Source organism: Zooshikella sp. RANM57 (assembly GCF_050749885.1).
GTDB lineage: Bacteria > Pseudomonadota > Gammaproteobacteria > Pseudomonadales > Zooshikellaceae > Zooshikella.
On record NZ_JBOIUB010000005.1, the window covers coordinates 288358 to 399485 of the forward strand.

General features: G+C 40.4%; 102 protein-coding genes and 1 riboswitch (1 of these 103 running past the window's edge). Of the genes, 34 read left to right on the plus strand and 68 right to left on the minus strand.

The features are described from left to right. On the minus strand, positions 1 to 545 hold the 5' portion of the coding sequence (locus ACQ96U_RS12980) for a YEATS-associated helix-containing protein (protein ID WP_431721682.1). The gene continues 121 nt to the left of window position 1, outside the view; the window shows 545 of its 666 coding nt (coding positions 1-545); it begins with the start codon at positions 543 to 545; its stop codon lies off the left edge, out of view. Between the two features lie 513 nt (positions 546 to 1058). Then, positions 1059 to 1415, minus strand: coding sequence for a hypothetical protein (locus tag ACQ96U_RS12985; protein WP_431721683.1), 357 nt, complete (start codon positions 1413 to 1415; stop codon positions 1059 to 1061). Between the two features lie 169 nt (positions 1416 to 1584). Here ACQ96U_RS12985 and ACQ96U_RS12990 point away from each other — a divergent pair, with 169 nt between their 5' ends. Next, on the plus strand, positions 1585 to 3651 hold the full coding sequence (locus ACQ96U_RS12990; RefSeq protein ID WP_431721684.1) for a S9 family peptidase: 2067 nt from the start codon (positions 1585 to 1587) through the stop codon (positions 3649 to 3651). 56 nt (positions 3652 to 3707) lie between these two features. Here ACQ96U_RS12990 and ACQ96U_RS12995 read toward each other — a convergent pair whose 3' ends face one another. Both ACQ96U_RS12995 and ACQ96U_RS13000 read right to left on the minus strand, forming a co-directional pair. Beyond that, positions 3708 to 4730: a PA2778 family cysteine peptidase gene (locus ACQ96U_RS12995; protein WP_431721685.1), complete on the minus strand. Its 1023-nt coding sequence runs from the start codon at positions 4728 to 4730 to the stop codon at positions 3708 to 3710. Positions 4731 to 4823: 93 nt separating this feature from the next. Continuing rightward, entirely contained in the window at positions 4824 to 5225 is a 402-nt protein-coding gene (locus ACQ96U_RS13000) for a PA2779 family protein (protein WP_431721686.1), read from the minus strand. A 444-nt stretch (positions 5226 to 5669) separates the two neighbouring features. Between ACQ96U_RS13000 and ACQ96U_RS13005 the strand changes: the two genes are divergently transcribed. The 3 genes from ACQ96U_RS13005 (at position 5670) to ACQ96U_RS13015 (ending at position 7520) form a co-directional block, all read left to right on the plus strand. Then, the gene (locus ACQ96U_RS13005; RefSeq protein ID WP_431721687.1) at positions 5670 to 6239 is read left to right on the plus strand and encodes a hypothetical protein; all 570 of its coding nucleotides are present in this window, start codon (positions 5670 to 5672) and stop codon (positions 6237 to 6239) included. Between the two features lie 139 nt (positions 6240 to 6378). Continuing rightward, on the plus strand, positions 6379 to 6660 hold the full coding sequence (locus tag ACQ96U_RS13010) for a hypothetical protein (RefSeq protein WP_431721688.1): 282 nt from the start codon (positions 6379 to 6381) through the stop codon (positions 6658 to 6660). Positions 6661 to 7004: 344 nt separating this feature from the next. Further along, the gene (locus ACQ96U_RS13015) at positions 7005 to 7520 is read left to right on the plus strand and encodes a GNAT family N-acetyltransferase (RefSeq protein WP_431721689.1); all 516 of its coding nucleotides are present in this window, start codon (positions 7005 to 7007) and stop codon (positions 7518 to 7520) included. Positions 7521 to 7574: 54 nt separating this feature from the next. Here ACQ96U_RS13015 and ACQ96U_RS13020 read toward each other — a convergent pair whose 3' ends face one another. From ACQ96U_RS13020 to ribA, 9 genes are all read right to left on the minus strand, one after another. Beyond that, a complete protein-coding gene (locus ACQ96U_RS13020; protein WP_431721690.1) occupies positions 7575 to 8903 on the minus strand; it encodes an MFS transporter in 1329 nt (442 codons plus the stop codon). Positions 8904 to 9136: 233 nt separating this feature from the next. Further along, positions 9137 to 9862: a riboflavin synthase subunit alpha gene (locus ACQ96U_RS13025; protein WP_431721691.1), complete on the minus strand. Its 726-nt coding sequence runs from the start codon at positions 9860 to 9862 to the stop codon at positions 9137 to 9139. Positions 9863 to 9876: 14 nt separating this feature from the next. Further along, on the minus strand, positions 9877 to 10611 hold the full coding sequence (locus ACQ96U_RS13030) for an HAD-IA family hydrolase (RefSeq protein ID WP_431721692.1): 735 nt from the start codon (positions 10609 to 10611) through the stop codon (positions 9877 to 9879). Further along, positions 10611 to 11741: a bifunctional diaminohydroxyphosphoribosylaminopyrimidine deaminase/5-amino-6-(5-phosphoribosylamino)uracil reductase RibD gene (ribD, locus tag ACQ96U_RS13035; RefSeq protein WP_431721693.1), complete on the minus strand. Its 1131-nt coding sequence runs from the start codon at positions 11739 to 11741 to the stop codon at positions 10611 to 10613. The genes ACQ96U_RS13030 and ribD overlap by 1 nt, the downstream gene beginning before the upstream one ends. A gap of 13 nt (positions 11742 to 11754) precedes the next feature. Further along, complete coding sequence (locus tag ACQ96U_RS13040) at positions 11755 to 12483, minus strand: hypothetical protein (RefSeq protein WP_431721694.1); 729 nt, start codon at positions 12481 to 12483, stop codon at positions 11755 to 11757. A gap of 15 nt (positions 12484 to 12498) precedes the next feature. Further along, positions 12499 to 12984: a riboflavin synthase gene (gene ribC, locus ACQ96U_RS13045; protein ID WP_431721695.1), complete on the minus strand. Its 486-nt coding sequence runs from the start codon at positions 12982 to 12984 to the stop codon at positions 12499 to 12501. Then, on the minus strand, positions 12959 to 13735 hold the full coding sequence (locus ACQ96U_RS13050) for an inositol monophosphatase family protein (protein WP_431721696.1): 777 nt from the start codon (positions 13733 to 13735) through the stop codon (positions 12959 to 12961). The genes ribC and ACQ96U_RS13050 overlap by 26 nt, the downstream gene beginning before the upstream one ends. 16 nt (positions 13736 to 13751) lie before the next feature. Next, positions 13752 to 14675: an ATP-grasp domain-containing protein gene (locus ACQ96U_RS13055; RefSeq protein ID WP_431721697.1), complete on the minus strand. Its 924-nt coding sequence runs from the start codon at positions 14673 to 14675 to the stop codon at positions 13752 to 13754. Positions 14676 to 14698: 23 nt separating this feature from the next. Next, on the minus strand, positions 14699 to 15295 hold the full coding sequence (gene ribA, locus ACQ96U_RS13060; RefSeq protein WP_431721698.1) for a GTP cyclohydrolase II RibA: 597 nt from the start codon (positions 15293 to 15295) through the stop codon (positions 14699 to 14701). 997 nt (positions 15296 to 16292) lie between these two features. Here ribA and ACQ96U_RS13065 point away from each other — a divergent pair. From ACQ96U_RS13065 to ACQ96U_RS13090, 6 genes are all read left to right on the plus strand, one after another. Beyond that, positions 16293 to 16793: a hypothetical protein gene (locus tag ACQ96U_RS13065; protein WP_431721699.1), complete on the plus strand. Its 501-nt coding sequence runs from the start codon at positions 16293 to 16295 to the stop codon at positions 16791 to 16793. Continuing rightward, positions 16780 to 18357, plus strand: coding sequence for a GMC oxidoreductase (locus tag ACQ96U_RS13070; protein ID WP_431721700.1), 1578 nt, complete (start codon positions 16780 to 16782; stop codon positions 18355 to 18357). Before ACQ96U_RS13065 ends, ACQ96U_RS13070 begins: the two co-directional genes overlap by 14 nt. 428 nt (positions 18358 to 18785) lie before the next feature. Further along, positions 18786 to 20327: an ABC-F family ATP-binding cassette domain-containing protein gene (locus ACQ96U_RS13075; RefSeq protein ID WP_431721701.1), complete on the plus strand. Its 1542-nt coding sequence runs from the start codon at positions 18786 to 18788 to the stop codon at positions 20325 to 20327. Positions 20328 to 20332: 5 nt separating this feature from the next. Continuing rightward, positions 20333 to 21556, plus strand: coding sequence for an MFS transporter (locus ACQ96U_RS13080; protein WP_431721702.1), 1224 nt, complete (start codon positions 20333 to 20335; stop codon positions 21554 to 21556). A gap of 155 nt (positions 21557 to 21711) precedes the next feature. Next, a complete protein-coding gene (locus ACQ96U_RS13085) occupies positions 21712 to 22464 on the plus strand; it encodes a substrate-binding periplasmic protein (RefSeq protein ID WP_431721703.1) in 753 nt (250 codons plus the stop codon). A 747-nt stretch (positions 22465 to 23211) separates the two neighbouring features. Continuing rightward, positions 23212 to 23886, plus strand: a complete 675-nt coding sequence (locus ACQ96U_RS13090) for a DUF4360 domain-containing protein (protein ID WP_431721704.1) — start codon at positions 23212 to 23214, stop codon at positions 23884 to 23886. Between the two features lie 93 nt (positions 23887 to 23979). On the opposite strand, the gene ACQ96U_RS13095 is transcribed toward ACQ96U_RS13090, so the two are convergent. The 7 genes from ACQ96U_RS13095 to dnaX all read right to left on the minus strand — a co-directional run bounded on the left by ACQ96U_RS13095 (position 23980) and on the right by dnaX (position 30603). Then, a complete protein-coding gene (locus ACQ96U_RS13095) occupies positions 23980 to 25182 on the minus strand; it encodes a DUF1566 domain-containing protein (protein ID WP_431721705.1) in 1203 nt (400 codons plus the stop codon). Positions 25183 to 25655: 473 nt separating this feature from the next. Continuing rightward, complete coding sequence (locus tag ACQ96U_RS13100; protein WP_431721706.1) at positions 25656 to 26108, minus strand: YcgN family cysteine cluster protein; 453 nt, start codon at positions 26106 to 26108, stop codon at positions 25656 to 25658. 6 nt (positions 26109 to 26114) lie between these two features. Then, positions 26115 to 26417 (minus strand): YcgL domain-containing protein, encoded by a 303-nt coding sequence (locus tag ACQ96U_RS13105; protein WP_431721707.1) that lies wholly within the window; start codon positions 26415 to 26417, stop codon positions 26115 to 26117. Further along, positions 26414 to 27559, minus strand: coding sequence for a ribonuclease D (gene rnd / locus ACQ96U_RS13110; RefSeq protein ID WP_431721708.1), 1146 nt, complete (start codon positions 27557 to 27559; stop codon positions 26414 to 26416). The genes ACQ96U_RS13105 and rnd overlap by 4 nt, the downstream gene beginning before the upstream one ends. Continuing rightward, positions 27556 to 28164, minus strand: a complete 609-nt coding sequence (gene recR, locus ACQ96U_RS13115) for a recombination mediator RecR (RefSeq protein ID WP_431721709.1) — start codon at positions 28162 to 28164, stop codon at positions 27556 to 27558. The genes rnd and recR overlap by 4 nt, the downstream gene beginning before the upstream one ends. 43 nt (positions 28165 to 28207) lie before the next feature. Then, a complete protein-coding gene (locus ACQ96U_RS13120) occupies positions 28208 to 28549 on the minus strand; it encodes a YbaB/EbfC family nucleoid-associated protein (RefSeq protein WP_431721710.1) in 342 nt (113 codons plus the stop codon). Between the two features lie 32 nt (positions 28550 to 28581). Then, positions 28582 to 30603, minus strand: a complete 2022-nt coding sequence (gene dnaX, locus ACQ96U_RS13125; RefSeq protein ID WP_431721711.1) for a DNA polymerase III subunit gamma/tau — start codon at positions 30601 to 30603, stop codon at positions 28582 to 28584. Between the two features lie 355 nt (positions 30604 to 30958). Further along, positions 30959 to 31064, plus strand: a riboswitch (SAM-I-IV-variant riboswitch). Between the two features lie 38 nt (positions 31065 to 31102). On the opposite strand from dnaX, the gene ACQ96U_RS13130 reads away from it, so the two are divergent. Beyond that, positions 31103 to 31459 (plus strand): hypothetical protein, encoded by a 357-nt coding sequence (locus tag ACQ96U_RS13130; protein WP_431721712.1) that lies wholly within the window; start codon positions 31103 to 31105, stop codon positions 31457 to 31459. Between the two features lie 176 nt (positions 31460 to 31635). Here the strand turns inward: ACQ96U_RS13130 and ACQ96U_RS13135 are convergent, their stop codons facing one another. Then, a complete protein-coding gene (locus tag ACQ96U_RS13135) occupies positions 31636 to 32313 on the minus strand; it encodes a MarC family protein (RefSeq protein WP_431721713.1) in 678 nt (225 codons plus the stop codon). Between the two features lie 864 nt (positions 32314 to 33177). Here ACQ96U_RS13135 and rarD point away from each other — a divergent pair. The 5 genes from rarD to ACQ96U_RS13160 all read left to right on the plus strand — a co-directional run bounded on the left by rarD (position 33178) and on the right by ACQ96U_RS13160 (position 38222). Beyond that, positions 33178 to 34080 carry an EamA family transporter RarD gene (gene rarD / locus ACQ96U_RS13140; RefSeq protein WP_431721714.1) on the plus strand — a complete coding sequence of 301 codons (903 nt, stop codon included), beginning with the start codon at positions 33178 to 33180 and terminating at the stop codon, positions 34078 to 34080. A 192-nt stretch (positions 34081 to 34272) separates the two neighbouring features. Beyond that, positions 34273 to 35253, plus strand: a complete 981-nt coding sequence (locus tag ACQ96U_RS13145) for a bifunctional helix-turn-helix transcriptional regulator/GNAT family N-acetyltransferase (protein ID WP_431721715.1) — start codon at positions 34273 to 34275, stop codon at positions 35251 to 35253. Between the two features lie 39 nt (positions 35254 to 35292). Further along, positions 35293 to 36075, plus strand: coding sequence for an AzlC family ABC transporter permease (locus ACQ96U_RS13150; protein WP_431721716.1), 783 nt, complete (start codon positions 35293 to 35295; stop codon positions 36073 to 36075). Continuing rightward, complete coding sequence (locus tag ACQ96U_RS13155) at positions 36068 to 36397, plus strand: AzlD domain-containing protein (protein ID WP_431721717.1); 330 nt, start codon at positions 36068 to 36070, stop codon at positions 36395 to 36397. Before ACQ96U_RS13150 ends, ACQ96U_RS13155 begins: the two co-directional genes overlap by 8 nt. Before the next feature lie 91 nt (positions 36398 to 36488). After that, positions 36489 to 38222, plus strand: a complete 1734-nt coding sequence (locus tag ACQ96U_RS13160) for an amidohydrolase (RefSeq protein ID WP_431721718.1) — start codon at positions 36489 to 36491, stop codon at positions 38220 to 38222. 221 nt (positions 38223 to 38443) lie between these two features. On the opposite strand, the gene ACQ96U_RS13165 is transcribed toward ACQ96U_RS13160, so the two are convergent. Continuing rightward, positions 38444 to 41704, minus strand: coding sequence for a sensor domain-containing protein (locus tag ACQ96U_RS13165; protein ID WP_431721719.1), 3261 nt, complete (start codon positions 41702 to 41704; stop codon positions 38444 to 38446). Positions 41705 to 42184: 480 nt separating this feature from the next. Between ACQ96U_RS13165 and mnmC the strand changes: the two genes are divergently transcribed. Together mnmC and ACQ96U_RS13175 are read left to right on the plus strand one after the other, a co-directional pair. Next, positions 42185 to 44272 (plus strand): bifunctional tRNA (5-methylaminomethyl-2-thiouridine)(34)-methyltransferase MnmD/FAD-dependent 5-carboxymethylaminomethyl-2-thiouridine(34) oxidoreductase MnmC, encoded by a 2088-nt coding sequence (gene mnmC, locus ACQ96U_RS13170; RefSeq protein ID WP_431721720.1) that lies wholly within the window; start codon positions 42185 to 42187, stop codon positions 44270 to 44272. A gap of 92 nt (positions 44273 to 44364) precedes the next feature. Continuing rightward, a complete protein-coding gene (locus ACQ96U_RS13175) occupies positions 44365 to 45675 on the plus strand; it encodes an NAD(P)/FAD-dependent oxidoreductase (RefSeq protein ID WP_431721721.1) in 1311 nt (436 codons plus the stop codon). A gap of 214 nt (positions 45676 to 45889) precedes the next feature. Here ACQ96U_RS13175 and ACQ96U_RS13180 read toward each other — a convergent pair whose 3' ends face one another. The 3 genes from ACQ96U_RS13180 to tnpA form a co-directional block, all read right to left on the minus strand. After that, positions 45890 to 47323 (minus strand): hemoblobin-interacting domain-containing protein, encoded by a 1434-nt coding sequence (locus ACQ96U_RS13180; RefSeq protein WP_431721722.1) that lies wholly within the window; start codon positions 47321 to 47323, stop codon positions 45890 to 45892. A gap of 13 nt (positions 47324 to 47336) precedes the next feature. Further along, positions 47337 to 47723: a hypothetical protein gene (locus ACQ96U_RS13185; RefSeq protein ID WP_431721723.1), complete on the minus strand. Its 387-nt coding sequence runs from the start codon at positions 47721 to 47723 to the stop codon at positions 47337 to 47339. A 492-nt stretch (positions 47724 to 48215) separates the two neighbouring features. Beyond that, positions 48216 to 48650: an IS200/IS605 family transposase gene (gene tnpA / locus ACQ96U_RS13190; RefSeq protein WP_215821466.1), complete on the minus strand. Its 435-nt coding sequence runs from the start codon at positions 48648 to 48650 to the stop codon at positions 48216 to 48218. A gap of 637 nt (positions 48651 to 49287) precedes the next feature. On the opposite strand from tnpA, the gene ACQ96U_RS13195 reads away from it, so the two are divergent. Then, positions 49288 to 50079 (plus strand): hypothetical protein, encoded by a 792-nt coding sequence (locus ACQ96U_RS13195; protein ID WP_431721724.1) that lies wholly within the window; start codon positions 49288 to 49290, stop codon positions 50077 to 50079. Between the two features lie 122 nt (positions 50080 to 50201). Here ACQ96U_RS13195 and ACQ96U_RS13200 read toward each other — a convergent pair whose 3' ends face one another. From ACQ96U_RS13200 to ACQ96U_RS13215, 4 genes are read right to left on the minus strand one after another with little or no spacing between them, the layout of a single operon-like run. Further along, positions 50202 to 51122: an ADP-ribosylglycohydrolase family protein gene (locus tag ACQ96U_RS13200; protein WP_431721725.1), complete on the minus strand. Its 921-nt coding sequence runs from the start codon at positions 51120 to 51122 to the stop codon at positions 50202 to 50204. Positions 51123 to 51161: 39 nt separating this feature from the next. Next, positions 51162 to 51611, minus strand: coding sequence for a hypothetical protein (locus ACQ96U_RS13205; protein ID WP_431721726.1), 450 nt, complete (start codon positions 51609 to 51611; stop codon positions 51162 to 51164). A gap of 53 nt (positions 51612 to 51664) precedes the next feature. Then, positions 51665 to 52162: an HD domain-containing protein gene (locus ACQ96U_RS13210; RefSeq protein WP_431721727.1), complete on the minus strand. Its 498-nt coding sequence runs from the start codon at positions 52160 to 52162 to the stop codon at positions 51665 to 51667. A gap of 32 nt (positions 52163 to 52194) precedes the next feature. Continuing rightward, positions 52195 to 53106, minus strand: coding sequence for a LysR family transcriptional regulator (locus ACQ96U_RS13215; RefSeq protein ID WP_431721728.1), 912 nt, complete (start codon positions 53104 to 53106; stop codon positions 52195 to 52197). 145 nt (positions 53107 to 53251) lie between these two features. On the opposite strand from ACQ96U_RS13215, the gene ACQ96U_RS13220 reads away from it, so the two are divergent. Together ACQ96U_RS13220 and ACQ96U_RS13225 are read left to right on the plus strand one after the other, a co-directional pair. Then, a complete protein-coding gene (locus ACQ96U_RS13220; protein ID WP_431721729.1) occupies positions 53252 to 54361 on the plus strand; it encodes an MBL fold metallo-hydrolase in 1110 nt (369 codons plus the stop codon). A 96-nt stretch (positions 54362 to 54457) separates the two neighbouring features. Further along, positions 54458 to 54868, plus strand: a complete 411-nt coding sequence (locus ACQ96U_RS13225; RefSeq protein ID WP_431721730.1) for a cupin domain-containing protein — start codon at positions 54458 to 54460, stop codon at positions 54866 to 54868. Positions 54869 to 54963: 95 nt separating this feature from the next. Here ACQ96U_RS13225 and ACQ96U_RS13230 read toward each other — a convergent pair whose 3' ends face one another. The 3 genes from ACQ96U_RS13230 to ACQ96U_RS13240 are packed head-to-tail and all read right to left on the minus strand — an operon-like array spanning position 54964 to position 59138. Beyond that, positions 54964 to 56358, minus strand: a complete 1395-nt coding sequence (locus tag ACQ96U_RS13230) for a cytochrome-c peroxidase (protein WP_431721731.1) — start codon at positions 56356 to 56358, stop codon at positions 54964 to 54966. Positions 56359 to 56398: 40 nt separating this feature from the next. Further along, a complete protein-coding gene (locus tag ACQ96U_RS13235; RefSeq protein ID WP_431721732.1) occupies positions 56399 to 57430 on the minus strand; it encodes a FixH family protein in 1032 nt (343 codons plus the stop codon). After that, positions 57396 to 59138, minus strand: coding sequence for a choice-of-anchor B family protein (locus ACQ96U_RS13240; protein ID WP_431721733.1), 1743 nt, complete (start codon positions 59136 to 59138; stop codon positions 57396 to 57398). Before ACQ96U_RS13240 ends, ACQ96U_RS13235 begins: the two co-directional genes overlap by 35 nt. 535 nt (positions 59139 to 59673) lie before the next feature. On the opposite strand from ACQ96U_RS13240, the gene ACQ96U_RS13245 reads away from it, so the two are divergent. Both ACQ96U_RS13245 and ACQ96U_RS13250 read left to right on the plus strand, forming a co-directional pair. Then, positions 59674 to 59994, plus strand: coding sequence for a hypothetical protein (locus tag ACQ96U_RS13245; RefSeq protein WP_431721734.1), 321 nt, complete (start codon positions 59674 to 59676; stop codon positions 59992 to 59994). A 288-nt stretch (positions 59995 to 60282) separates the two neighbouring features. After that, positions 60283 to 60636, plus strand: a complete 354-nt coding sequence (locus tag ACQ96U_RS13250) for a VOC family protein (RefSeq protein WP_431721735.1) — start codon at positions 60283 to 60285, stop codon at positions 60634 to 60636. 112 nt (positions 60637 to 60748) lie between these two features. Here ACQ96U_RS13250 and ACQ96U_RS13255 read toward each other — a convergent pair whose 3' ends face one another. From ACQ96U_RS13255 to ACQ96U_RS13265, 3 genes are all read right to left on the minus strand, one after another. After that, on the minus strand, positions 60749 to 61411 hold the full coding sequence (locus ACQ96U_RS13255) for a hypothetical protein (protein WP_431721736.1): 663 nt from the start codon (positions 61409 to 61411) through the stop codon (positions 60749 to 60751). 11 nt (positions 61412 to 61422) lie between these two features. Beyond that, positions 61423 to 62565 (minus strand): hypothetical protein, encoded by a 1143-nt coding sequence (locus tag ACQ96U_RS13260; protein WP_431721737.1) that lies wholly within the window; start codon positions 62563 to 62565, stop codon positions 61423 to 61425. Positions 62566 to 63067: 502 nt separating this feature from the next. Further along, entirely contained in the window at positions 63068 to 64114 is a 1047-nt protein-coding gene (locus tag ACQ96U_RS13265) for a GMP reductase (protein ID WP_431721738.1), read from the minus strand. A gap of 487 nt (positions 64115 to 64601) precedes the next feature. Here ACQ96U_RS13265 and ACQ96U_RS13270 point away from each other — a divergent pair, with 487 nt between their 5' ends. Then, complete coding sequence (locus tag ACQ96U_RS13270) at positions 64602 to 65492, plus strand: DUF2167 domain-containing protein (RefSeq protein WP_431721739.1); 891 nt, start codon at positions 64602 to 64604, stop codon at positions 65490 to 65492. A gap of 133 nt (positions 65493 to 65625) precedes the next feature. Here ACQ96U_RS13270 and ACQ96U_RS13275 read toward each other — a convergent pair whose 3' ends face one another. From ACQ96U_RS13275 to ccmA, 15 genes are all read right to left on the minus strand, one after another. Continuing rightward, on the minus strand, positions 65626 to 66105 hold the full coding sequence (locus ACQ96U_RS13275; RefSeq protein WP_431721740.1) for a hypothetical protein: 480 nt from the start codon (positions 66103 to 66105) through the stop codon (positions 65626 to 65628). 242 nt (positions 66106 to 66347) lie between these two features. Next, positions 66348 to 67025 (minus strand): hypothetical protein, encoded by a 678-nt coding sequence (locus ACQ96U_RS13280; RefSeq protein WP_431721741.1) that lies wholly within the window; start codon positions 67023 to 67025, stop codon positions 66348 to 66350. Then, on the minus strand, positions 66991 to 69003 hold the full coding sequence (gene ligA / locus ACQ96U_RS13285; protein WP_431721742.1) for an NAD-dependent DNA ligase LigA: 2013 nt from the start codon (positions 69001 to 69003) through the stop codon (positions 66991 to 66993). The genes ACQ96U_RS13280 and ligA overlap by 35 nt, the downstream gene beginning before the upstream one ends. Positions 69004 to 69175: 172 nt before the next feature. Next, entirely contained in the window at positions 69176 to 70336 is a 1161-nt protein-coding gene (gene zipA, locus ACQ96U_RS13290; RefSeq protein WP_431721743.1) for a cell division protein ZipA, read from the minus strand. 172 nt (positions 70337 to 70508) lie between these two features. Beyond that, on the minus strand, positions 70509 to 74027 hold the full coding sequence (smc, locus tag ACQ96U_RS13295; protein WP_431721744.1) for a chromosome segregation protein SMC: 3519 nt from the start codon (positions 74025 to 74027) through the stop codon (positions 70509 to 70511). Between the two features lie 461 nt (positions 74028 to 74488). Next, positions 74489 to 75175: a GntR family transcriptional regulator gene (locus ACQ96U_RS13300; protein WP_431721745.1), complete on the minus strand. Its 687-nt coding sequence runs from the start codon at positions 75173 to 75175 to the stop codon at positions 74489 to 74491. A gap of 451 nt (positions 75176 to 75626) precedes the next feature. Further along, positions 75627 to 76937, minus strand: coding sequence for a c-type cytochrome biogenesis protein CcmI (gene ccmI, locus ACQ96U_RS13305; protein ID WP_431721783.1), 1311 nt, complete (start codon positions 76935 to 76937; stop codon positions 75627 to 75629). Further along, a complete protein-coding gene (locus ACQ96U_RS13310; RefSeq protein ID WP_431721746.1) occupies positions 76937 to 77428 on the minus strand; it encodes a cytochrome c-type biogenesis protein in 492 nt (163 codons plus the stop codon). Before ACQ96U_RS13310 ends, ccmI begins: the two co-directional genes overlap by 1 nt. Then, positions 77425 to 77970: a DsbE family thiol:disulfide interchange protein gene (locus ACQ96U_RS13315; protein ID WP_431721747.1), complete on the minus strand. Its 546-nt coding sequence runs from the start codon at positions 77968 to 77970 to the stop codon at positions 77425 to 77427. Before ACQ96U_RS13315 ends, ACQ96U_RS13310 begins: the two co-directional genes overlap by 4 nt. Before the next feature lie 9 nt (positions 77971 to 77979). Continuing rightward, positions 77980 to 79965 (minus strand): heme lyase CcmF/NrfE family subunit, encoded by a 1986-nt coding sequence (locus tag ACQ96U_RS13320; protein WP_431721748.1) that lies wholly within the window; start codon positions 79963 to 79965, stop codon positions 77980 to 77982. Between the two features lie 18 nt (positions 79966 to 79983). Further along, positions 79984 to 80448, minus strand: coding sequence for a cytochrome c maturation protein CcmE (gene ccmE / locus ACQ96U_RS13325; protein ID WP_431721749.1), 465 nt, complete (start codon positions 80446 to 80448; stop codon positions 79984 to 79986). Further along, positions 80445 to 80624, minus strand: a complete 180-nt coding sequence (gene ccmD, locus ACQ96U_RS13330) for a heme exporter protein CcmD (RefSeq protein WP_431721750.1) — start codon at positions 80622 to 80624, stop codon at positions 80445 to 80447. The genes ccmE and ccmD overlap by 4 nt, the downstream gene beginning before the upstream one ends. A gap of 22 nt (positions 80625 to 80646) precedes the next feature. After that, entirely contained in the window at positions 80647 to 81390 is a 744-nt protein-coding gene (locus ACQ96U_RS13335) for a heme ABC transporter permease (RefSeq protein ID WP_431721751.1), read from the minus strand. A 27-nt stretch (positions 81391 to 81417) separates the two neighbouring features. Beyond that, the gene (gene ccmB / locus ACQ96U_RS13340) at positions 81418 to 82101 is read right to left on the minus strand and encodes a heme exporter protein CcmB (RefSeq protein ID WP_431721784.1); all 684 of its coding nucleotides are present in this window, start codon (positions 82099 to 82101) and stop codon (positions 81418 to 81420) included. A 31-nt stretch (positions 82102 to 82132) separates the two neighbouring features. Next, positions 82133 to 82765 (minus strand): cytochrome c biogenesis heme-transporting ATPase CcmA, encoded by a 633-nt coding sequence (gene ccmA / locus ACQ96U_RS13345; protein WP_431721752.1) that lies wholly within the window; start codon positions 82763 to 82765, stop codon positions 82133 to 82135. 502 nt (positions 82766 to 83267) lie between these two features. Between ccmA and ACQ96U_RS13350 the strand changes: the two genes are divergently transcribed. Genes ACQ96U_RS13350 through ACQ96U_RS13360 form a run of 3 tightly spaced genes read left to right on the plus strand, consistent with a single transcriptional unit; the run spans position 83268 to position 86912 of the window. Continuing rightward, complete coding sequence (locus ACQ96U_RS13350; protein WP_431721753.1) at positions 83268 to 84710, plus strand: TrkH family potassium uptake protein; 1443 nt, start codon at positions 83268 to 83270, stop codon at positions 84708 to 84710. Next, the gene (locus tag ACQ96U_RS13355; RefSeq protein WP_431721754.1) at positions 84623 to 86224 is read left to right on the plus strand and encodes an ATP-binding protein; all 1602 of its coding nucleotides are present in this window, start codon (positions 84623 to 84625) and stop codon (positions 86222 to 86224) included. Before ACQ96U_RS13350 ends, ACQ96U_RS13355 begins: the two co-directional genes overlap by 88 nt. Further along, entirely contained in the window at positions 86202 to 86912 is a 711-nt protein-coding gene (locus ACQ96U_RS13360) for a response regulator (protein ID WP_431721755.1), read from the plus strand. Before ACQ96U_RS13355 ends, ACQ96U_RS13360 begins: the two co-directional genes overlap by 23 nt. Positions 86913 to 87013: 101 nt before the next feature. Here the strand turns inward: ACQ96U_RS13360 and ACQ96U_RS13365 are convergent, their stop codons facing one another. The 3 genes from ACQ96U_RS13365 to ACQ96U_RS13375 all read right to left on the minus strand — a co-directional run bounded on the left by ACQ96U_RS13365 (position 87014) and on the right by ACQ96U_RS13375 (position 88308). Further along, complete coding sequence (locus ACQ96U_RS13365) at positions 87014 to 87316, minus strand: Dabb family protein (RefSeq protein ID WP_431721756.1); 303 nt, start codon at positions 87314 to 87316, stop codon at positions 87014 to 87016. A 79-nt stretch (positions 87317 to 87395) separates the two neighbouring features. Next, positions 87396 to 87602 (minus strand): hypothetical protein, encoded by a 207-nt coding sequence (locus tag ACQ96U_RS13370; RefSeq protein ID WP_431721757.1) that lies wholly within the window; start codon positions 87600 to 87602, stop codon positions 87396 to 87398. A gap of 106 nt (positions 87603 to 87708) precedes the next feature. Continuing rightward, positions 87709 to 88308 (minus strand): TetR/AcrR family transcriptional regulator, encoded by a 600-nt coding sequence (locus ACQ96U_RS13375; protein WP_431721758.1) that lies wholly within the window; start codon positions 88306 to 88308, stop codon positions 87709 to 87711. A gap of 645 nt (positions 88309 to 88953) precedes the next feature. Between ACQ96U_RS13375 and ACQ96U_RS13380 the strand changes: the two genes are divergently transcribed. The 6 genes from ACQ96U_RS13380 to ACQ96U_RS13405 all read left to right on the plus strand — a co-directional run bounded on the left by ACQ96U_RS13380 (position 88954) and on the right by ACQ96U_RS13405 (position 98805). Then, positions 88954 to 90051 (plus strand): efflux RND transporter periplasmic adaptor subunit, encoded by a 1098-nt coding sequence (locus ACQ96U_RS13380; protein ID WP_431721759.1) that lies wholly within the window; start codon positions 88954 to 88956, stop codon positions 90049 to 90051. 14 nt (positions 90052 to 90065) lie between these two features. Beyond that, positions 90066 to 93146: a MexW/MexI family multidrug efflux RND transporter permease subunit gene (locus tag ACQ96U_RS13385; protein WP_431721760.1), complete on the plus strand. Its 3081-nt coding sequence runs from the start codon at positions 90066 to 90068 to the stop codon at positions 93144 to 93146. Between the two features lie 175 nt (positions 93147 to 93321). Next, positions 93322 to 94533: an EAL and HDOD domain-containing protein gene (locus ACQ96U_RS13390; protein WP_431721761.1), complete on the plus strand. Its 1212-nt coding sequence runs from the start codon at positions 93322 to 93324 to the stop codon at positions 94531 to 94533. A gap of 163 nt (positions 94534 to 94696) precedes the next feature. Next, positions 94697 to 95509: a TatD family hydrolase gene (locus tag ACQ96U_RS13395; protein ID WP_431721762.1), complete on the plus strand. Its 813-nt coding sequence runs from the start codon at positions 94697 to 94699 to the stop codon at positions 95507 to 95509. A 480-nt stretch (positions 95510 to 95989) separates the two neighbouring features. Then, a complete protein-coding gene (locus ACQ96U_RS13400; protein WP_431721763.1) occupies positions 95990 to 97828 on the plus strand; it encodes a carbohydrate binding domain-containing protein in 1839 nt (612 codons plus the stop codon). Between the two features lie 254 nt (positions 97829 to 98082). Continuing rightward, complete coding sequence (locus ACQ96U_RS13405; RefSeq protein WP_431721764.1) at positions 98083 to 98805, plus strand: hypothetical protein; 723 nt, start codon at positions 98083 to 98085, stop codon at positions 98803 to 98805. Positions 98806 to 98877: 72 nt separating this feature from the next. Here ACQ96U_RS13405 and ACQ96U_RS13410 read toward each other — a convergent pair whose 3' ends face one another. From ACQ96U_RS13410 to ACQ96U_RS13420, 3 genes are all read right to left on the minus strand, one after another. After that, complete coding sequence (locus tag ACQ96U_RS13410; protein ID WP_431721765.1) at positions 98878 to 99591, minus strand: L,D-transpeptidase; 714 nt, start codon at positions 99589 to 99591, stop codon at positions 98878 to 98880. A gap of 93 nt (positions 99592 to 99684) precedes the next feature. Next, the gene (locus ACQ96U_RS13415) at positions 99685 to 100887 is read right to left on the minus strand and encodes a GNAT family N-acetyltransferase (protein WP_431721766.1); all 1203 of its coding nucleotides are present in this window, start codon (positions 100885 to 100887) and stop codon (positions 99685 to 99687) included. Positions 100888 to 101005: 118 nt separating this feature from the next. After that, positions 101006 to 103138, minus strand: a complete 2133-nt coding sequence (locus tag ACQ96U_RS13420) for a DUF7507 domain-containing protein (protein WP_431721767.1) — start codon at positions 103136 to 103138, stop codon at positions 101006 to 101008. 608 nt (positions 103139 to 103746) lie between these two features. Between ACQ96U_RS13420 and ACQ96U_RS13425 the strand changes: the two genes are divergently transcribed. Further along, positions 103747 to 104391 carry a substrate-binding periplasmic protein gene (locus ACQ96U_RS13425; protein WP_431721785.1) on the plus strand — a complete coding sequence of 215 codons (645 nt, stop codon included), beginning with the start codon at positions 103747 to 103749 and terminating at the stop codon, positions 104389 to 104391. Positions 104392 to 104426: 35 nt separating this feature from the next. On the opposite strand, the gene ACQ96U_RS13430 is transcribed toward ACQ96U_RS13425, so the two are convergent. The 12 genes from ACQ96U_RS13430 to ACQ96U_RS13485 all read right to left on the minus strand — a co-directional run. Beyond that, positions 104427 to 105125: a tetratricopeptide repeat protein gene (locus ACQ96U_RS13430; protein WP_431721768.1), complete on the minus strand. Its 699-nt coding sequence runs from the start codon at positions 105123 to 105125 to the stop codon at positions 104427 to 104429. Positions 105126 to 105456: 331 nt separating this feature from the next. After that, positions 105457 to 105750 (minus strand): phage tail protein, encoded by a 294-nt coding sequence (locus ACQ96U_RS13435; RefSeq protein WP_431721769.1) that lies wholly within the window; start codon positions 105748 to 105750, stop codon positions 105457 to 105459. 68 nt (positions 105751 to 105818) lie between these two features. Further along, positions 105819 to 106205 carry an energy transducer TonB gene (locus tag ACQ96U_RS13440; RefSeq protein ID WP_431721770.1) on the minus strand — a complete coding sequence of 129 codons (387 nt, stop codon included), beginning with the start codon at positions 106203 to 106205 and terminating at the stop codon, positions 105819 to 105821. A 12-nt stretch (positions 106206 to 106217) separates the two neighbouring features. Further along, on the minus strand, positions 106218 to 106706 hold the full coding sequence (locus ACQ96U_RS13445) for an RDD family protein (RefSeq protein WP_431721771.1): 489 nt from the start codon (positions 106704 to 106706) through the stop codon (positions 106218 to 106220). Positions 106707 to 106743: 37 nt separating this feature from the next. Further along, complete coding sequence (locus ACQ96U_RS13450; protein ID WP_431721772.1) at positions 106744 to 106962, minus strand: hypothetical protein; 219 nt, start codon at positions 106960 to 106962, stop codon at positions 106744 to 106746. Positions 106963 to 107066: 104 nt separating this feature from the next. After that, positions 107067 to 107501, minus strand: a complete 435-nt coding sequence (locus tag ACQ96U_RS13455; protein ID WP_431721773.1) for a hypothetical protein — start codon at positions 107499 to 107501, stop codon at positions 107067 to 107069. Then, entirely contained in the window at positions 107498 to 107872 is a 375-nt protein-coding gene (locus tag ACQ96U_RS13460; protein WP_431721774.1) for a hypothetical protein, read from the minus strand. The genes ACQ96U_RS13455 and ACQ96U_RS13460 overlap by 4 nt, the downstream gene beginning before the upstream one ends. A gap of 21 nt (positions 107873 to 107893) precedes the next feature. Continuing rightward, positions 107894 to 108496, minus strand: a complete 603-nt coding sequence (locus tag ACQ96U_RS13465) for a hypothetical protein (protein WP_431721775.1) — start codon at positions 108494 to 108496, stop codon at positions 107894 to 107896. Positions 108497 to 108596: 100 nt separating this feature from the next. Then, positions 108597 to 108965: a hypothetical protein gene (locus ACQ96U_RS13470; protein WP_431721776.1), complete on the minus strand. Its 369-nt coding sequence runs from the start codon at positions 108963 to 108965 to the stop codon at positions 108597 to 108599. A gap of 48 nt (positions 108966 to 109013) precedes the next feature. Further along, the gene (locus ACQ96U_RS13475) at positions 109014 to 109397 is read right to left on the minus strand and encodes a hypothetical protein (protein WP_431721777.1); all 384 of its coding nucleotides are present in this window, start codon (positions 109395 to 109397) and stop codon (positions 109014 to 109016) included. Between the two features lie 44 nt (positions 109398 to 109441). After that, on the minus strand, positions 109442 to 109819 hold the full coding sequence (locus ACQ96U_RS13480) for a hypothetical protein (protein ID WP_431721778.1): 378 nt from the start codon (positions 109817 to 109819) through the stop codon (positions 109442 to 109444). Next, positions 109816 to 111128: RHS repeat domain-containing protein (locus ACQ96U_RS13485; protein WP_431721779.1), on the minus strand; the 1313-nt coding region annotated here is incomplete at its 5' end. The genes ACQ96U_RS13485 and ACQ96U_RS13480, both read right to left, overlap by 4 nt.

Genomic DNA, 111128 nt, shown 5'->3' on the forward strand with positions numbered 1-111128 from the left:
ACTTCATCAATTTCAGCATCACGGCATAACCCTGCTACCGAGCGGAAGATATACTGACCACTATTAAGCGTTTTAAGCACTTTATTTCCCGTCATATCCAACTCTAATTCTTCAGTAATTGATCCCTCATTATCAATCTGATGTTCTTGTTCTATTTCCAAGTCAAGTAAGGGAACAACTTCCTCCTGCAAACGTCGAAATTCATGCTGAATAGACGACACCTGCTGTTGTGCAAACCGTGCTTCAGCCAATAATCGTTCAGTGTGAGATGTGCTGACAAACCTTGAACAAATTGCAGCAATTAAACAAAAGCCCGTAAAAATTAATAGGCGTGATGGATCATTTTGGCTATCAATTACCAATGTACTGGATAACAAATCCAATACAACAGGAACCAGAAAGGAAGCGCCAATACCGAGAATAATACAACGGAGTAAGTGGGTTAAATCGTAACCTTGTCGCTGATATAAATAATAGTTGACCAAGCCCCCAAATACGCCAGCCATTAACATCACGACTGCCAGCAATAAAATATGACTTTCCATATTACATCCCTATTGTTGTTTAATCTGGTCCATGGGAATTCAGTTAACGGAGTAGCTCACCTTGCTACTTATTAAAAACCAATAACTTACTAAGAAAGAGTAGCGCGTTAATATCCCTTTTGCGCATTAATATCCTATATTAATACCCACCGTAAAGGGTTTAATGACATGTATAATCAATACACCCTACTCATGCTAAATAAAGCATGCCTTTTGATAACACTCAAAAAGTAATTCAAGCGTGTAAATAGTAAGCACAGACACATTGCTTTAACACCCCAGAACTCATGCTAAATGGTTGTCATCCATGGGCTATGCAAACATAACACAGTTACTGACAACTGGCGATGCTTGTGCAAAATCAACATGTTACACAATAAAGAGTAAACAGAAGGGTAAAATCAATTCATCAGACAGGGAGAATGGCACAATCCTGTGTGCCATAGATCTTCTTACATCACAAAGAAGGCAGTAGACCATGTGTTGAACACACGAGCAGTCAAAAGAACCTAATTATAAGGTTGGTGTAATTCGGTCGTCATCATTACTCGCTACTTGTTTTGGCCGCTTTTTAGGGCGAGAATCAGGCGCGACTTTACCTTTAGGTTTCTTTTTGGGACGAACGGCAGGCGCAGGAATGAGTACTAACGCTAAAGCCCAAAGTACTATCATTACCGCCAGTGCCGCAAGTAATACGTGACCGGCTCTCATGATGGCCTCTAAACCAAGCGTTAACCCATCAAAACCGGCAATAAGAAAAGCAGGGCCTAAATAATCTTGTTCAACATTGATATACCAGGGAGTAAACAACAAAACGAGTGCAAATCCTCGCAAGAGCCAGCGTAACCATCGCCAACAAATACGAGTCATGCGATACCAAACCAAAAAACAGCCGGCAGCGCTGGCCAAATATATCATCCAAGCGTAAAAATAATGGGTTGCATCCATAGTGTCAGTATCAACAAGCTAAACAACAAAAGCCCTATACTAGTGTAATCTCAAGATTAAGTCAGCCTTTCTGACGGAACGGAGCCTGTAAGTGCAAACCAGACAACAGATTATTCCTCCTCAAGCCAAGCGTAAAAACTATTACCATACACACCCAACCGACCCTCGCTTTGACCCTTACCACTGGCTAAAGCAAGCGTCATCGCAGGACACTCAGGCATACCTGAATGCCGAAAATGACTATGCTGACCGTCAAATGGCTGATAGCGAAGCACTACAAACGCAGATTTACCAACAAAGCTTAGCTCGTATTATTGAAAACGACCGCTCAGCGACTTATACATGGGGCCCTTATCAATACTTCAGTGAAAGTCGGCAAGGGTTTGAATATGCCTTTTATTATCGACAGCATAAGCAACAGCCACCAGAGTTACTATTGGATGGCAACCAGGTCGCAGCCCCCTACGATTACTGTGAGATTGGCAGTTTAGCGATCAGTCCAGATCATCAGTTTTTGGTATACAGTCTTGATACTACAGGTGATGAACAATATCAGCTCATCATTAAAAGCCTCTTAACCCAAGAAGAAATAGCATTGCCACATACTCATACCTCAGGTGATGTTACTTGGACAATGGATGCGAAAGGTTTTTACTATACAACGCTTAATCATTTACAACGTACTGATAAACTGTTCTATCACTGTCTTGGCAGCAACGTAGTTGATGACCCTCTACTGTTTACTGAGGATGATGAGCAATTTTATGTCTCTGTTTATCGCAGTCAGTCCGATCATCTTATCTTCATAGAAACCAGTAGCCAGGAATCAACTGAAGTCTTTTTTATTCTCGCAGACAGTTTTCATGGTCCTAAGCAGTTCAACCAACAATTATGCTGTATCGCTCCCCGACAGGTAGGCCATGAGTACTATGTTGACCACAATGGTCAACAGCTCATTATTATGACGAATGATCAACACGAAAATTACCGTCTGGTCAGTGCTGAATGTAATCACCCCCAGCCTGCGCATTGGTACTCTCTTATTCCTCATCAGGTTGATACTACGCTAGAAGATTTCTTAGTTTTTCGACACCATATTGCTATTCTTTCCAGAACAAAAGACCTCCTGCAACTTTCTATTTGGCATGATGGAGCGCTCTCACCAGTCAACTTTACAGACCCAGTTGCCCAAATTAACTTCGGTGACAATGTGAGTATTGATGCTCAACACCTGCGTATTCACTACGAAACATTTATCCAACCTGAGCAAATCCTGGATATAGAACTCAATACCCATCACAAAACGTGTATCAAAACCCAACAGGTTAAAGGTGGCTATCATCCCGAGCACTACCGATGTCAACGTCTGTATGTGACGGCTGAAGATGGAGAACAAATACCACTGACACTGATCGGTAAACAGCACACCTGGGACCACCCTGCCCCCACCTTACTTCAGGTCTATGGTGCTTATGGACATAGTCTGGACCCAGAGTTTTCTATATCTCGACTCAACCTGCTTGACCGTGGCATGTTGATCGGCATTGCTCACGTACGTGGTGGTGGTGACTGTGGTGAACACTGGTATCGTCAGGGTAAGCAACAGCACAAAATAAATACCTTTACCGACTTTATGCAATGCGTTGAGTATTTATTTAAAGCACGCTATACCCGTCCAGAACAGTTAATGATTATTGGCCGCAGTGCTGGCGGCATGGCAGTCGGTTATGCCCTGAATCACGCCCCCCAAAAATTTAAAGGTGCCATTATGGATGTGCCTTTTGTTGACTGTTTAAATACGATGCTGGATGAGTCCCTGCCATTGACGATTGCCGAATATGATGAATGGGGTAATCCTGCCTCTCCAGAAGTTTACAAACTTATAAAGTCATATGCTCCCTATGAAAATATTAAGCCTCAAGCCTACCCCACATTATTAGTTCAAGCAGGCTTTCATGACACACGCGTCCATATCTGGGAACCCGCAAAATGGGTTGCTGCATTGCGTTACCATAACACCGGAGACCAATCCATTATTTTTAAAACCAGCTTTGCTGCAGGGCATGGTGGCGCCTCCGGTCGTTACCAGGCGCTTCAGGAAATGGCTTTTGAGCAGGCATTTATTTTAAAAACCTTACAACTGGATAAAAACACGTAAAGTTAGCAATCACTATTAAAATGCCAGTGTATACAAAACCTGGCATTTTCATTCAATCAATCGGGTAATACAGGGCACTGGGGAATGGCACAAATGGTCTTCTTACTAACCGGTTCAGTTTGTTTCTTCTTGGACAGCCGATCTTTCTGTTGTAGTTCCTGCCAAGAACCTTGAATATTATTATCATCAGGTGCGAGTGCATAGGCACAGCGTACTGCTTTATGTGCTTGAACAGGACAATGAAGCATTTTTAACGTGTACGCCAGATTATTCCAACCTTGACTATGGCTCGGTTTAGTCGACACAAGTTGTTTAAAATAGCCGGCAGCTTGAGGGTATTTTTTTACTGAAAACTGATAGTTCCCCATCGCAAATAAGGCCACGGGGTGCTTTGGCCATGTTGCTAACGCTGTTTGATAGGCTTGAACTGCTGCCTGTTGTTGTCCAACAGCTTCTAGTTGCTGCGCAGCACGTAAATACGTGAGAGGCTTAGCCGAGGCAGGTAACTTATTCGGCGGTAAAATGACCATTGCCCAATAATGACCTCGCGCCCAAGTGTTCGCAAACGTCTCAAACGGCATTCGATAACGCTTTTCAGTTCCCGAACGGAGGATAAGCTCTTTATTTGCCAAATCGTATCCGACAATAACAGCAAAGTGCCACTGTGGATACCAATCAAGTCCAAGGTTTAAAAAGACCAGTATAGGAAAGCCCTGCTCTATCTCCTGCAATAAATCTTGAAAATCCTTGTTGAGCGGATAAGCCAGCATGCCATATTGACGTGCAGTAGCCACCATTTCAATTTGAAAACTGCCTTGCTTTTTAGGCACATAAACTTTACTCACCAAATCATCTGGTGTGACAGGAACTTGCCAATAAGACAAAACGGTCGCCAACGCCGCTGGACCACATTGATATTCATCTTGAGGAAAAAAGGGAACTTGAGTCAATTCTGTTGGCTGAAGCACTGATTCATCCAATGAGTCCAACTGATGAAGAACTGGATTTGTGGTACAACCAGATAGAACACTCAAATAAATAATGCCCAGCCAGAGCTGGGCATAACGTTTAATACTCATATTAAACCAATAAAAAAACGTTTAACGCTATTTTTACCCCTGTTTAAAGGGGGATACATCTACACAGGTAAATGCCGTTTAAAAAAGTCATTTCTAGTTAATGCAACGCACAAATGAGAAGATATCTGTAGCACATAACATATCAGTCACAACAAATACCACAAGGAATAACACAACAACTTCAGCAACACCACTACCTGCAGGCATTTCTTCCATTTGAGCATTAAATTGTGCCAGTTCACTGGGTGTTAATGAATCAATACGATTCTCTACATCAGCTTGATCTACCCCAAGGCTGGCCAGTTTATCTTTGACCGCTTGATCAGCCAGCATTGCCTTTAACGCTTCTTTATCAACTTTATGCTGCTCTGTGCTAATGACATTATCTGTAGCAACCATTGCAGCCTGTACTAAGCTTGCTTGAAAACCAAAAACAACCAACCAAGTAGATAAAAACAGTGCCACAACACGTTTAATTTGACGATAACTGAACATAACAGCTCCCAATAATATTTAAGTTCAATCTTTCTGAAGTCTAGAGAGGGCTATTAGTAGGGTCAAATCTGTTTATTCTTTCCGTGAGAGCCGTCATTCCAATAAATCTATCAAGCGCACAAAAAGGTGTTAACTGTTGTTTTTTTAATACTAACTTCACTAGTTAATTCCACCCATAAATAATACACAACATACTACATCAATGTTTAAAATAATGGTCACTAAGGTTTAATGCTTCCGCAGTGGTAGGAGCACAAGGGATTGACTAAGCTGATACTGAGCTGATTTTCAGGTTTTATACAGTGCATTTTCTAATTAATCCCCCTTTCATGTTGATGTAGAGCTACAACCAAGTTGGAGGGTTGATTAGTTGATTACTTCACGCATAAATGTTTACCAAAATCACTCACAGGATAATTAATTTCACCTTCAAAGGATAATGAAATGACCGTTCAAGCGCATTCAACAGAAGTGGTACTTTCTCCAACCAAAGTCACTGCAACAGAATTTGAGCTGGTCTTAGCTCGCCAACATGGTAATGCAGTATTAACCATTATTGCTGAAGGGTATGCGGAGGGAATTACAGGCGCTCATGTCGTTGCTGTAGACCTTAATGCCAAAGTGCCTGTATTCAAAGTAGTCGCTCATACAACAGCGGCTATTGGTTACTTCCCTTATACTGCTAAAAACAGTTTTGAAGGCGTAAACCCTGATTTACAAGAAATTGCAATACAAACTTCTGTAGGTGTTACTAAATACAAGGTTACACATTTACTATCTAATAGTGAGACACAAACGGTACCTGCATCAGTAAAAGCTTTAAATGAAAACCAAGTGGTTGGCTATGCTTACAACCAGAGCAATCTGGACTTAGCCTTTAGTAATGCCGTCAACCAACTTTATAACAAATTTTCTGGCCACATTTCTGCAAAAGTGGTTGATTCTGGTTTTATCGCTGTTGGTTCACCTGTTGGTATTGCATATACATATGTCGTTGTTGAACAACAACAATAATATTGAGTGTTTATAAAATCATATCAATGTAATGTACTCCCGGTATAAATAAAGTTTTACCTCAAAAAGTATTTATTACTTAATGAGGGTGTTTTGCGAAAAACAAATTAATTATGATAGTTTCTTTAAGGAGAAAGAAATGGCTAATGTTAATTCAATGGTTGGTGCCTATGGACCTTTTTCATCCAATATTGATAAAGAAGCTCAGGTTGCTTTTAGTGAAGCAATGGAACATTTCGCAGGCGTGAAATACCAACCTGTAGCAGTCGCCTCTCAAGTAGTCTCTGGTGTAAATTATGCATTTTTCTGTAATGCAACACCGGTTTATCCTGGAGCGCCTACATTCCCCGCGATGGTTACAATTTATAAGCCTTTAAACGATCCAGCTTGCATTACTCATATTGAAAGACTGCCTTATTAATTAAAAACTCAACGCTAGCACTTATTAGTTACAGGGTATTAACCCTGTAACTAATATAATCAAATCAATAACATTGTTTTTCAATTTAAAACAAGTCGAAAAATACTTACTTCTTTACTTCACTCCTCGCTTACGCTATCACGCTAAAACCCTTAATTATAAATCAAAGCTACTGCAACAGAAGACCATCCCAGTTCTCTACTGCTCACCGAGCTCCCAGCACCTGTTTCACAACCCCAAATGTTGCTCTATTTCAATTATGATTAAATACAAGTTAAACTGTTTGCCCAAACACTAACAGGTAACATATTATTTGCTATTGCCGCCAAACAAAGGAACACCTGATGTATCTACGTTTGTTACGTGAAAAGGATGACCAAGCTTTACTAACATTTGAGCTTGCAAACAAAGACTGGTTTGAATCATTTATTGAACCACGGGAGCCTATATTTTATAGCTCAAAAGGTATCCAACAACATATTACAAATTTTCTCACTGAGTATCTTAATGGCCAGCGTTTACCTCTACTTATTATAAGCAATAACCATGAAATTATTGGACGTATTAATTTGCATCAAATATGCACTAAAACAGGTAGAGCATATCTTGGTTATCGAGTAGCACAATCTAGTGCTAACGGCGGTGTAGCATCATTTGCAGTCAAACAAATACTTAGCCTAGCCCAACAAAGTGGCATCACACATATCAACGCTGTAGCTTCAACAGATAATAAAGCCTCACAAAAAGTGCTAATAAAGAATGGTTTCCAGCAAAAAAAGCTTGTATTAAATAAGGCGATAATAAAAGGTCAACCACTAAACTGTATAGAATATCAACGATCAATTAATGAATGCTTATAAAAATCATTCTGTATCAATAAAGTTAAAAAATTATTTACAACGAGCATATAATAATTAATTAACTGAACTACACAACATATTGCGATCATTAATTGTATATAAGGTACCCATTAATGCGATACCCGTAATGATCGCTGTTATAAGATAAATAAATGCATAAACGCTCAAGTTAAACCCTACTGCCAACTCACCTACTGAAGCAAACATTGCAATTCCCAGCGTACCACTTAGCTCACGTACATAGCCAAAAAATGACATCCCTATACCACGGTCTGAAACAGGTAAAACATTTTGTACTGCACAAGTTAATGCAGGTAATGTACACCCTAACCCAAACCCAACAATTGGAAACAGCGAGATTAACAGTATCTTTTGGGATAACAGGATAAATGAAATAATATTAAGTAAAAATCCCACCACAATATAGTTTTTATAATAACCTGTACGAGCGATTTGTTTTCCTGCCACATAGGCACCGGCACAGATTCCCAGTGTAAATAAAATCATTGCATACCCACTCGTCACCAGACTGATTCCTTCCTGCCATTGCATGTGTAATGGAAAATAAACCAGTCCAACCATCATAATGATTTGAGATGCACCCATTAGGCATAGACAAGCCAGATAATTATCCAGTTTAAACATATGCCAGGGAATTAATGATGGCCGCTTGGAAACGACTAAATAAATTACTGAAAGCAGAATCCAACCTAACGCAATGAGTAAAAATAAAGGACTTAAATTAATATATCCACCGACTAACAATATAACCAGTCCAGTAGACGTAGTGAAAAATGCTGCCCCTAACCAATCCAGATTACGCTTTACGGATGAAGTACCAGGCTTAATCGTCTTTGTTATAATGTAAATAGCTAATAATCCAAGAGGAAGATTTATCGCAAAAATCATTCGCCATGAGAAAAATTCTGTGAGCAAACTACCCAGAATTGGCCCAGTTACATTTGACACAACATAAATTAATGATATATAGCCTTGGTATTTTCCGACTTCACGTGCAGGAATCACATCCGAAATAACAATAAAAGCTAAGGATATTAATCCTCCACCACCAATGCCTTGAATCGCTCGCGCAATGATTAGACCTTCTAATGTCGTGGCAAACGAACATAACAGTGAGCCTACAATAAAAATGACCAAGCTTATATTGATCACTTTAATACGCCCCCAAAGGTCACTGAGCTTGCCACAAATAGGAATAATACTGGTAGCGGTTATTAAATAGGCTGTAATCACCCACGTCAGATGTTCTGTTGCATTTAAAACCTGGCCAATAACAGGCAATGGCGTGGTAACAATACTTTTCTCTAGTGAACCTAAAAAAATCAGTAAAGCAACACTAAATAATACTTTTTTATGGGACATTGATTTTTTTCTTAAAAAGGAAGAGAACGATCCTGTATATAGGGCACATCAAAAGAGTCTCTTTTTTGTATTTAGCACCACACCCAGTTCCTTACGCCACTACAGCAAAGTGTAAGCACACTTCACTGTGGAGGATTCGTGCTATTTTTTAATAGCTAAAGAGGTTTATAATGGGTATCGGTTAAATAAAAGACGTCTCTAAAAATAGTGATTATTTAATAGCATGATTATTGTTAATCTTTTTTCTTTTCACTCTGCAGCAAAGCAAGCTTTGAAGTGGTAAGTGCTTGTAGATCTATGCCTTTTTCCTCAAGCAAGCGCTCTAATAATGGATACAATTTCCCTAAATTGTCTTCCAGTGTGTGTTGTATCGTATCAACCACTACTTGAGTGCCACGCTCAATTTCAATATTGACTTTGTGATCTGTCGTTTTTTCCTCAAACGTTGTCATACGACGTGTTTCAGGAATCAACCAGACTTCGAAATAACCCTTTTCCTTATTCACTTCAGAAACGGTTAAGCTGGCGCCATTAATTGCAATATAGCCTTTTGGAAAAATATATTTACGCCATGATTCAGGCAGATCGAAGCGAACCCGACAGTTTCCTTCTAATTCACTCACTTCAATAATCGTCGTTCGAAAATCCACATGGCCGGATAAAGGATGCCCACCTATTTCTGCACCATCTTTTGCTGCTCGTTCAACATTAACTTGACCACCCACTTCATGTTCACCCAAGGTGGTTATTAACAGGCTTTGTAATATAACATCAAACTTCACTACCGTTTCGCTAAGCATTTCAGTGACTGTTAAGCATACCCCATCCACTGCAATACTGGCACCTATAGTGAGGTCTTTACAAAAACCTTCAGGAAACTCAATTTCAAAGGTGCGAATACTGTCGTGATCATTCACACTTTTTATCGTTGCAACGGCCTGAATGATTCCAGTAAACATAACTGCCTCCAGATTTAAAGGGTAGCGTCCCTTTGCTGATGTATCAGCAAATCAACCAATTCTGCTAAATGACTTATTTCAACAGTCGGCTTATGTAGTGTATCTGCCTGCTGTTGTCGATCCATGTTCAACCAACATGATTGAAAGCCCGCTTGATTTGCCCCTATTATATCCGCTTGCCAATGATCACCCACGTGCAAAATACACTGACTGTCCATGTTGAGCAATGTTTGAGCACGTTGGAACAAATCCCCATGAGGCTTAGCACGACCATCAATACCTGCAGACAATACGTGACTGAAAAATGGTTTCAACCCTATTTTTTCAACATCAGCATTGCCGTTAGTAATAACAACCAGAGGAAAGCATGTACTGAGCTTGGCAAGTAATGTTTTGGTTTCTTTTGGAACATTGATCTTATTACGTTCAACCAGAAACAAATCCACACCATCTGTCGCAAGTTTTGCTGACACTGTTGTATTTAAAGACAGTGCCTCAAAACCCGCTTTAAGGGTTTCATAACGCCATAGAGTGACATCATGCTCCAACTCAGGCTGAATGGCCTGCACCTGTCGTTTATAAGCTGTCCAATAAGACATATCATGAGCTTCACCTTTTGGACATTGATTTCGAATCCAGTCCATCAGGACAGCTTCTGCTGCATCAATCACAGGTCCATTGTCATACAAAGTATCATCCAAGTCGAAACTAATCGCATGAGGGCGACAGAAATTCGGTTGTAAATACATTAGACTTCCAGCTCAGCTTCAACTTTTCTCTGATAACGACTCCTGATATCGTCCCCTAATACTTGACTGTCTATCAACTTAAATCGAGCAGCATCTGTTAAATGAGTGGTCTGCACCTGATAAATTGTTTGTGAACCTTTACCCATCAACATCGGAGCCTGATACACGACCAATTCATCCAACAGCTGTTGCTGTAGGAACTGACTCATTAATGTAGGGCCAGACTCTACCATCACCTCATTATATTCCGTTGTTTTTAACCACTGTTGCAGTGCGTTAAGGTCAACGCCCTCTGTATGAACAGGCAGGGTAATCACCTCTACGCCCATAGCAGATAACTGTTGTTGTTTTTGGGTATCGGCCAGTCCTTCACCCACAACAATGACAATATTTCTATTGTCTTGAATACTGAACAATCTAGCATTGAGTGGAATAGAAAGACGGGTATCCAGAATAATCAGATCTGGCTGACGCAACATAGGCTTGATGGTTTCATCCATGTGATCCATCCGTGCATTTAAGAGTGGATCATCCTGAACAACTGTTTTTACCCCGGTAAGAATGGCACAACTTTGCGCCCGCAGCAGCATCACATCCTGGCGTGCTTTATCACCCGTAATCCATTTACTTTCACCAGAGGCTAACGCCATACCGCCATCAATACTGATTGCGACTTTCCCAAATAACCAAGGACCCTGCTGTTTCATTCGCTTGATATAGCCACGATTAAGCTGTAATGCTTCTTCTTCCAGTATACCTACATCCACCTGAAATCCTGCTTTCTGCAGAACCGCAAGACCTCGGCCTGATACCACGGGATTAGGATCAGTCATTGCTACCACTACACGTTCCAGTTTCAGCTTTGCCAATGTTTGGCAACAGGGTGGTGTACGACCGAAGTGAGAACAAGGTTCTAATGTGACATAAGCAGTAGCACCCGCTAAGCTCTCATTGGCCTGATTAATCGCTGCCACTTCAGCATGAGGTCCCCCTGCTTGTTGATGGAAACCTTCAGCAATGATTTTACCCTGCTTAACAAACACACACCCTACTCTGGGATTGGGTGATGTAGACCATAGTCCTTGGCGTGCTAATTCTAATGCACGTCTCATGTATACTTCGTCGTTCATCTACTATCCAAGCTCAGTTTAAAATAAAGTCTGCTACTGTAGTCGCCATTCTTGCCTGATACTGACCACGTAAATACAACCTATAAAGCTGGAGATAATACCGTTCTTTAAGCGCTTGCACATCCTCAGTTAAGTCCGCGCCAAACAGAATATCAGCCCCACCCTTATGCCAGCTTTTTAACCCTTCAATGTCTTGAAAAGCCAATCCAAAATCAAATTTCACCATTCGCTGACACTGAAAAGAAGGCAGTGCTTGTACATAACAATGATCATCCTTTCGTAGATCATCAAACGCTTGTAATGCAGAGCCCGTGAGTTCTTCTGCAATTTCTTTTTCAGACAAACGCTTTGTATTAGGTACAACACCACTTGCAGGCCAGGAAACATGCAATTTACCTTTTTCCTGCAACACTTGCTTAAAACATTCATCCAGTGGCTGCAAATCAGTTAACCGGTGAAGGCTATTAAAGATAAAAATTGCCTGATAACGCTGTTGATATTCACGCTTTGCTAAATTGGCTTGTAATGATGCAAGCGAGTCAAAGGTCACCACAGTGACAGTTGTTGCCCATTCATTTTCCGCAAGCATTTTAACGACATTTTCAACGTAGGGTTCCCCCTCATAACTGATGATCAGTGTTTCACCTTGACCACCAAATAAAGAGGTCATTTCCTCCACAACAAACCGCTTAGCAATGTCAATGGTCGTAAAGTTGACCACATCACGGGTATGCGTCTTCATCGTCTTCTTACTCCATTAACTTATCGCTTCTAACACACTGGCATTGGCTTCACCTTCTCTATCCCCAATACTCGAATGCACAACCCAGGCAGGATCATCCGTAATCATGGAAATAGCACTTTTGGCATGAGCAACAGCACGCTGAGAAGCTGCTTCAAACAAAGCATCCTGCTCATGTTGAGACTCAAAAATAAAACATTCTAACACATGTTTTCGCGCCTGAACTTTAGCCATTGCCAACGCTATTGCAGCCTCATGTGCTGAAGTTAAATCTAACGCTTTAGGTCCAACCCAACCAAAAACAATGCAAATATCACACTGTTCTTGCTCCAATAAGCGAAGAGCTTCGACAGCCACTTCTTTGTGTCCAGGAACGGTTGCTTTTAACCAAGTCAGTTCGCTATTACAAATTTGCTTTGCCTGCTCAATTTGTTGAATTGCAAATTTAGCCATATCTACACGTGAAAATGCAGTATCAACAATGCCTATTTTTTTCATCATTATTTTCCATCACTAAATCCCACTTTTTAACCACTGCTGGACGTCCTACAAAGTAACCATAGCCACCTTGACTATTATTTATTTTTCGTAAAACCACATGTGATGAATTAGCCAAACATGCAATTATCGGCTGAGCATCAAAAGCATGAGGGGATAAGTTAATAATTCCACCCATTTGCCCAGTGAGGAGTCCATAAAGGTCAAAGCTGGGAGAACCTGATACACGAATATTTAAATCACTTAATGTCAGTTGTGTTAGACACTCAAGCCATTGTTGCTTAATGTGCTTTCGATAATGTGTGTTATACATTACCGCCACTAACGGACTAATGTCTTTGTCATTGAGCGTATAATATTGGCTATTATGGAAAAAATCTGTGCCATTACTGCATACACAATGACCATCAGCAATATTGAAAATAGCAAAAAATTTTACCTGACTATTTTCAAGATAACTAACAACACGGCAACAAGCAGGGTAGTCATACTTATAATTCCAACTACCATCAATAGGATCAATGACAAAACCTGTCGACACATCTCGTATATCTTCTTCCGAAGAAACGACAACATCTTCACCGACTAATGCCTTTATATTTTGAATCATGGCAGAACTGACCATTTTATCAGCACGAGTTGTACCATCTACGTGATCAAGTAACGTAAGATATTCTGATCGACGTCTAACAGCGGTTGTTTGCCAAAAATCACTTGTTGACGCAAATAGATGGCAAAATAATTTCCAGTTCATTCCATGACTCCTTAATTTACGCAATAAGGTGGTCAGCAAAATAGCGAATGGCAAAGTGATCTTTAATAGCCCAGTCTACCCTAGGCTTTTCACCCAGCCATTCCTGAATGGCCCAAACAACATCCTTAAAACCCAATAAATCACGTAGTGAAGAGCTACCAGAAAAACGCAAATTAACTTCAAAAGGTACAAATTGGTCGTCCTGCATCATACCTTGAATATTACAAGGCCCTTGCCATGTATTGAGTTTAGCAAATTGCACCACAAAATGATTAATGCCCTTATTAGGCAAAATGGGCTTAAAATAAGATGTCATGCCATGAAATAGGTTTCGCTCCCCCACAAAAGGTCCCCAATAACTACCATCAAGTGACTTATAAATAGCAATTGTAACTTCACTGCCTTTAAGATAGTGCTGTACAACATAATCATCACTAAACTGTGTTATATCAGGTGAATCCCAAACAATCCCTACTGATAAGCCCCCTGTTCTTGGCTTAACCAGATAAGGAGAATGTAGTGTGGGGCACTGCGATGGCAACCATGTATCAGGAACTTCTACATCCATCTGTACCAAAAGTTGCTGAAAATGCCATTTATCATAACATGCAAGTGATAACGCATGCTCAGAACAAAATATAAAAGGAAGTGCCTCTTTTTGTTCTGAAAACACAACAGTTTCATGATCGGTCAGTGGTATGATGGCATCAATTTTTTGTTGCCGGCAAAGATCCACTATTGCTTTTACATTATATTCACCATCAATTGAACACCCTTCTGGATACCTGACTATTTCATCACAAAGGTGCTCAGCTAAGCTGAGCGACTTATTGACAAGAGCAACAGTTTGTAACTGATCCGCACTAAAATTTTCGGTCAGTAATTTAGCAATACCAGCGCCTAAATTACCATCAGCATTGGTTATAAGAATCCGTTTCATTGTTAATATTCTTTTAGCTTCAGTTACACTGCAAGTGCATGGCCATCTATACTACGTTTTGCTTTTAAATAATTAATATTATCCTCAGTAACGTAAGTTTTGGTATTTACTTCTTCAATCACATCAATACCCAGTGTCTTTAGCTCTTTTGATTTATTTTTATTATTGGATAACAACCTGATTTTCTGAAATCCTAAATGTTTGAGTATAGCGGCAGCGGAATGATACGTTCTAAGATCATGATCAAAACCAATAATCTTATTCGCTTCAAACGTGTTCAAACCAGCCACTTGGTGCTCATAAGCATCCAGCTTATTGTACAAACCAATACCCCGCCCTTCCTGACGTAAATAAATAACTATGCCGCCCTGCTCTGCCATTAAGTCAAAAGCTTCATTTAATTGCTGCCCACAATCACACCGAGAAGAATAAAACGCATCTCCCGTCAAACACTCTGAATGCACTCTAACGAGTGGTGCTTCGTTAGATAATAACGCTTCTGCTTTAAACAATAATGCCACATGCTCTTTATCTTCTGGTAGACCATTAAAAGAAACAATCTCACATGGCACATGATTTTTACCTACTTTCAATGGTACACGACTTCTGATCGTTGTCATAATAGTCCTCTCTTACTTAATATATCCTTCACAAATGATTTTTATATCCCTAGGGCTCAGAGGCTTCATCACTCGATAGCCTCACCTAAAAACCACTCGCCTTAGTTATAAACCCTTCACTGTAGGTATTTAGATCACAATCCATCATCAAATAATAAATTTCGCCGGGTATTATCCACGTCGATTTTTTAAGGTTAGGATTATCTATTAGCCACTAAAGTTTGAAATAAACTTAACAGGAAAATGTAAATAGCGGTATTTAAAAGGCAAAATTAACATCAATACTACTACATTATTTGATGAAGCTATCCTGCAACAAGTTTTCAACTACTATACCCATAACGAAGGGTTTTTAGGGGTGGCAGTTAAATGCGCCTGCATAAACTGCATTCCCACCATTCTTAGTGGTCAAGAACGCTGACAACAAACTCTAAAAATGACTCGTGAAGGGTATATACGTTGAAGTAACAGCTTTAATCAATCGCTAAAGCACATATAAAAACTTCACAACACATGTTTAACAAAATTATAAAACATTTATCACATACTTTTCTATTATACTAAAGTCTAATATTAACAAAACCAAACGCTTTCAAACACCAAAGTGTTTAAATACGTATTTTTTACGTATTTAAATTTCTCATAGCTTCCTAACCACCAACAAAAAGCACCTACAAACCTTGACATTTAATTAATAGCAAAACATTATCATACCTTGCACAGTGTTCATTATAAGTTCCACTATTAGTCATATTATTGTTTATTCGCTAATCAACCTAATACTAAATCAAGAACATTCAGCCAGTATATTTCTTAACCTTTTTTCAACTATCACTCGTCAGATTTCAACTTATTTTCAGCAAAAAAATATTTAAACATTATCTGGCGACTTGTTTTAGCTTTATCAACTACGTTATATATTAATAGATATCATTACTATGCTCAGAATAAATTGACATCAACTACTCCCCCTTAAAGTTACACATGGAGAAGAATAGTGAAATTTACCAGGCGACAGTTTAATGCTTCGTCAATGTCCGTGTTAGGTATGTTGGCAGTACCCCCCGCATTAAGCGATGAAAAAGCAAACACACCACATTTTACAGAGAAAGAATATCGTATCATTGAAAATATAGTAAGCTACTTTGTATTTCACTGGGGTGGTGAAGCCATAGCCCTGAGTACGATTAAGTACTTTATCAATGCAAAATTAGCTATTGATGATAAGTACCATGGCATTTACCTATCACTTATCACTCATTATCGTATTTTATTTAATAAGACTAATGATACAGCCAAAACGGTGACAAAACTGCTCGCTATAGCAAATGAAAGCCAAGCAGACTCAAATTTAAAAATAGCGGTCAAAACGTTACTACAATTTTATATCGCCCGCAGTGGCTACCAGGCTTATGGCTTACTGAATATTAATGGCCATATCGCAAGAGGCTATCTTGATCAGCCAACCCCCTACAGGACAATAAATGATGATGTATAAAAAAACAGCCATTGTGATTGGCTCTGGAGTTGCTGGTACTTTTATTGCTACACAACTGTTGCAGCATAAGCTATATAAAAAAGTCATTATGCTGGAAGCCGGTCCAGAATTTAAAATGGGTGATTATGGTCAGTGGTTACATTACGTTACGGGTGGATCAGCACCCTACGAGTCCCATTACGATACCGAAGAAGACTTCACTGCCAAGGGGACCCAACCTTGGTACTTAAATGGTAGCCGTATTTTTGGTAAAGGAGGCTCCACATTACATTTTGGTGGCTGGTTACCACGATTTAAACCCGAAGACTTTGAGCTACACCAAAATACCGGGCGTGGAATTGACTGGCCATTTAGCTATGATGAACTTGAACCATACTACTGCGAAGCCGAAACCTATTTAGGTGTCACTGGAGACTCTCACAATCAAAACCCGCCACGTAGTCGTCCTTTTCCTTATGACGCAGCACCTTACCCCTTGGTTGCAAAACCTTTTATTGAAGCTTTCGAAACCTTAGGTTTTTCCTATCAACACTTACCCATTACCCGCTACGGTAAAGCCGAAAATGGACATGGCAAGTGCTTAACTGTTGGAACCTGTAATTACTGTCCTGTAGACGGTAAATTTAACGGTATGCAACCCTTTCGCACACTGGAACCCCAAAGCAACTTTGAGCTTCGCCTTGAGTCTCCCGTCATTAAGCTGCTCATGTCTGCCCAAGATACTGTTCAAGGTGTAAGCTATTACGATATTAAGCAACAACGTGTAAAACATTTGGAAGGAGATGCCGTTTTTATCTGTAGCGGAGCATTGGAAGCGCCTAAATTACTACTCAACTCACGCAATAAATTCTGGCCTCAAGGGATAGGTAATAACCATGATTTAGTGGGTCGTTACCTCTCAGCCAATCCATTTTTCTATGCCGCTGGACAAACAACATCAGCCAACGATTACCAATGTGAACTAGGCTTCCCAACCTTTGCCAGTCGACACTTTGATAGCAAAGCTTTTCAAGCTCAAGGTAAATTCTTTATGGCGATGGATAATGATAGCGCCCGCATTGATTTCGTGACATCCATGTTAGCTGGTAAATCACCAGAAGCTATTCAAGCAGAAGTCTCAGGTCAAAAAACACTACAACTCTTTGGCAATCTGGAACCGCTTTCTTATTGGGAAAATCGCGTTTATCCAGACAAGGAGTGGACAAAACATTTTCTCCCAAAAACCATTATTGACACACCAAAAGCAATGTATGATCCAAATATTGCTGATTTTTATGTAGAACAGATGCGAGTCATCCTAAGAAAAATGGGGTTAGATAATATACATACGGGTACTTATCCTCAACGAGGTGATCATGCAGCCTGTACCTGTCGTATGTCAGATGCTCCTGAGCAAGGTGTGGTAAATACTGATTTTACAGTACATGGTATCAATAATCTGTTTATGTTAAGCAATGCGATTCTACCCACTCTACCAGCCGCTAACCCAACATTGACACTGATAGCCATGGGCTACAAAATGATCGCAGACATGAGAAAGCAAATGTTAGTACACGCAGCTTGATACTTATCAGTTGCCACACGAATCAACTTTGGATAGAATCGCGGCAATTTTTGCCATCTTTTAATGGCTATCAACTCATTGAAGAATAAAATAACGTAAAAAAAGTAGTTACGACATAATATGCTTTATATCCTTTTCAAATGCTTCGTCACACGACGCAGCTCCGCGCAAATGCATGATGAAGCGTTGCTCGGAGCCTGACTAAAGCAGAAAGCTTTAACTATCTTCATCAACTCATTTGTTTGCAATGCACGGCTGTGTAGGCTTGCGTGTGACTTGAGTATGAAGATTAACAAGGGCCCATGACGTTTCGTCATAGGCCCTTTTTTTATACCTGAAAAGGAAAACGCAACAGTTGTTTTAAACAATTAAAAGCGAAGGGCCTGCAGATCATGCAAACCCTTCGCTTTTTTTTTGGAGTTGTAGAAATGAGCCTTTTATGTGTAACTGAGCTTAATTATCAAATAGCAGGCAAGACACTGTATCACAACGCGAATCTGGCTTTACTGAAAAACGAACATATGGGCATCGTGGGTAAAAATGGATCAGGAAAAAGTACCTTATTAAAAATCATCACTGCTGAAATTACAGCGGATAGTGGCGATGTGAATTGGCAGTCAAACACGAAAGTAGGTTATCTTGATCAGCATGCCAAAGTGGATGGTTCATTAACCATTATTGAATATCTTCATACAGCGTTTGCTCATTTGGCACAATTAGAAACCCAGATGATCGAACTTTATACCAATGACCCAACAAGTGAAAATGAAAGCACATACAAAAAAGCAGCGGATATACAACTTTTACTTGAGCAAGAAGGTTATTACACCGCTGCGAACAGCATTAATAAAGTGGTTCACGGCTTAGGACTGAATGCACTTGGTTTAAACACTCAAATGGCTAGTCTGAGTGGAGGGCAACGCGCCAAGGTCATTTTAGCCAAACTATTAGTGGAAGCCCCTGACGTGCTACTGCTCGACGAACCCACTAATTTCCTTGATGCGCAGCATATTGAGTGGTTAGAACTTTTCCTAATAGGCTATTCAGGCGCATTAATTCTAGTATCACACGACACACGCTTTTTGGATAAAGTCGTTACATCAATATGTGATATCGAGAACTGTAAACTAAAAAAATATCGAGGTAATTATTCAGCTTTTCTGAGCCAAAAAGAACAAGCCATTCAGCACAGTATTATAGAACATGACAAATTAAAACAGAAAAAGACTAAGCTTGAAGATTATATCCACCGAAATGCAGCGGGTGTGAATGCTCGTATAGCAAAAGGTCGAAAGAAAATGTTGGCAAGAATCACCTTGCAAGAACACCCAGTTTTACATGACAAACTTGATTTTGACTTTGCCACCTCCAAACTTACTGGCCATGAATCGCTAACAATAAAACAGCTTGAAGTAGGCTATGACTTTCCTCTTTTACCGCCAATGACTTTGTCGCTGGCAACAGGAGAAAAATTGGTAATTAAAGGCTTTAATGGTATTGGTAAATCAACATTACTGAAAACGTTGACGCATCAAGTTTCAGCACTATCCGGCTCCTACCTGTACAGTCCTCAAACAGTCATTGGTTATTTCTGGCAGGATTTACACTGGGACACCCCTCAGTTAAATCCATTACAGCTAATGTCACAATGGCACCCAAACCTTAAGCCTGGCGCAACACGTAGCTTACTTGCTCGTTGTGGAATCAAAGATGACCAAGCTTTACAACCAATTTACTCGCTGAGTGGTGGAGAACAGTCACGGGTTAAGTTATGTCATTTAATGGCTAGTCCCAGGAGCATATTAGTACTTGATGAACCAACGACTCACCTTGATGCAAATGCCAAAGAAAACCTTAAAAAAGCCTTACAAAAGTTTAAAGGCAGTGTCATTCTGGCTTGTCACGAAGTAGATTTCTATTCTGCATGGATTGATCGTGAGCTGAATATTACTGAGTTTGTACAAGGATAATGTTTATGAACGAAAACACTTCAATTTCATCATCCTGGAAGCAAACTACAGTGTTATTTCTTGCTGCTCAATTTATATCACTGTTAGGATCATCTATCGTCCAGCATGCCATCATTTGGCATATTGTCATCAATACATCTTCGGGCGCTATGGTCGCCATCTCAACGATTTGTGGTTTTTTGCCGCAAATCGCCATTTCTTTTTATGCAGGACCATGGTTAGACCGCTTTGATAAAAAACAAGTCAATATGCTGTCTGATGGATTAATTGCATTGGCAACTGCAATGATTTTTATTTCATTTATGTTAGGGTTTAAATCAATCTGGTTATTATTTCTTGCCTTGATTTTTCGTTCATTAGGCACAGGTATTCAAACACCTGCTGTTAATGCCATAATCCCCTTAATGGTACCCAGAGAGCATTTAGTTAGAGTCAATGGTTTACTCGGTAGCTTTAACGCACTGACCATGTTGATGTCTCCTGTTATTAGTGCAGCTATCTACGCAATAACGGCTTTAGAAAATATTCTACTGATTGATATTAGTACAGCTATTATTGCCTTAATCATCATGGCCAGGTTATCAATCCCCAGTAAATCGACGAAGGCAATATCCGCTCAGTCTAATCTTCAGGCTTTTTCTCAAGGCTTACGTTATGTAAAACATCGCCCACAAATAGCGCGACTTTTTATATTCGTTGCCGTAGTCATGGTATTAATCAGCCCATCCGCCTTTTTAACGCCTTTAATGGTTGCACAAACCTTTGGCGATGAACCTTGGCGTTTGGCAGTCAGTGAAGTATGTTTCAGTGGCGGGGCGATGCTGGGAGGGCTGTTAATTTCATTCTTAGGTAAACAATTACCGCCATTAAAAGTAACCCTGCTAGCTACTTGCGGTTATGGCGTATTGATGATTGCCTTAGGTTGCTCCTCCCTATTTTTTATTTATTTGATATTTAATTTTATCATAGGGATCACTATGCCTTGCTTCAATGCCCCAATTACCTCTTTTCTTCAAGAAAACGTGGATACAGATATGCAAGGTAGAATTTTCAGTCTTTATCACGTAGTGTGTTCTAGTGCACTACCTTTAGGAATTATTTTATTTGGACCACTTGCCGATAAAATAAGTGTTCAAACAACAATTATACTATGTGGCATTATCGTTGCTGCCGTCAGTATCATCGCTAACCTAAAAGCCCCCACTCCACCAGAGCCACAAGAATCATAACCATATAAGTACCCTTTAAAAGGAAGTAAAGGGTTATAAATCAGCTATGCTTAAAAAATATTCAACTGTATTTGGCAGGGAAACGAATATTGTAATCGTCTCCTGATTATCCACTGTATACTAAGTGTATAAATATTAAATAATGGAAGTACACAATGTTAAGACGACTGCTGCTCTTTACCCTAATCCTTTCCAGTCAACTTCATGCTGAAACTATTCGTTTATTAACCTTATCTTTTCCCCCCTACGCTTATGTTGAGTCAGGTGAAGTTAAGGGATTTGTCGTCGACATCGTTAAAGAAAGCATGGCAAGACTGAAACAAGATTATGAGTTAGTTATCCAACCCTGGGCACGATCCCTGCACGAAATGAAAACAGGTAAAGGCGATGGGTTATTTCCTATGTTTATTACTGATGATCGGATTTATTTCACTGAGTATTCAGCAAAACCTTTAACACATGAATATAAATCATTATTTATACATGCTAATGATGATATTCAATTTGATGGTGATCTTGCATTGTTGGGACAATATCGTTTCTGCCGTGTACGTGGTTACAGTTCTGGCCCTGTTTTTGATCAGGCTGAACTTAATGGCACCCTTCCTTATGTGGATCTTGCTAACTCCTCATTACAAAATATTCAAAAAATACTTCATAGCCGATGTCAGATCTTGGTTGATGATAAAAATGTTGTAGCTTATTTACTGAAACGCTTAGAGCAAAGTGAGCAACTATCGCTTCTGGTTGATCTTGAACGCATTCCAAGTCATATGGGTTTTTCTAAGTTTGGACATGCCAGTTCCCTAGTCAAGCGTTTTGATAAAGTCCATCAAGCAATGATACAAGATGGTACCATTGATAATATTCTTTCTCACTATTTGGGAAAAATGACACACCACCAATAATGTCACTGAAAGGAGAAATTACGTATATTTTTCTTTCCTTCCTAAAGCATACAAGTATATAGAAAACATTTCATAACATTTTTACTTATCAAATTTAGCATTCTAAAACAAACTCTATATTCAAGGAATATAATTGATGTAATAGCGCATATTAAATGCTCATCAAAAATCCTTGGCTGAGGATATATTAAGAATACCTTTATAAAATCCAATTTTTAAAGTACCTTTACTTAAAGTTTGCGTCCTCTCCTCGAACACGCCGTGAATTGATTTATAGCAATATGTGGGGTTGCAGTGCTTGAATTAGGTGCAGAGAGCACCGTAAGCAGTATAGGCCAAGGATAGTCTTCTACTGCGGGAAGGGCAAATGAATTCATACGCTGCCATAGTGCACTCTATACTCGTTACGAATTATTTTTATACGCAATTGTCTTGCACTCTTACCAAATACCATTAATTGTGACAATTTACGACATTAAAAACATTAAACACTAATATTTTTTCAATACAAAATTAACCTCTCTCATTCAATACTTACATATATTTTATTGTAACCTCTTACTCAAGTTAAACAATGTGTTTTAAAAGTAGCGCTATAACGATACTTATGAACCACTGTTTAACGAAACAACCAACTTTTTCCTAATCAGTCAGAAAAACTATTTTCCCTGATCCCCTAGTTTATCGTAGAGTTTAAATCACCCTACAATAGAACTTCATTAACATCTACATCAAGGAAAGATGACCATGAAAATATCAAAAGACTTAATCCACAAAACCTTTTTATCATTACCACTAATAGCACTAGCAACCTCAGCTTTAGCCAACAGCAACATCCCTGTCACTATCGATATAGTCAAAAACTCTGGTACAGGTTGTCCATCAGGAACTGTCGCAGCTACAGTTGCACCTGATGGAAAATCTTTTGTGTTAGGGTTTGATGCTTACATTGCTGAAGTAGGCCCTAATATTCCAAATCGAGAAGGCCGTAAAAATTGTACACTTACCGCACAGCTTAATATTCCTAATGGCTATTCATTTACTATCGTTGATGTCAATTATCGTGGATATGCAGCACTTGAAGAAGGCGTAAACGCGCTTCAACAATCACGTTATTTCTTTGCAGGTTACCCTCAAGAAGCTCGATTAAAGACCGAGTTTAATGGTCCTTATGATGATAACTACCTGATCAGTGATCGTTTAGGTTTACATTCTGTTGTTTGGTCAAGTTGTGGTGCCAAAGAACCTGTAGTGGTATCAACAGAGCTGCGAGTTAATAATAATGGAAATACAAATGCCAGAGGCTTAATTACTACAGACACTATTGATGGTAAGCTTACCCATCAGTATGGTATTCAGTTTAGAGAATGTAATATGAACTCAACTAACACCACAACAACTCATACGCCTGATTATTTTTAATTAGTTCATTCTATTAAAGATTCCAAGATAATGGCATTTTAAATTATCACTTGTTGCCGGAGTTGTTTTATTCTCCGGCAACCTACTAAATATCTAATGTACAGATCGAACACACCTTACATAGTTATAAACCCGCTGTAAATCACCCTGTGGTCCAAAGTAACGTGGATAATGATTAGCATCTCCTGACTTAGGATCACTGCGCTGTGCCCCTGCCCCATGGACATCCATAATACGACCATGCATGCGACCCAGCGCGGCTCCAAAAGCAATATACACAGCGGAATCATACAAATTTCTACCATCCAAATGCGTTGTGCTTGTCCAATAATAAGGAAATTGATTTTTTCCCCTGGGTGCATTCAGTTTAGATACTTTGAAAATTGAATTGATCGCAGCTGTACCATGTGTTTGAGGTGATCTCGTATAATCAACAATACTTTGTAATTCCTTTGCATTGGGTAATCGCCAATCATCAAAACCCGCTAGCTTTAAATTTTCAGCATACTGCAATCCTTGTTGCCAAACCATACCACGTCTACTGTCTTCTTTTTGCCACATCAACCCAGTAGCAACATCCGTTACAGTTCCATCTTTATTATCAACAAAGTTATTTTTGCCATATGCTTTATTTCCACGCACAAAACGGAAATACATTTTATTGGCCTGCCGCCGTCGAGGGTGAAATTTAGGATATCCTTTTATTCTACCATCAACAAAATTAACACCAAACACTGTTTTGTCATTGCCCATGGTCCTAGCCACATACTCAGTCGAACTCCATGTTTGTGCATCTATTTCACGCTCACCTTTACGGCCATCACCCAAAGGTTGATTGAAATAACGAGTATCGATAAAAGGCTTAATCGCTCTTTGTCCCCTTACACTACCAGTAAACTGAATTAAAGAATACAATTCTTTAATTGTTGGTACTCGCCAATCAGAATATCCACCTAACTTAAGTTTTTTAGCATATTTAAAAGCGTCATTAAACGTTATTTTTTCCCCCATATTTTTTTGCCACATAAGCCCTGTCACATTATCCGTTATAGTATCATCTCCATTATCAGTGTATTTAGGCACATTAATCTGGTAATGAGCATCCTGACCATAAAATGCTTCACCTGTTTTGGGCTTTGCTATAATTGCATGATTACTATAAAAATCCTTCACTCCAGTATCTACAATGGCATATGAAGGCATAGTCGATAACATACTATTTTCAGCATAAACAAAAGCTATAAAACTAAAGGCTAAAATAGTAAACAGTGTATTTTTGATAGCAATAAATTCCATTTAGTCCCCACTATAACGTCAGTGATAATAAGATTAATCCCCCCTTTCCCCACTTGAATACTGTTAACGACTAACAATACATTCGTTACACATTTATTTTCCTTGGGCTTTTTTTATAGTAGTCTACCTAGGTTCCCTATACTGAAAATCCTTCCCTAAAAGCTTGACTACTACGTACTGCACGATCAATTAACCGTTCAGTAACTTGCCAGAAAAAATGGCTTTGAAGACGGTTACCTTACTTCACGCATGCACCACTCAGGGTATAAAAATGTTTTATGAAAGGTATTATATTTCTGGCAGATATTTATGTGACTTTAAAGCCGATACAAATACAATAATATGAGCATTTTATACTGACGATAGGACTCGTCAGCATTAGAAAATTTTCTGAGAAAAGAATTGGCAGAAATAACCAACCTAAATATTGTACATGATTGGCTATCAATCAGAATAAATGGTATTAAAGTGTATTATTCAACCCAATGAATTAAGTAGTCTTGCCAGTCTTCTTCAGGGATTTGTGTTTCACAAAGTGTTTTCCCTTTAACAGAAACACCTTCCTCATGAACACTTTCAGCACACCCAGTCACTAACGGGTGCCAAGCAGGTAAGGGTTTATCCTCAGCAAGTAAACGATAGGCACAAGTGGGTGGCAACCAGTGAAACTCAGTGATGTACTCTGGAGAAAGTACCGTACATTCAGGAATATGATGAGTACGCTGTTCATACTCCTGACAACGACAGCTATCATCATCCAATAGTCGACAAGCAATTTGTGTGTAATACACTTGTCCATCATCTTCGTCTTCAAGCTTGTGTAAACAACATAGACCACAGCCGTCGCATACAGATTCCCATTCTTCTTTGGAAAACTGTTTCAATGATTTCTGTTGCCAGAATGGAATTGTTACATCAGTCATCATTTACATTTATTCCGGATCATTAAAACACAGAAATTCATCTGGTAATGTCACTAAATACTCATCTTTCGGAGGCGGCATTTGTAGATAAAAGCCTTGTTCAGCAAGTGCTTCTAATATTTGATCTGCACTAACGCGCGCAAGCTTTTTACCTGAATGTAATACCAATGTCATCACAGGTTCAGGATTCCCAAAAACGGTTAATAGCAACTCAGGAATTTTAGTTAAACCATCCTGTTTTTTAACATAAAGATAGGTTTCATCTTTACGACGACTTTTGTAAACAGCAACAATGACTTTGTCCGCTATCACGTCTCTAAACCTTGTTTAATCTCATTTAAATACATTACCAGCTCTTGGCCAAAACAATGATATCGCCAATTTTCATAGTCCATTGACCAACAAAAAGCGTTGTCATACAACCCAGAACGAATTAATGCTTGAAAGGCTTTTTTCGGCATTAATACTTCTACAGGAACCTGCAAACTTTCTGCTTTAGTGACTAACCACTGCTTTCCTTTCTTAACATAGCGCTTACTTGCAGGAGGAAGTGGTTTAGTAAGACGATCAGGTAAGTTTTCTTCTGGAGTAGCCAGACCCTGCTTAACACAGCTTAAAATAGCATCGCCATCTCGCTTGATAACACTAGCCTTAATACCTTTAATTGTTGCCAGTTGTGCTTTATAACGAGGCTTCCGACGGGCAATCAGCCACAACAGCTGATCACCTAACAAATGGTTACGCGGAATGTCACGAACCAATAGCTGCTGCTCGCGCCAGGTGGCTAGCGCTTGTAATATTGCTAATTCTTGAGGATACAAACGCCAAGCCTGTTTTACTTGACGATAATACTCTGAAACCGCTGTTGCCACCTGATATTCTGCACAAAGTGCGGTGCCATCATCCAGCACCCACTGCCTACGGCCTAATACATCTAACTGTTTACATAAAGCATAATACAGCTGATGTAGATACCAGACATCATCTATCGCATATTGTTGTTGCGCAGGTGTGAGCGGGCGCTCCTGCCAGTCTGATCGTGTTTCAGCTTTACCCAATGACATACCAAGCACTTCTGCTACCAGTCGCTGATACCCCACACTATTACCTAGCCCTACAAGGGCCGCTGCTAACTGTGTATCAAAAAGGGGCTGGGGTAGCTGCTGTACCGCGCGTTGTAACAACTGCAAATCTTCAGAGCATGCATGTAATACTTTAATGATCCGAGGTTCAACCAGTAAAGTAGCTAAAGGGGTTAAATCAGCAATAGCGATGGGATCGAGCAAGTATACTTTCTGCCCATCACAGAGCTGGATAAGGCAAGGCTGAGCAAAGAATGTATGACTCCGCTCAAACTCGGTATCCAACGCAATAACATCAGCCGCTAAACAATCAGCGACCATAGCCTCCAAAGCCGCTGGCGTATCAACCCAATGTACTGGGCAACCTGTCATTCACCCAGTCCCATTTGTTTTCGCCCCGCAAAAGCATGCAGTAATGTGCCACCATCAACGTATTCGAGCTCACCACCCACAGGCACACCATGTGCTATTCGCGTCACTTTAACGCCCAATGCCATAGCCTGCTGCGCGATAAAGTGTGCAGTCGCTTCACCTTCAACTGTTGGATTTGTAGCTAATATCATTTCTCCAACAGACCGTTGTTGAAGCTGAGTTAACAATTCATCAACCCCTATTTCTTCAGGGCCAATCCCATCGATTGGGGAAAGATGTCCCTGAAGAATAAAATAATGGCCTCGATATCCCCCTGCCTGTTCAATTGCGAGCATATCTGCAGGACTTTCAACAACACATAATATGCTTTCATCGCGCTTAGGATCAGCGCAAATTGAGCAATATTCTAGCTCTGTCAGGGTGCGGCATGAACGACAGTGACCCACTTCGCTCAATGCGGTAGCTAGACTGGCCACAATTCTTTCCGCACCTTTACGATCACGTTCCAGCAGATGAAGTGCCATACGCTGAGCTGACTTTGGCCCAATACCAGGCAAACACTGTAATGCATCAATTAATTGCTTAATCAGGGGACTAAAAGCCATTTTTCAATTCCAAAAGCCAAAAGCAAATCACGAGTAACACTCATTAAAAAGGCTTAAAGCCACCTGGAATATTCAGCCCTAGTCCATCTGTTAAACTACCCACGCGTTTTTGACTTTCTGCTTCTACTTTGCGAACGGCATCGTTTACGGCTGCAGCAATAAGATCCTCAAGCATTTCCTTTTCTTCTTTAAGTAAACTGGGATCAATTGTTACTCGGCGCACATCATAACGGCCATTCATAACCACTGCGACCATACCAGCACCAGATTCACCTTTTATTTCCAAGTGCTCCAGCTCTTGCTGGTTTTTTTTCATCTGCTCTTGCAGTTTTTCCTGAGCCTGTTGCAACTGGCCCATAAGATTGTCCATACCACCTTTAAACATACGTACCTCAATAAACGGGTTATGGTAAGTATTTAATTCTTCTCATCTATCGGGGTGATCGATTGTTCCACGATTGTAGCAGAAAACTGTGCTAACAACGCCTGAACAATATGATCATTTTCAATACTTTGTTTAGCCTCCGCCAGGCGCTTGGCTTTCTTTTCCTGTGACCAATGGGCAGGCGTCATTTCGGTCACTTCGTCAGTTGAAATCTGTAAACGAATGGACTCACCAAACCATTTGCTAATTGCTTGCTCAATACGAGAATGATGAGTATCACTAAACAGCATGGACTGTTTTTCATCTAATACCAGCGTCCACACATTCTGATCCATACTCATGAGCGCCATATGAGAACCCAAGGTTTGGGTCACCCCCCCTAGCCCTAATAACCAAAAGAGTTCAGGCCATTGTTCAAGTGACATGCTCGAAAGAGCCCTGGGCACACTGGTATTGATCTGAATGTCACTAACGTGCTGCGCTACTGGCTGGGTAACTTGTTTATTTAGCTCAGATCTATCTGGTTCTACAGTACTGGGCTTATCTACTGATTGCTGTAAAGACTTAGGTTGAAAAGATGCTTGTCGTTCTGAAGATGCTCCCAACGGTGGCGCACTCGCTTCTATATCATGCAAACTCACTTGTTGAGTCGTATCAGCTTCCGTAGCCGTTGCCGCATGAATCCGAGGGCTACTTCTCTGAGATACATCTCGATTTTCTGATGTACTACTGTTTTTTGGCGAGTTGATTGTGCTCTCTGGTGTTGGTGCAGGTGAAGCCTCTGGTTGTTCAACCAGATCACTTCTCAATGACGACTTTGGGGGCGAAGGTATCTCCGCAGTTTGGGAATCCTGCAGCTCATCATCAACCAGAGATGTCGTTGATGCCTCCGTTGATGCGACATGGGTATCGTTAGCATTTTGCCCATCAGCGGACTTCACTAATGCCTGCTGAGGCGGCCCTCCTGCTGGGGTTGGGCGGAATGCCAGCATACGGAGCATGACCATTTCAAACCCTCCACGAGGATCAGGAGCTAATGGCAAATCGCGTCGCCCCAGGAGGCCAATCTGATAATAAAGCTGAACATCTTCCCCAGTCATTTTTGCTGCCAATGCTAACAACCGCTGTTGATCACCTTGACTATTATCTACCGCATCTGGAACCATTTGTGCTAAAGCAATACGATGCAAAACAGACAATAAATCCGCTAATACACTGGTGTAATCAGGTGCAAATTCAGCAAGATGCGTAATTGTATTCAACAGCTGTTGTATATTGCCTTCGGCAAGTGCTTCTACGACATGAAACACCTGGTGGGGATCAATCGTCCCCAACATAGCCGCAACGTCTGACTCGCGAACTTCACCACTACCAAATGCGATTGCCTGATCAGTTAAGCTAAGCGCATCCCGCATACTGCCATCGGCTGCCCTAGCCAACTGCCAAAGTGCAGGCATATCAAAACTCACCTGTTCTTCAGCCAAAATAAACTGTAAGTGTCCCACAATCCGTTCAGGCGACATATTTTTCAGCGCAAACTGCAAGCAACGAGAAAGTATAGTGACAGGTAATTTTTGGGGGTCAGTGGTTGCCAGTAAAAATTTAACGTGAGGTGGAGGTTCCTCTAAAGTTTTCAGTAATGCATTAAAACTATGGGCCGACAGCATGTGGACTTCGTCTATCAAATAGACTTTGTAACGGCCACGGGTTGGTGCATATTGAACATTTTCCAACAGTTCACGGGTATCTTCGACTTTTGTCCGCGATGCTGCATCCACTTCAATTAAATCAACAAAACGGCCCTCATCAATTTCACGACAGGCGTCGCATTGTCCACAGGGTTCAGAGCTAACGCCTTGTTCGCAGTTCAAGCTTTTAGCGAGGATACGGGCAATCGAAGTCTTTCCTACCCCTCTTGTACCTGTAAACAAATAGGCATGGTGTAAGCGATCATGGTCTAGTGCATTGACCAATGCCTTAAGCACATGCAATTGCCCTACAAGTTGTTTAAATGTGCGTGGTCGCCACTTACGTGCCAGTACCTGATAACTCATGCAAAGATTTTTCCGCTGTGCACTTCTTGAATTGAATATGAGGCTGCTTAAGCCAAACCGAGTATGTTAGCTGAGAACCCTTGTAATTGCACCCTCTGCCAGGTAAACACTTAACTAAATTCAAGCGTAGACACTCAGTAAACAAGCACGTCTTTTCTCTAGAAGTTCTTTACCTTTCCACATCTAAAGTGACAAATGCAACACATGAAACATTACTACTAACAAGGATAACTTGTCAGAACTTAAGAACCCTGATTTAATTAGCATTCGTTAAATGCTGCTTATAGCAACAATTTTTTGTGACATCATTTAGCGCCTTACCTAATGATGTCATCAATGTAACGTGTAGATCAGTAAGTAACATCAAGAGTAGGACTGACGTCCTCGCCAACCTGCTATTCCTAGGCAAGGTGGATTCCGCAATGCGGAGATGTGGCCCTTTGGCAATTAAATAGGCCCCTTAGTCAGCGTCAGTTCTCTAATATGCTAGGAGAACACCATGCAGTGTGATTTTGTGGTAAGCCAGTATGCACCACATCCCAAAAAGACGACACCTGTCCTCACGCTTCGCGATCAAGCGTCGATGAGTTGGTTTATCCATCACCAGCATTATGATTGCTCGTTGTTTGTTTGGGTCTCCCAAGCCTGGCTAAAACAGCCCAAAAAATTTAGTCTCCCCCGCTATCAAGTCTTTGTCGAATTTCGTGATAGCAATCGCTGTTGCCGCTACCATGAGTTCACTTTTTCCAAACTTGAGGAAGCGTTACAGTTTATCCATGGTCCATTAGCCCACCGCCGCTTGATAAATATTTCCCCCCATATGACACGGTTGTACCCCGTTAAAAAAGATAATTAATACCTCTACCGACTTCGTATCATTCATTGAAATGAGATATAAAAAAGGGGTGTCAGAATATCCAGGCAGAGCAAAGTTTCAGCAGACTAAGACGGGAAGAAAGATTATTTGTGGGCTCATCTAAAAGGAGATAGCCCACGCTTTCAAATATAGGAAAACCTTTAATGGGGATAATATTAAGCTTGTGGGTTAATCATTAAGATTGATTGTAAAATAGGTTTAAGGCCTCCAAAGAAAAACTCCACGGCAATCACCATCACAATCAAACCCATAATACGCATTAAAACCTTATTGCCACTTTCCCCTAAGCATTTCATGATAGGTTTAGCAAATAATAAGAAGATATAAGTAACACCACACACCCCCATAATGCTTAAAAATAAGACACTATAATACAACATGTGATTACTTTGGCTCATTAAAATAATCACCGTAGCAATTGCACCTGGCCCAGAAATCAATGGAATTGCCAATGGGGTAATTGCTAAGTCATTCGTATACTCTTCTGTATCTTCAAGACTACGTTTATCAAACTTGGTTCGACTAAGGCGAGCTTGAACCATTTCATAGCCCATCAAAAAAAACAGCACACCCGCCACAATTTTCAGGCTATCGACTGAAATTGAAAATACTTTAAAAATAAACTGCCCTGTTAACGCAAACACCACCAATATCACTGCCGCAGTAATTGTTGCTTTTAAAGCCACATGACGAGCATCACTAGGCTCAAGGTCATGAGTCATCGCTACAAAAATGGGCGTAATACTAAGAGGGTTTATCATAGTAAACAGCGAGGTTATGCAAAGAAGCACAAACTCTAATAATTCATTATACGACAACTGATCCAATACCATAGCTGACTACCTAAATACCCGGTTTACAGGTGACGCAAATACTTATATCCTGCTTCATGAGGGGCTAAACCACTCACTATGGATGCAAGATAGCAAAACGCATTAATGTCTATCGCACATGTTTATAAAGGTGTAATCCAAACACCCAGATTGCTAAAGAGATCCTTTTGAATAAGCACTATGCATAATAAAGGCTCAAGATTGTGCTTCACACACTACATCGAAGTAACTCCATCTTGATTCATTGAGAGACCTATGGCTCGCTGAGCACAAAACCCTCTCCAATGGATCGCTATAGCAATACAGAAACTCGAAGAAACTATTTTAAAAACAAATAACCCCTTGCCTGGTTTTATCGCTGGGTAGCAGCATTATGCCCTGGAGAATGCATTATTCGGGACACTGCGCTTAACCCGCTCAAAGCACACCATGAGCAAGATACTAAGGGTTAGTTACAGCCGTTTAATATATGTATATATGAAATTGTTAAGTTAGATATTTTTGAGCACAAACCTGTGCTTTGGATTATTTTGGCGGCGCCATTATAGTCAAATCTTAGCCAATGAAAAGCTATCCTATGAGAGTTTAGTACAAGTACTTATTTAACCCCATTCAATTAAATAAACAATATTCATTACGGAGGTATATTCTATATGATGACACCATCATAGCGTTCAGAATATCGGCTCAGATACACACTGCCCCCCCACAGTTGATTACTCCCTCAATAGTCATTATTTAGGGGCTTGCCCAAAAACCTACTAAGCATAAAAGGCTTAACTCAAACAGGTTATGGCAATATTCCCTGATTAGTTCTTCTGAGGGTATAGAATATAGGTTTTGTAGTACTTAGGAGTTATTTTTATGGCAGCATCACGCACAGGAACACTGTGTGCTATTAGTGCCTTTGTTTGGTGGGGACTATCCCCTATTTACTTTAAGCAAATTGGACACGCTTCTTCTTTTGAAATCATCAGCCACCGTGTGATTTGGTCAGTTCTGTTATTGACTTTAGTATTAGTCATTCAAAAACAATTACACACCCTAAAAGAAATCATCAACGATCGTCGCAAGTTGCTGCTATTAGTAGGCGGAGCCATGCTGATAGGTGGTAACTGGCTGATATTTATTTGGGCAGTCACTAACGGACAGATATTGGAAACCAGCTTGGGTTACTTCATAACCCCATTGGTAACGGTGCTGTTTGGTTTTATGTTGTTTCGCGAAGAGTTATCTCAAGCCCAGTGGATTGCTGTTTCAATTGCCTGCTTAGGTGTTGTTATTGAACTTATTCAATTAGGACGATTACCCTGGATTGCCCTTATTCTTGCAACCTCATTTGCTTGCTATGGTGCAATTCGCAAAAAAGCACAAGCACCCGCAGTGGCAGGCCTGACAGTGGAAACCTTGGTATTACTGCCCGTTGCGTTGACTTACTGCCTATACTCCAACTTCACCAGCCAAACAGTGTTTACATCCTCTTTTTATAATGGCTTTATGTTGAGCTTAGCCGGTGTGGTTACCACTATTCCCCTTTTATTATTTACCGCTGCAGCAACTCGGATTCCACTGAGTACATTAGGATTTATACAGTATATCGGACCTACTTTTACCTTCTTTTTAGCCATTGTGGTATATCACGAACCCTTATCACTTACTCGCTTATTTTCGTTTAGTTTAATCTGGTTTGCCTTGGCTTTGTTTACCCTCGATGGCTGGAACCGTTTGCGCAAACAACGTAAAACCTCTGCATCCTTGCCAGAGTAAGATTGCAGAATATTGAGTAATCGATTAAAGTAATTACGTAAGCACTTACGTAATTACTTTAATACTGTGCGGTGACTACTCCCAATGCGTGGCCTTAGGAGTAAAAAGGCTTACAAACGTAATTCAAACATTAGCCTTAATGAGTACCCAATAGTAAGCAATAAGCAAGATAAAGGCTTTAAGGTAAGTAATATGGATTTCCTTGCAGAACTGGATTATTTAGCACTCGGTAGCCGCCTAAAGCGGCTAAGTGATCAGCTTATTAGTGAAGTGACCCAAACCTATAAAACGTTAAATATTGACTTTAACCCTCGTCTATTTCCACTACTACAACTGCTTTATCGTCATGGTCCCAATAGTATCAGTGAACTCAGCCAAGCATTAGGCGTTACCCATGCGGCGGTCAGTCAAATGGCTCATATGATGGTGAAGTCAAAATTAGCGATCAAACAACCTGATCCTAAAGATGAAAGAAGACAATTATTGGAGTTAACGCCACAAGCCAACCAACTTTACCAGTCACTCATACCTTTGTGGCAAGCAATGCACTCAACACTGCAACAATTTGGCAGTCAGCAAGGCTTGTTACTGTTACCTGCAATTTCTGCGATGGAGCAGGCCATTAGGCAAAACTCTTTGCAGCAAACCTGGCTTGCCAAACTTAACCATATCCAAGATAACGTATCCCAAACCAGTTCCAGTCCTACAGAAATAAAACTTTCTGGTTGGCAACCAGAATGGCGTGAGCAGTTTGCTGCGCTGAATTTACAATGGTTAGAGCGTTACTTCTCTGTCACAGAGTTGGACAAGTACGCACTATTCCACCCAGAAGAGTATTATCTAAATGAGGGTGGCTATATCCTATTCGCTGCAACGGATGACCAACCTATAGGTGCTGTAGCGTTAAAAAGAATAACTGCAGATACCTTTGAGCTTTCCAAATTAGCCGTCGAAGAAACACATCAACAGCTGGGTATTGGTCGCCGCCTCATGTTATACGCCATCAGCATGGCAACCATGGTCGGCGCCCAGTGCCTGGTACTCCAAAGCAATCGTCAGCTTAAAGCGGCTCTTCATTTATATCGAGAATTAGGCTTCAAAGAAACAGGTCCTATTGATGGTCTACCTGAATTTCCCAGAGCCGATATTTATATGGAAAAAACCTTACGCTAAAAAACCAAAAATAATGTTGTTAATTGAGCTGTAAATCTTATGAACACATCCAACTCATTCGTTACCAGTCAAACAAATTATCGCAAACATGCTTTTATATCAGGCATGCACCAAACCATCCCACTCGTTATTGGCGCACTTCCTTTTGGTATTATTTATGGAACACTTGCCTTACAAAGTGGCCTGAGTGAGTGGGCTACATTAGCCATGTCTCTCTTTGTATTTGCAGGTTCCAGCCAGTTTATTGCCATAGGACTCCTAGCCAGTGGTGTGAGTCTGGAATTAATTATTCTCACGACCGCCATCGTCAATCTCCGGCACTTACTTTATGCGGCATCACTATTGCCCATGGTAAAAACCTTAAACTTTCGCTGGCGAGCATTAATGGCTTTTGGTCTCACAGATGAAACGTTTGCGGTGGTATCAAGCCATACAGCCAAAGCACAACACATGGATTCGCTACCATCAGCGGCTAATAATGATGCATTAACAAACCAATACCAGCACTGGTTGTACTTAGGTTCAATGTTTACCCTGTACTTTTGCTGGCAAATAGCGACATTCTTAGGTCTACACCTTGGTCAGACACTCCCAGCCATTGACCAATTAGGCCTAGAGATCGCTATGCCCATTACCTTTATCGGCCTGCTTATTCCCCAGTTACGATCAGCACCTATGCTCACTGCGGCTATTAGTGCTGCTGTGGTCGCAATGATTGGCCAACAGTGGCCTCACCAGTTAGGGTTAATTGCTGCTGCGGTGACAGGTGTAATGATGGGTATCAGTACCACTAAATTACTGGAGGGGAAAAAGCGTGTTTGAAGTACTATTGATAACAGGCATGTGTGCTGTTACATACCTCATTCGCAGTCTACTTTTTATCGCCGCACAGCAAGTACGTCTATCAACAAATACCCAGCAAGCACTCAGCTTTGTACCAGTTGCTGTACTCAGCGCCATTATTGCTCCGGCAATTCTGTCATCGGATCAGCAAACGCTTAATCTGTCTATGCATAACCCTGCGTTAATCGCAGCAATGGCTGCCATCGTTGTTGCCTGGTGGAGAAATTCTCTGCTATTTACCTTGGTCGCAGGCATCAGCGTTTTTATGTTAACTCGCTGGGGGTTAACAAGTTTTTTCTAAATAACTTGGCGATACTTTAACTGTCATCTAAGCGTCATCATCTATAGGCAAGATCAATTTAACTGGCATGGAGCAAAGGGTTTTATCAAGGATGATTGTTAACAAGGTCTATAAATATACACTAATTGTGGCCTGTGGTTGGCTACTTACATGTACACTGTCGTATGCTTCTGAGTGGCTGATATACAATGTGCAAGGATATACATTAACCGCTCAGAACCAACTAAAAACATTTTCAGCGCTGCATATCAGTGATGATAAAGTTAAAGCTATTTATCAAACGTCTGATCAATGGCAGCAGCTACCTTCTACCATTAACAAAGTCAACGGCCAAGGCTATGTTATTTTACCCGGCTTAACCGATGCTCATGGCCATGTGCTGGGTCTTGGCTATAAAAAGCAAAACATTGATTTAACCGCCAGTCGCTCCAAACATGCTGCTTTGCAAAAAATAAAACAGTTTGCCTCCGAGCACCCTAAACAGCAGTGGCTAACTGGCCGTGGCTGGAACCAAATGCACTGGCATCCTCAAGCCTATCCTCAGGCTAACGACTTAGATTTGGTCATTAGTGATCGCCCTGTCTGGTTACGGCGGGTTGATGGTCATGCCGCCTGGGCCAATAGCAAAGCCATGGAAATTGCTGGCATTAATGCCAACACGCCAGATCCGGAGGGTGGCCAGATTCTTCGCAATGAAAAAGGAAAGCCTACAGGCATTTTTATCGATCGTGCCATGGATCTGGTTCGAGTCCACATACCTGAAGCTCAGGCAAGTGACAAACAGCTGTTACTGAAAAACACGCTACTGCAATTAGCCAAACTGGGTATAACCAGCGTACATGATGCCGGCGTTTCAGGAGAGACCCTTGCTCTGTACCAACAACTTGCCCAGCAACATCAGCTGCCCATTCGCGTCTATGCCATGCTTTCAGCGAGTGCTGATGACTATCTACAATGGTTACCAAAAGCCCCTATCCTCACCACTGATAACATGTTCACCTGGCGCAGTATAAAACTGATGCTTGATGGTGCCTTGGGTAGCCGAGGAGCAGCACTCTATAAAGATTATGCGGATGCACCTGGACAACAAGGTCTATTGCAATATTCTCTTGAGCAGGCAATAAAACAAGTGCAGTCTGCCTTTCAACAAGGACTGCAAATAAATACCCATGCAATCGGTGATCGTGGCAATGGTACTGCGATCAAACTTTATCAGCGTTTAGCAGAAACCAATAGACAACAGTTGAAACACAAGCAACCAGGACGTCACCGTATAGAACATGCACAAATTGTTGATCCTAATGATATGGATTTATTCAGTGAACTCCACTTAATCGCTTCTGTTCAACCCACCCATGCCACCAGTGATCGTGATATGGCCGAACAACGGTTAGGGCCACAACGCTTAAAAGGTGCATATGCGTGGCAACGCTTAAAACAGCATGGGATTATCCTCACAGGCGGCTCCGATTTTCCGGTTGAACCTGCAAATCCTTTTTATGGATTGCATGCCGCCATCACACGCCAAGACCGTACCCTAAAACCTAGAGCAAGCTGGTTACCCAACCAACGCCTAAGCCGGGAAGAGGCGCTAGCGCTCTTTACCCAAAATGCCGCTTATGCTGCTTTTCAAGAAAAAATTCTGGGCACCCTTGAACCTGGGAAATACGCTGACTTTATTATTATTGATCGGGACTTATTTAATATCCCAGAAAATAGTATTTGGCAAACTCAAGTTATGGCTACCTTTGTTGCAGGAAAACGTGTTTGGCCAAAGCAAGATCCATTTCAATTGAAAGCGAGTACAGTAAAGCAAAGTAACTGACTTTATTAAAGGGCACCTCTAAAAATGCACTTTTTCCGTGAAAGCTGTGTCAGCGCTGTACTCGGATCCTCATGTATGCCATATACACTGTGGTCCTCCGTGCAGTGCTTCCTTGCTTTCACAAAAAAATCACTATTATTAGGGGTACCCTAAGAGCCCAAATACCCAAAACATTTATTATTTTTACAGATATTATTTGGGCTTTTCTCTTCAAAGCTTGATTAAGCTATCTTATTAATAGGTTGATGGGTTCTTAAGTATTTTTCCAGTCCATCAGGGTCAAGCGGATTACAGTACAGATAACCTTGTGCTTCATCACATGACAAGTGTTGTAAGTATTGTTGCTGCTCAATGGTTTCAACACCCTCAGCAACCGTTCTTAAGCCCATTGTTTTTGCCAGAGTAATAATTGAGCGTACAATGACCACATCATCTTCCCCCTCAGAGGTTGATGAAGAAATTTGATGCACAAATTGCTTGTCAATTTTCACACAGGAAATAGGTAGCCGATTTAAATAACTGAGAGAAGAATAACCGGTACCAAAGTCATCAATAGAAATACCTAACCCTAGTTCTTTAATATCGTTCAGTAGCATCACGGAGCTTTCAACATTGGACATCACTGCTGTTTCAGTCAGCTCCAGTTCTATATCAGAACCTTGTAACTGGTGTTTTTGTAATAAATCACGAATATTGGTGTGTAATTGATGATTCTGTAATTCATAAGCTGATACATTGATCGCCACACGGAGCGAATATCCCTGCCGTTTCCAGCACGTTGCTTGGACAAAAGCCTGTTCAACGACCCACCGACCTAATCGATGAATTAATCCAGACTGCTCTGCAATAGGAATAAATTCTGAAGGGGGAATCATTTGATATTCAGGATGATGCCAACGGGCCAGGACTTCAACAGCAGTCACTTCACCATTGATTAAGCTCAAGCGTGGCTGATAAAGCAAATACATTTGGGAAGAGCCTATTGCATGCTGCAGGTCTTTTTCTAATCTTGCACGACGCTGCATGACCTCGGCCTGCTCCTCTTGAAAGAGAGACACCTCAAGTCCTTTATGCTTGGCTTGATACATGGCCACATCAGCATTTTTAAATAGCTCAGAAAGTGTATCGCCATCTTCCGGAAAACAAGCAATACCTATGCTGGCTTCCAGCTGAACTTGATTACCCAAAATGTAACATGGCTCATGAAACGTATCATGGATACGGTTAGCTAAATCCAAGGCCAGTACAGAGTTACACTCGGGAAGAATCACAGTAAACTCATCGCCACCTTGCCGACACAAGGTATCCATCTCCCGCAAACAACTTTTGACGCGTCGCCCTAACTCCACTAACACACCATCGCCCACATCGTGGCCCAGTGTATCGTTAATATGCTTAAACTTATCTAAATCAATCAGCATGACCGCCATACTGTGATTATGACGTTTGGCTATTGAGAGGCTCTGTTGTGCTCGCTCAAGAAGTAATCGGCGGTTAGGCAAGTTAGTCAAGGAGTCATAAAAAGCCATGTTTTCAATCTGCTCCATGCGCAAGACCCGATCCGTGATATCTTTGTGAATACCAATAACACGGGCAGGCTGCTGATTACTATCATAGGCAACCACTTTGGCCCGAGACAACATGTGTATGACTTCCCCATTTTTATGGACCATACGGAACTGTGCCTCATGCTCTCCTTCTTCTATCACCTTATGCAGTAAAAAATCCCGTGCATGCTCCTGGTCATCAGGGTGAACATACTTAACCCAGGCATCCAGCGAATGGCCAAATTCATCAGGGCTGTATCCCATCATGGTGATATAGCGGGGACTGTAAAACACTCTTTTCTGCTGCAGATCGATATCCCAAATACCCTCATCTGCCACTTCAAACGCATAACGAAGTTGTTCTTCGCTGGCTTTAAGTCGTTCTTCAGCTTCTTTTCTCGGATTAATATTGGATACTGTCCCCAGCAAGCGCGCCGGAAAACCTTGTCGATTAAAGAGCGCTTTCCCGCGCTCCAAGACCCAAAGGTAGTAACCTTCTTTATGACGTTTACGGTGCTCACTGATATAAAACCCTTTATCACCACTGGTATGGTTTTGTAATTCCCTTAACGTTTTTTCTCGATCATCAGGGTGAATTAAGGACAGCCACTCCTGTCCATTATTAGCCATATCACCTTCCTGAAAACCAAACATGGCATACCAGCGAGGCGAATAGAAAAAACCATTATTCACAACATCCCAGTCCCAAATACCGTCCTGGCTACCCTCTAACGCAAGTTGCCAACGCTCTTCTGACTCTTTCAAACGATCCACGGCCCATTTCTGTTCCGTAATATCGACCCCAAATCCCGTAATCCCAGTGATGTAACCATCGGATGTTAGCGTGGGATAGTAGCGCATGTCATAAACAATACGTTCCCCTTCAATCGATAAGTATTCTTGTTGTTTTTGCGAGGTTTCACCACGCACAATTTGGTTAAAAAAACGTAATCCTTCTTCTTTATTGATTATTTTTTCCGCTAGGGCTAAATACTCCATCCCAACGCCAATCTCATTCCCCGTGACACGTTGCATCAACTCACGATGGGTTTCATTAAAGAGGGTATAGCGAAAGTCCAAATCTAACGAAAATACCTGAATAACAGGACTATTGAGCATAGCCTGCACTTGACTGCTGGCGGCATTGATACCCTCAGCTGATGTTACTGGGGCATGCATTCGTTCCAAGGTTTCTCGCAGCCGATCCACCTCTTGTTGCATTTCATGCTGACCTGAGAAAATCGAAAAGAGCTGTTTTTCAGCCAAACCATGAACAGGACGACGCTCCCATTTGGTATAAGCTAATAGCATTAACGTCGCGATCAAAACAGCAGTGCCCACCCCAAGGATACCAATATGGGTAATATCTTGAGCGTATAGATAATTTGTAAATGCCGTCAGCTCTCGGAGCATGAGATCAAGCAGTAAAACTACTATGAGTGTAATGACTACTCGGATCACTAATGGCAGCCACTGCTCAAGTCTTTGTATAGATTCCCAGGTTACTGCTGTGATAATAAATGTCACAATAGTCACCAGCGCACTCAATAATCCAGGCCCTAGTAACGGCACCATAAACATTGGGTCAACGGCTATTTTTTCTGCAGAGAACGAAATAAGGAGCAGGTTAATACTGGGCACCAACGCACTGACGACACAGATACCAATACCGACACGTGCCGCAAAATCTCCTTCATAAATATATAACAACAGAATTTGCAACATCATGCTGCTATAAATGGCAACATCGACTAATAACAGTGACTGAGGATCTTTTGATAAGCGTAAATCAGCATAGCCAAATCGCCATAACAGCACACTCAAAATAACCAACATGCTGTAGGTAATGGCTAAGCTCAAATGATGCCGTAATCGAAAACAGAACAGCACCAACAACTGCGTTATGATCGTGATAACAATAAAATTAGCTATCACCCCACCCCCTTGAAGGTTGTTTAACGTCTGACATGGGCTAAATGACAGAGCCTACACCCCGCCAGCTTAAAAACAGTTCAAGCCGACATAACTGCCACACAGAACTTCACCTTCCTTGGCTGACCAAGCCTTAATCTAAATGTAGTTCAGCACTGCTATCGGGCAACAGTTAAGTAAAAAAAAGCGTCAACCTTTAACGCAAATTCAGAAATTATTGATAAAGTAACAAAGAAACTGTCAATTATTTGTTTTAATACAGCCCAATTCATTATTCACTTTTCATTCAAAAATATTCTTTAATCCTCATGCCAAATGATTTATTTAGTTGCAAAAAAATCTATTTACAGGAAAAGTACTCACTTTATGAGATACACCCACAGTGAATGCTTAAATGAATAGCAATAGGTACTCAGAAACACCTGCATATACAGCATTTCATGAATGGGTATACAGTCGATGGATACTATGGAGTGAGTAGTTTTGACCACCGAACATCCAGCCCCAAAAACACTACCAGCTACCATTCATTGGGATGGAGACGGACAGCCCATATCCACTCAATTTGATGATGTCTACTTTTCACGTCAATCAGGTTTAGCCGAAACCCGCTATGTTTTTTTACAACATAACCAGTTGCTCACACGCTGGCAGCAACTTGGAGAACATCAACAATTTATTATTGCAGAAACAGGTTTTGGCACTGGCCTGAATTTTTTATGTGCTTGGCAACAGTGGCTTGAGGTGTGTAAGCCCACTCAATCGTTATCATTTATTTCTGTTGAAAAATATCCGCTCACCAAAATTGATTTAGAAAAAGCACTCAAATTATGGCCAGAGCTACAACCGCTTTGTGAAGCCTTACTTCGCCAATATCCACCTTTTTTTACTGAAGGTATACACCGGTTTAATTTTGCACTGGGTAATGTCCAACTGACATTATTAATTGGCGATGCACTTGAGCAGCTGCCCTATTTAGCCTTTCAGCATGGGCAAGCAGGCCTTAACAACTGGGCTGTTGATGCCTGGTTTCTTGATGGTTTCGCGCCAGCCAAAAACCCAAAAATGTGGCAACCTGAATTATTTTCAACAATGGCAAGTTTAAGTAAAACAGGCACCACATTGAGTACATTTACGGCCGCAGGTATTGTCAAACGCGGATTGCAAACTGCTGGATTTAAGGTCGAAAAAACCAAAGGATTTGGTCATAAGCGAGATATGTTAATTGGCCATTTCACCCATACCTCGTCAACAATGCCAACCATTTCCTGGTGGCAACCTCCCCCCACTATTTTTAATGGCACATTAAATAAAGTCTCAACCAAAGCAACAAGTATTGAGCAAAAAAAAGAGGCCATTATTATTGGTGCAGGGCTGGCGGGGGCTAGTGTTGCATATTCCCTCGCGCAACGAGGCTGGCAAATTAAGGTGTTAGATCGGCACTCAGGTCCAGCCCAAGCGGCATCGGGTAATCGCCAAGGTATGCTTTATGCCAAATTATCCTCTCACCAAACACCGCTTTCACAACTGATATTAGCAGGTTATCAATACACCACTCGTCTTCTACCACAACTATTACCCGCAGAAATCCATCAAGGTAAAAGCTGGGATAATTGCGGTTTAATTCAATTAGCATTTAATGAGCACGAAGCCAAACGTCAGGCAACTTTGGTAGAGAGTGGGTTATTTCCTACACAACTATTTGAGTACCAAACTGCAGAGCAGTTAACCGCAAAAGCAGGAAGTCATATTCAATATCCAGGGTTATGGTGGCCAACCAGTGGCTGGGTATGGCCACAAGCATTATGTCAAGCTATGCTGGACCATCCCAATATCACAACTTATTATCATCAACAGGTCACTTCATTAGTACGCCAGTCAAGAGATACCGAACAAGTCTGGCATGTGACTACAACAGATCAACACTGGGAATCAGCCCATGTCATCATTGCTGCAGGTCATACCTGCCAAACGTTGCTGCCTGATGTTGAACTGCCTATGAAAGCCATTAGAGGTCAAGTCAGTCAATTACCCTTCCAAGGCTTAAGCCCAAAAACGGTTATTTGTGGTGATGGCTATATATCCCCCATGGTAGATGATGTACTCCATGTGGGTGCAACCTTTACTCATGACAATGCTGATAGTGCATGTACTGTGCAAGATCGTCAGGAAAACCTTCAGCGACTCAGTCAGCTTATGCCTGAGCTTTATGAACGTACAGAAAATACCCTGGACCCTGACGCTATCAATAATGACAAGGTCGGCTTTCGCTGCAGCAGCCCTGATTACTTACCCATTGTCGGGCCGGTTCCTGATCAACCTCACTTTATCGAACACTATGCCCTGTTACGGCAGAATGGTAACGCTACATTTACCAGCCCACCGCCTTATCAACCAGGACTATGGATTACTGCAGCTCATGGTTCCAGAGGGCTTATTAGCGCGCCACTGGCGGGTGAAATTATCGCGAGTTACCTGATGGGAGAACCTATACCGTTACCAACTGAAGTATTACAAGCCTTTCATCCAAGCCGCTTTTTAATAAGAAGATTAAAACGCCGACAAATTTAATAAGCTAAAACCCTCTTGATGAATAACATCAACGAAAGGTATAAAAAGTCTCTCCAGCTGATGGAGAGATAGATAATAAGGATAATACGCCCATGCTTGATGGCTTCAACTATGATCCTCTGATACACACCAAAAACCATCCTCTGTCGTATTATGCCGCGACACGAAAACCCTGGACTTGGCCTCAGCTTCAGGGCATGCAAGCGGTTGATGTGTGTGTTATTGGTGCAGGCTTTACCGGTTTAAGTACGGCACTAGCGCTCGCTGAGCTTGGCTATCATGTTGCCGTGCTAGAGGCTCATCAAGTTGGCTGGGGAGCTTCTGGGCGTAATGGTGGCCAAGTGCTCACTGGGATTGGTCATGGTCTAGAACCCTTTCGTAAAACCCTTGGTGAAACAGGTATACAACGCTTATGGGATATGGGACATGAAGCGGTAAAACGAGTCTCTGACTGTATTGAAAAATACGGCATTGATTGCGACCTTACCTGGGGTTTTCTTGAAGTCGCCTTAAAACCCAGTCATATGAAAGCAATTACAGAACATATTGAAGCCTGCGAACACTACCATTACCCTCACCGTTTACAGCAAGTCAATCAAGAAAATATCCAACAATATGTTAATTCTCCAAGGTATATTGGGGGACTCATTGATATGGGTGGCGCTCATGTACACCCTTTAAATTTATGCTTAGGAGAAGCACAAGCAGCAACAGAACTAGGCGTATTGGTGTATGAAAACTCCCCTGCACTCACTATCAGTCGTGGAAAAAAAGTGATCGTTCATACCCCGCATGGTGAAATTACAGCAAATTATTTAGTGGCCGCAGGTAATGCCTATTTAGGTCATTTACTTCCTGAAATCAGTGGTAAAATTCTACCTGCTGGCAGCTATATGATTGCGACAGAACCATTGGGTGAGCATCGAGCTAAACAACTACTGCCTTATAATATGGCCGTATGTGATTTACGTACGGTGTTAGATTATTTTCGATTATCCGCTGACCACCGGCTATTGTTTGGGGGATTATGCACATATTCCGGTAAGCATCCTAAAAATATTCAACAGTCACTCTATCCCACGATGCTAAAGGTTTTTCCACAATTAGCGGGTGTTAAGATTGATTATGCTTGGGGTGGTTTCCTTGGTATTGGTATGAACCGCATGCCACAATTAGGGATTATTGATAATAATATTATTTATGCTCAAGCTTATGCAGGCCATGGTGTCAGTGCGAGTCATTTATTAGGTCAATTAATAGCGGAAGCCATTAATGGTGACCAAACACGTTTTGCCGTACTTAAAAAAATAAAACATATGCATTTTCCAGGAGGAAGACGCTTCAGATCTCCTCTATTAGCGCTAGGAATGTTGTATTACCAGCTAAAGGATTGGTTACATTAACATTGCATTCCCCCAAGGTAATGCACAAATAACACAACCTTTACAACAACCATTTTCTAAAGCACCTTTGTCCAACGTCTGGATAACATCCATCGAACTCACCGTGAATCCTTCACTGGAGGTTTGGTTGCCGCATCCTTGTGGCAACCAGTTCGACAGAGCATTATCCAGCCGTTGTCTACCCACTGGCGTATATACGAAATACCACAGGTATTTATTTAATAATGACGTCCAGAGTTACATCCCGAAAATCTTTAGCCATTAGCGTAATACGATTATTTCCCAATATAAATCGCTCACGACTCGTAATGATTAAAGCACTTTCTTCAATTGCATACTCATAGCCCCACAATTGAGTAGCACCCACTTTGACGCGTTCAAGATGCTTTAACCAATTCTCTAGGTTTTCACTAGATTGATTCGTCACAGAACGGATTTTGACAACACCTTTTCTTTCATCGAAAAATACTTCAAGCTCAGGTGCTTCTTGCGCAATAGCCTGGTTAAAAGCAACAGCCTCACCAAAATGCCCATCAGCCAGCATAAATTTTACTTGATAAGGACGCCCTTGATATTCAACTGGGTTTGACTGTACAAAGTTGTCAAATGTTAAATGCTGATCCTCAACCTCAGCTTCCATTATTGCGTAGGTATAATCTTCCCAACGGTAAAAATCCGAAGCAGCATTAATGTTACCTTTTTTACTTCTAACCATTGTTTTCTCGGTATTTTCCCAGGTATCAATAATACGTTCTATCGCACGAGTCTTATAGCCAAGCGCCTGCAAAATATAAGCATTACTAACCAAGTCAAAGTCAAATACGACAGCAGCATTCATATAAGGCCCTGCTGCTAATGAATTTGAATCACCTGACTCTGTCGGCAGAGCGGATGATGCGCTGTTATAACCTCTAGCAAACTTTAAAGCCCGCTTGGCCGTTTCATATCCCCAGGCTTTTAATTTTATGAAATGAACACCAGGTGTCTTCACCACATAATCATTAATGGTCACCAGGTTAGCAACAACACGATAGTCGCTATCAGCCAAGACTCGATTATCAACTGCCACTTCATAGACAGGATTTTTAAAGCGATAGTTTAAATCCTTCAGCTTAAGGGTAAGTTCCTGGCCAATGGTAGGTTGACGACCATTGGCAACAAAAATCTTAGGTGCTTTTTGGGTTAAATGCACATTAATGAAGCGTGGTTTATAGCCGTGGGCTCTCACTACAATTTCATGCAAACCATTAAACCCGGTAAGCGGTACTGACTTACCATCAATCACAATGGTGTTATCCTGCAACTGCCATATTAATTCACGCTCATTCGCTGGATTACCCAATGCATCCGTTTTAGCCACCTTATAAATCGCCTGAGACCATGCCTCATCTACCGCAAAGGAAATGACAATATCATTTCCCAAAGGTGTATCAGCTGCAAATAAATACTGAGGTTCTGGTTGATCTGCTGTTAAGTCAATCTGGGCGCGCTTTGGATAAATACGAACATGACCAGCCTCATCAAAATAACGAGTATGATAGTCAAAAACGGACATACGTAAGTAACCAAAGACTTCGTCTGGCGCAGCATAAACTGACGATACATTAGACAGTAAAACACCCAAAACACTCATTACTTGTTTTTTCATGCCCAGAACTCCCTTATCCGTTTTTCAACGTCAATAATTGATGAATCGATCCTTGTGTTGACCTGACCTCTAACCAGACATCGTGAAAACTTGTCACTTCAGCCTTTAACACCAATCCTGAGGTATCAACATTTTGAAAAATCATCGATTTTCCGTTCAAGAAAAAACGTGCATCTTTAGGGAGGTTTTTTTTCAAGTGGATAACAACATAAGCGGTATATTGGATACGATAAATACCCGAACGATCTGCTAACAAGTAGTCATCTATTGTATTTTCAACAATGCTATAATCAGCAGAAGATTCTTTGCTAGCACCATACACTGCTGGCAAAGCAACAAAGTTACACACAGATAACAAGAGCAAGCTACCCTGAATGGCTGCCTTTTTAAAACGATTCATTATGTATCCCTATTTGAATCTCAATAACCTAACACTGCGTAATTAACCAATCACACAGTGCATTACTTCCTTATAACAGGCTAATCCAGTTCAGCGGTTACTTCATGACACACTGTTTTACGTGTATAAACCTCTTCACTATAGGCTGAACATAAAGTGTACGCTCATTATTATTGTTTGATATCCCTTTCATTTGGGATAAAAGTATTGACGATCAGTATATTAATTACTGTCGTTTTAGATGTCCAGCCGCTTGCATAATTTTTGAGTTTTTTTAGCACAGTTCAATTTGTCTTTCACGAATTAAGGACAACAAGAAACCTGTTAGTCATGCGAAATTTCGAACTCTTACTTTATAATCTTGAACGGATTTTTCCTTGGTCACTTTTTCTTTATTTTTTCTTTTCTTTTTTTTAAACTCAACAACCACCTACTGAAAGTAGGTGGGTTAGTATTACGGACTGAAAGTCCGGATACGGGTCCAAGACCCGTTTAGTATTCATCTTCAGTCCTAAAATTATCGTTTACTCTTGGCTCAAAATGATGCTCTAAATATTCTTTAATCATTTCTTCTGTCACTTCCCCTGACGTCACACAAAAATATCCTCTTGCCCAAAAGTGACGCCCCCAATATCTTTTCCTTAAATCTGGGTAACTTTCAAACAACTTGGCTGACGTTCGACCTTTTATTCTTCGCATTATTTCACTTGGAGCTATATTTGGCGGGGCTGAAACTAACAAGTGTACATGATCTTTGCTAATCACACCTTTTAATATATCAATTTCAAATGCATGACAGGTCTGTCTTATTAAATCTCGAGCTTTAAATCCTATATCTCCTTTTAATACCTGATAACGATATTTCGTCACAAAGACAAAATGGTACTGAATCTTGAAAATTGTATGACTACCATATCTGTACTCCATTACTATCCCCCTACTACTTCATAAGCAGCTTCAGAGTATCATAGCTAAAGCTAACCGGCTAAAGCCGATGGTTTTAACCTTTTAGGAGACTAATAAAAAGGTATTACTCGCCAACAATAATAACCATCTAACCCCTTACAAGGTGCAAGGTTGACCACAGCAATCATTAAACTAATATACCCAAAAAAGATCAGCGGTGTAATGACAAACCAAGACAAGACCTCACCCAAAAAACTAAGAATAGTGAGAGAAGGAACTATGATTAATACTTGAGAAACAATCCCGCTCCAAGACACAATCTAACGTTCATACTCACTGCTTGAGTCAATCAGATAGTCGTTCTCATCCAGCCGAGTTATTTCCAAATGCTCTAAACTGTCATGTATTAATAGCTTTTTGTTTAAAAGCATCTATTATTTTAATTTTAGAATAAAAAAATATTTTTTTATAAAAACCAGAAAAACATATTCAATTTATTGCTATTAACATCACAGCTTCAATCTGGCTATATCACTATAATAAGCCGAAGTTTAACTGTATATGAGTTAGGCTAAAAAAAGCAAACATGTCTCTCCATCAAAAAGAATTTTCTTACACATTACTTTTAGAGAGATAGATATAGGTAAAGGAGCTGACCTTGAATAAGCACACTGAAGCCGTTATGTTCTTCAATACTCAGGGTATTTCTAAAGAAATACTCATGCCTGAGTTTGAAGCTATTTTAGATGGCGTCGTTTGTATGGATGAACTAAAAAATCAAACAGTTAGATGTGCTTATGTGTTGATTGATACTCATCTACATGTCACTGCGATTATTTTATTTCTTCTCGACTTTGATCAAGATGGAATGGCTGATCGTTCCTGGAACATCCCTTTTAAGCAAATATTATCAAGCACTGAACAAGGACCTTGTCTTGGCAATGGGTCAACCAAGCTTGTTACACAAACACTTTGCTCAAATAAAACATACTACTCAAGCTTGTGGAACCAAAGCACCAACAATTCCATTAATGAGTTAACTCTCATTAAAGAAGCAGCAAAACGAAATCGCCTTCGCTTAAGTACTTCAAAAACCCCAGCTGAGGAAAGTGCTATTCAAGATGTCGCTTCTAACGAAAGCACTCATGATCATCCCTTATTAATAAATCAACAACAAGTTAGTCAATTAAATAAACAGTTTAATGATGAACTTAATCGTTTTAAACAAGCCTTGCTTGAAGCCAAACAAGTTAACGAAGACCTTATTAATAAAAATAATGCACTAACCATGCAGTTAGAAACACAGAAACAAAAATTCCAAGAGAGATATGACTATTTGACACAACTATTAAAAAATACTGAAAGAAAAAATCGTGCTGAACTCAGTATTATGCAGCGACAGTTAGAAATGGAAAGAAAAACTCAACGCTACAGGGATATTGCTCTTTAATAAAACAATATCCCAAATGCTCTTACTGTGGTAATAAATTCAGAATCTTTAAAAGTTCAGGCTTAAGCTGGCATTCTGTTATTTTTAAGCAATCGAACGTTAACTGTCACCCTTCTTACCACTCAAACATCACCTTTACCCATCAAGTAAAGATCTATGGCTAATTTTTCTATTTCTTTGCCCATGTAAATGCCTTCACGCCAATGTTTTGGGATAGCTGAAAAACCATAGAAGGCACCGGATATTTGACCACAAATCGCAGCAGTAGTATCTGCATCATTTCCAAGGTTAGCAGCAAGCAAGATACTTTCTTCAAAGGAGTCACTGTTAAAAAAGCACCACAATGCAGAATTTAAACTTTCAACAACATAGCCACTTCCTTGGTTATCATCATAATTCAAATCAATAAATTTCCCCTGGGCAATATCTTCGATTTTTTTACACGATGATACATACTTGTTACCTTCGAATATTTCTCGTTTTTTATCTGACTTAAAAGCACTCAGTATCAAACTGGCGAATAATTTACAGGCTTCAATGCACTCTACCGATGCATGGGTTGTGCGGGAACTCTCTCCTGCATAGAAAATACATTGTTGGTAATTACTTTGATAAAAAATCGGTATTGGGGCCAAACGCATAAGAGAACCATTACCTGATGAGTACTCATCTTCAGAACCACTAAATGGGTTGTTTGTTTGTAGGTATCGATTAAGCGCTTTGGTTACTGTGATTCCAATATCAAAGCAGTCACCATTAGAGCTCATATAACCGTGTTGATACCAGTTACAATAACGATTCATCTGGTCTATTGGGTCAAACCCTTGCCGATAAAGCAGGCTATGCGCTAAACATAACGCCATTGACGTATCATCCGTCCATTGACCTCTTTCTAAATTGAAAGGCCCACCACCCACCATATCTTTGATTGGCATAAATGACCCTTTCGGTTTGAACTCAAGTGTAGTGCCTACTGCATCACCGCAGGCTAGCCCCACTAGAGCACCTTTGATTCTATCTTCCACACTAATACCTACCGCCATAATTCTCAAATGCCCCTTACTTAGTCATCACTAACAACATCAAGGTGCTAAATACTTAAGCCCTTCACCAGGAGTATATTCAAATAATGTTTTATTAATTCCATCATCCAGGGCAAGTATCACACATTTATCCAACCGCCTACCAACTGTCGACATCAATCTAAATATAATTCTAGCCTTTATTTCATCATCAACTTCGGAGGGGTCAAATGTCAGTATTATTTGTTGCCCTTTAGCAAATTCACAACACAACTTAATCGTATTTAATGTGATAATTAAGCTATAAGACTGTTCAATACTCGTAACGATATTTTTGACACTATGAGGAAGATTAACTTTCTCACCACACTTGTATAAATCTAACTTAGCATCAGTACTACGTAAAAAATCAATCAATAGCTGCCAGTCATCAATGCTGACATTTTTTATTAGTATCTTTCTTAAACTGCCATCCGCTAGGAATGCTGATTTATACTCATTCCAATTCATAAATATTAAGTAACCTTGTAGCCTTTCATCATTGACTGATCATTAAACTCTTTTCACAGTGTACTTACATCAAGTAACTCATTTATTTGTTGCCACAAATCATCACTTAAACCAGGTCTGAAAGCCGCTGTTTTAAAATGCTCATGTTCTTCTAAGTACATTTTAAGTTTATCGTATCGGTTATACTTGATACATGCTTGAAGATTAGCTAAGCGATCTGCAGCTTTGACGACCAATGCCACTTGCAATTCGCCAGTCACATTTTCCATTAATGCGTATGTTTTCAGTTTTTTCTCTCTTCTATTTGCCCCCGTCTGATCAGTTAAAATCGCCACAGCATCAGCAATAAACTGATTAAACTCCCTGGCAAGTTCATCAAGCGTAACATCCGTATCCTCAACAACATCATGCAAATAACCAATCGTTTGTGCCACTTCGCCATAAGGGGCTAAAAGCTCAACGACCTTATCCAGATGATATGAATATGGTTTATCTCCATAAGTTTGGCGTCCATGTTTTTCGATCGCAAATCGTCTTGCTTTGTCTATCATAATCCACCTATTCTTCTATTCCTTCCTGTGTACTATAGACCATCAACAACCTCTTTTACCTGTTGTCGTAACCAACGATGAACAGGATCATAGTGATTCAGTTCATGCCAAAACTGCTCGATAAAAAAGTCTGCCATGGTTAGCGGTAACTTCTTCAAGCAAATATTTTCGGTCTCACCAATATACTTAATTAACTTACTTGGCATCGTCATGACAAAATCACTATTCACAACTATTTTCGGGGCTAAAGCAAAGTGAGGTACTGATAAAATAACATCTCGTTTACGCTTTAACTGTTTAAGTGCTTTATCAATATCTGTGGGTTTTATCCCATCCCCCGAAACAATAGCGTGCTTTAACGTGCAATAGGCTTTGACACTAATCTCTTTCTTAGCCAAGGGATGGGTATTGGACATCACGATTGCATAATTATCACTGAATAATTTTTGCTTAAAAATTCCTTCTGGTGCATCATCGGTCGAATATAAAATCAGATCAATTCCATTATTAAACGATGATAATAAGCCAATATGAGGATCATACTGCATAACTTGTATACTAATACCTGGCGCTGTCTCACGCAGCCTTGCCATTAGCCTGGGGATGACAACGAACATTTCATAGTCTAACGCAGCTATTTTAAACTCACCTTTAAAGCGTGCAGGATCAAACTCCTCACACTGCATCATCTCCCTAACACCCAATAATACCTGTTGAAGCTGATTATGTATCAAGATAGCTCGCTTCGTTAATCTATAACCATTTGGTGTTTTTACCAAAAGAGGGTCATCAAACTGTTCTCGTAAACGAGCCAACGCTCGGCTGACTGCTGGTTGACTCATATTGAGTACAGAAGCTGCTTGACTGACATGACGGCAATCAAGTAACTGTTCTAGTACTGTTAACAAGTTCAAATCCAGCTTACGAAGGTTAAAGGCTGCCACGCGGTTCCCCTACGCCACCAAAACAAGATATTCACTTCATGCATGTTAACTATATTACTTATGCATTGGAAGTATAGTTATTAATTGGCTTAAAGTTAACCAGCTACTTGCTAGCGGTAGTAATTACCAAGAGGAGTTTGAGAAAATGAAGCAACGCATAATGATTTCATTAGCCCCCTTTTTTCTTTCAAGTTGTTTAACTGCATATGCAGGTTCACAACTTAAACAGGAACCAGTCCTTCATCATAACGACTTACCTATCAATTATGTTGAACCTTCAAGTCAAGTAATTTTAAAAACTGAAGAAAAAATTAAAGATTTATTCAACTTACAATATGATAATGAATACACAATTCAAAAAATTGGTACGCAAACATACTGGATTGGCGTTCAATATTATAATGCTACCGTTATAATAAATGATGAAGGTGTCTTAGTGATTGATCCCCTAGGACCTGACAGTGCTAAGGCACTTTTTAATGCCATTACCTCAATCACAGATAAACCCATTACTGCTATTATATATTCCCACTATCATTTAGACCACATTGGTGGTACAAACACATTAATTGCGCTTAATAATAAAAAATATCCAAACAACGCCAAGCATCATATTCGTATTATTGCGAATAAACAGATAAACGATAATATTAAACAATATGCAAGCTTGAGTAACAATGGCTCACGTATCCCCAAGGTACCGCTTCCTACCGAAACATTTTCTAAAAGTATGAAGACCATTCATTTTGGCAAACAACAACTTATACTAAAGCGTTTGAAAGGTGCGGGGCATACCAAAGACAATACATTAATCCTGCTCCCAGAAGAAAGGGTTATACACTTTGCAGATATGATTAATCCAGACCAATTGCCATTTTATAATTTTGCTGGTGCTGAACATTTCCCCCATGGATATATTCGTGACTTAAATTATTTAGTCAGCGACAAATTTAGTACCAAATGGGATTTTATAAATGGCGGTCACGGTAATATTGGCACTAAAACAGATATCCAAAAACTACTTGACTATATACATGATTTAACTAAAGCGACAAAAGAAGCTCTAAATTCAGCGGATTACCCTACAAATAAAGCTGATGGTAATCACTTTATTTGGTTTAAACATTGGCAAAATACCATTACCAAACAAGTTAAAGAGCGTTTGAGAAATAAGTATAGCCATATGTATGGATTTGATGCAGGTGTCGTTGAAAGCCATGCGGCTATGGTCTTAAATGAACTTATGGATCATTAACAATAAAACACTACTCACCTTAAAACAATTACGTTTTTTAAACGCAACATTTCCACAACTTAATTCATCATATTAAATTATCAATAAGTTTATAGTATGAAAATTTTAGTGCTACAAATATTTTCACTTTTATTACTATCAACTACGCTTAGTGCTGAAGTGCGCGTTGATACGTTAAGTAAGACCAGAACCAGTTGGGATGGAACACCCCTCCCTGCTTACCCTGCAGGTCAACCAGAAGTGACTGTTCTAAAGTATACCATCCCTCCAAATACTCAGCTCCCACTTCATAGACACCCCGTAATAAATGCTGCATACGTATTAAGTGGTGAGTTAACAGTAATTAAATCAGAAGGAAACCAAACTAAACACTTAAAAGCCGGAGAAACTCTTGTTGAACTTGTCAACCAATGGCACTATGGCAAGAATGAAACTGAACAGCCTACAGAACTTATCGTGTTTTATGCTGGTATTAAGGAAGAGCCTTTGACAGTTTTACAAGAGTAAAAGGAATTCATTAAAAATGTAACAATTCAACTAAAGCACTGCTATAAATAATATAGTAGTGCTTATTTTATTAAAAATAATCAAATAAATAACTGTCACCTGACACTAAAATACTTTGCAGTTTTACTTACGAGCGCGGTATCTTTTATAGCGCTCTTTGGTGGCTGCCACCACTTATCTGCCAGCTTAATATCACCCGTCAGGGTAAATAAAAAAGACTTAATTTGTTGTAACTCTTCAGGGGTCAACCCTAACGGTAAAATATCAAAATGTGGCCTGGAAGGGTGCTGCTCTCGGTCATAGTAAGGTGGAGTAGGCTTATTGTAGTGTGCTAAAACATCATCCAGAGTGGCAAACTGCCCACTTTGCATATAAGGTGCTGTTTCAGCAACATTTCGCAAAGAGGGTGTTTTAAAAGCACCTACAAGTTCTGGTCCTTGTTTTTTTAAATAAAGCATTTCCTGACAGTCGTGTTTATCTGCATCACTCCATAATGACAAACACGTAAATTCATCTTTTAATAATGCAGCTACGCCATCATAACGCCCCATATCAACCTGTTTTATATCTGCTTCAGGTGCACCAATATTATGAAACTCATAGTTGGTAAAAAGTGGACCATTGTGACAGCTGGCACAGTTGCCTTTTCCCATAAATAACCTTAACCCTGCAACTTCATCTTCTGTGTAAATTTCTTTCAGTTTAACCGTATTACCTGTATCTTTTTCAAGTTGTTTAACAAATAAATCAAAGCGACTTGGCAATGGTCGTAATTGGCGCTGATAGGCCATTAGTAATTTGCCTACATCAGCAAAAATTCGATTGATTAAACTTTGTTGTTCTTGACTGATTTCCTGCCAGTTTTTTTGACCTTGCGTTACACCATCTGGACTTGCTGGAGTTCTAAGTTTTAATAATGAGGTGAGTTGCTGAAAATATTCCTTTGATACTGAGTTATTTGACTTCTCTAATTCTGTCATCAGCTGTTTATAAGAGGGCAAATAGTGTTGTATAAATAACTGGACCACTTCCAATCGACTTAACCCATGCTCAACACCAGACTCCATTGGACCTAATGCTTGAGACCACAAGCTATCCTTACGACCATCCCAGAATTGCCAAGGACTATAAGCAGCGCCTATGATAGACGGCGCATTGCGTCGTGTTTCTGACATGCCTTTTGATACGACTAGACCATCAGTAAAATACCGCTGCGGATTATGACAAGTTGCGCATGATACTTGTTGATTTGCACTAAATCTCGTGTCGAAAAAGAGCTGCTTGCCAATAGATGCGGCAGCTAGCGAATCTGCAAACTGGTTATCTTGAGCATCAGGTAATGGTGGTAAATTGGATAAATTAAACTGTGATAAAAATTGAATATCTCCAGCAGTAAATTGGTATACACTATCGTCGCTATAAACATTCTCATTCAATATCCATAAAACGAGCAACAGGAAAATATGTTTTATTATTAAGTGTCCGTTCATAGCTATTATTGTTTAATGAATAAGGCTCTTTTTTTAAATGCTATAATACAATATTAAATTTAACCGTATCCTGCTCGTTATTATGCGGAATATCAAACTCCATAACCCACCAGCCAATCATTTGAAATTTGATTCCCTCCACAAGATAAACGCCAGGCTCTACTTCTTCTGTGATTCTAGGTTGTGTTGGTAAGCCATGAACATGCCCAGGCATATGACCTCTTACTTGAATGTTTTTATTACTAACAGCTTGTCCTTTGAGATTTGTAACAATTAAATACCACTGATGAATTGTATTTAACGGAACTGAAGGATCACTCTCTGCTGTTAACACGGTTAAGTCGTCTGATACCGGTTCAACATGGGCAAAATAGTGCAAGTCTCTGGACAACTGAAAGCTTGAAGTATCCAAAGGCGAAGGAATCGTTTGATTATTCATTGCAGGAATGGAAAGCGACATATCAGCAACAGGTTCTTTAACTGTTTGCATTACTTTAGGCATTGACGGGTGAACACTACGAATTTGAGTATTATGTGCAATAATTTGGTGCTTGGCAGGCATTAATGACATTTCGCCTTGTAGCTTTATTCGTGACGGCCAACCTTTAACCATAGCCTGTTTTAATAATTGATGTCCAAACTGCTTGTAACGACTGCCTTGTTGGCGATTATCTGCACCTTGTTTTTGCCATTGCAATATCTGACTTGCTAATAGATTGGCTGCATCACTTAATTGCTGTCTAGTATAGTCATCCTTAGCAGAGCGCGCTGAAGCCCTAAGTTTATTTACGTCTTTACGTATTGTGTTTGCGCGACTAATAAGCTCGATTGAACCTAGTTCTAAATTTCTTCCATCATAAATAAGTTCAGCAGCGATATCTAATGAGTCAGAAGTAGGCTGAGGCTTCTCTGCTGCAACCTCAGCACTATAAAGATTATGACTCGATAATAAACCCACCGTCACCACCCACCAACAAACAATATAACGGCTACCGCTTTTTCTTAATCGAGCTAATCGTCTAAAGCTTTGCAAAATGTTAGTTATGAGTGATATTGACAGTATAATCTTCAACCTCTCCATACTTAAATTCACTACAAGCTGATGGTGCACTATTATAACGCATAGACACTCGGAGTCGTGTTTTTCCCTCCTGTGCTGATGAAGGAATAGCTAAAACTCCATTTACTGTTGAAGAAACGGCTTCATTTGAACTAAAAACCATTTCACCAGTATCATCAAAATCACCATCTTTATTCAAATCAATCCAAATTTTCCAATACTCATTAAATTTTATGCCTGAATATCCAGGTTGTAGCACTATATTGCTTTTTCCTACAACCAAATTAACTTCTTCTTGTGTAAAATCAGAATATTGACTTGCACCTGAATTATGTGAGTACTGGCCAAGCTGTACCCCTGCTATCCATTCATAATTAGCATTAGTACTGCTGGAGTTACAATAAGTGGGATTTGGATCAGGTTTGTTAATCACATCCCAATCAGGATTAACAACAAACAATCCATTACCAATATCACTTAACACGATATTTCCACTGTCAAAGTACACATAATTACTCCATGTACCTGAAAACTGTGCACTATTTGAACCTGGAATAGAATCAAAATATGCCACTTCTTCCAGCTTTCCATTTTCAATATCGTTGGTGCTTAAAATACGTAGTCCTGCACGATAATTAGTCTCAAAAACAAAACCATCCTTTGTATAAAGATTATGATCAATTGCGGTTGTTGGACCAACGTAACGTCCTATTTCTATAGGATTATCCAACTGCCTTACATCATAAATATAAGATGTTGTATTAATACCATTACGCTGTTCATCCAACTCATCATTCATAATCAGGATGTTATGTTCGTCATTAAGAAACCATCCCTGATGGGTATACTGCGCACCTTCATACGGTGTTCTGGATATTTGTTTTGGATTCGATTTATTCGTAACATCTACAATTGTTATTGTATCCTCGTTGTAACCAATACATATTTCATGCTGATAAAACTGTATATCAGCCCCCTTATATACAACACACTGTGTATCATGGGTATAACCATCTGCAGAAAAACATCCAGCGTAGACAGGTTTTTGAGGATCAGAAACATTCACCATATACAAACCGCCACTACACTGGTTACTCCCTACGATATAGGCATAACCTGTATCTTCATTTATGGCAATATTATGCGCATTACCAAATCCATCTAAATGTGCAGTTTCCTGCAATGTTTGGCCTGGTGAGGGTAAATCACGTAATGTCGTTAAATCAAAAACCTGAAGACCATGAGTTCGATTACCACTGCCATCTGCCACAATAAACGCATGATCATTATAGGTTTTAATATCCCGCCATGCAGCAGAACCATTATTATGAGAAGGTAGAAAACCCAAGAACACGGGTTTTAGAGGATTTGTTATATCTACAAATGATGTACCATTGGTTCTACCGACGATGGCAATCTCTGCGCCAGTGACAGGATCCGTATAACCCCATATATCATTCAGGTTTGCTGATCCTCCACCCATTTTTTCTTTTGCCAAAAATGCCTGTAAGTCAATGTTTTTACATGGGTAACCACTGGCATTTCCATTTTCACATTTTGTGGAAACATCACGTAACATCAATTTCGGCTTTTTGCCTTCATTGCTGTCATCAAACTTAAACCCATCGGGAAACATCGCGCTATGCCCATAGCTGAACATAGGTAAACTCAAGCCAGCTATAAAACCAACAAAACTGGCACTATATGAGTTCCTTCTCATTTGCACGCTCCTTGTCTTTGTCACTTTAAATCGCTTGAGTTTTAGCCTATGACCAGCTATATCTTTGGCTAATCACCTTGCTACAGGCTACTCAAAGCGTTTCCCCTAACAGGGTATGTTTAACTACAAAAAATGGCCTTGGAGGTCCGCATTGTGAACTTTATTATATTTTATGCACATTTGTACCAATAATCTTAGTTATCACTTTAAACTTGGCATATTAACAACCACAATTAATACATACTAATGTGAGCCTAAGATTAATGTGTTAAAAGTAATTCACTTACAATTATTAGTCCAGCATCTACTAAGTCAATCTATGACTCTTTTATTGCCAGCATCACAACTTATGTGAGGTGCTTTGTTTTCCATACTTATTAATAGTGCTTTTTTCATTTTATTAGTAAAATATCTAGTCATTAAACGACTTTCTTCTGCTAACAACCGCACTACCTGCTAACCTTATAAAGTAAAAAAAACGGTTAGACCAGATAGTCAAAAACAACTGACAACAAACTGTTTAATGGAGCATGTTATGAAAACGAAGGACTGGTACTCTTGGATAAACTTAATGCCCCCCAAACCTGATGACTTCCATGTAATAGGTGAAGTATACGTAGCAAATCCTGGCGTAAAAGCCATGCTATGTACAAGAGAACCACAGGGCATCAACCCTGAAATATTACTACTCGATTTACACTTAATTCAGGAACCAGGCATGTGGGCTCAGGTTATGACCTGGACACAAGCAAAGTATGATAAAGTACTTACGCCTAAATCACCTCGCTATCGTCAAGTAGATATATTCTTTAACAATGAACCCATTGCACAGACAAATGTAGAAGAGATTCACTGATAGCATTATTGCATTCATAGACTCTTATTAAAAATATCACAAAAAGAGTAAAAATACTTAGCATAAGATTATTATAATGCTAGCCTATTGCAGTTTGGCTAGCGATTACTATATTAAAATAACTACGCTTGCCCACAGGATACACTTTGAATAACCATTCCCCCCTTTTTTAACATCGAGAATTTTTTAGAGGTGCCCTCACTCAGACTTCCAAGTTTGCTTAGCAAGCTAATAATGTTATAACTAATGTTCCTGTAAAACTTCACAGACTTATATAAGGAGTTATCAGTGAAAACACACGAAAAAATAAATTACGTTGAATTTCCTGCACATGACTTATCCAAAACAAAAAAATTTTTTTCTGCTGTTTTTGACTGGATATTTGAGGATTATGGCCCTGGCTATACGGCTTTTAGTAACCAAGGTGTTGATGGTGGATTTTATCAATCAGAGTTAAAGTCCTTAACAAGTCACGGAGCTGCTTTATTAGTGTTTTATAGTGACGACTTAGAAAGTACACAGAGTAAAATAGAAAAACATGGTGGAGAAATAGCTAAGCCTATCTTTTCTTTTCCTGGAGGACGACGATTTCATTTTATCGAGCCAAGTGGTAACGAATTTGCAGTATGGTCCGATACATAACACCAGTCTTATTTTTATTGCTATCTATCCCATGTCATCATACACCATATGATTGTTTGGAGTGGCTTGTGCAAAAAAGCACTAGTCACTCCAAAACTAACCCAATTAATCGTCACAAATCACATGTCAATGGGTTTGTACCTTCTTCAGCCAGTTTGCCTAATTTTGCACGCAATTGTTTAAATTTATTCGTATACGCTTCAGGAGCCTCAAAAACCTGTATCTTTGAAGCCAGTCCATTTTCTTCAGCCGCAGTAAGCACTCCACGACATGAATCACATGCTGCCTTATCGACATAACCTTTTAATGTTCCTCCTGCTTGAACACGCCCATTTTGCTGTAAGTTATACAGATGGTGGATGCTTTTAACCTCTGAATCATAAAACCGGTTCACACCATCACTCGTGGTACGTCCTGCATATATTTTTGCAGCATTAGCATCATACTTTGCAAATGGATGATGCCATTTAATTGGCTCAATACTTTCAGGTAGCTGATTGCTTCTTGCATACCAATGAACCGATGGTCCCTTTGGAGGTTGATAAACCCAGTAAGAAATTGTACCTTTTCTAATCGTATTGTTAGTTATTTTCTTATACTTAGAGGCGCCTATTTTATCTTTTTGCTGAATATGATAGTGGGTCTGTACCCTTAAGCCATCTTTTAACTTAAAGTCCATAAATCCTTTTGGTGCCTGTGTTATAAACTCCACAGCATGAAGGTCAGCTGTTACACATAGCGCAGAGATAATAGCCCATTTCGTTAGTTTTAACATAATGATACGCCCTAAATTCGACAGAACTGACGTTGATATTCTTCCGCTGCTAATGCTTCTTCCGCATCTGCCTCTGACTCTAACACCGATAATTCTTCACGCTCAACAATTCCAGCTTCAGCAAGCTCTGTTGCTTCCAAGGCTTCAAAAACGTCAAAAAATGCAGCACCTAGTCCATCTAATGCGAAGAAAACTCCGACAAATTCTAATAACTTTTGTCCAAGTGTTGGCGGTTGGTTTGATTCAGTTAATTTACGGTGATCAATTTTTAATTGCTCTGGAAACCAACGATCCATGAGCTGCTTATTGCTCATATCACTGAGACAATAACGACTGACATAACTTTGATCATATAAATGCTTTCCCTCTTTAGTGCATACTACCTCAAAAAATCCTTGATCATTCCGATAAGCAACAGCCAGCCTTACCAACTGATACTGGGAGGGGATACTTTCAACGTTATAACGATAATTGGACTGGCTTAAGCTAAAACTTAAATAATCTTTTAATGCGTCTAAATCCTCTGAGGTAATTGGCTGATTATATTTCACTAAATGATCAATAGCCTGAGGATAAATACCATTTTCAGTCCACTGATCAGCAGCTGTAACTTTTTTTGCATTCCGCATTAACTGTGCTGCTAAGGCATATTTAGCGCGCAAAGCAACACCCGGTATTTTATCCTTTGCACCATTATATATATCTTCATCCACCCCAGATAAAGTACGCTGTAGCAGGATATACTGGTCAGGTTTATCTATTGAAGTTGCTTTTTCATAACCTAACTGTTTTTTTAACTCTAAAAAAAAGTTAATACTTCCGGGTATACGATTTTGTGACATTAAAAACTGGTTCCATGCTTCTTCTGCATCGGTGAACAACCTTCGTTCCACATCCGTGGCAATATTGTATAACTCATCCTTACTACGTACTTCTGAATATAAATCTGTTGTATTAACCAAAAAAAGTTCTTTTATTCGACTATCAGTTATATTATACGATTTTGACTCACTATTTTTTAGCGCCCATCGTAACGACTTTATCGGTGTATTTAAATGCTTAGCTTCATTTAATGAAGGTGTCTGAGCAAATGTATAACTGATTGAAGAAATCCCAAAAACGACAGACAACATTATTTGCTTATTTTTCTTCATACTATTTTCCTTTAGCGTTACCCTTGCTTACTATTTTTAACTTCTCATATTAAACAACATACAAAAACAGCAAACTTAATTAAATCCCCTATTAACCTCCCGACAAACTGTCGACAATAAAAAGCATAAAACATTTTATGCAACAATTATTCATAATAAAAAATAAAACCACGAAGAGTATAAAACATTTAAAGCTACAATAATTACATTAATCACCATTTTCGAATCAATTAATACAACAACCCATTATTCACATCAAGCACTTTTATTTTAAATTTATTTTTTTGATATTCCAAACAACATAATCGAACAAACAAAGCAATTAAATAGTGACGACAAGCTCTCATCATGTCACCTTCATTAACAAATACACACAGATCATTCATATCATTTATTTAAATTAATATATTTTTCATTTTATTCACCCACAAAAAAACCGGCTATTAGCCGGTTTTTTTTGATATTTAACATTACAGGTTAATTAATAGCTAACCATGAAATGTTAATCATCTTTTCCAAAAACTGTATTTTCCTGCTCTTGCACTCGAATAAACGTTGTCCGTTTGGTCAGCTCTTTTAGCTTAGCCGCACCAACATAAGTACATGTTGAACGAACCCCACCCAAAATATCCTCAATAGTATTATGTACAGAGCCACGATAAGGTAATAACACTGTTTTACCCTCAGCTGCACGGTAATTTGCAACACCACCCGCATACTTTTTCATTGCAGAGGCAGAAGACATTCCATAAAACTGAACAAATTTTTGTCCGTCTTTTTCTATCACTTCGCCACCACTTTCATCATGTCCTGCTAACAAACCACCAAGCATGACAAAGTCAGCACCGCCTCCGAACGCCTTAGCCACGTCGCCAGCACAAGTACAACCACCATCACCAATGATACGACCACCTAAACCATGGGCTGCATCACCACACTCAATAATTGCAGATAGCTGAGGATAACCAACACCCGTTTTTACACGTGTGGTACATACAGATCCTGGCCCAATACCCACCTTAACAATATCAGCTCCCGCCAGAATAAGTTCTTCAACCATGTCACCTGTGACGACATTGCCCGCTGTAATCACTGTATCAGTGAAAGACTCACGAACATTCTGAACAAACTCAACTAAATGCTCTGAGTAACCATTGGCTATATCAATACAAATAAATTTTATATCATTCGACAACTGCAGTATTTCTTTAAGCTTTTGAAAATCCCGTTCAGAAGTGCCCGTTGACACCATGACATAATTCAAAAGTTTTTTATCTGCATTTTCAAGAAAAGTAGCCCACTCTGCAACGCTATAGTGCTTATGGATAGCCGTCATCACCTGATGTTCTGCAAGCGCTTGAGCCATAGCAAAACTGCCCACTGAATCCATATTTGCAGCTATAACAGGTACACCAGACCATTGACTACCACTGTGTTTAAAAGTAAAATCGCGGGTTAATTCAACTTGAGATCGGCTATTTAGGGTTGAGCGTTTCGGTCGAAACAAAACATCACTAAAACCCAGTTTCAAGTCGTTTTCGATTCGCATAGTTAATCCTTCTATTAACTAACTTTCATTGCTCCTTTTATAGTTTCCTATTGGCAGATAGTAGACTATATAAAAAGCAGGCACAAAAAAAACCGGAGCGTTGGCAGACGCTCCGGTTTTCAGCATTATATACAAAAAGGCTGCTTTGGCAACATAAAGTTATCCCCTTCATCCATTCATTTTGGAATAACTTGCGACAAAGGAAATGAGCAATCATACTTTTCCTTTTTATTGGCGCTATAACAACCCTCTTATTAATTAAGTTAATTTTAAATAAATCGCAAAGAATTTATTCGTCTCCGATACCAGAAGTCACTTCTTATTACGCTATTCAATACTACCTCGCCAGTGTGTATTTCAACTTGAAATAAAAAAAGCCCCTAATGCACTTCGAACACATTTTGTTCACATTTTTTGATGTGACACAAATCTCAAATTGGTTAATATCATTATACTCTGCCCACTTTTCCCTGATGAGGTAATCTGCATGACACGAATTCTCAGCTCATTATTCCTACTGACTACCTGCTTCTGGTTCACTACTTTCACGAGTGCCAATGAAGGTGAACAAACCGACGCACAAGAGTATGCAAAATGGGCCCAAAACACCTGGGAAAAGATGAATCGCCAAACAGGTACTATTATCCTACCTAATGGCGTTGCCACCTTGAATGTACCTAATGATTTTTACTATTTAAGTCCAAAAGATGCTGAAGTAGTACTTGTTAAATTTTGGGGCAATGTTCCCGGCGATACCACACTAGGCATGCTTTTTCCTGCCTCATATACTCCATTTGATAGTAATGCCTGGGCAGTTGAGATTGATTATGAAGAAGATGGTCATGTAGACGATGAAGATGCTGCTGATATCGACTATGATGACTTGCTTGCTGATATGCAGTCTGCTGTCAAAGAAGCCAGTAAAGAGAGAGTCGCTCAAGGCTATGAAAGTATTGATCTCGTTGGCTGGGCAGCTACGCCATACTATGACAGTAAAGGCAAGAAATTGCATTGGGCCAAGGAGCTCAAGTTTGGCGATAGTGAAGATAATACGCTGAATTACAATATTCGTATTTTAGGCCGCAAAGGCGTACTCACCATGAATTTCATTGCGGGTATTAATCAGCTTCCGCAAATTAACAATCAACTTGATACCGTCCTTACCATGGCCTCATTTAATGAAGGCCAGCGCTACAGTGACTTCGACCCATCAATTGATAATGTCGCAGCATATGGTATTGGTGCTTTAATTGCGGGCAAAGCAGCAAGCAAGTTAGGCATTCTTGCTGGTTTACTATTGGCATTAAAAAAATTCTGGATTGTCATTGTCGCAGGGTTTGTTGGGGTATTTCGTTGGATTAAAGCAAGATTTAATTAACACTGTCAGTCTCACTGTAAAAAAGCGCTCGTGAAACAGCGCTTTTTACTCTGCTAGTTTGCTAATCTGTAAGTTTCACCCCACACATATAATATCCTTACTACGCACCCTCACCAGGCAATAATCAAGCAGTCTAAGCAACATCTGAAGATGTTTGACACGGAGTTGTTTTTGTCTGTGAAGCACTGGTTTTAACCCAGCTTTCATGTTGCCATTCACAACGTGCTTGAAGTTCTTCATCAGGCAAGTGGCAGCTATTATTCGCATACCAACTAAATGTATGAAACCCCGTAAGCTCGGTCTCTAAATGCACGGTGGCAGCGACCCAATACATTTTCTTTAGTACAGTCTCAAACTTTTGTAACCACTGCCCCCAGTCCCCTTCAACTTCGCGATAAGACGCACCAAAGTGGATTACTTGGGTCAAATAAGTGCCATATGAAGGCTCGACACCAGACACTGCAAATAGATCACGTGATAAAAAAGGCCACTCATCATGCTTAGGAAGCGAATTAATCACCCGAAGATTATGATAGCGACGCTTTAATATTTCATTCTCACTGCCTGATGGCAAATCCTTGATACAACCATAAACAATGGATTCGCGATCCAAAAGCTACTCCTTAAATAACCGACAAAAGTCGTCTATTATGCCCAGCTCCCTATGGGGAAACAACTCAGTTACTCAACCTTTTAACGATTAACCTTACAATTATCTATTACTAGTGGATACTTCCAGCTCCAGACAAAAGGTTAATGCTTAAAGGGCAAACAATAGTAGTGTCCGAGACCTGCTAAGTAAAACCTAGTCACGGCAATTTCGATGGCATTTCACAAAAAAAGTCTGAGCTTTGCTTAACCAAATAAATTCTGCCAAAAACCTGGCGTCTTTAATGAAGCTTCACAGTGTTGCAGCTGATTTTCATATTGTTTAGCTTTACGTTGTACCCGACGCGCAACCCCTTGCAACCAGCCTTTACGTTTGTATGTTCCTCGACGGAAACCACCCCATCCTTCGTGATAAGTTAAATACTGTAACTGTGCATTATTTTGCGAAACACCATTAATCTGACGTGTTTTCTTGGTATACCAACCAATAAAATCTATCGCATCCGAAAAATCGTCTCGGACAGCTCCCCAACGTCCTGCTTCACGCAAGTAGTCTGCCCAGGCACCATCAATTGCTTGTGCGTAACCATAGGCTGAAGAACGATGAGGTCCTGGAATAAAGCCCAAATACCAACGACGAGGTGGGCGTGCATTAGCAATAAAACTAGACTCATGATACATAATGGCCATCATCACTGGGATGGGGGTTCCCCAACGTTGATGACTGGTATTGGCCGCCTGATACCAATCCAGATTATCAGCAAAAACATCACATAAATTATGAGGATTTTCTGGTGGGGGCGTATGAGCACACCCTGATATCAGCACACTAAACAACAGCAACGACAGCCTCAATCGCTGTCGTACTGTTCTGCATCTTGGGGATGCATTATGTTTCCAATAGTGCCAATAGATCGTGCTCATCGAGTATTGGGATTCCTAATGACTCAGCTTTGCTTAATTTAGAACCTGCTTTCTCTCCAGCAATGACTGCTGTAGTCTTTTTTGACACAGAACCCGCTACTTTTGCTCCCAGCAATTGTAATTTTTGCTTAACTTCGTCACGACTCATGACGGATAATGTGCCAGTTAACACATATGTTTTGCCAACCAATGGTAAGTTTTCCTGCTTGGTCTGAGACTGTTCAGGCCAATTTACCCCGGCCGCTTTAAGTTGATCTATCACCTCTCGATTATTCTGCTGTTTAAAGAAATACACAATGTGATGTGCAACAACAGGCCCAATATCAGGCACTTGTTGTAAGTATTCCTCTTCGGTATCGATTAAAGCGTTTAAGGAGCCAAAATAACTGGCCAAAGTAAGCGCTGTTGTCTCCCCAACTTCTCGAATACCTAAAGCATAAATAAAACGAGCCAATGTAGTGTGTTTAGAACGTTCAATTGCGTCTATCAAGTTTTGGGCTGACTTATCACCCATGCGCTCAAGTTGTATCAGTGCATCCTTTTCAAGTACATACAAATCAGCGACTGAGTGTACAAGTTCCTGATCAACCAACTGCTCAACTAACTTATCCCCCAAACCATCAATATCCATTGCTCGCCGACTGGAAAAATGCTTTATCGCTTCTTTACGTTGGGCTGAGCACACTAACCCACCGGTACAACGTAAGGCTGCTTCTCCTGCAATCCGCTCCAATTCAGAACCACAAACCGGACAGCTCATAGGTACAACAATATCCTGCTCTTTCCCAGAACGTTGTTCTAAGACCACACGCACCACTTTAGGAATCACGTCCCCAGCCCGATGAACAATGACTGAATCACCTACTTTAATCCCCAATCGCGCAACTTCATCCAGGTTATGCAAGGTTGCGTTACTCACGGTAACCCCACCAACAAAAACCGGCTTGAGTCGAGCAACAGGTGTCAACGTCCCCGTTCTTCCCACTTGAAATTCAACCGCTTCCAATGTGGTCATTTCTTCTTGCGCTGGAAACTTATAAGCAATGGCCCAACGTGGTGCACGAGAGACAAAACCCAGTCGCTCTCTTAAGGCTAATGCATTCACTTTAAAGACGATGCCATCGATTTCGTAAGATAATTGCTCACGACGAGACAGTAATTGCTGATAGTAAGCATCACAGGCTTGAATAGAAGGCAGGACAGCCATTTCCTTATTGATTTTAAAGCCCCACTTATTCAGTTGCTGCAGGATTTGACTATGATCTCCTGGCAGCTCATTGCTACAAATACCCACACCATAACAACACATTTCTAAAGGGCGGGTAGCCGTAATGCGAGAATCTAGTTGTCTTAGACTACCTGCAGCTGCATTACGGGGATTAACAAATGTTTTTTCACCTTTTGCCTGAGCCTGTTCATTAAACTGGAGGAAACCAGCCTTAGGCATATAAACTTCCCCCCGAACTTCCAAATGATCAGGCACATCCGCAGCTAAAAGTACTAATGGAATTGAATGAACTGTCCGTAAATTCTGGGTAATGTCTTCACCACGCTGCCCATCCCCACGTGTTGCACCCCGAACCAGTTTCCCCTTTTCATACAACAAACTAACAGCAATACCATCCAGCTTTGGCTCTGCAACATATTCAATATCAGAAATTTCTAGCCGTTCCCTGCATCGACGGTCAAAATCCTGTAACTCCTCTGCTGAAAATGCATTGTCCAACGATAACATTGGCATTTCATGCATCACTGTCGCAAATGCACTCGCGGGTTCTGCACCTACCCGTTGAGAAGGAGAGTCTGCGGAAACAAGTTGTGGATAATCCTGCTCCAGCGTCTGTAAACGTCGCATTAAGCGGTCATATTCTGCATCAGGAATGGCTGGCTCATCTAAGACATAGTAACGGTAATTATGCTGATTAATTTCCTGTCGAAGCTGTTCAATTTCACTGACAACATGAGGGGGAATGGTCATAGCCAAATACCTAAATACGTCTAACCGTTAATAAAGCAGATAAAAATAATACATCATAAAAAAAGCCGGTGCTGTTATAGACCGGCTTATGCCATACCCTTCACTTTGGGTATAAAATTCAGTGTGTTGTTAATGTACTACAATCCAGGGGCTATAAGCACCAGCAAAATGATTAACGCACCATTTGTTTACGTACCAGGTGACGTCGTTCATAGTCCATAATGCGCTGTTTGCAGTGTTCAAGTGTTTGTTGTGTCATCACACTACGATTTTCGTCTTTTAAGCTCCCACCTAATGTGGACACAATATCATGGGCCGTTAATGCCATTTGCTCAAACGCACGCATTGGTTTATCCGGTCCTGGTAAGCTCATAAAAAAGCTGACAGCAGGTGTACAGTATTCATCCATATTATCAAGATCAAATGTACCTGGTTCTATACCATTGGCCATGCTGAACATCAAAGCACCTTTTGCACCTCGTGTTACAGAAGTGTCGTAGCAATGAAAAATATTCATATCGCCATATCTCAGGCCATTTCTGGTGAGAATAGCTAATAGTTCACCACCCGCAAACGCGGTATCAGCCTTGGCAATTACATGAATCACAATAATATCTTCAACAACTTTACTTTCTTCTGTTGATTCCTCAGTAGAAGACACATCAGCAGCCGCTTTCTTAGATTGTTTCCAGCCTTTATTAGACTCCTTGCCACTTACTTTACTGCCAGACTTGGCAGCCGTTTTAATGCCATCTGCCGCATTTTTAAGTAATGATGTATGCGTGGACTCCCCTTTTGCTGAACCTTTACGTCGCTCGTGATGGGAACCACTCATGGCTATAGCGCTGACATGATCTGCAGGATTAGCAACCAGAGGCTCTTCTTCACCGGCATAACTGTCAGCCACTTTATCGGTTATTACGGGTGGCTCCTGATCAGCAACTTGCATAGCATCAGCATTTTTTTGTTTTTGTTGTGCTGACTGCAAACGCTGGACAAGGGCTTCCTGCCCAGTATTTGAATATGGTTGCTTATGACTATCAACCTGATCAGAAAATGACGCATCAGCAGATTCCTGTTGAAAATGAGGCTCTACTTTATTAAGCGCTGCTTGCTCTGCATCATGTGCTGCTTGTCCTTTTACCAGGCGAGCACCACCATGAGGCAATTCTCCATTACAATCGTCGTAATAATCTACCCCGCCACTGAGTCCCAAAGAAAGCTCATCTGCTTTCTTCCGGTTAACCCGCATACGACGGTAGCCGTCAAAAATGATACCGGCGATTAATAAAAAGCCGATAATAAATATGATTTCTCGCAAACCTATATCCATTGTGCCTTAACACCCTCTCGTCGCACACGCACAAGACCGTGGCAAGCAAGCTAGAAACTTTATCTTTAATTATGGTCCAGAGATAAAAAAGGTCGCAATAATAGGCGTAAAAAGTTTTCTTTTTTTCTCACCATTTCGTATCAGACTTGCCAATTACTCATTAGTTTAGTCTTTATACAGCGGCAAGTGCTGCTGCTTGCTCAATATCAACAGCCACCAAACGAGAAACACCAGGTTCATGCATCGTCACCCCCATCATCTGGTTGGCTGCTTCCATTGCGATTTTATTGTGCGTGATATAGATAAACTGTACCGATGATGACATCTCTTTCACCATGCGCGCATAACGACCCACATTGGCATCATCAAGAGGTGCATCAACCTCATCCAACATACAAAATGGCGCAGGGTTTAATTGAAAAATAGCAAAAACTAACGCAATTGCGGTAAGTGCTTTTTCACCACCCGACAATAAATGTATAGTACTGTTTTTCTTACCAGGGGGGCGTGCCATAATTGCCACCCCGGTATCTAATAAATCTTCACCCGTTAGCTCTAGATAAGCACTCCCCCCACCAAACACTTTGGGGAATAATGTTTGTAATCCATAATTAACCCGATCAAAAGTCTCTTTAAAGCGCGCTTTTGTTTCCCGGTCAATTTTTCGAATAGCTTCTTCCAAGGTTGACAGCGCTTGAACAAGATCATCATTTTGGCTATCTAAATACGTCTTGCGTTGTGATTGCGTTTGATACTCTTCAATCGCTGCCAGGTTAATAGCACCCAAACGTTGGATGCGCCCAGCAATTTTTTCCAATTCTTCTGCCCACTGTGCTTCATTTGCATCAGTAGGTAAGTTTTCAAGTACTGTAGTTAAGTCAAAAGCATCTGCTTGTAACTGCTCTTGTAAAGATTGACGCTGAACTTCCAAACTTTGAGCCGTTAACCGGTATTTTTCTAGAGCCGTTCTAACCTGTTGCGATTGCTGATCGGCTTGTGTTCTTTGCTGTTCAAGCTGACGCATACCATGGTCAATTTCACTGAGCTGCTGTTTTGCCTCAGTCATTTCTTCTTCAATCAACAAACGTTCTTCAAGCAGCGCTTCCAACTCTACGGTTAAATCATCAACAGGCAGCTCACTTTCCTCCAGGGAAGCCAGCACACTTTGTTTACGCGCAAGCAACTTATCAACCTGTTGTTGTAAACGAACCACGCCTTGTAACGTTGACGTCAACTGGGTACTGAGTGACTGTTGACGAAGCGCTAACTGATGGGCGGCATCTTTATCATGGCGGGCTTGCTGACGAACCTGATCCAGTTGTCCGCGAATACTATCCCGCTGCTGAAGTAAAAACTCGCGCCGTTCTTCACCTTGCGCCATAGCATCAATTGCTTCCTGCAACTTTAACCGCGCTTCAGCAACTCGCTCTTGCTCCAACGCTAACTGTTCACTGAGCTCAGCTTGCTCAAGCTTTAATCGTTCTGCCCGCGCTTTAACTTCATCCACTTTTACTTTTTTGGCGCTTAAGTCAGCTTGAAATGTTGATAGTTCCCGCTCTTCGCTACTCCGTTGCTGACGTTCTGCTTCCAGTTGCTGTTCCATATCCCGCAAGCATTGCTCTGCAATATGCAGGGCCTCTTCTTCTTGCTGAGTTTTGTCAGTTGTGCTTTCAATCTGTGCCTGAAGTTTAACCATTTCTTGCTGGCGGGCTAATATCCCAGCCGCTGCATTTTCTTCACGCGTAACTCTAAGCCAGTGATGAGATAACCAAATCCCCTCAGGAGTGATAATGCTTTCGCCAATGGACAAGCTAGCTAGCAAAGCAAAAGCTTCACCCAGTGTATCAGCTGTTTTGATGCCGCCCAGCCAAGGCTGTAAATCACAATCTGCAGTAATCACTTTTGCAAGTAATGAATTCTGTTCAGCCACGCCACTCACTGCTTGCTCAAAGCACTGAGTTTGTTTATAGAGTGTTAATGAGCCTGTGCTAAATGTGGCTAATGCTTCATTAAACGATTCAAACTGGTCAACCGCAAACGCTTGCAGATAGTCACCCAACACCGTTTCCACTGCCGTTTCCCAGCCAGGGACAACATTTAAACGTTCAGCTAAACGAGGCTTTTCATTTAATTTGTGTTCAACCAACCATTGCTGGTGCTCTTCACCATTATCACCCAAGGCTGCCTGGTGTAATGCATCAAGTGAAGCATAACGACCTCGTGCTTCCTGTAAAGTTTGCTGATGCTGATTAAGCTGCTGTTGATGTGTATTAATAACCTGACGTTGACGGGTAATTTGCTCTGATAGTGATTGAATTAATTCTTGCCCTTGCTCTTGCTCAAGTAAGCGCTCAGCAATACGTTCAGCAAGTATTTCAATTTCATCTACGAGAGGATCGATCTGCACACCCGCTTGCTCTTCACGCAAACGTAGTTGACGCGCCTGTAATCGATCTATTGTCTGCTCCCATTGTTGTATACGAGACCGCTCAACTTCTGCCTGGCGTTTTGGCTCAGCCACTTGCTGGTTAAAATGCTCCCAGTCAAACTGCCAACGTTGCATGGCTTCTTCAGCTTCTTGTAGTGCCTGAGCAGACATTTCTTCAGCTTCACGCAATAGCTCCAACTCCGGCTCAAGACCCGCCAGTTCATCCGTCAACTGCAATTCTAAACTTTGATCACTTTCTAACAGCTGTTGACTCTCTACAAGATTAGCTTCAGTTTGCTGTAAATCAGCCTTTAACTCTTGAGCGCGCGTTTTACTGTGTTGAATTGTTTGCTCTATTTTGCTGATTTCATTGCCTAAACTGTAAAATCGGCCTTGAACCTCATTAAAGCGGTCGGTTGCTTCGATATGAAACTGTCGCTTTTCTTCCAACGTTGCATCGACTGAGCGCTGTCCAGCAATGTGCTTTTCCAGTTCAACTTCCAGCGTACTCACCTGCTTACGTTCGGTAGTAAGTTTTTCATCAAGTGATTTCCACTTTAACGCCTGCAACTGCGCTTTTTTCAAACGTTCTTCAGCTTTATATTCTTTGTATTTTTCTGCAGCTTGAGCTTGACGATGTAAATGCTGCAACTGCCGATCAAGCTCTTCCCGTAAATCGGTTAATCGCTCCAAGTTTTCTTGTGTACGACGAATACGGTTTTCGGTTTCACGACGTCGTTCTTTATATTTAGAAATACCTGCCGCTTCTTCGATAAATACTCGAAGCTCTTCAGGCTTTGACTCAATCAAATTAGAGACAATTCCCTGGCTGATAATAGCGTAGCTCCTGGGGCCTAAACCTGTACCCAAGAAAATATCCGTAATATCTTTTCGACGACACTTAACCCCATTAAGGTAGTACGAATTTTTCGCATCACGTGTTACTTTTCGGCGAATGGATATTTCACTGTACTTAGCATACTCACCTTTAAGCGTACCATCACTATTGTCAAACACGAGTTCTACTGATGCCTGCCCAACAGGTTTACGTCCTTTGGAGCCATTAAAAATAACATCCGTCATTGACTCGCCCCGCAAATTTTTTGCGGAGCTCTCGCCCATTACCCAACGTACGGCATCAATGATATTTGATTTGCCACAGCCATTCGGCCCGACAATCCCACTCATATTCGTGGGAAATGGTACGGTGGTAGGATCTACAAAAGATTTAAAACCAGCTAGCTTAATACATTTAAGACGCATGGAAGTCTGCTTGCCTTAAGTACAACAATTTGAGTCAAAGTCCTAGCGAAACAATCGGGCCATTATCCTGATTTATCCGTTACAGTGAATTGTTTTTTGTTGTTAATTGTTAATTAACCACTACAGTTCCAGTGCTTGTTCACATTTATACCTTTTATAGTGCGGTATATAATTCACACATAACATCTACTAATGCAAAACAGCGCCTAGTGTAATCAGCTTTAATCTATGTGTATACACATTAGTCAGCCAAAACTACTTATTTACAAAGCATTTTGTATACCAGTCTCTGAAACAGTGCTAATAAACCAGCACATAAGCATGGGTACTATCTATCGCATAAAAGAGGTGTTTTACACTGCAAAATAACCCGTCACTTCCGTCATAAAACAACGCGTGCTAGCCCTGGAGGCTAGCACGCTAAAAAATTTCACAGCTAAGTGTGATTAAGCGGATACACTTTAGGCAGGCGTTACTTCTGATACACAATGCTCATTAGACATAATGGCTAAAACCAAGTCGCGATTACTATGTGCATAATCTCGTACTAACTGCTCGATACGAGCAATATCACGCTGCATAATCGCAATCAGGATTTGATTAAAAAAGTTAAGTGATTGTTCTAATTCTTCTTCACGACGTGATAGCGCTAAATGGTAGGTACGGTGAATGGCAGGTTGTAGATTATTAAGAATCTGGGTTAAATAAGGATTTTTAACAATGTTATTTGCTAAATCAATCACCACAAAACTACATTTGACGAACTCTTCTATATTTCCCTCACGAGCAAGATTCTTTAGCCGTTCAAGGTAAACTTCAAAAGGCTTCAGTTGGTGTAATTCCTTCCACTTTCCTGCTAACTCTACTGCTAACATGGTATAAAGGTTTTCCACCATTACGTACAAACAGCGAATCTTATGCTCCGTTAAGTCACTTACCATTGCGCCACGCCGAGGCAAAATATCAATTAAGTGACGACGTTGCAGCAACAGTAATGCTTCTCGAACAGACCCCCGGCTGACATCAAGCTCATGAGCTATTTTTAACTCTTGAATACGCTCACGAGACTTAAGCTTACCAGTGATAATTTTATTCGCTAAGTGTTGTGCAATCTGCTCAGTGAGGCTATCAGCAGCTTTGAAAAACATAATCGAAAACAGTCCCCCCAATAAAGCAAGATCAAGCAGCCAATACAGCGTATGGCGAACAGCTAGATGGGTGAGGCTTGGCTAACAGAGCAAGATTAACGGAAAACAGACTGTGTTACGTGAGCCAGGCCTTGGCCAAAATATCCATCCACTACCAGTCACTTACAAGTCACGTATAAACAGGTATCACTCACCCGTCGGCCCATTGGTATCTGGTATTTCTTCCACACGCCAAAACCACTAGGTTACCAATTTAACGCGTTTAACAAAAAACACCCCGCATCAATCAGCAACCTAATATTTATTTCTTGTTCCTTTACGGTACTTACTAAACATTTAAATTACTTAATAGATTGTTAACACAAACTGCATGATATTAACAACTACACAGCAAATGTTACTTCTCTTTATAACACGATACAAAAAACAACACTAGCAATGTAATGCGAATTCACGGCACGAAAGGTATTTTTAGTTTTATGACATCATCCTGATCTTTAACAGATATCCCTGGCTGGACCATTCGCCCATTCACTTGTTTAGGATCACCTGAGGCTGAAACCAGTGCCACCACATCCACAGTGGTCTGCTGTGATAATTTCATATCAGGCATCATACTCAGTCTATCGTCAAGAGTGACTAACTTGGGTAAGTCTGATAATTGTAAAACGCTTACCGCCACAGGCATCTTCACCCCAACAGGACGCGCCAAAACATACACTTTTGCTGTTCCTGGAAGTGTTGTTAACAGCTTTGAGTCGACTTCAACCAGCACCTGTAGTTTCACTGCGGCTGTTGTAGCAGATGAAGTTCCACTGTCTATTTCTGCTTGGGCCGAAGATGAAGTGTTTACTGACGTTGTTGACCCTGTTTGCTGCTCAGCAAGTAGTTGTTTTGCCTTAGTGATACCTTGTTGAATTGGCTGAGCTTCACCCTCAGGAATACCTGAGTCAAGAATTTGCTGCCAATGATCAATCGCCTGCTGATATTTTCCTGATTCAAATGCAGCAATCCCCAGTAAGCCAAGGGCTATTTGTTGTTTAGGTTGATGCTGTAAAGCTTGCTTAGCGTAGGCAACCACTTCATCCGTCATCCGATTACCCTTTGCCAAATATAGCGTTTCAGCCAGTCTCGCCATAACCTCTGCATCATTAGGCACGAGTGACTGTAATGATTGATAAGCTTTTAAAGACTCAGAATAACGCTGCTGTGCAGCATAGACTCTTGCCAGCCAAAACCAACCGTCTTTGTTCTCTGGTTGCTTTTGTACCGCACTTTCCAGTTTTTTGGTGAGTTCAGGCAAGGATAAGTTGGTCAATTCTGCAGAAGAAGGCATTGCAGCAACCATAGCAAGTTCCCGACTTGCACCGAGTTGCCAATAAATAGTCAGTGCCAGGCACGGCACAATAATCGCCATACCCCACATACTCAGCCTGGCTCGTTTTGATGTTATACCTTGGGTTAATTCAAGTTCTGCCTTCCCCTGCACATCCTTAAGCAGTTGTCGTTGTAACTCAACCACCATTTTTTGATGATCAATGGCTGAAATATCACCATATTCCAGGCTAGTGTTAAGTTCTGCTAACCGTTGCTGGTATAAGGTCACATTAAGCTGATTCTGTTGCTTTTCCTGCGCTAAATCCACGTCATCAGTCGTGCTTATTGCATCTACTGTAGCCACTGTTTTACGTAATAATGGCGACAAGATAAAAAAAACAGCCACTAAGGCAAGCACAATAAGACTTATCCAATACAACATCATCACGACTTTTCTGACTCCTTAAGAATCGCAGTTAGTGCAGCCTTTTCTTCTTCAGACAGTGCCTGTGGTTGTGCTTGAGATCGTCGTCGCCATAGCAGTCGCCCCAATACAGTAAGCCCAACCCCCAGCAAAATAAAAGGTAAGCTCCATAGTAGCCAAGTACGATGATCCCAGGGTGGGTTGTAAAGGACAAAATCACCATAGCGCGACTGCATAAAGTCAATAATGGCCTCATCAGGCTCACCAGCCTGCAACATTGTGTAGATTTTCCGCCGCAGATCCACGGCGATAGGTGCATTAGAGTCTGCAATATTTTGGTTTTGACACTTTGGACAACGTAACTCTTCTGTTAATAGCTGAAATCGCTCTCGCTGCTGATCAGAACTAAACTCATAGGTATCAATGGCCGCCCAACTCATTGATATCGAGCTTATGCCAATAAACAACACACCAATAAACCTGAGTAAGGCTATGCAGGATGCCTGACTCATGACGGATTCCCCTTTGCTTGCAGCTGTCTGACAATTGGCTGAAGTGATTCTCGCCATACCTGTTCATCAATAACCCCAATATGCTTGAAGCGAATGATACCCTGATGATCAACGACATAAGTCTCTGGAGCACCATATACGCCCAATTCAATGCCTAAATCCCCAGAGACATCAATCACAGTAGCTTGATAGGGATTACCCAGCTTCGCCAACCACTGCTTCGCCTGTTGGGTATCATCTTTATAATTAATCCCAACAATGCGCACCCCCTGCTGCTGAGCCAGCTTCAATAAAAAAGGATGTTCAACATGACAGGAAGGACACCAGGTTGCCCACACATTCACTAAAGTCACTTCACCCTTAAGCAGTGAAGTATCAAGTGTTTTTTGGTTTTCTCCTAAACCGGGGAGAGAAAACACGGGAAATGGCTTATTGAGTAATGCGGATGGTAGTGTACGGGGGTCCTGATACAAAGCCCGATAGAGAAAACCAGCCAGTAATAAAAACACTAACAGCGGGATGAATAACTTGAATCGTTTCATAGCAATACTTTACGCATGAGAATAGGCAGTTTCAGAGGTTTGCTCAGTACGCACCACAACCCGTCGCCGTCGATAACGCTTATCCAGCACTGCTAACATGCCTCCTAAAGCCATGATTAGCGCACCAAGCCATATACAACGAACAAAGGCTTTATAATGAATACGTACCGCCCAAGCGCCATCACCCAAAGGCTCACCCAGTGCTACATAGAGATCGCGTGTTAAGCCTGGATCAATGGCTGCTTCTGTCATCATTGAGCGCTGTACTTCATATCGACGTTTCTGAGGGTGCAAGGTTGTGACATAATCACCATTAGGGGTTGTAACCTTAATTTCTCCCTGATCCGCTTCAAAGTTGGGGCCTTTTACACGTTGAGTCCCCATAAAAGTAAACATCAACCCTGACAGCTGTAATCGATCACCGGGTGCCATGCGTAAATCACGCTCCTCACTATAAAAGCTGGTTAACACAACACCAAGAATACAAACCGCAAATCCAATGTGGCCCAAATGCATACCATAATAACTTAAGGTTAATTTCCGCAGTCCCTGCCAGGCTGATGTCTGATGCTTTAATTTACGGAATAAATCAGTCAATGCTGACAAGGCAATCCACAGAACGACTACCAGTCCAATCCACACGGGTAATAACCAACCTTGTGTATGCCAAACACTCAGGACCGAACCCAAAAGTAATGCCCCTAACAAAGCCCAACGTAAATAGCTAAACAATTGCAGCATTCGGCTTTGCTTCCAGTTAACCGTAATACCAATCCCTAAAAGCAGTGCGAGTGCAGCCATGAGCCAAGGAAAAAACTGGTTGAAATAAGGTGGGCCAACTGACAACTTGCTACCCGAAAGCGCCTCTGCCAGTAACGGATACAAAGTCCCTACAAGAATCAAGGCAGTGGCAATGGTTAACACAATATTATTCAGCAACAATAGTGTTTCTCTCGACCACAATGAGAATTGAGTACTACTTTGTACTGCAGGTGCACGAAGTGCGTATAACAGAAGAGAGCCACCCACTACGAGCAACAAAAAGACCAGAATAAATACGCCACGTTCTGGGTCCGTGGCAAATGCATGTACCGAGGTTAAAACGCCAGAACGAACTAAAAATGCACCTAAAAGGCTCAAAGAAAACGTTGCAATGGCAAGAAAAACGGTCCAGCTTTTAAATACGCCACGTTTTTCAGTCACCGCCAAAGAGTGGATCAGCGCAGTCCCCATCAGCCAGGGCATAAAAGAAGCATTTTCAACAGGGTCCCAAAACCACCAGCCACCCCAGCCAAGTTCGTAGTATGCCCACCAACTGCCCAGCGCAATACCTACTGTTAAAAAGCTCCAGGCGATTGTTGTCCAGGGACGAGACCAACGCGCCCAAGCAGCATCAAGGCGTCCACCTAACAATGCAGCAATGGCAAATGCAAAAACCACAGAAAATCCAACATACCCCATATACAACATGGGAGGATGAACAATCAGGCCAAAATCCTGTAATAATGGATTCAGATCGCGACCATCAATAGGTGCATGGGGTAATAAACGCTTAAATGGATTTGAGGTAAATAATAAAAAGGCTAAAAAACCAACACTACAAAACCCCAGAATACTTAACACCCTGGCAACTAAGTAGCGAGGTAAACTTTGGCTAAAAAAAGCGACAGCCAGAGTCCAACCAGCAGCCATCAAACACCACAGTAAAAAAGAACCTTCGTGAGCACCCCAAATTGCACTTATTTTATAAGGCAGGGGCAGTAGACTATTTGAGTTTTGAGCAACATAAGCCACTGAAAAGTCATCCGTTGCAAAACAGTAGCCTAAAGCAATAAATGCAACTAACAGGAAACAAAACTGCCCCACAGCCAGTGGCCTACCCATAGCCACCCACAGTTCCTGCTTAACCAGAGTACCCGTTAGTGGCACTATCGCCAGCACCAGCGAAAAACAAAAGGCAAGAATAACGGCAAAATGACCAATCTCAGCAATCATGATTTCTGGTCTCCACCCTTAGTTCGTTGCAGTTGCTGGAGAAGAAGAATAATCAGGGTGGCCTGCTTGCTTAAGTGCACCTTCTACTTCAGGAGGCATATAGTTCTCATCATGTTTAGCCAATACCTGATCAGCCATTAACTCACCTGACGCATTCAGTTTGCCAACCGCGATCACACCTTGTCCTTCTCTAAATAAGTCCGGCAATATACCCGTATAATGAACCTTAATAATTGCCTGCCCGTCAGTAATCGAAAATGTATTGGCTAAAGACTTAGTATCACGCTGGTGAGAACCTACAACCACGAGTCCACCACCACGAATCGTTTTATTAACAGGTGCTTTCCCCGCAGCTAACTCAATTGGTGAATAAAAGTAATTCATGTTTTCATCCAGCGCTAACAGTCCCAAAACAGCAGCCAGGCTTGATCCAAACACAATATACAACACAATCCTCAAGCGATTTTTTCTGACTGGGTTCATTGTTGCTGAGCCTCCCGTCTTAACTGGCGTAAGTAGCGCTGTTTAAATCTTTTTTGTTGTACAAGCGGTGCCCAAATATTGTAAATCATGACCACCGCTGCTATACCATAACAGCTCCACACATAAAGGCCATGCTTGCCCATTGCCCAAAAGTCGGCCCAGGATTCAAAATACATGATAAGTCTCCTTTAGCCCTGATCAGCGCTTATTGCTCATCAACGCTTTTACCCAACCTGTTTTATGCTCTCGGTGTAATATTTCTGCCCGTAACCTTAAAAGTAAAACCACGGTAAAAAAACAATAAAAACCGGCAAGACAAATAAAAAGTGGGTAGTACATTTCAGCCGGCATGGCTGGCTTTTCTGTCAACTTAATTGATGCTGTTTGGTGCAGCGTAAACCACCAATTAACGGAATATTTAATGATGGGAATATTGACCAGACCAACAAGCGCCAATACAGCAGAGGCACGGGCAGCTGTTTTCATACTATCAATGGAAGCCTGCAACGCCATAAATCCTAGGTACAAAAACAACAAAATCAGCATCGATGTCAATCTGGCATCCCATACCCACCAAGCTCCCCAAGTTGGCTTCCCCCATATGGCACCAGTGAGTAATGCCAATAACGTAAAAGAGGCACCAATGGGCGCACAACAGCTGGCTACCAACTCAGCCATCTTCATTCGCCAAATGAGTCCAATGCCACCCGCAATGGCCATTAGCACATAGGTTGCTTGCGCCAAAAAAGCGGCCGGTACATGAATATAAATTATGCGGTAACTGTTACCTTGAAACCGTTCTGCAGGAGCAAAGGCTAATCCCCACACCACACCTGTCACTAATAACACGATGGTGAGAATAACCAACCAGGGTAACCATCGACTGCTAATCTCATAAAACCATTTGGGTGACCCAAGCTTGTGAAACCACGTCCAATTCATTTATTTAAACTCTACACTTTTCCAGGCTTATCCCGAGGCGGTAATTCTTAATCCTGCCGCGATAGCAAATGGAGCCAACGTTAACCCCAATGTTAACAACACAGCCAGCCACAGTAACTGACCATCAGCGGGCAGTCCCTCACTAGCGGCAACAACAGCCCCTGTGCCTAACAACAGCACAGGAATATATAAGGGTAAAATAAGCAATGATAATAACATGCCCCCCCGCCGAATGCCGACTGTTAGTGCCGCACCTATAGCACCTAACAGACTCAGTAAAGGTGTTCCTAGTGCCAGACTGGCGATCAGTGTCATATAGGCTTGAGAGGGCAGAGATAGCATCAACGCAAGCATTGGCGCTAATAACAGTAAAGGTAATCCAGTCAAGAGCCAATGTGCACAAACTTTGGCAAGTACATGCATAAAGAGTGGCTGAGGCACAACCAGCAACAAATCTAATGCCCCATCTTCATAGTCACCCCGAAACAAGGAGTCCATAGCCAAAAGCGTGGCTAATAAGGCTGCAATCCATATTACGCCAGGGGCAAGCTTGGCTAAAAAGTCAGGGTCAGGAGAAATACCCAGTGGAAATAGAGTAACGACAATTAAAAAAAATAATGGCGGGTTAATCAGCTCAGCCTGTCGTCTAAAGCCAAGACGTAAATCACGGCATAGTGTTACCCAAGCAGCAGCACCAGAACTTACCACCATCGGCTTTATTGTTGAAGCAGGTGCATTAATTTCACTCACCATATTCAGCGATATCCAGTTTTTTAATGAAACCATCTGGCACATTCAGTTGGTGGTGTGTTGTTAATATGATAGTTCGACCTTGACTGGCCTGTTCTGCTAGCAACGCTTCAAGGTGTTGAACCCCCTTCTGGTCTATTGCCGTAAAAGGTTCATCTAAAATCCATAACGCCTGATGACTTAAGTACAGTTGGGCTAGTGCAACCCGTCGCTGCTGACCCGCAGATAAACTATAACAAGGAACATCTTCATAACCGTATAGGCCCACAGCAGCAAGCGCATGTTCTATTGCTTGCTCAGATAATGTCTGATACCAGCCTTGGAGCCAACGCAAATTCTCAATAGGCGTCAGAGGACCCTTAATACCTGGAGAATGCCCAATATACAACTGTTGCTGCCTGTACTCAGGTAATACATGTTGTATCAATTCACCTATAAATTTAATCTCACCTTCATAGTCTTCTGTAAGCGTAGCCAAAATACGCAGTAAAGAAGTTTTACCACTGCCATTGGCACCTGTTACTTGAAGAATCTCTCCAGCATTAAGCGTAAAACTCAGTCCATGAAATAACAGACGCTCATCACGCTCACATACTAACTGGTTGACGCTTAAAAACTCAGTCACAACAAGTTAACCATCTCAGCTAAAATTACCCTAGCGCAGGCTAAAGTACGCTTATCTCAATGTCTTCTATCCCCTCTTCACTGAACAAATGGCCATCTCATTCGACGAGATAGAAGACTTGATATGTTTTGATAGTCACTGTGCCTAAGCGATGTACAACACATAACGCGCAATGACGATGTCAATTGCACGCTATTATACCGATCTGATGTAGATTGCAAATATTTGACACATATTTACGCTTTATTTACGGATACAAGCAAAAAAATAACTGTTATTTTTACAGGAAAATTGATTATTTTATGCAGGATCAATGTTATATCCACAACGAATGGTTTATAAGGGCAGCCGTCTTATAGGGCTATAAAAATCATTTGTGGAGGGTATAGGTTCTGCAACCTAACCAAGTGCTTCTAGTGCTCAGTGAACTCACCCACTCACAACAGAGAGCTTGTTAATGCTCTCAGCTACTCCACTGAGCCTAAAAAACACAGGATCAACCATGTCATTTGCCAAGCCAGTTATTCGTATCATTGGTATTGTTCTGCTGTTACTCGCAGCTTTAATGCTAATGCCCATAGTCCTTCTAGCAGGAAGCCAGGACTGGAAGGTATTTGTAATGTGTTCAGCGATTACAGCAGGCTGTGGCGTTCTTGCGATAGGCGTGTGCCGAACACCCATTAGCCGCTTAAACCCAAACCAGCTCTTCCTGTTAACCGTCTTTAGCTGGATCGTAGTAAGTACCTTTGCTTCTTTACCACTGATTTTGGTGGAGCAAGGGTTAAATGTAACGGATGCTGTTTTTGAAACGATATCAGGTATTACAACAACAGGGTCTACCGTTATCTCAGGGTTAGATCATCTCCCACGTGACATTTTACTTTGGCGGTCCATTCTGCAGTGGCTTGGTGGAATTGGTATTATCGGTATGGCCGTAGCCATCTTACCATTCTTGCGTGTGGGTGGTATGCGGCTATTCCAAACAGAGTCGTCCGACTGGTCTGATAAAGCGCTACCCCAGTTTCGTGAAGTTGCAAAAACCATCGTACTCCTCTATCTAACCCTCACGGTCACCTGTGTTTTGTGTTATCGATTAGCGGGAATGGATTGGTTTAATGCCTTAAATCACTCAATGACGACGATCTCTACAGGTGGTTTCTCAACCTCCGATCAGTCTATGGGACAGTTTGCAACCCCAACCATTTTATGGATCAGTACATTGTTTATGGCATGTGCTGCTTTACCTTTTACCGTACTGGTAAGATTTTGGCATAGTCATGACTTTCGTTTGCTTAACGATCAACAAATAAAAGGCTTATTTCTCTCGTTTGCCGTTCCTTCAGTCATGCTAGCTGTTTTTTTAGCTCAGCAGACTGACACCAACTTTTTTCAGGCGATTACTGTTACGACGTTTAATGTCGTATCAATCATTACCACGACAGGTTATGCCTCAACGGACTATACCCTTTGGGGTGAGTTTCCAATTGCAATTTTCTTTATTATTACGTTTGTTGGTGGTTGTTCAGGCTCTACCAGTGGTGGAATAAAAATATTCCGCTTTCAAATTTCCTGGTGTTTGGTTCGAGAACAATTACGTAAGCTTGTCCACCCTTATGCGATTGTCAGTCGACGCTACAATAACCGTAAATTGAGTGATGACATTATTGCCTCAGCGGTAGCCTTTGCCTTTATCTTTTTCTTATCCCTGGCTGTATTTACTATTTTGCTGTGCTTATTGGGTGTTGATTTTCTGACCAGCCTGACAGGTGTTATCACCGCTCTGGCTAACGTTGGTCCAGGGTTAGGTGATACCATTGGTCCAGCAGGTAATTTTTCCAGCTTACCTGCAGGTGCTAAATGGCTATTAGCCATTGCGATGATTCTTGGACGCCTGGAGTTATTGAGTGTACTAGTGGTATTCTCACGCGATTTCTGGCGTCGTTAATAATGAATTTGTTTCCACCTCAGTGGCTTAACCACCCTTATTGGTTAGCACTAGCCACCCCCATTTTAGCCACACTGCTGGCGACAGTCGTGGCAAACTATTTGCCTATTGCGAACGTGTCACTTATCTACTTAACCGCGGTTTTACTCACGGCGCTTCACACCCATACCACACCTGCAATCTTGTGTGCGCTCATAAGCTTCCTGACGTATAACTTCTTTTTTATGAGTCCTCGCTTTACCTTAGAAATGATCCACCAGGAAGAAATACTAACTGTCAGTTTTTTTCTGTTTATAGCACTCGTCGTTGGCCGAATTGGCGGACGCCTTCGACAACAAATGTTGCTACTGCACAGCAATGATAAAATGTTGCATCACCAGCTCCAACTTGCCCAACACTTGTCGTCTTGTTTATCACAGCAAGCGGTTCTTGATACCTTATGTCAACATATTAATCAGGTGTTAAAAGTCAACTGCCAGCATTACCTAGCAGACCAAACACCAACACTGGAACCCGCTGCACAAACTGCTTTTCAGAGTGCCATTCAACATGCACAGCCCTGTGGTGCGGGTGCCTCTAGTTTTAGTCAAAGTCCCTATTTGTTTTTTCCCATACAAATAGATAGTGTCATTGCGGTACTCATGATATCAGCTAAAGCAGAAACATCGCCCTTTCCGCCAACCACTATTCTCATCCACACGTTTGTTCAACAAGCAGAGCAGGCGCTACGCCAGTGCACATTGATGAATAGTCTGCAGCAAGAAAAAATGAATAAAGAACGTGAGATGTTACGTTCTGCGTTACTGTCTTCTGTATCACATGACTTGCGTACTCCACTGGCAACCATGATTGGCTCGGTAAGTACGTTGCAAGCCTTTCACCAGCAACTCAGTGTCGATGACCAACAAGAACTCCTGACTGCCGTGCTAGAGGAAGCTAAACGGTTAAACCGATATGTTCAAAATTTATTGGATATGACCCGAATTGGACATGGTGAACTTAAGCTGGAAAGAGATTGGGTCACCATAGAAGATATCATTAATGTCACACTAAAACGTACCAAGCCCCTCTTACACCAGCAACAAATCCATGTTACAGGCATTCAACCAACCCCACTGCTTTATGTACACCCAGCCTTAATCGAACAAGCCCTCTTTAATGTGGTTGAAAATGCCATCAAATTCACTCCTGCCGGCGGAGCAATTGAACTGCAAACAGCCTTGCAAGAAAATACCTTACTGCTGCGTGTGATTGATGAAGGACCTGGAATTCCGAAGGATGAGCGAGAACAAATTTTCGATATGTTTTATACCGTGAGTAGAGGTGATCGTAAACCACATGGCACTGGTTTAGGGTTAGCAATTAGCCAAAGTATTCTTCGTGCTCATGGCGGCTTAATTGATGTCAGTGATCCTCCAGCCTCTCATAATGGTGCCACCTTAGTATTCCATATCCCACTCCCAACTCAACAGCCAACAGAGGAGCCTGTCGATGGCGCGGATTCTGATCATTGATGACGAGCCTCAGATACGCCGTTTTTTACGCATCAGTTTACAGTCTCAACAATATGAAATTATTGAGGCTGAAAATGGACAGCAAGGCATTAATCTAGCTGCAACAGAGCAACCTGATTTAATCGTACTTGATTTAGGATTGCCGGACATGGATGGGCAAATGGTCCTTCAGGAAATACGACAGTTTGCTCAACAGCCTATTTTGGTACTTTCTGTAAGAAACCAAGAGCATGAAAAAGTCATGGCCTTTGATCATGGTGGCAATGATTATGTAGAAAAGCCCTTTGGCATTAAAGAGTTTTTAGCCCGCGTAAGAAACCTGCTGCAATGTTTTGCTAATGTATCAACCCCCACTGTTGAACATCAGCAACAGGGTCTATACATCAATTTTGCCTCACGAAAAGTGCTGGTCAATGATCAACCCGTTCACTTATCTAAAAAAGAGTTTGCACTACTGCAAACACTCCTTAATCACCAAGGACGTCTAGTGACACAACAGTATTTACTCAAAGAGCTTTGGGGAGAGCATCATATACATGATACGCATTATTTACGTATTTTTATCGCGCGACTCAGGCAAAAGCTGCAAGATAACCCCATAGAGCCACGCTTTATTGAAACTGAGCCTGGAATTGGCTATCGCTTTATAGGAAAGGACTCAGACAGTGAACTGTCAGCTAACCGGTAAATCATGTGGATCAAATTGTTTGGTATGTTACTAACCTCAAGCCTCAAACAAAGAAACAATTTATTAATGCTTATCGTAGGTAAGTTATCTACCACTGATGATCATAGGTCAATAACTAATAATGCCTCTGACTCATCAGCCAACACGTTCCGGATAAATGGCTTAACCTGCTGATGCTCAGGGTGAGTCAAATACACATCACGCGCAGTCAAATTTTCAAACATCATATAAAAGCCATGAGTATAACCTTGGTGCTTACCCTCAGGACTGGTGTTTTTATTAAACATTACTTGCTGCAAACCAGGTATTTTCCCCACTAAACCCTGTAATGCCGCTTCAAGTTGCCGAAAGTCTTCTTCAGAAACAGTGGATTTGCATTTCAACAATACAATATGACAAACCATACAGCACCCTTATGATCACTTCATCTTATACTCATGCAATCACACCATACCACCCCAACCTTCCGTTATCATTGTTTTATTATCTTAATTGAGCATATTCGTGCTTTAACTGTTCAGCTTTACGACGCTCTGCGCGTGCTTTTTGCTTTAACAAATTTGCCCGTCGGTTATCAAAGCGTTGATAAACTGATATTTCTCGTGCTTGCTGTTCATATTCCCTGGCTTTACGCTCACATTCCGCTATCTGCTGCTTGAGTTTATTCATCCTGACGGTTAACTCTGTCATGTCAGCTGCCTATCCTTTTTTCGCAAATAGTTTGCTCTATGCCTATCTCCATGGCAGGTAACACTATGGTAAAAGCAATGACAAAAACACTATCAGGGTTAATACACTAACCCACCCCATCAACTGATTGCTCTACCACTAATTGCCGAATTAATAATAGAACCTGGCGAAACTGTTGCTTGCTAATTTCAATAGGTACATGTTTTTCACCCACACAGGTTAACATTAGCAGCCAGCTAAAACTTTTAGCTAGTGTCTGATCGTTAACCAATTGGCTAAACATGTTGTGTAAAAATGCCATTCGCTCTTGATCAACACTGTGCTGATGATGTGCTGCATAACTACAGTGTTGTGCCCAAGCACGTATTGCCATTTCCAAAACCAAAGCATCAATTCCCTGGAGTTGCGGTATAATTATTCCTACATCCCGACTACAGGCCACCCCCACTAATACTTCATCTAAACACGCCAAAGGCGACAGATGACGTTGTTGTAATTCCCGAATAGCACTGGTCGCGATATGTTCTCGCCAATAACCTAATAACTGTTCAGTAAAGTCATGGCGGCTCTTAAAATGATGGTAAAACGACCCTTTGGTAACCCCAAGCAATAATAACAAGTTATCAATGGTTAATTGACTATGTCCTTTGTTAACCAGAATACGAAACCCGGCGTAGAGCCAATCTTCATGAGTCGCTTTAGTCATACCTTATCTATCCACTCACCCAAAGATTTTACTATTATGCTGAACTCAGCAAGAATGATTGCATGAAAATAAAAACATACGTTATAGTATGGTAGAAAACCATGCATCATACGCTAATTTGGTAAAACTTAAACAGAGATCAGTTTTAAGATCATGCACGCTTATTAAGTATCGCTTCTCTTTAAGAGGCTATTTGTTCTTAGTCTATCAGCGCTCTGTAATGCTATCGCGAAGGACATATTGGCTTTGGGACATTTTTGAAATTAACCATACATTATGAGCTTTTTTCATCCGGCTAATGATTAGCCCAATTCGCTTTAGCACGATCTCCTGGTTAACCTCATCTATTGGAGAAAACTACTTTGCGAGAATACATCGCTAGAGCCGCCAACATTGAATTGATAACCTTACATTTTTTTACTGCACACAATGACAGACAAAAATCAACAATGAAGTACACCAACAATCACTTTATAATGGACAATTAACGCTAATCATTCACTCATAAAGCGTACATAACGTTACGTATAATAAAACCGTATACAACTTGGGTTATTAAACCCCATAAATTTAATATTATTTATAAATGGTATATGCCTGTTTTCAGGTCATTGAAGTCACTAACACTTAAGCAAGGAATTCTTCATGTTTAAACGCATGATGATTGTCATTATCATATTGTTAATTATATTTGGTGCTATTTTTGGCCTGAAATACCAGCAAATAACTGAAGGTATGGCAGCATTTGCTAACTATACACCACCTCCTGTGACTGTCTCTGCTGACAAAGCAAAGTCACAAAACTGGCAACCTTATTTAAACTCAATTGGTACGCTCACAGCCGTCAATGGTGTAGAGGTGAGTACTGAAGTGGGCGGTACAATTAAAGAAATATTATTTAAATCAGGGGAAGATGTTTCTCAAGGCCAGATCTTAATCAAAATTGATGATCAAGTTGAACAGGCCGATTTAAAACGTTTTGAAGCACAATTAAAACTGGCCAAAATTAATTACGAACGTGATCGGACGCTCCTAACAAAGCGGGCAATTCCTCAAACGACGTTTGATCGTAGTAAAGCAACGTTAGAAGAAGCGGTTGCCAGTGTAGAAAGTACGAAAGCAGTTATTGCAAAAAAAACAATTCGTGCACCCTTTAATGGAAAAATAGGTATTCGTATGGTCGACTTAGGAGAATATGTTTCTCCAGGAACGCCGATTGCTACCCTTCAGGACACTGACCCTTTATATGTTGACTTCAGTTTACCTGAACAGGACTTTCCTAAATTAGCAATTAATCAAACTGTTGAGTTTACAGTTGAAGCACATAATAAAGATGTCTTCCGAGGGAAATTAATTGCAATTAACTCAAAGGTTAATGAAGAAACTCGTAATCTATTAGTCCGTGCCAGTGTCAGTAATGAGCACGGCAAACTCTTACCAGGTATGTTTGCTAATTTACGTGTGTTATTACCTACGACCAAACCTGTCATCACAGTTCCGCTTACCGCTATTACCTATAGTTTGTATGGTGATTCAGTATTTTTAATTAAAGAGGATGGAAAAGCTGATGATGGTAACCCCTTACTGACCGTCACCCGCCATTATGTCAAAACGGGTGAAGAACGAAATGGTGAAGTGGCTATACTCAGTGGTCTGGAAACTGGAGCGCAGGTGGTCACCTCTGGACAATTAAAGCTCAATAATGGTACCCGCATCATTATCAATAATGATGTTGAGTTGTAGGCAGGAGCTACACCATGCATTTTACTGATGTTTTTATTAAACGACCGGTGCTAGCCACTGTCGTGAGCATGATGATTTTATTATTAGGTTTTAAAGCTTTTGAAACCCTCAGTATTCGACAATATCCCAAACTTGAAAATGCGGTTATCAGTATTACCACCACTTATCCTGGTGCCAGTAGTGATGTTATTCAGGGCTTTATTACCACACCTATCCAACAGGCTATCGCCAGTGCAGAAGGTATTGACTACATCACATCAAGCAGTCAACAAAGCGTATCTTCGGTAAAAGCGAATCTTAATTTAGGTTATGACGCTAACGCTGCTTTAACTGAAATTATGGCTAAGGTAGCAGAAGTTCAAAATGAACTACCTGAAGATGCTGACAAGCCTGTGGTCGCCAAAGAGTCTGCACGAGGTACAGCCTTACTGTATATGAGTTTTTACAGTGAGGAAATGAATAATGAGCAAGTAACAGATTACTTGACACGTGTCGTACAACCAAAATTAGCCACGATTGAAGGTGTTGCAGAAGCGGAAATATTAGGTAAAAAAACCTTTGCCATGCGTATCTGGCTGGACCCTGTAAAAATGGCAGCCCACCAAATTACGAGCGAAGATATTAATCAGGCAATCCGCACTAATAACTTTCTTTCTGCTGCCGGCGAAACAAAAGGTGATTTTATTGTTACAGGCGTCAATGCCAAAACAGATTTAACCTCACCTCAAGCCTTTGGCAATATTGTTATTGCCAGCCGTGATGATGTGCTTGTACGTGTTAAGGATGTCGCGCGTGTTGAGTTATCCGCTGAAAACTTTGACTCCTATGTTGCCTTTAATGGTATTCAGTCCGTGTATATGGCAATCAGCTCAACACCTTCAGCCAACCCTCTGGAAGTGATTCAACGCGTACGAAATAAATTACCTGAAGTCAAAGCACAACTACCTTCCACTTTGAAAGCCGATGTCGTTTATGATGCGACTCGCTTTATTGAAGCCTCTATCAATGAAGTGGTCAACACCCTGGTTGAAGCAACGGTTATTGTTATTATTGTTGTCTTCTTATTTTTAGGGGCGTTACGTTCTGTCATCATTCCTGTTGTAACCATCCCCTTATCCATGGTGGGTGTGTTATTTTTTATGCTGGTCATGGGTTACTCCATCAACCTGCTTACGCTATTAGCCATGGTACTCGCTATTGGTTTGGTGGTGGATGATGCGATTGTCGTACTGGAAAATATTCATCGTCATATTGAAGAAGGGTTAAGTCCTTTTAAAGCAGCCATTTTAGGTGCACGCGAAATTGCCATGCCGGTTGTTGCAATGACAATTACCTTAGCAGCGGTATATGCCCCCATTGGTTTCTTGGGAGGACTTACCGGTAAATTATTTACCGAGTTTGCCTTCACCCTGGCAGGCGCTGTGATTATTTCAGGTATTATCGCCCTGACCTTATCCCCCATGATGTGCTCCAAACTATTACAGGATGCCAGTCATGAAAGTAAATTAGCCGCAAAATTAGATCAACTTTTTGATAAGCTTAAACAACGTTTCCAGCGTTCTCTGGCCAGCGTGTTACAATACCGTGCGCCAACTGTTGTATTTGCGATTGTTATTTTGTGCAGTTTACCCATCATGTTTTTATTCATTGAAAGTGAACTCGCACCCAATGAAGATGAAGGCATTGTGTTTATTTCTTCTTCATCACCGCAATATGCCAATATTGATTATATGAATGCATACACCGAACAGTTCGAGTCTATTTTTAGCTCATTCCCTGAGTATGATAGCTCGTTTTTGGTCAATGGCATGGGTAGTGTCAATAGCTCTATTGCAGGTATGATTCTCAAACCCTGGGATGAGAGAGAACGCAGTCAGCTGGAAATACAGCCTCAACTACAGCAAAAATTAAATGGCATTGCTGGTTTAGAAATTTTCTCATTTAATATGCCGCCATTACCTGGCTCTGGTGAAGGTTTACCTGTCCAGTTTATTGTAAATACCACTGCCGACTATAGAACACTTCATCAAGTGACTGAACGTGTATTAGCTGAAGCGAGAAAAAGCGGTAAATTCATGATGATCACCAGTGATCTCAAATTTGATAAGCCCGAGCTGCAAGTCTGGATTGACCGGGATAAAGCCGCACGACTTGGGGTGAGTATGGAAGCTATTGGTAATGCTCTAGCCACCATGCTGGGTGAAGGTCGAGTCAACCGATTTACCCTTGATGGTCGAAGCTACAAAGTCATTCCTCAAGCCGATGCCTTATCCCGTATTGATCCCAGTTGGCTTAAACGTTATTACGTAAGAAACCAGCAGAATGACCTTATTCCACTGAGCACAGTGATTAAGACTAAGAAAATCAGTAAACCCAATCAGCTTAAGCAATTTCAACAGCTCAATGCTGCCACGATCCAAGGTATTGTTATGCCTGGTGTTGCCTTGGGGGATGCATTGACATTTTTGAATGAAACTGCTGATAAAGTATTTCCACAAGGGTTCAGCCGAGATTTTTCAGGCGTATCACGCCAATTTATGCAAGAAGGTAACGCATTACTCATTACTTTCGTCTTTGCATTAATTGTGATTTACCTGGTGCTTGCTGCACAATTTGAAAGCTTCCGCGATCCCTTTGTGGTTCTGATCAGTGTACCCATGTCGATCTTCGGCGCATTAATACCGTTGTTTTTGGGTGTCAGTACCATGAATATTTACACCCAGATTGGTTTGGTGACACTGATTGGTCTGATCAGTAAACACGGTATTCTTATCGTTGAGTTTGCCAATCAGCTACAAAAAGAGCGTGGTTACAGTGTTCATCAAGCCGCTCTGGAAGCGACAGCCATTCGGTTACGTCCAGTACTTATGACCACCGGTGCTATGGTTCTGGGTGTCGTACCACTGGTGTTAGCGGATGGTGCTGGGGCCATTAGCCGATTCAATATTGGCCTGGTTATAGCCACAGGTATGACTGTTGGTACATTATTCACCTTATACATTGTACCCACTATGTACACCTTCTTTGCTCGCAAACACCAAGAAGACACAGAGACAGATGATTTAGTCGCACAACCTGCCACTCACTCGTCATAACCTCAACGTCAAACTTCGCCGATAGAATTGCAGTCTATTGGCGAAGCTTTCTTCTACTCACCTCCCCGTCTTACTCAAGCCAAAAAGCACAGCTATTAAGCTACCCAAGCTATATTCATTCAACTAGACTAGAAAGGATTAAGGGATTCCTCACAGCTAATATTTACTTATCATCATGGCAGAAAAGACAATTTTATTGGCTCGACAACCTATCTTTGACACACAAAAAAAAGTCAAAGCCTATGAGTTATTATTTAGAGACCAGAATGATCATCAAGCCATTTTTGAGGATGGAAACGCCGCCACATCCAACTTACTGGATAGTGTGATTGGTTCATTACAATTAGAGGATGTAATTGGTGACGTTCCTGCCTTTGTTAATTTCACCCATCAACTCTTATTTAACCCGCCCGTCATCGACAAAAATCGTTTTGTCATAGAAGTGTTAGAAGATATTATTTTCGATGAACAAACGGTTGCTGCAGTAAAAAAGTTACATGATGATGGTTTCACCATTGCCCTTGATGATTACCAACACAGTGAAGATAAACCTTCTGTCTTGCCCTATGTTGATATTGTAAAAATTGATGTATTAGATACCCCTAAAGAAGAAATACCCCAAATTCTGACCGAATTAAAAGCATATAACGTAAAGACCCTGGCCGAAAAAGTCGAAACCTATGGCATGCTTAGCTTTTGTCGCGAGGCTGGCTTTGACTTATTTCAAGGGTATTTTTTATGTAAGCCTGAACAAGTCCATGGACATCGACTTGAGTCGAATAAAGCGATCGTGATGCAGCTGCTAGCAAAACTGCAAAATCCTGATGTAGAAGTCTCAGAGTTAGAATCCATTATTGATAAAGACCCTACGATTGCTATCAAAATTCTAAGACTTGTAAACTCCGCCTATTACCGCCGGACAAGAACAGTTGAAAGTATCAAACAAGCCATCACGATGCTGGGTATTACCCAAATACGCAACCTGGTGATCATGCTTAAGTTAAGCACCCTGGTCGATAAGCCTAATGAACTCATCGTATTGGCTTTACAGCGCGCGCTGATGTGCCAACTGATGTCTCGCCATATTAAAGGCAGCGATCCTTCTCAATATTTTCTGGTAGGGTTACTGTCAATGCTCGATGCCTTTTTTGACCAAACGTTAGAGAGTGTCTTATCAAGTCTGGCTTTACCCGATGAACATATTGATGCCGCATTACACTATAAAGGCATCATGGGGTTTATTCTGTCAACCACAATATTATATGAACAAGCGGCTTGGCAAAAAATCAACTGGGGACGATTACTCCAACTCAATATTAGCGATTTTACTGTTCGCGATGCCTACCTTGCCAGTTTAAGTGCTGCACACCAGCTGCAAAAGCTGTAAGCTTATCTCTTTTATGTAAACACACTTTATATGGGCAAAATTTGTGATATACCCCATCGTATACAACGACAAGTTCGTTAAAACCCCCTTATTGCTTTTATTAAAAGCATCTTTGTAAAAAAGCCATATAAGGTTTTTTCATGTAAAAGAGGTCTATTCAACTGTGGAATCATCAGCACCCTCCTTAATTGATATTGGTGTTAACCTTGCAGATAAATCATTTGCTAATGACAGAGAGGATATACTTACAAGAGCAAAAAAAGCAGGGGTTAACACCCTAATTATTACGGGTACCTCTGTTAATGGCAGCGAAAAAGCACTGGAACTTGCAAACCAATTTGATGATATGTGTTTCGCTACCGTGGGTATTCACCCCCATGATGCCAAACAGGCAAACGCTCATAGCATTGGCCAGCTCCGTTCACTGGCAAGTAATAAAAAAGCAGTGGCTTTGGGAGAAATGGGCCTGGATTTTAATCGAGACTTTTCACCTCGCCCTCAGCAAGAAAAAGTATTTATTCAACAACTCGAACTTGCCTGTGAGTTAAAGCTACCTGTTTTTTTACATGAACGAGATGCTGATAAGCGTATGCAAGCCATACTAAAAGACTATCGAGATCATCTTATTAATGGTGTTATTCATTGTTTTACTGGACAAAAACATGCGTTGTTTAACTACCTGGATTTAGATTTGCACATCGGCTTAACAGGTTGGATCTGTGATGAGCGGCGAGGACAACATCTTTTAGCGCTTGTACCGAGTATTCCCAGTAACCGACTCATGGTTGAAACGGATGCACCTTACCTTTTACCAAGAACTCTGCATCCAAAACCAAAATCTCGACGCAACGAACCCGCCTTTTTACCTGAAGTAGTTAAAACGATTGCAGACTGTCTACACGTTGATTATGTCAAAGTGGCTACTGAGACTAAGCAAGTGGCAGCATCTTTTTTTCAGCTACCTTTTGCCTCTTAAAACGCTTTAAATCGTCTAATTTATTTTTATGGAGAAACCACCAGCATTTCTCCATTTTTTATTTTTAAACTCATTTTTTGTTTTTCTATTACATTTCGCTATTAGATAAATTTATTTCCATCTCAAATAACCACGAAAATTAGCACATCATTACCAACCCACCACGCATTATAAACCCAATCAATATCACACTATAAACAAGATAAAAAATACATATCTATAGTTAACCGTTTATCTTTATTACATTGATTTACTTCACGAACAAAGTTTTTTTGTGACAAACTTCAAACCATACTATTGTTTCAATGAGGTAAATTTCTCTCCCACAACTCAGCGTCAATAAATTAAAAAAAGGCTTTACGGCCAACACAACCATTAAATCCTATGCACCAAAATAAATGGTTTTGTTATTTGTTTTTGAAAATTAATAAATAACAAAATCACGTTAGCGACGTTAGATTAGGGATAAAGAGGATAGTTATGAACGCACTTGGTAAGGCACTGCTAAGTCCAGTGGCTTTTGCAGTAGCATCAATATCGACAGTTGCTATTGCTGAGCCTGTTGTCATCGACGTAATGGCTGTATATACCGCCAACACTGAAAAAAGCAATGATATGGCAGCACGTCTCAATGCACTGGTTGAATATGCCAATCAAAGCTATATCAATAGTAAAATCAATATGCGGTTACGCTTAGTACACCACAGTGCGTTACCCACGAGTGAAGGTTTTGGCGATGTCATTGGTGATGGCGACCTGGAAAAATTAAAAAATAGCGAATATGTTGCTTCACTTCGTGCACAATATGGTGCTGACTTTGTCTCTTTAGTAGGCCCAGCAACCGGTTATTGCGGCCTAGGCTATGTTGGTATGGGTGATGAGAAAACCAACAAACTTTACAGTTATGCCAAGTCTTATGCCTTCAACTGGGTAAATATTCAATGTACTAGCTCTTATGCTCATGAATTAGGGCATAACATGAGTCTTGGACACTCTTATGCGCAAGGTAGTAAAGGCGGTGTTTACGACTGGGCTCGCGGCCATGGTGAAGATAATATTTTTGTAACAACAATGGCCTACCAATCAGCCTACTCAAGCGGTAGCTATGTTCCCCGTTTACAGTATTTCTCTAATCCCAATGTTTATGCATGTAAAGGCTTAGCCTGTGGTAAACCCATCACAGACAGTAAATCAGCAAATGCCGCTGAAGCACTTAACCGCTTAGCCACTCAACTAGCTGATTTTATGCCAACCAAAGTGGTTGATGAAACGTCCTCAACAACCACTGAAACTACAGAAACCACTACCGAGACAACCACAACTGAAACCACCACAGAAACAACGACAACAGAAACGACTGTCACTAAAACAGCCTGTAAAAAACAACCTGTTGCAGATAACTTGGTTAAAGATGGTGATTTCAATGAAAATAGCACCCGTTACTGGGGGTCTACATACGGCGGACAATTAGAGATCACTGAAGTCACAAACGACTGTATTGATAATGTCTTACACGCTAGCAATGGTCGTTACAGCAACGGTGCTTATCAGCCTATCGAAGGGCTACAGCTCAATACTAACTACGACTTTTCCGCTAAAGTCAAAATTGATAGTACTGCAAACGTTCGCCGTGACGTACAAATCTTTCTCGTTATACCAGGACAGCGTTATAAAACCATCAAAGTAGCATCAGTGACTGATCAGGAATTTACGATTATTTCTGAGCGTATGAATATTGAAGAAACTTCAACATTAACCTCATTAGAAACAGCCTACCTGTTCATTCATTCACCTTACAATGATACTGGACTGTTGATCGATGAAGTTAAGCTAACCAAGTCCAGTGAACAGCCAAAACCTGTAGTACCAGCATCATTACTCTACAGTGATTTTGAAAATGGTTTACAAAGTTGGGGAGCTGCTTTCCAAAGCTCAATCCAATTAGCGCCTATTTCAGCAGGCACAGGCTATAACAGCTTAGCGGTTACTTACCGTCCCTACTGGTACTCTGGTGCACTGTATGATGTTAAAGGTATCATCAAATCAGGCAAAACTTACACTGTATCAGCAGACTTCCGACTTGATTCTGCTTCTTCAGGCACTCAATATGCTGATATGAGACTGTACTATATTGATGATGCTGGCCATCACTGGGTTGTCATCAAGCGTCAACCAACCGCTGCAGGCCAATGGCAAGCTATCAGTGGCGATATTACCTTCAAACCTGTAGGTCAGCTTCGCTACGAGAAACTTTTCTTCTTTGGACCTAACGCTGGTATTAAATTTAATATCGATAATGTTAAAGTCGTAGAAAAATAATAATCGCTGAAAAAAAAGGGGGCATGAAATGCCCCCTTTTTTTTTATAACTAAATAAATTTAAATACTAAAAAAATATTTTCCCTGGCAAACCTAAAAATCACTTATTTTTATATTCGACTATACTGTTTGCAAGCATCTTATAAATACTAAAAGGCGAAGCATTTACAGACGTTTTTAGACTAAGTTCATCTGGTCTAACACCCCAAAAGTAAACTCATAAACAAACTTCTACATCGCTCAAGAGGTGACTCCATGTCTAAACATTTAACCACTGCCGTTGTTGCCTTAATAGTGGGTGCGATCGCCGTTATCATTTTCTATCAGCCCAGTGACGACTCAGCAATTCCCAAACCTGTTGCCCAAGCTCCAGAACCTAAAGCAACAACACCATCGTCACAAACACAACCAACGCAACAACAAACAGAAACAGCAGCTGCTACCACAAAACAAGATCAGAATTTAAAAGAACTAAACCCCATTAACGTCGCAGAAATAGATCCAGCACTTATGCAACAAGGTTCAATTGATTATGGTCCCATAACCGCGTGGGAAATTAACGACCAACAGCCCATCATTGAAGAAAATGGTCTCCACGTTGCTCATGCTCAAATAAATACAGGTGTTATTGAAAATTTTGCTGTTGGCCAAACACTCACCCTACCATTACCTCATATTAATGATGTGGTCGATATGAAGCTTACCAGTACACGTAACGCTCTTGATGATGTCAATGTTTGGACAGGTCAAAAAGTCAATGGAGAAAGCTTTGAAACAGTATCGATCAGTCGTGGTACAGAACAAACGTATATGACAGTAGCAACAGCTGCAGGTATTTTTACTGTGACAATAGATAATATATCCGGTAATACCACCATTATTGATGACTCCGAAATTACTTACCTAAACTCTCAAAAAGGTACTGATTCAGTAACACCAACGGCAATAGAAGAAGTTCCTCCAGAAAATCCAAGTTAATCGTATCAAGAAATTCAGTATTAAATATAAAAAAGGCCAGTGTGTTAGTTGGCCTTTTTTATATTAGGAATATTAAGAACGTTCGACGATGATCGTTGTTCCACCAAATGGCGATGATGGAGGATCTACAAACTCCTGATTAATCCAGCGAGCATCCTCAGGAAACAAACGAACACAGCCATGGCTTGCATTATAACCAGGCACATAAGGTGAGCCATGCAATGCAAATCCACGGAAAAAGAACATACAGTAAGGCATGGGTGCCCCACCTTTACCAAGAGGATATTTAGAAGACTTACAACTAGAGCCTAATTTACGTTTTATAGAATAAGTTCCCGTCACCGTTCGACAAGGACGTTTTACATCTGGACACCAATCCTTGCCACCAGACAGCGGTCCCCAGTGAACTAAATTGCCTTGCTCATTGTATGCTCCCCAGGCTAATACATCTAAATTAACCACTATGAGTTTTTCACCTGAGTTAGTTATTTGGGGCTTAAATGGAGAAATATCCATAACTGACAAAGAGTGAAGCTCATTTGGGACGGCAAGTTTCATTCCTGGACGCAGCCTGACATTCATACGATTAAACCGTTGAATTAAATCACGCCGCGTCGGGTCAGGAAAAAGGGAATACCAACTATCACCGCGTTTCACGTTGTAACAGGTAATTGTCTCGTAATCACAAAACCGTTCCCCGTAATGCGATTTGCTGGCTAATAGTGGTGTAGAACAAAACTGTGCTGCAATAAACACTGCCAATGAACCCACATAATTTTTATTCATGACAGTACACCTTAAAATACTACTAATTTTACAACTCAATAGAACTTAACTTTAATATTATAGATCATTCATTTTATTCTTTTAGAAACAAAATTATCCCTCCTGTTTTTTAAACGCATTGCGATCAGGTGCTTCTTCATAAGGAATCACACGAAACAATTTTCTCACAATAAAATTCACTGAGGGCAATCGGTGACGAGCCCAGACAAAAGTAGAAAATGGTTTAGCCCCTAACCCTGTTTTTGGTTCAGATGCCGTTCTACCAAACGAGATGACTTGACACCCCATACTAATACCATGCTCAACCACTAACTGCAGCAGTCTAAAATAAATAGGAAATTTTTGGTTAATTTGGGCATCAAACCCTACATAATATCCTTTAGCAATATCACCATCTTTTATGGTTGTAACAAAGCCTACAATCTCGTTATCTTGTTTAATTATCGAACAGCAAAACCGTTCGCCGAATGCCTTCGCTAAGGCTGAAAAATAACCTTCAGGTAATGTCGCGGGTCTGACTTCTGCTCGCTCTTCCACTTGTAAATACAAGCGATGAATAATAGCCTCATAAGGAGCTAAATCAACGATTTGCTGGTCAGTGATGTTGGCCTGTTGAAGTGTTTTTATGACTTTTCTAATCCGGTTTCGATACTTTGAGGTCAATAGTTGCAAATAATCCTCAAACGAGTCACAACGCTTAGTGAGATGTAACACCATATCCGGGTCCGTTTGTATCTTCCGATAACTGTAACGCTCCATAACCATGGATGCTTCCAGCTCAGCTTCATTGAGGTCTTTAACTAATGCAAAATTAACTGATCCATTTATTTTCTCTCCACGACGAATCCGATACATCAGTTCCGCAGCAATGCGCCACCCTTGTTCAACAGAAAGTTCATCACTAATAGCAATCCCGTGCAAACCATTAGAGACCAAATTACCACATACGAGTACACGCTCTTGATAGCGTTTAACAACCTTTTCTTTTAATTTTTTATCTGGTAACACCAACTGTTCTCCCCCAATGACCGCAAGTTGAAAAACAAATGCAGCGATGGGTTTTCCATCATGATAAGCTAAAGTGTAACGTTGTTCAGTATTTTCAGGACTAAACGCATCTAAAACCTGTAAGTAAGCGATACTCATAAACACTGATTTATTTTTCGTTATTTCATTCCAGTCATCTTTTTTTAAAAAATTGATGTTATCTGCAATAACATATTGGTACCCTAGTGGCGTATACCTTTCCTTATGACGTAATTTTTTATCTTTTAATACACGGATTGTATCCTTCATATTGTTTCCTTCAACAAACGGTCATTATCGAAGCAGTATAAATTTTATGTTTTATTATCAATATTATTCAATATAAAAAAAGCCGAGCATCGCTCGGCTTTATTATTTACTTCACTTACTATTCCCACGAAATCGTAGCACTACTTGTTGGTTTTACTGGAGCAGATCCATCATCATCAACAACAGAACCTTCCACAGTATTAGTATGTGGTACAGTATTCACCAGCGCCTCAAATGTACAGGTATAACTATCTCCTGGTTGAGTTGCAGGCTGCAGCTGCTGCGGCACAATACATGATGTATTTTTTATACTACCTTGTATTTGGGTAATATCACCAAACTTATCATCTATTAAACTATTCACTGTTAATGGCTCAGCATCAGAGTCATTTGAAATAGTCACTGTATATGTCACCAATGCACTGCTTACAACTTTTGATAAACTAGCTGCTGGTGGTACATTACTAATATTCACTGTAGCATCGTCCATTGCAGAAACAGCTTCACCATCATCGTCGATACCTTTTGCTTCAGCAACATTAGTAATAGAATCATGCCCATTACCACTCACGACACTGGTCACAAGACACGTATAACTAGCACCCGCCGCTAACGTTTGAGGCAAGCTACAGGTACCTTGTCCATTAAGTCCACCCAGTAAGTTATCAGTAAGACTATTAATTGTTACCGAATCAACACTGGAGTCATTCGACACAACATAGGTATAAGTTACCTTGCCGCCAGGTTCATATACTTGCACAGGATTTGCAGTTTTCACCAACGAAATAGCTGATGGTACATTCTGTATGACGACTGTCGCGGAGTCACTTGCGGCCACTGCGTTACCATCATCATCACTTCCTGAAGCAGTTACTGTATCAGTCTCAGCATCACCTGCATTTCCTGTCACGTTCATGGTAAACGAGCATGTATACGTTGCTCCAGGTTGAATAGTTTGCGGCGTACTACATGTCCCCAACCCACTCAAATTACCATAAATATTATCAACCAGTGTTGATAGCGTTACAGGGTCACTACTGGCACTGCTGACGTTATTGACTGAAACGGTGAAAGTTACATTGCCACCAGGTTCAATAAGTTCAGAAGGCGATACTGATTTACTGACCACAATTTCAGGTAATTCATCAAGTAACGTAACCGTTGCACTATTTTGTCCACTTAAACTATTACCATTATCATCCGTACCTTGAGCAGTAACTGTATCCGTTTCAACCATGCCAGCGTTACCTACTATCAATACTGTAAACTGACAAGAGTAGGTATCTATTCCACCTGGATTTCTATCATCAGATGGAATTGTTTGAGGCGTACTACATGTGGTATTAAGGATATTGTCATGACCTGACTGTGTAATATCACCATAGATATCATCAACTAATGTATTTAATGTCACATCATTATTAGGATCAATACCCACATTGGTTACAGCCACTGTAAACGTAACTTCTCCACCGGGCTCGTTTAATTCCGTTGGATTAACAGTTTTATTGACTAATAATTCAGCAGGAGGTACATCAATCGGAATATTAAATGTCTCATCACACTTACACTTAGAGGGTGAACCTGGGAAAGCATCGGTTGGTTTAACACAAAGCTCATTCGCACCCGCTTGTCGCCAGCTTGTACAATAAGGAAGATTTAACTTCCCATCTTTATCTGGGTCAATACATACTGCAGTTAAGGTGATTGTTGGATAAAGAGGGTTGTGTTCCGGTTTATCAATATCACCACAAGTGTCTTGAACACCAGAAGGGTCAGTTGTGCCTGGAAAAGGATCATTGGTGCCATCCAAATCAAGCCATGGAGGATTAGGTTGATATGGCATCGTTGAAATACTACAGCGTCCACTTTGGGCTCCATCGTTATTTGGGTCTCCATCGGTAACAAAGTAAATACCAATATCATGCCGCTCTTTTGCAGAAGCCTCCACCTCAAAGGTTGCGGTAAAAGATACGGTATCACCCTGATACGCACAACCATCATCCAGTATTTGCAATTGAGGTGTGCCATCTGAATTAGTTGCAACCCCTGCCACTCTTACATCGTTTGCAGAGCATTGAACAGAAAACCCTGCTGTTTCTTCAACGCAGAAAGCTTCTTCCGTATCCATTGCAAATACTGGCATCGAACTGCTACCAAATAAACAATATAAGAAAATGACAGATGTTTTATCAAAAAGAGAAAAGTTTGGAGAATAAAATACTCGTGAAAGCATGTTTTTCAAAGACATAACCACTCCTTGTTATGCAAAACAAGCAGTATAGTGCTTGCTGTTTTAAGTCATAAAAAACTTTATAGCTTTACAAAAAAGTGAACTCTAAATAACACTCAATATCCGTCTATTTCTAGCACTTATTAGCTAATAATCAAATAACCATGTGAGATATTTCCATATATTAAGTCATCCTTTAACTTACACTATACCAAGCACGCGATAAATTGATCCCTATTTTTCCTGAATTTTTATTGACAATAACCTTCTCAAAAAATGATCCTTTTAGCCAAGACATTTATGTCATGAAATCCTCTATCAGATAACTAAGCAATATTTCAAAACCTCTCAGATAAACGACTGTATGACAAAAAATAATAAAGATTTTTTGAATAGTCATTTCGTAAATCATCTAAACCAGGATAGGCAAAGTCCTTGAAAAAACGTAACTTAACTACACAGGATTTGAAAGTAGCTACACTATTAATTAATATTAGCCGTACTCATTAATGAGTAACTTTATGGAACGATTGTTCGCAGTAAAACATTTAGTCTTGATAATACTCACTTTATTGTCAACTCAGGTTTTAGCAGCCAATAAACTCAATACCATCATCCTGTCTGTGATGGATTATCCCCCTTATCACAGCCGAAGTATGGAGCAATATGGTCCTATTCCCCGTATCATATCTGCATCAATCAATCTTTCGGGCTACACTCTTGAGCTTAAATTTGTACCCTGGAATAGAGCCATTGAAGAAGCCAAATCAGGAGAAAAAGTAGATGGTATAATGGGGGTTTGGTATTCAGAAGAACGTACTCAATATTTTTTATACTCTGACCCTGTGATGAGCAATAAATGGTCACTCATTAAAAAGAAAGGCGCAGAAATTGACCTAACTTCAAGCGACTACAGACTTGGTACTGTAAGAGGCTACTATATTCCAGAGTCTGTCAAAAAAAAAGGTTATGATATTGAACTTGTTGCTGATGATGAAAAGAATTTACAAAAGCTTTTTTCAGGCAGAATTAACCTTACCCTTTTAGATGAAAACTACCTAAATTATTTAATCAGGGTTAAACATCATCGTTATAAAGATGCCTTTACGGTTATCACGCCTCCAGTAGCAATGATGACTCAGTACATTGCCATTTCAAAAAAAACAACAGCACCGCAGCAAAAAATCTTTATTATCAATCATGGATTAGAAAAAATAAAACTATCAGGGACTTTTGACAAAATCATAAAGCAAGATGGTATTAACAACTAAATTTAATACAACCTATTTGCTAATACCGCTCACTACTACGCAGTTTTTTTCATTCTGAGCATCTCTAGTTTTCGACTGCGCATTTTTCTTAATAGCTCTTCTGCTGGCAAGAAATCTTTTGCCGCAGACTGTGTTAATAGACAAATAGCCTCATTGCGAGCATTCTCAGCGCCCAGTTTGCCAATCAGCATTAAGCTCGCAACTGTATACATTGCTTCTGTATGTCCTTGCTTGGCCGCTTCCTGTAACCAGTAAAGTCCCTCTTCACTAGACATTGATGGATTTGATTTAAATATTTTCCACAATATAAATTGAGCTTCTGTATGCCCTACTGAAGCTAATTCATTAAACATTTCCATTGCTTGTTTATTATCCTGAGGAACCCCATCACCATAGAAATACATATACGCTAACTTAAGCTTCCATTCTTTATTACCAGCCAGAGCTAAACGTCTAACAGTATCTGTATAGCGTTTTCTAAAAGTGTCAGCCTTTTCAATATCTACCGATACACCATCACCATTCTTATAAATAAAATATAAGTACTGAAAAACCTCAGGCATGTTATCTGAATCAGCTAACAATAAAAATTTACTAATGGCCTCATCCATGACATCTAACTCGTAGGCATTGATAGCATCCTGAAGGAGCATTGTCTGTTGATTATTGTGCATACTTAATCCATCTCTTCTCACTAACACCCCGTCATAATTCAAGCCAGGGTTCGTCTTCAAGGTTCTCTTTTCTAGCGATATATCCTAGAAATCCATAGATGCTATTCCAATGAGCAGCCAATTGGTCTCCATTACCAAAGTGCGGATTTTATCCAGATAGCAGCAACACATATGTGACAGCAATCACACAAATAAAGATAAATTGATCAATATTTATTCTAATTTGCTATAGGAAACGCCATGGTTTCACTGAAAATACTTTGCTCGTAAGTAACCATTCACTTTTTCAAGGATTACTTGGCTCCAATAGCTTGCTCGCTAGGTAGAATATTAAAATCCCATAGTTACACCTGTGGCTTCATTGGCAGCTTAGGGACTTCAGGTAAATTAATTAACATACCCTCCAGTAAAATCTCAGGTACTCATTCCCCGCTTCCTTTCGGAGCTGTTCTACCTGCTCCTGTCCACCTACACCTAAGTAATGCGGATAAATCACGCCTTTGAGTATTAAACTTTGCCGTTCTGGACCGATGTATTGATAGGTAGGAGCGTTTGAAATGCGCTCCTGCTTACTACACCGGTAATGGTGAGTTTGCTGACTGGATTGATAAACAGCCGTATCGCGACTAAACCGAAAACGGACTTGTTGCTGAGGATTTGTGAGAATTAACATGGATTGAGGCATAGCAAGCTCCTTTGGCTATGCCTTTCTACTATTAAAACCAGGGAATGAATAGGGGAACTATTAATCCTTTACACCGATTTAAAAAATAACTTAAACTTTTTAAAATTTTTCTCATACTCTTCGCTTTTCAGTTTAGTGAGCTCTTCCAAAGGAAAAACCCTACTTAAAGCCTCTAAAGCACTTCTATCAAACATTTCATTCCCGCTCGACTCAACTACTTTAGCATTAACTAGTGAGCCATCCTTTTTTGTCTTAACCTGAATTTTAACTTGTAAGCTTTGACTACTAGATTGAGGCTTATTCCAATTCTCTGTAATTCTTTTGCTTATTAGAAATGATATGCTATTAATATCCAACCGTTGTTCACTTTTTGGTTCCACCACTTTGTTCTGAAAGCTTGTACAACCAGTTAATACAGCACTTAGTAAAACCAGCAATAGATAATACTTTTTCATTAACAAAACTTCTTATTTTTTCAAATCAATTACTTTTGTGCTTGCCGCCAGATCATGCAAACATCTACGCCCACCACCAAAAATAAACAATGAATCTATTAAAAATAGAAAATTAATAATAAAACACCCAATCCAAAATAGAAGCATTCTAAAAATTAGTATTATAAATATATTTTGCTTCTCACCATCTTCAGACCTAACAATTGCTATCTTTAACAATTTCTTCCCAATCGTTTGACCACCAACAACTAGTAGATATACATTTAATGCAAAATACAAAAGCAATATTAATACTGAAATATAATGCTCATCTTGAAATTTAGAGTTATCAACCCCCAACCAATCAAAAATCAACCATGGAATCGTTATAACACTAAGAAAAATAATTTTATCAATAACTGTAGCCCAAAAACGCCTTGACAACGAAGCAAGTTTACAGTCTTCAGATTGATTTTCTTTTAACTCAGCCTCAGGAGCCTGATATATTTCACTGCTATTCATAGCTAACCATCAAATAATACAAATACTTAGTTTATTTCTACTGCGCTACCATCTCAACTTTATCTGCATTTGCAATATAATTGTATAGACCGAAAGCTACAGTAAAAACTCGATTAGCACTCTCTCCTTTGACTAAATAATCCCTCAAACTGTAATCAAAGTTATTTAAAGTATTACTATCAACGTTTCGAGCCAAATTTACAGCACACCCTGTAACAAACATTAAAACAACAAATATTACTATAATTTTATTCATTTCAATTATTTAATCACCCACATAAAAAAATACTTCATCACGAATAAAGCCCCCCTTTCCTTCTTTAATTATATATTCTCGATGATTGTTGCTATTTGAAGCCTCTAATTTTCTTTTTCCTTAACCTGCTTATCAAACTGATCTTCCAACTCTTTTATTTCATCAGCAAGATTTTTATTGTCTTGATTACCCCCATCTCCAATTTGAATAACTACCTCTAAGATATCAATATCGTTCATACCTTCAGGGAACGGCTTAACTGGAAATATATCCGCTATACACTGTTGTAATGAACTTGAAACAACATCAGTGCGACTTTCAAGTAGAACAATATTATAAAGAACACCATCAGAAGCAACTGCTACCAATATACGTGAGTTTGGAGCTATTTGCTTAATGCAATCCAAAGATTGAACTTTGCTGCGAATACTTTGTGCATAATAATCTGAAGAAACTTGCCGTTTAGTTGATGCTGAGTTACAACCTGTAAGCAGGCTGGTTATTATGATAAATAAAGTAACGAGAATATTTTGCATCATTTCAAAGCCATCTTAGTTGATTTTACATCATCAGCTATTTGCTTAAAGCGTTCAAAATCTTCAGCTTTTCTTGATCTTAACAGGGTAACGACCTGATCACCCGTTTCATCAGAGCCTTTGTGTAATGCTCTCAACTCATACTTTTTCATAGTTAAAATGGAAATTACAAAGCCAATGGCAAATAGCCCAAAACCCAGTAAAGGGAAAAAAGCCCAGCCAATCGCAGAGAAGAGAAATGAGAAAGTGAGCACTCTAACCAAGTGATCTTTAACTTTCATCTCCAAAGCATATATATCGATAATCTTACTCAGTTGGTAACTATCTTTACCAATAGTGAGTGTTTTACCACTCACTTCAATATTTTTTTTCATAATCCAAACGTGCCTACAAACTTACAAACGATTCATAAACTCAATAGCCCGCATGTTTACACCTGATATCACACGAGGGCTGATTTCATCTGTCATGACTTCATCGCAGGGAATCATCTCGCCATACGTGATGATGAACATCCGACGCTGTTGGGGTGGTAATGCTTTGAGATGTAATTTTTCAATTAAACACCCAAAAACAGAAACATCCTCCTGCTTTTTAGAAAGCCTTCTTACACGAAAATATGTTTTATAATTAAGGCCCTTGAAAAACATGTTATCTTTATTGAAAAAATTCCTACTTTCAATGTCATCGCTAAAGTATGTACTAACACCCGCTTCAATAAAACTAACCGATAAAGTACGATTGACATACCCTTTATTATTTTTGCCTTGGAACAAATATATTTCTTGCTTGTTATGTGCTCCACTAAAACCATCTTGATACTGGTTAAACTCTTTACCTGAAAATGAATCCACTAATTCATAAGACTTAGGTATGTTGAGCTGTATAGCTGGCGATACGTTAGAGGTCAGCACGTTATCTTCAACGCCACGCTTGACATTAATGCCACAACCAGTGGCTAATACTGATAATAAAACTACTGCAAATAACTTCTTCATTTATATAACTTAATTCATTTGTTAATTCGATTCGTAAAAATAGATAGCCCCAGCTTTTTAGGCTGGGGTGGCTGAGAACTATTCTAATTCGTTTGACTTATTAATCACACTTCGGATCTAAAATAACAGTTTTTCCATCATCTTTTTCTTTCAAAAATACTATTTTGTCTTTGTTTATCACTACATCAATTTTTGTTGAGAATATTCCATTTTCTCTTATAAGGCTTGATGTAGTCACAATTTCTTTATACTCAACAATACTGTCTTCTATACCAACTTTTAAACAGTCATAAGTATAGGGGATACTGCCAGTTTCTCCTGGCTTTATAGTGGTTAACACTCCACCAGAGTATATCGAATATAGATGTATTTCATTCTCAGTCTCATTTTTTAATGATAGCTTTAATAATGCAGGACAACCAGCCAAGAGAGCCGAAGCGGTTACAATTAGTAAAACTTTAAATATCAAAATAAAGCTCTCTCTTTCACTGGACTAGTCTGCATAAAAATATCCTAGTTAATTTCCTGCATCTTGAAAACATTCTTTCTTTTCTGTATAGAAATTGACTCCATCTGGACCTATTCCCCATACTGAGTAACCATTTTCATTGTTACTTTCAAGTTCAACCATTTTTTTTATTTTTTCTTTATCCAAAATAAATAGTGTTTTTCCATTTTTAGTGCCATGAATTTCTTCTACAGCAATATCATTGCCAGCCCCGATAGGCCCAGAAAGGCAAGGGGTCCAAATATGGGAGAGCTGCTTTCCGGTAGAATATTTCACCTTTATTTCTATGCTAGTATCAAAGTCATTTCTAATTGTTGGTGGATAAAAGAAATGATCACAACCCGTCAGAAAAAAAACAATACAAAAAATGATACTTAGTCTTTTAAATGCCATAATAAAGCTCTCTCATACACTGGCCTAGTCTCCATAAGAATGTATTAGTTAATACTTCCCGTATTTTGAAAACATTCTTTCTTTTTTGTATAAAAATTAACCCCGTCTGGTCCTATACCCCATACAGAGTATCCTCCCGCATTTTTATTTTCCAACTCCGCCATTTCAGCAATTTTTTCCTTGCTCAATACTATTATATTCTTATCACCTTTAAAAACTTTAATTTCATTTATAGTTTTATTCTCTCTACCTATAAAGCTAACTAAACAAGGAGGCCAATCATGAGTCAATTGTTCTCCACTTGAATATTTTATATTAACTTTAATAGTTGTATCAAAATCATTTCTGATTTTCGGGTAATAAAAAGTATCACACCCCAAAATAAAAACAGACAAAAGAATGATTGTTATAATTCTTTTCATGGCCACCAACCTCCAGTTTTAGGTGATCTTCCGTAGTGCTGTGCTGCATTTTCAAATGAATTTCCTTGTGGGCCTGAAAGCCCACCACTTATAAAGTATACTGGGGCAAAAAAAGGACCTAGAGCCTGGTATTGGTATGTATGGGCTTCTTCATGCTCACCAATGTTTACAGTAGGGTCACCATAAGCAAAGTTTTTTTCTGGGGGAGACTCGGAACCGTAGTGCACTGTATTACCTAAAGTTAGAGCCATCCACTTATTCATGAACGGATTATTAATAAACTCTATTGCATTATGCCCAATGTTAATTGATGGATTAATATCTGTAATACCAAACCAATAGCCCACTTTACCAACGACATATCCAGTAAATCCAACCACTAAACCTGCAGCTGTATTTGGTAGAGTCCAGAGCTTCCCTAAAATATCTACTACTGTATTCAAAACCTTTGAAGCTGCGTTTTTGAATCCATTTCCATTATTCTTATAAGGATCATAGCCAAAGTGTTCTCGCCGTAGAGGAGTTGTTTGCCTTTGATTGCTTTGCATTACTGACTTACGGTCACTACCATCTATTTGATTCGATTCACCACGCCCTATTTCGTTGTAGTGATCCATTACATCATTAGCAATCTGTTCTCCATAGTTTAAAGGTTCTCTTGGCTGGTACTCTGGACGTAATGGTCCTGCATATCCCATCTTTGTATCCGAGCTATCTTGTCCACTATTACTATCATTTCCATTATCTTTTTTACCACCACCACTAAAAAAGTTTCTGATAGATTCCCAGATAAAGCCCGTTGGATCAGATCCATTTAATGGATTATTTAAACCATAACTATATCGGTTATAGCTTTGAATATTATTTATTATTTGTATAATCGGATCAGCACTTAAAAACCGACCCACATTAGGATCATACACCCGCCCGTTCATGTGGATTAATCCCACACCATCCAAATGCTCGTGGTTGGTGAAGCCTCGCTTGGTGATGGTGCTGGTGATCTGTGTAAAATCAATCGCGGCTTGCCAATCTGTCTGGCGACGTTTACCCCAGGGATCATAACTGAAGCACTCAACCACTTGGCCGTTTTGGTCGGTAATGGCCGTGAGTGAGTCTAAGTGATCACGATGGAAGTAATTGGTTTTTGTGCCATCTTCTGTGCCGGCATTTTCCGTTTTGGTGATAATGGCGACGTCAGCAATGTAATGCTTATGCTGTATTTTGCCGGTATCACTAACCACCTTCTCATAGATACCCGATTGGTAGTAGGTCGTGCTGGTGCCTGTGGGTCCATGATCAATCCGGC

Bases quoted from the DNA above. Each gene is read 5' to 3' on its own strand.
- ACQ96U_RS12985 (WP_431721683.1), bottom strand. From the start codon at position 1,415: ATGACTCGTATTTGTTGGCGATGGTTACGCTGGCTCTTGCGAGGATTT.
- ACQ96U_RS12995 (WP_431721685.1), bottom strand. From the start codon at position 4,730: ATGAGTATTAAACGTTATGCCCAGCTCTGGCTGGGCATTATTTATTTG.
- ACQ96U_RS13000 (WP_431721686.1), bottom strand. From the start codon at position 5,225: ATGTTCAGTTATCGTCAAATTAAACGTGTTGTGGCACTGTTTTTATCT.
- ACQ96U_RS13005 (WP_431721687.1), top strand. From the start codon at position 5,670: ATGACCGTTCAAGCGCATTCAACAGAAGTGGTACTTTCTCCAACCAAA.
- ACQ96U_RS13010 (WP_431721688.1), top strand. From the start codon at position 6,379: ATGGCTAATGTTAATTCAATGGTTGGTGCCTATGGACCTTTTTCATCC.
- ACQ96U_RS13015 (WP_431721689.1), top strand. From the start codon at position 7,005: ATGTATCTACGTTTGTTACGTGAAAAGGATGACCAAGCTTTACTAACA.
- ACQ96U_RS13020 (WP_431721690.1), bottom strand. From the start codon at position 8,903: ATGTCCCATAAAAAAGTATTATTTAGTGTTGCTTTACTGATTTTTTTA.
- ACQ96U_RS13025 (WP_431721691.1), bottom strand. From the start codon at position 9,862: ATGTTTACTGGAATCATTCAGGCCGTTGCAACGATAAAAAGTGTGAAT.
- ACQ96U_RS13030 (WP_431721692.1), bottom strand. From the start codon at position 10,611: ATGTATTTACAACCGAATTTCTGTCGCCCTCATGCGATTAGTTTCGAC.
- ribD (WP_431721693.1), bottom strand. From the start codon at position 11,741: ATGAACGACGAAGTATACATGAGACGTGCATTAGAATTAGCACGCCAA.
- ACQ96U_RS13040 (WP_431721694.1), bottom strand. From the start codon at position 12,483: ATGAAGACGCATACCCGTGATGTGGTCAACTTTACGACCATTGACATT.
- ribC (WP_431721695.1), bottom strand. From the start codon at position 12,984: ATGATGAAAAAAATAGGCATTGTTGATACTGCATTTTCACGTGTAGAT.
- ACQ96U_RS13050 (WP_431721696.1), bottom strand. From the start codon at position 13,735: ATGAACTGGAAATTATTTTGCCATCTATTTGCGTCAACAAGTGATTTT.
- ACQ96U_RS13055 (WP_431721697.1), bottom strand. From the start codon at position 14,675: ATGAAACGGATTCTTATAACCAATGCTGATGGTAATTTAGGCGCTGGT.
- ribA (WP_431721698.1), bottom strand. From the start codon at position 15,295: ATGACAACGATCAGAAGTCGTGTACCATTGAAAGTAGGTAAAAATCAT.
- ACQ96U_RS13070 (WP_431721700.1), top strand. From the start codon at position 16,780: ATGATGATGTATAAAAAAACAGCCATTGTGATTGGCTCTGGAGTTGCT.
- ACQ96U_RS13075 (WP_431721701.1), top strand. From the start codon at position 18,786: ATGAGCCTTTTATGTGTAACTGAGCTTAATTATCAAATAGCAGGCAAG.
- ACQ96U_RS13080 (WP_431721702.1), top strand. From the start codon at position 20,333: ATGAACGAAAACACTTCAATTTCATCATCCTGGAAGCAAACTACAGTG.
- ACQ96U_RS13085 (WP_431721703.1), top strand. From the start codon at position 21,712: ATGTTAAGACGACTGCTGCTCTTTACCCTAATCCTTTCCAGTCAACTT.
- ACQ96U_RS13090 (WP_431721704.1), top strand. From the start codon at position 23,212: ATGAAAATATCAAAAGACTTAATCCACAAAACCTTTTTATCATTACCA.
- ACQ96U_RS13095 (WP_431721705.1), bottom strand. From the start codon at position 25,182: ATGGAATTTATTGCTATCAAAAATACACTGTTTACTATTTTAGCCTTT.
- ACQ96U_RS13100 (WP_431721706.1), bottom strand. From the start codon at position 26,108: ATGATGACTGATGTAACAATTCCATTCTGGCAACAGAAATCATTGAAA.
- rnd (WP_431721708.1), bottom strand. From the start codon at position 27,559: ATGACAGGTTGCCCAGTACATTGGGTTGATACGCCAGCGGCTTTGGAG.
- recR (WP_431721709.1), bottom strand. From the start codon at position 28,164: ATGGCTTTTAGTCCCCTGATTAAGCAATTAATTGATGCATTACAGTGT.
- ACQ96U_RS13120 (WP_431721710.1), bottom strand. From the start codon at position 28,549: ATGTTTAAAGGTGGTATGGACAATCTTATGGGCCAGTTGCAACAGGCT.
- dnaX (WP_431721711.1), bottom strand. From the start codon at position 30,603: ATGAGTTATCAGGTACTGGCACGTAAGTGGCGACCACGCACATTTAAA.
- ACQ96U_RS13130 (WP_431721712.1), top strand. From the start codon at position 31,103: ATGCAGTGTGATTTTGTGGTAAGCCAGTATGCACCACATCCCAAAAAG.
- ACQ96U_RS13135 (WP_431721713.1), bottom strand. From the start codon at position 32,313: ATGGTATTGGATCAGTTGTCGTATAATGAATTATTAGAGTTTGTGCTT.
- rarD (WP_431721714.1), top strand. From the start codon at position 33,178: ATGGCAGCATCACGCACAGGAACACTGTGTGCTATTAGTGCCTTTGTT.
- ACQ96U_RS13145 (WP_431721715.1), top strand. From the start codon at position 34,273: ATGGATTTCCTTGCAGAACTGGATTATTTAGCACTCGGTAGCCGCCTA.
- ACQ96U_RS13150 (WP_431721716.1), top strand. From the start codon at position 35,293: ATGAACACATCCAACTCATTCGTTACCAGTCAAACAAATTATCGCAAA.
- ACQ96U_RS13160 (WP_431721718.1), top strand. From the start codon at position 36,489: ATGATTGTTAACAAGGTCTATAAATATACACTAATTGTGGCCTGTGGT.
- ACQ96U_RS13175 (WP_431721721.1), top strand. From the start codon at position 44,365: ATGCTTGATGGCTTCAACTATGATCCTCTGATACACACCAAAAACCAT.
- ACQ96U_RS13180 (WP_431721722.1), bottom strand. From the start codon at position 47,323: ATGAAAAAACAAGTAATGAGTGTTTTGGGTGTTTTACTGTCTAATGTA.
- ACQ96U_RS13185 (WP_431721723.1), bottom strand. From the start codon at position 47,723: ATGAATCGTTTTAAAAAGGCAGCCATTCAGGGTAGCTTGCTCTTGTTA.
- tnpA (WP_215821466.1), bottom strand. From the start codon at position 48,650: ATGGAGTACAGATATGGTAGTCATACAATTTTCAAGATTCAGTACCAT.
- ACQ96U_RS13200 (WP_431721725.1), bottom strand. From the start codon at position 51,122: ATGGCGGTAGGTATTAGTGTGGAAGATAGAATCAAAGGTGCTCTAGTG.
- ACQ96U_RS13205 (WP_431721726.1), bottom strand. From the start codon at position 51,611: ATGAATTGGAATGAGTATAAATCAGCATTCCTAGCGGATGGCAGTTTA.
- ACQ96U_RS13210 (WP_431721727.1), bottom strand. From the start codon at position 52,162: ATGATAGACAAAGCAAGACGATTTGCGATCGAAAAACATGGACGCCAA.
- ACQ96U_RS13220 (WP_431721729.1), top strand. From the start codon at position 53,252: ATGAAGCAACGCATAATGATTTCATTAGCCCCCTTTTTTCTTTCAAGT.
- ACQ96U_RS13225 (WP_431721730.1), top strand. From the start codon at position 54,458: ATGAAAATTTTAGTGCTACAAATATTTTCACTTTTATTACTATCAACT.
- ACQ96U_RS13230 (WP_431721731.1), bottom strand. From the start codon at position 56,358: ATGAACGGACACTTAATAATAAAACATATTTTCCTGTTGCTCGTTTTA.
- ACQ96U_RS13240 (WP_431721733.1), bottom strand. From the start codon at position 59,138: ATGAGAAGGAACTCATATAGTGCCAGTTTTGTTGGTTTTATAGCTGGC.
- ACQ96U_RS13245 (WP_431721734.1), top strand. From the start codon at position 59,674: ATGAAAACGAAGGACTGGTACTCTTGGATAAACTTAATGCCCCCCAAA.
- ACQ96U_RS13255 (WP_431721736.1), bottom strand. From the start codon at position 61,411: ATGTTAAAACTAACGAAATGGGCTATTATCTCTGCGCTATGTGTAACA.
- ACQ96U_RS13260 (WP_431721737.1), bottom strand. From the start codon at position 62,565: ATGAAGAAAAATAAGCAAATAATGTTGTCTGTCGTTTTTGGGATTTCT.
- ACQ96U_RS13265 (WP_431721738.1), bottom strand. From the start codon at position 64,114: ATGCGAATCGAAAACGACTTGAAACTGGGTTTTAGTGATGTTTTGTTT.
- ACQ96U_RS13270 (WP_431721739.1), top strand. From the start codon at position 64,602: ATGACACGAATTCTCAGCTCATTATTCCTACTGACTACCTGCTTCTGG.
- ACQ96U_RS13280 (WP_431721741.1), bottom strand. From the start codon at position 67,025: ATGAGCACGATCTATTGGCACTATTGGAAACATAATGCATCCCCAAGA.
- ligA (WP_431721742.1), bottom strand. From the start codon at position 69,003: ATGACCATTCCCCCTCATGTTGTCAGTGAAATTGAACAGCTTCGACAG.
- zipA (WP_431721743.1), bottom strand. From the start codon at position 70,336: ATGGATATAGGTTTGCGAGAAATCATATTTATTATCGGCTTTTTATTA.
- smc (WP_431721744.1), bottom strand. From the start codon at position 74,027: ATGCGTCTTAAATGTATTAAGCTAGCTGGTTTTAAATCTTTTGTAGAT.
- ACQ96U_RS13300 (WP_431721745.1), bottom strand. From the start codon at position 75,175: ATGTTTTTCAAAGCTGCTGATAGCCTCACTGAGCAGATTGCACAACAC.
- ccmI (WP_431721783.1), bottom strand. From the start codon at position 76,937: ATGATGTTGTATTGGATAAGTCTTATTGTGCTTGCCTTAGTGGCTGTT.
- ACQ96U_RS13310 (WP_431721746.1), bottom strand. From the start codon at position 77,428: ATGAGTCAGGCATCCTGCATAGCCTTACTCAGGTTTATTGGTGTGTTG.
- ACQ96U_RS13315 (WP_431721747.1), bottom strand. From the start codon at position 77,970: ATGAAACGATTCAAGTTATTCATCCCGCTGTTAGTGTTTTTATTACTG.
- ACQ96U_RS13320 (WP_431721748.1), bottom strand. From the start codon at position 79,965: ATGATTGCTGAGATTGGTCATTTTGCCGTTATTCTTGCCTTTTGTTTT.
- ccmE (WP_431721749.1), bottom strand. From the start codon at position 80,448: ATGAACCCAGTCAGAAAAAATCGCTTGAGGATTGTGTTGTATATTGTG.
- ccmD (WP_431721750.1), bottom strand. From the start codon at position 80,624: ATGTATTTTGAATCCTGGGCCGACTTTTGGGCAATGGGCAAGCATGGC.
- ACQ96U_RS13335 (WP_431721751.1), bottom strand. From the start codon at position 81,390: ATGAATTGGACGTGGTTTCACAAGCTTGGGTCACCCAAATGGTTTTAT.
- ccmB (WP_431721784.1), bottom strand. From the start codon at position 82,101: ATGGTGGTAAGTTCTGGTGCTGCTGCTTGGGTAACACTATGCCGTGAT.
- ACQ96U_RS13350 (WP_431721753.1), top strand. From the start codon at position 83,268: ATGTCATTTGCCAAGCCAGTTATTCGTATCATTGGTATTGTTCTGCTG.
- ACQ96U_RS13355 (WP_431721754.1), top strand. From the start codon at position 84,623: ATGGCTATTAGCCATTGCGATGATTCTTGGACGCCTGGAGTTATTGAG.
- ACQ96U_RS13360 (WP_431721755.1), top strand. From the start codon at position 86,202: ATGGCGCGGATTCTGATCATTGATGACGAGCCTCAGATACGCCGTTTT.
- ACQ96U_RS13365 (WP_431721756.1), bottom strand. From the start codon at position 87,316: ATGGTTTGTCATATTGTATTGTTGAAATGCAAATCCACTGTTTCTGAA.
- ACQ96U_RS13370 (WP_431721757.1), bottom strand. From the start codon at position 87,602: ATGACAGAGTTAACCGTCAGGATGAATAAACTCAAGCAGCAGATAGCG.
- ACQ96U_RS13375 (WP_431721758.1), bottom strand. From the start codon at position 88,308: ATGACTAAAGCGACTCATGAAGATTGGCTCTACGCCGGGTTTCGTATT.
- ACQ96U_RS13380 (WP_431721759.1), top strand. From the start codon at position 88,954: ATGTTTAAACGCATGATGATTGTCATTATCATATTGTTAATTATATTT.
- ACQ96U_RS13385 (WP_431721760.1), top strand. From the start codon at position 90,066: ATGCATTTTACTGATGTTTTTATTAAACGACCGGTGCTAGCCACTGTC.
- ACQ96U_RS13390 (WP_431721761.1), top strand. From the start codon at position 93,322: ATGGCAGAAAAGACAATTTTATTGGCTCGACAACCTATCTTTGACACA.
- ACQ96U_RS13400 (WP_431721763.1), top strand. From the start codon at position 95,990: ATGAACGCACTTGGTAAGGCACTGCTAAGTCCAGTGGCTTTTGCAGTA.
- ACQ96U_RS13405 (WP_431721764.1), top strand. From the start codon at position 98,083: ATGTCTAAACATTTAACCACTGCCGTTGTTGCCTTAATAGTGGGTGCG.
- ACQ96U_RS13410 (WP_431721765.1), bottom strand. From the start codon at position 99,591: ATGAATAAAAATTATGTGGGTTCATTGGCAGTGTTTATTGCAGCACAG.
- ACQ96U_RS13415 (WP_431721766.1), bottom strand. From the start codon at position 100,887: ATGAAGGATACAATCCGTGTATTAAAAGATAAAAAATTACGTCATAAG.
- ACQ96U_RS13420 (WP_431721767.1), bottom strand. From the start codon at position 103,138: ATGTCTTTGAAAAACATGCTTTCACGAGTATTTTATTCTCCAAACTTT.
- ACQ96U_RS13425 (WP_431721785.1), top strand. From the start codon at position 103,747: ATGGATTATCCCCCTTATCACAGCCGAAGTATGGAGCAATATGGTCCT.
- ACQ96U_RS13435 (WP_431721769.1), bottom strand. From the start codon at position 105,750: ATGCCTCAATCCATGTTAATTCTCACAAATCCTCAGCAACAAGTCCGT.
- ACQ96U_RS13440 (WP_431721770.1), bottom strand. From the start codon at position 106,205: ATGAAAAAGTATTATCTATTGCTGGTTTTACTAAGTGCTGTATTAACT.
- ACQ96U_RS13445 (WP_431721771.1), bottom strand. From the start codon at position 106,706: ATGAATAGCAGTGAAATATATCAGGCTCCTGAGGCTGAGTTAAAAGAA.
- ACQ96U_RS13450 (WP_431721772.1), bottom strand. From the start codon at position 106,962: ATGAATAAAATTATAGTAATATTTGTTGTTTTAATGTTTGTTACAGGG.
- ACQ96U_RS13455 (WP_431721773.1), bottom strand. From the start codon at position 107,501: ATGATGCAAAATATTCTCGTTACTTTATTTATCATAATAACCAGCCTG.
- ACQ96U_RS13460 (WP_431721774.1), bottom strand. From the start codon at position 107,872: ATGAAAAAAAATATTGAAGTGAGTGGTAAAACACTCACTATTGGTAAA.
- ACQ96U_RS13465 (WP_431721775.1), bottom strand. From the start codon at position 108,496: ATGAAGAAGTTATTTGCAGTAGTTTTATTATCAGTATTAGCCACTGGT.
- ACQ96U_RS13475 (WP_431721777.1), bottom strand. From the start codon at position 109,397: ATGGCATTTAAAAGACTAAGTATCATTTTTTGTATTGTTTTTTTTCTG.
- ACQ96U_RS13480 (WP_431721778.1), bottom strand. From the start codon at position 109,819: ATGAAAAGAATTATAACAATCATTCTTTTGTCTGTTTTTATTTTGGGG.